This window comes from Streptomyces sp. NPDC017991 (assembly GCF_044328075.1).
Taxonomy (GTDB): domain Bacteria; phylum Actinomycetota; class Actinomycetes; order Streptomycetales; family Streptomycetaceae; genus Streptomyces.
In genome coordinates, this window is record NZ_JBIRGP010000015.1 from 248,951 (window position 1) to 350,931 (window position 101,981).

Genomic DNA, 101,981 nt, shown 5'->3' on the forward strand with positions numbered 1-101,981 from the left:
GGCCGGGGCACCGGATCCGGGACGGGCCGGGGCACCGGATCCGGGACGGGCCGGGGCACCGGATCCGGGACGGCTCTCCCGAGCCTGCGGGAGTCCGTCGCCTATGTCGCCGCTCTGGGCAAGCCCGGTGTTCCGCAGGTCCTGGCGGCGGCCCGCGACCGCGGCCGGGTGGCGGTCCAGCCCCGGTGCGGGGTGGCCCGGCACGACAGCATGCGGACACTGTTGCGCTCCCTGGAGGCGGAGGCCGCACCGGACGTGCTCACCCTGACCATCGACTCGCACACCCGGCTGCGGCGCTTCGAGGAGGCAGAACGGCTGCTGGTCGCCCGCCCGCAGGAGCTCAACGGCTACCCGCTGGTGGCCCATGGCTGGCGGCGGGCCCGGGACCTGAACGAGGCGGTCGCCGCGCCCCTGGAGGTGCGGCACGGCTCACCGGAGCCGCAGCGGCTCTTCGACGTGGCCGTGGCCGGAGGGATCACCTCGTTCGAGGGCGGTGGCATCTCCTACAACCTCCCCTACTCCAAGCAGGTGCCCCTGGCGGTGTCGCTGGCGGCCTGGGACCGCGTCGACCGCCGCTGCGGCGAACTGGCCGAGCTGGGCCTGGTGGTGGACCGCGAACTGTTCGGCACGCTCACCGCCGTCCTGGTCCCGCCGTCGATCAGCCTCGCGGTCAGCGTGCTCGAAGCGGTACTGGCCGCACGGGCCGGAGTGCGCTGCCTGTCGGTCGCGTACCCCCAGGGCGGCCATCTGGAACAGGACGTCGCCGCGCTCACCGCCGTCCCCGTGCTCGCCGAGCGCTATCTGCCGCCGGGCGTCGCGGTCCACCCCGTGCTGCACGAGTTCATGGGCGTCTTCCCCCGCGCGCGCCGCCACGCCGAGGACCTGATCCTCTACGGCGCGCTGGTGGCCCGGCTGGGCAGGGCCTCGAAGATCATCACCAAGACCCATCAGGAGGCGGCCGGAATCCCGGACGTCCAGGCGAACATCGAAGGGGTGCGGCTGGCCGACCGGGCCAACTCCCCGCTCCTGGACTTCCTCTCGGTGGACCAGGACCGGGTCCGCGAGGAGCGCCGCTGGATTCTGGCGGAGGTCGCCGAGATCGTCGGTCCGGTGCTGGAGGGGCGCACGGCCACGGCCGGGGCGCTCCCCGAGGCGATCGTCGACGCCTTCGCCGACGGCACGCTCGACATCCCGTTCAGCGCCAGCCGTTTCGCGAGGTCGCAGATCGTCCCCCGCCGCGACCCCGAGGGGGCGATCCGGTACCTGCGCGCGGGGGCCCTGCCCCTGTCGGCGGAGTCACTGCGACGCCACCGCGACCTGCTGGCGGGACCCCGCGGCTCCCTGCCGTCGGCGGCATCGCTGCCCGCGATCCTGCTCGCCGACATCAACTACTTCCCCGGCCTGTTCCGCGAGGAGCCCGAAACCCGCGTAGAACCCGAAGTCCGCGTAGCACCCGAGGCCCGCCAAGAGCCCGAAGCCCGCGAAGAGCCCGAAGCCCGCGAGGAGCCCGTATGAGGAACCCCAAGCGCGTCCTGCTCATCGGGGGCACCCCGAAGCACCTGCGAAAGGCGGCGGATCTCGGACTCGGGGTGGTGTACGTCCAGTTCGAGGACGAGTTCGCACCCGAACAGCGGTCCCTCGCCGAGACCGTCCTCCTCGCCGACTACACCGACTGGCAGACCCTGCGGCCGCTGGTGGAGACGGCGTACGAGAACTGGGGCTTCTCGGCCGCCGTGTCGCTCACCGAACCCGGACTCGACCCGGCCGCCCGGGTGAACGACCTGCTGGGGCTGGGCGGAACGCCCTACGAGGTCAGCCACCGCTTCACCGACAAGTGGCTCATGCGCCGTCGGCTCGCCGTGGGACCGCCGGTCGGCGCCCGCCGGGTGGCCGCCGCGCTGCTGACCGACGGCGACGACCTCGGCCGGTTCGGATCCGCGCACGGCTACCCCTTCATCGTGAAGCCCACCAGCGGCACGGCGAGCTTCGGTGTCGTCAAGGTGGACGGCGTCGAAGCGCTCGGAGCGGTCCGGCAGCGGATCCGGCGGTTGCACACGGCCACGGAACACCCGTTGACCGGCGCGTACGACATCGAGCACTTCATGATGGAGGAGTACGTCCCGGGGCCTCTTTACAGCGTGGAGACCTTCAGCTTCGACGGGCGGCACGTGGTGCTCGCCGTCACCGAGGCCATCACCCGCCCGCGGACCCACGTCCATGTGGGCCACGCCCTGCCGGCCCGGCTGCCCGCCGAGGACGAGGAGCGCATGGCCGACACCGCTCGACGCTTCCTCCGGGCGATGGGATTCCGCGACGGCCCCGCGCACACGGAGATCATCCTCAGCCCGCGGGGCCCGGTCATCTGCGAATCGCAGAACCGGGTGGGCGGCGCCCTGCTCACCGACATGATCGACGCCGTGTACGGGCACGACGCGCAGTCCCTGGCCCTCTCCTGGGCCCTGGGTCTGGCGGACCCGCTGCCCGGACGCCCGGTGGCCCGGGGCGCCGCCGCGAGCTGGCTGGTGGTGGCCGAGCAGGGCAGGGTCGAACGCGTCGAGGGTGTCGAGCGGGTACGCGCCGACCCGGACACCCTCGCGGTGAGCCTCGGCGTGGTTCCCGGAGACCTGGTCCGCCCGCTGGAGGGCCAGTGGGACGGCCTGGGCCACATCTCGGCTCTCGGCCCCGACACCGATGCCGCGATCGAGGCGTGCCGGCGCAACCTGCGGGAGATCAGGATCCACACACGTGCGGCCTGAGGTCCGGACACGGCGGCGGGCGGCGGCCGGATTCGGCGGTGCGGTCGCGTCCGTGGGCGGGAGCTTCCCGGTGGCCGGCGATGTCGGCTAGCTTCCGCCGTATGGCCATTCGGAAGAGGTCCGGTCCCGGGGCGCGCAACTCCCGGCCGTCGCTGCTGACTTGGCCGCTGATCCTGCGTCTGGTCACCATCGTCGGAGCTTCGGCCAGCTTCTTCCTGCTGCTGTCGGTCGTTCCCCTGTACGCCGAGGGGTCCGGCGGCGGGGACGGCGCGGCGGGGCTGTCCACGAGCGCGCTGATGCTGGCGACCGTCTGCGGCGAGCTGGCCGCGCCCCGCCTCACGGCCCGCTACGGCTACCGTCTCGTCCTGGCGACCGGGCTGGTGCTGCTGGGCGCTCCCTCGCTGCTGCTGACCATGTCCCAGAGCATGGGCTGGGTCGTGGCCGTCTGCCTCGCGCGCGGTGCGGGCTTCGCGCTGACCGTGGTCGGTGGCGGCGCCCTGACCGCGGTGCTGATACCCCCCGAACGGCGCGGCGAGGGTCTGGCCCTGGTCGGTGTCGTGTCGGGGGCGCAGTCGGTGGTGGCCCTTCCCCTGGGCGTGTGGCTGGCCCAACACGCCGGATACACCGCGGTGTTCGTCATCGCGGCCGTTCTCCCGCTCGCCACCGTCCCCGCGGTGGCCGGCCTCCCTCGGCGTGAACGGGCCGCGCGGAAACCGCTGGGCATGGTCGAGGGTTTCCGCACCCCCGCGCTGGCCCTGCCGGCCGCGGTCTTCGCGACCACCGCGCTGGGCGCGGGGATCATCGCCACCTTCCTGCCGCTGGCCGTACCGCCGGACCGGGCCGGCCTGGTCTCGGCGGCGCTGTTCCTGCAGGCCGCCACCGCGATCGGGGCCCGCTGGGTGGCGGGCCGGTACGGCGACCGCCACGGGCCGGCCGGTCTGGTCGTCCCCGGTCTGCTGCTGTGCGCCGGCGGCATGCTGGCCACCGCGCCGACGGGCAGCGCCGCGGCCGTCCTCGTCGGCATGGCCCTCTTCGGCACCGGCTTCGGCATCGCCCAGAACGCCACCCAGACACTGATGTACGCCCGCGTTCCCCCGTCGGGCTACGGGGTGGCCAGCGCCCTGTGGAACTTCGCCTACGACGCGGGGATGGGGCTCGGCGCCGTCTTCTTCGGCCTCCTCAGCGCGGGAACGGGCTACTCCGTGGCCTTCGCCGCGACCGGCGCCCTCATGACGGCCGCGCTCGTCCCCGCCTGGTTCGACCACCGGATGTCCCGCCCGCCCACACCGGAACCCGAAACCCCGTCGGGCGCGGCGGACCGGCCCACGGACTCGCACACGTGACGAAGCGACCGCCGGTCGGTACGGGCGGCCCGCACCCCGGCGGGAACTTCACCCACGGAAGCCTGTGAATCCGCGAACCCGTGTTTGAAAACCCCGGCACGGAACACACGGATGCTCTGACACAGTCTTTATACGACCAGGTAGGAGACACAATCATGGGCATCATCGCCTGGATACTCATCGGTCTGCTCGCGGGCCTCATCGCCAAGGCGCTCATGCCCGGCAAGGACCCGGGCGGCATCATCATCACGATGCTCATCGGCATCGCCGGTGGTCTCCTCGGCGGCTGGCTCGGCAAGGTGATCTTCGGCGTCGACTCCATCGACGGCTTCTTCGAGATCTCCACCTGGATCGCCGCCATCGTCGGCTCGCTCATCCTGCTCGCCGTGTACCGGGCCGTCACCGGCAACCGCCGCCACGCCTGACCCGCGTACCCGCACGCACCCGCGAAACGGCTCCGCCTCCCTGCGAGGCGGAGCCGTTTCGCGGTGCGGATGTCCCCGTAGCGGTCTGCGCATGTGAGTTGCGTTGCCTCCCTCGACCGCGTCGATTCCGTGGTCGACTGCGTGTCCTTCCGGGCCGGCACCACAGTGGCGGCCGACTCGGGCACCAGCGCGCACATGGGCACCTGGCACACCGCCTGGAAACGGCCGCGGCAGGCACAGGCACTGGATCTCGGGGTGCAAGCCAGACAGGAACCCCATGGGGCCGGCGTGGAGGAAGCCGGGACAGGCCCAGCTGGACCGACCGGTCCGTCTCGTCAGTGGTCGAGGGCCAGGTGCAGGGCGAGCAGATCCTTGCCGTAGTCGTTGCCGTTGGGGGTACGGATGATCGCGTGGATGTGCCGCTGCGTCATCCCGGCGTCCCAGCCCGCCGCCTTACCGATGGGCCCGAGGTCCTGGGAGTCGAGTTCGATGACTACGACGGGGCTGTGGACGCGGTAGTACATCGGCGTGTCGTCGGTGGTGGCACCGTGCCAGGAGAAGTGGGTGTCGTCCCTGTGCTTCTTGATCTCGGCCATCTTGACCCTGGCGTGGCCCTCGTCGACGTTCCCGACGAACAGCTCGACGAGCTTCCACAGCTTCGCCAGTTGCGCGGGGGTCAGTTCGGTGGCTTTGATGCCCTCGTACGGCATGACCGCGTTGTCCGAGTACGCGCCGGCCGTCAGGTCCCGGTCACTGGTGGCGCCCGTGGTGACCGCGACCGCCTGCTGGTCCGCGCTCAGCGAGCGCAGGAGGGCGTAGCCGGCGGCGAGTTCGTCCTCGAAGCTCTTCGTGCCTTCGTACTCGCTGTCGATGCCGTAATTGGCGACGCGCGGCTCGGTCCCCATGAAGGTCGGGGTCATGACGACCTGGTCGCCGAGGACGAAGTAGTTGACGACCAGGTGGTGGCCCTCGAACTGCCAGCCCCACGGCTCCGTGGCCGACGGGGTCCCCATGATCGTGAGCCAGTACAACTCGTCGTTGAACTGGTCGGTGAGATCGACCAACTGGCCCCCGTAGAGGTTGAGATGACGGACCGTGTCGGCGTTCTTGAGGCCGCGGGCGCTCATGCCCGCCTTCAGGATCGCCAGCGCCTTGAGACGCTGGGCCTTCGTCATGTCCTGCAGGCTCAGACCCGCGTCGCGGTCACCGTCCACGTTGGTCCACAGCCGCCACTGGTCCTGCGTGTAGTCGGAGACCTGGACGGGGAAGGCGACGGCCTCGCGCTGCGCGGCCGTGAGGGTGGCGAGCCATGCCTTGGCCGCGGCCACGCTCTCCCTCGTGGACACGCCGGTCCGGTGGATGCTGTAGAGGTCCTCGATCACGGTGCCGTCCGTGGTCACGCCCACGAATGCGTCCTTGACCCCCATGCCACCGCCGCCACCCGGGCCTCCGGTCCCACCACTCGGGACACCCGAGGGGACAGCCGACGCCGTGGCCGACGCAGAGGCCGTCGAAGCGGTCGACGACCCATCCGACGCCGCGCCCGCCCGGGACACCGCGGCCATCGTGCCGAACGCGGCGACACCCGCCGCCGCGAAGGCGTTCCGCATGAACCGGCGACGCGACGCGAACCCAGGTGAACCGGGCTCGTGGCGACGGTGTCCATGCATATCCGCGCCCTCACGGTCCTCATACCCGGTACGTGGTTCAGTCATGGAGTGCTCCTCTGCTGCTCTCCTCCAGCCTCACGACAGGAGACGGCCACACGCTCTCTCGCCAGGAAAGTTACTGACCAGACCTGTGAATCGCGTGTCAAGAAGCCTTGACTTCGAAGCGCTTTCGAGGAGCTTGAGTCTCCGGACCTGCCGGGTACGTCCCCTTCCAGGCGTACCGCTCCCTCGGTCCAACTCTCCTGCTGCCAGGTGCAGCCCTGAACCACGCATGAGGTAGGAAGACATGCGTGACCGAACCGCCCCAGAGCGCCACCCAGTACGCGTTCATCGCCCTCGCGCCGCCCGACGACGCGAAGAACGAGCTGGCGCACGCGCTGAGCCCGGCCTACGCCGCCTGTCCCGGCCTGCGCTGGAACCGCATCGAGGACTGGCACATCACCCTGGCCTTCCTCGGCGAGCTGCCGGTGCAGGCCGTCCAGCGGCTTCGTTCACCCCTCGCCGACCTGGCGGCTGCCCGCCCCTCCCTCGAACTGACGCTGCTCGGTGGCGGTCACTTCGACGAGCGAGTGCTGTGGAGCGGCATCGAGGGCGATCTCGACCAACTGCACGAGCTGGCCGAAGCAGTACGGGCGCGGGTCAGGGACTGCGACATCGCCTTCGCCGAACGTCCGCTGCGTCCCCACCTCACACTGGCCCGCGCCCGCCGCTACGACAACACGTCCGTGACCGCGGCAGCCGCCTGCCTCGACGGCTTCACCGGACGCCCTTGGCGGACCGAGCGCCTCCACCTGGTCGGCAGCACGGTGAGCGGCCACCCAGGTCCGCGGCGCTATCAGGACATCGACGCATGGACACTGGCCACTGGCCACTCGTCAAAGGAATCCCGATCCGAAACAGCCCCGGACTGCTCCGCCTGAGCACCGGAACAGTTCGGACCCCGGGCCTCGCACGCCAGGCCAGGACGAGCCGGCCACCCCAGCAGACGAAGAATCTGCTCATTTCACTCCCGCAGACGATCACCCGCCCTGAACAGGCAGTTCCTCCTGCCCCTTCCGTGGGACGGAAGAGGTGTTGCGCCCCGGTGGCGCCCTTCCGGACGATGTCGCCATCACCCAACGACGGGAGCCGCAGCCATGCCGCACACCACCGCCTTCGCCAGGAACCAGTGGTACAGCTAGCGCATCTTTCTGACCTGCGTTTGTGTGGGGGCGATGAGGCTGTGACCTGCTAGGACGGGTTGCAGAGGCGAGCGGAGGCAGTCAGAGGAAAACGCGCTGATTCGACCCCGGTTCGACCCGGGTCGCTCAGAGGCAGTCAGAGGCATCAGCCCTCGCAACCAGCCTCTAGGTGACCGGAGTTGACCGGTACGGATCACGGGTTATACCTCTGACGAGTCTCCGGCTTGTCCCCGGTCGAGCGGCGATGGGGACGCCTGCCTCCACTCGGGGCCAGACATACGAGTGCCTCCAGGACGGCAATCCTGGAGGCACCGGCTGGCACCGATTGGAGGTCGGTCCCGGACACCACCCGCGGTTCTAGCGGGCCTGGGTGGCGTCCACGTCTTTGCGAGACGACCCCAGCGTGCCACACCACACCCTTCATACAAACCAATTCACACCAGTAGGACTCTTCCAACTGCCGTCCACGGCAGCCGATCTCGTCCTGCTCGGAGACCTCACCGGCCGTTATGCCACCGGCAGCTACAGCCGCCTCGGCTCCGACAGTCGGACCGTGCTCCTTCGCGCGGACCGCCAGGGCGCGGCCGAGCACGGGCACCGGATCACCGCAGCCATCGCCTGCCACGTGGCCCGAGCCGGCGGCACCGCCGACCAACTGGCCCAGTTCCTGCTGCACCCGGAGCATGAAGGTGGCCGGCATGCCCGGAGCATCGCGCTGCGCTCCGGCGAGTCACGCGCGCTGGACTACATCCGCCGGGTGTGGGACAGCGCTGCGGCCGCGGTCAGCACCACCAGGGTGCTGGGCTCCCGGCATGAGGCGTACGAGACCCTCGCCATGCTGCGCGACCGCATCGAAACCACACCCTGGCGTGGAGAGCGGGGACGGACCGCGCTGCGGGTGCTGCGGGCGCACCTGAACTTCGCCGAGACCGCAGGCGGCCTTCTGCACCATGCCAGTGAGCGGCAGACCGCGGAGGAAGCTGGAATCTCCCGCACAACGCTGCGAGCCGTCTATCAGACCGTCCTCAAGCCACGGGGCTGGCTACGCCGTCTGCGCGTCGGCCACGGCCGCGAAGGCTCTACCTGGTATCTCGATAGCGGCAGCACTCCCAGCCGGGTCTCCCCCGCTTCGCCGTCTCGTGTCCGGACCACTCAGTTCCCCCCCGACCCGGTACTTGAGGAGTGGCCCACGCCTGAGACAGCCCGGTCAGCCGACATCGACTCCACCATCATCGCCCGCCTGATGGGCCACGACGCCTTTACCCACCAGGGTCTCGGCAGCTCCGCGCTGATGATCATCGGCGCTCTGCACCTGCACCCGGGACAGAGCGTCGTAGAGCTGATCGGCTCAGCTTCTCTCTCCCGTGCCACTGCCTACCGCGCCCTGCGACGCCTCGCCCTGCACGGCCTCGTCCATCAGACCGGCCAGACCTGGGCTCTGACACCTCGGGCTCTGGAAGGCATCGGACTGCCCACCCACGCATCGCAATCAACGCCAGGTGAAGAGCCCACGCTCGGCTGGGACGCCCTCGCCGACAGCTACGGCACCGCGGGCACTGCTGCCCGGCGCAAAACCCTGCACACAACCGAACGCGCGGCCTACCGCCAGGCACTGGAACGGCTCACGCAGCACCGCAGCAAAGCCGCGGTGATCGTGCGCAACGGCCGCACGATCCTGGTCCCGGCACCCCGCGCCGACGAAATCCCGGCCCCATGGCACTCCCCCGACGGGTCCGTCCTCGACCCGGCAACCGGACGCCCAGCCGCCGATTGGCGTGTGGCCACCGACGGCCGACTCATCCTCATCACCCCAGCCGACCAGCGCACCTATGACGAGTTGGCAGCAGCCCATACCGAAGCCCTCAGTGAATGGGAATCCGCCGCGTGAACCCAAAACCTCCCCCGAACGAAACCCGGCACGACCTGGCGACCACTCAATCACTGCGCGAGCAGTACGAAGCCGGGGCCACAGTCGCCGACCTCGTCACCGCCAGCGGAATGTCCTACGGCACCGTCCTCAACCGCCTACGCGAAGCCGGAACCACCATGCGCACCTCATGGCAGACCCGCCGACTACGCGAAGACGCACAAGCCCGCCACCGCCTGGCACTCCGGCTACGCACCCTCTACGACAAACACGGCGCGACCCTCACCGACCTGGCCGCAACAGGGGCCGGAACCAGGCGTGCCGCACGCCGCCTACTCATCGAGGCCGGAGGCACCCCACGCACCACCCAGCAGACACTGCGGATGCGCTCGACGGCGGATGCTCCAACGCGCAAAAAGCTCGCAGCGTCCTTGCGGGCGAAGTACGAGGCCGGGGCATCCGTGCCGGAACTGGCCAAGCAGTGCCACTACTCCGTCGCCACGGTCTACCGCCTTCTACACCTGGCCAAAACCCGCATGCGGCCCCCACACCAACACGGACCTACTCCCCGCCGCAGGCGGCGCTCATGAGCAATACAAGCTTCCGCGCTGTCGCCGCCCGCGCCGAACGCACCATCAGCACGCACACGCACCAACCCGACTGCGGGCAGACGGCACGAGCGCCCCCGGTGACGGGCAGGCCGCCGTGGGTCGACGTCGGCGACCCACCACCCGCAATGCATTCCACCTTCCAGTTTCAGGAGACCTGCACGTGAGTGAACACACCCGTCACAAGACCCTGACCACCGCCACAGCCGATGCCTGGGACGCCTTCGTCATCGTCATCGGCATGCTCAAGGGCGGCACCGGCAAGACCACCTCCGCCTGGTTCATCGCCCTCTACTACGCCGTCATACTCGGACTACCGACGCTGCTGCTGGACGCGGATGCGACCAGCCAGTCCGCCTACGACTGGTTCAAGGTCGCCCAGGCCGCCGGCTTCGAGATCCCCGCCAACCTGGTCATCGAGCGCTACCCCTTCGACGACATCGCCGAATACATCCGCACCAAGCGCACCGAGTTCGGCGCGATCATCGTCGACGCCGGCGGCGGCAGCGCCCGCATCTTCCACGAAGCCGTCGCCGAAGCGAACCTACTGCTCATCCCCGTCGCCCCCACCAAGATCGAACGCCGCAAACTCGTCGCCACCTTCGACGAGGCCGAGCGTGCCGCCGCCCGCAACGAGCACGGCGTCACCGCCCACGTCGTCATGGTCAAGGCCGACGACCGCACCAGCCTGCCCAGCCGCGCGAAGGACCAGCTCCTGGAGCCCGCCCAGGGCGAGGGCATCGGCCCCGATCGCGACGAGGCCTTCCCGCTCGCCGAGACCGTCATCCACTCCTGGGTGCACTACATGGAGGCCTTCGGCGAGATCCCCACCGAACTAAGCGAGTACGCCAACCTGATGAAGGAACTCACCGCATGAACGAGAAGAACGAAAGGCCCAAACCGCCAACCCGCCGAACCAGCGGTCGCACCCTGGGCGGGACCAAGAAAACGGCTCCGCCTCCTCCCCCGGCCGCCGAGCTCACCCCCGAACGGTACGCGGCTGAACAGGTCGCCGCCCAGACGGCAGACAATGCACACAGTGGTGACACGCAAGTTCAGCAGCCAGCCCCAGCACCTACTGGCACAGAGCCGCTGGTGGACCGAACTGAGACTGCCCCCACACTGCAGCAGTCGCCCCCGGTGCCTGCCGTCAACCAGAGCAGCGCCCACCAAGAACCCGCACTCGGTAAACCGGCGGACGTCGCTGCCGCTCCTTCCGAATCTCGACTTGACTCGGAACTGCATCCCGCGGAACGGCAGCTGCAGACACAGGCCCCTGCCCCGGCTACCGACCACGGTTCACAGAATCCGGTGCCCCAGAACACCGCGGCAGTTGCGGGTACCGTGCAAGCAACCCAGCTCGCTGTCCGCCCAGCGGCCCTTCCCACTACGGCTGGTACGGCGTTCCCTCTACAAAGCGGCGCTCAAGGATCGCGCCAGGAGCAGAACATTCAGGCGCAGGCGACAGCGAGTGAGGGAACACCCTGGGCCCACGGGCCCGGCCGGCCCGCGGACATTCCCGAGGCCGCCGTGGTTCTCAACCAGCGCATCATCGCCCGCGAAAGCCTGGACTCCTCGGTCCCCGCGGCACTGAAGCTGAAGAAGCGGATCAAACGCTTTGCCCTGGACAACGAACTCGACCACCTGCCCATCGGCGACATAGTCTCCGTCGCCCTGGACGAGTGGCTCACCACCCGCGGTTTCTGACCCGAACGCGGCGCCCGGGTGGCCGCGAACGCACCACGCGTTCACGGCCACCCGTCGCCCGACTATTCCACTAGTCCGCTAGGCCAATAGGCGGCCCACTATTCGACTAGTGGATCCGACCGGAGCACCTTATGCCCGACGACCTCTCCCACCACGCCCGCCAACTACGTGACCTCGCCGATCTCCTCGAAGCCCACATCAGCCACCCTGAAGACCCACATGCCCCGCATCCGGACACGAAGGAGATCCTCGGAGGCCGTCATACCAACCGTGGACAACTCAACTACGCCGTACCCGAATCTCTGCAGCTCCAGCGACGCATCCGCCGCTACAACGCCGACTCCGGTATCCCGCACGGTGATATCGTCGCCCTTGCCCTCGACGCATTCCTGCGAGCCAAGGGCTACCCGCCCAGTCTGACGTCTCACCCGGAGCCGTCGTGAGCAGACTTCATATAGATCGCCTACCTCGCGCCAGCAAGGGTTTCCGGAGATCTGCACCTGAGCGCCAGACGGCAATCCTGGAGCGGGCCGGTGCTGGACCGCTTATCGGTCCAGGTGGTGCGCGAGGTCGGGCAGGATCGTGGGGTCCGTGGGCCCCAGCAGCACGTACAGGAAGACCGTCACGTGCGCCCGGGCGCGCAGGGCTGTCACCGCCCGATGCGTGCCGTCCAAGATCAGGTCGGCGCCGTCGGGTAACCGGTAGGCGGGGAGAACGAGTTGTACAGATTCCCGGCATCTCAGGGCCTGCTGGGTCAAGGTGTTCAGGGTGTTCTGTCGCTGCAGAGGCGTGCGCATGTCGGCCGCCGCGACCTGACGTACCGTCAAGGGGGCTGCCCGTGAATGCGTGTACTCGACGGGTCTTCCGTCGCGGCCGGTGTACCAGAGAGTGGTCATCCGGCCGAGCCGATCAGCCGAGGTGTGGAAGCTTTGCTGGACGCGGAGCCGCAGTTCTGTGACGCACGACCAGTCGAGCGAAGCGCGGACATGGCCCGACGAGCCAAACAGCACGGCGTCGGCTCAGCAGGCCGCCGTACACACACCCGCGGCCACGAGTGAGCTGAAAACGCTCAGACAGATGCTGACCACGCTCTGCGGGCCCGTCGCCTGAGCCGCAAACCCGGCGTAAGCGCCGAGTCCCGCAGCTCCGCCTCCGGCCGCTGGCACGGCGTGCACGAGCATCGCGCCGCGTACCCTGGACAGCCACGAGCGCGGCGCAGGCCCTGGTACCCCAGGTGTTCTGGTCTCCGGCACGGTCATCATCCCCCGATCACAATTCTCCACCGCCGCAATGCTCCGGAAACATCAAAGAGCCACGGCCGTTACTGACCTTTTCGGATTGCCTTCGGGTGGTGACGTTGAGTGATCCATGCGGTAGGCCGGTGTTATGCGGTACGCGGATGGTGGGGGCCTGACGGCCGATCGCCGGGCTGCGCGTGAGGGGATCCGGCTGGAGGCCGGGCAGAGATTCGCACAGGGTGACAGAACCTCGGACATCGCCAAAGACCTGCGGGTGAGCGAGCGTTCGGTGGAGCAGTGGCGCCGCAACTGGCGTGAAGGCGGCATGGAAGGTCTGAAGTCGAAGGGACCCGCAAAGCTGCCGAAGCTGTCGGACGAGCGGTTCGCCAGGCTGGAGGATGAGCTGGCCAAGGGACCGGCCGTGCATCGCTGGGAAGATCAGCGGTGGACACTGGAACGCGTCCGGACGCTGATCGGCCGCCAGTTCCGGATCAGCTGTTCCATCGCGGGAGTGTGGCGGCTGCTGCACCGCCACGGCTGGTCCTGGCAGAGCCCGGCCCGTCGCGCGCTGGAACGCGACGAACACGCGGTCGAGCTCTGGAAGAAGGACGTGTGGCCGCAGGTGGAAGTACCGCGGCGGCGCTCGGGGCCTACATCGTCTTCGAGGACGAGGCCGGGTTCGCGATGACGCCGCCACACGCCCGCACCTGGGGCCGCCGCGGGCAGACTCCCGTGGTCAGAGTGCCAGGACGGTCCCGACGGCGGATCTCGGTCGCCGCACTGTGCTGCTACCGGCCCGGCGAAAGGTCCCGGCTGATCTACCGGCCCCGCTTCCACTCGCTCCTCAAAGGAGCACGCAAGAGTTTCGCCTGGCAGGACTACCGCGACCTCCTGGTCCGAGCACACCTTCAGCTCGGCGCTCCGATCGTCGTCGTCTGGGACAACTTGAACACCCATCGTGCCGCCGGGATGAGAAACTACGCGACCGACCACGACTGGCTCACCGTCATCCAGCTGCCCTCCTACAGTCCGGACTTGAACCCGGTGGAGGGCATCTGGTCCCTGCTACGACGCGGGTGGATGGCCAACACCGCATTCACTGACCCCGACCACCTCACCCGAGCCCTCCGCCGCGGACTCGCCCACATCCAGCGCCATCCCGAGCTCATCGACGGCTGCCTCACCGGCACCGGACTGACCCTCAGCCCAGATCCCCCGAAGCCAATCCGCAAAGGTCAGTAGTTCGTCTCTGCTCCGCTCCGCGGCCGTCTCAAGCCGCTTAAGAGGTCGTTTCATCCTGTCGTTTCATCCCTGGATGCAGCTTTGGTGTGCTGGTGTCGGGTCTCGCCAGGAGACGGTGCTCTCGCCGGTGAGACGGCGGGCCATGAGGTCGGTCATGGCGAGTTGAATCATGGCTTCGGAGCGGTGTGGAAGGGCCTCGTAGGCGCGGGCCAAGCGGCTGGCTGATGATGCATCGCCGCCTCGCCCGCGACTACGAGACCAAACCGGCACACTCCGAGAGCATGATCCGCCTCGCGATGATCTCCAATCTCGCGAAACGAACAACCGGCAAACGCCCATAACTTGGCACAACCCATGAACTATCAGGTCTTCAACCGGAACGTCATCTCAGCTGTGGCCCGGTTCTCCGTCGCTGTCTGCCAGTCGGGCCTCAAGATAGGCGGTCCAGTCGTTGACGGCGCGATGTCGCCACTGCTGGGCGGTGATGACGTGCAGGCCGAGCATGGGCGCGAGGACGGCGGGCGCTGGGTGTGCGTCACCAGGAGCGGCGGCTCCATCCACGACCTGCGCGGCTACAACCTCAACGACACCACCCGCTCCCTGTGCATCAATAACAACGACTGCGGCTGACACGGCCGGCGCGCCGTTACGTCCGTGCCGGCCGATGTGAGAGCCCGTGTTCATGGAGGGGGCTCGGGCGACGCTCTGGACAGCTCCATCATGTGTAAGGGAGGTGGAATGGGAATTATGAAATACCAGATGCTGTGGCGATTGCCGGGCCATACTGCACGGAAAGTACGTCAGTTGAGGTATCGGCTCGGGATCGCGAGCAGTGTGGCGGCCTGATCGGTGAGAGGGCATACATGAGCGACACCATCAAGATGAGCGTTCCGGGCGAGCTCGCGGAGCTCCTGGTAGCTGAGGGACACGCGACGCAGACTCGCGGCCGGCGGAGCTCCCAGTGGGGACTTGATGGGGACTTCATCGGTGGGACCGCGACGGTTATCGCCCTGCTGCAGGCCCCGCAGACCGTTGCTTATCTGGCGGGAGCTATCCGCTCGCTTGCGTCCCGGCGTCGGGCTAGCCGCACCGACGACCGCGTCAGGATGTATGTCGAGGCCATTGGCCCGAACGGCCAGATCCGCTTCGACGGGGAGGCGACTGTGGAGGAGATCGAGCGACTGCTTCGACGGACGATCCTTCCCACACAGAGTGCTGGTCAGGTCGACCCGGCCGCCGTCCGCGACACCGACGCCGTCTGATCGGCCTGGCCATGGGTGCTTGGCGAAGCCGTTTCCGATCGCTGGTCGTCACTGCGGTCCGGCGGCACCTAAAAGTGGATTTATTGACCGACCTGGAGGATGTCGACGCGATCGATGTCCGCGCCGTTACTAGGCTCTACCAGGTGCTGGATCGGCGGCCGGTGTATTCGGCCGGACTCGATCACATCGTTCAAGCTGTTGATCAACACTACGCCCGCGCCTCCCCTAAGCCACTCACACGCCGCCTCCTGGCGTCGCTTTTGGACGAGACCGGCGGGCACTTCGAGGAAATAGGGCGGGTGCAGGAGGCGGCGCAGTGCCGCCGGATAGCCACCGAATTGGCGCCGGACGGGCCGGATCGGTCGATCCTGTACCTGTTGTCAGCGATCTCCAGCGAGCAGCAGTTGTACGTCCTCGGATCCCTTACGGTCGATGCCGTCCTACGCGCACTGCTCTACGAGGTCGACCGCAGTGGGCGGCGAACCCGCCGCGTGAGGATTCTGAGCGCCATCGCTTACGCCGCGCACTCGACGAGCAACATCGAACGCCTCCGGGCCACGGTAGAGGCGCTGGCACCGGTCGCCAACACACCCGGATACCAGGCCCTCGTCACCTTCTACCGGTCCCGCCTGTTGATCGCCGACGGCCGTATCGATGAAGGGCTGGCTGCGGAGCAGGAGTTCTCGCGGGTAGCGACCAAGGTCGACCCGGGGGACCGAGCCCACCAGATGGTGGCCTCCGCCCTAGCGAGCGTCACGCCGCATGACAGTGCCATGGCACACGCCTCCGAGGCCGCTCTCCGGGGCGACTACGTCGAGGCGTCAGGATGGTACGAGCAGAGCGCCGAAGAACTGCCCCCCAGCCCTTTTAGGTCGGCGATGCGCCTATACGCCGAAGCCGCGCGGGTACAGGGCGAACTGCTGCCCTCACCGACCGCCCTACGTGCGTGTCTGTCTCGACTTTGCGCCGACAACGTATTCGCCGCCCGTACCGTCACAAACGTCGAGCTGCTCCTCACGGGTCTGCTGATGAGGGCCGTTGACCTTCATGAGGCGGGTCACGACGCCGAAATCGTTGCCGAAATTGCGGATTTCATAGGCGAGTTCCGGGGCGGCACCGCCGTCGGTCGTCCCCAGGACAGCGGTGCGTACGACACCGATGCCCGCGCGGACATGACGCTTGTGGACTTCCTGGCGCAGACTACGACGCCGGTGACGCTGGTTGAGATCGCACAAGGCATACCTGGGCATCACGTTGTCTGGGTGAACTACACCGGTGCAGGGGTCGGCGAGCATTACCTCACGGTCGTGACCCTCCGTCCCTCGCATCCCCTTCCGCTCGTACGGCGCACCCACGTTTCTGAGACCGAAGGCAAGGCGCTGGCCCAATGCCTAGATGAGGACTCTGAGAACGCCCCTGTGGAGGCTGTTCAGCGGGTCTCCGACCTGTTTTTCGCCGACGTCAATCCCGATGCCGCAGATGCGCGCATCCTTGTGGTCCCCGATTCAGTCACCTGGGCGATGCCTTGGAATGAGCTCGCCCCATGTGGCGTCGCAGACCTGACGATCAGCATGTCAGCGGGTGCGGTGCTGCGGTCTCGTCCTGCCCAGGTGTTCGTCGTACCCCGAGTGATTGGGATCTTCGACGAGATCGAGCTCAAAGGCTCCCGTCTCGAAGCCCAGGCTCTGGAACAACTTAACGCCCAGGGGCACATCCGCTTTACCCGGGTGCACTCGCTTGCAGAACTCCGGAACGCGCTGGAGACAGCCTCGTACGACATCCTCACTGTCAGCGTTCACGGCACGGAGAGCGACGGTTTCGAATACCGCATGCTATTGCCGGACGGCCCCTCCTCGCCTGCCGCCTTGCTGCGACTCGGGCTGCCCCCGGTGGTCGTCCTGGGCTGCTGCTGGTCAGCCAAGCCCACCGAGCGCGCCGACACTACGGCCGCCGCTTTGTCCTGCCTGGTGGCCGGAGCCTCGCAGATCGTCGGCGGCCTATGGGCCGTTGACGACGAACTGGCCGGACGTCTGCTGGCCGACACCTATGACCGGCATCTACGCCGGGGCGTACCCCTGTCTCAAGCCCTGCGCCAAGCCCACTTGGCCCTACCTATGGATCTCCGCCCCGGCGCGGCCGGCCTCGCTTTCATCGGCAGGGGTTGAGGGTTCACCACGGCACTGTCCGTGCAGCGCGGTGGGGTCTGCACAATCGGGTTCCTGGTTGCGCAAGGGACTGCACATTCGGTTGCGCGCTCGGTTGCGCAACGCTGTGACCTGCATGGTCACCTTGGTAGTTCGGATGCGGCGGGCCGTGGTCGGGCTAGTGGTCAACCGCATCCGGGCCTGTGACGACAGTCGGCTGCTCTCATCGTGCTGGTCGTCCCGACAGCCTTCGGAGTGGATCACCGACCTAAGCTTGGAATTTATGCAGTTTTGCTTCTTGTGAGGGCTGACGAGTTCCGTTTTCCGACGGCTCTTTGGCGTGCACGGTGCTTGTTCTTCATGCCGATGGGTCGGCCTGGGCCGGCTGCAGTGTGTTTCGGTGCACTGGTCGGCTGTGGGGTTGTGCCGTGGAGGCGGCGAAATCCGCGGCGGACGCGAGCAGGAGTGAGTCGTCCTTGGGGGGGCAGGTCGTTCCCAGGGTCTGCGGAGGTCTTCGACCAGGGGCCGGGCCAGGCGGAGTTGGGTATGGGCGGCGATGACGAGCCAGGTCCACCGATCCGCGGCGGCCGACTCGCGAAGCTTGGGTGTGGTCCAGCCCAGGGTCTGTTTGGGCATGCGGAAGGTGTGTTCCAGGTCGAACCTGCGCAGGAATGCCTGCCAGAGCCGGTCCACGTCCCCGGAGGTGGCGCCGGTGGCCGACCACCACAGCCAGATCGGCTTGGGATTGCGGTCGCCGCGCAGGTGGTCGACCTGCAGACGGATGACGATGCCTTCGATGACCGGCAGCTGGGCGAGGTGGCCGGCCCAGGCCGAGCGCCGAGGGTCGTGAACCTCGTAGCCCACCACTCGTGCGCGTGGATGGAAGCGGAAGCGCGCGGCCTACGTGAGGAACTGGAAAGCGAGTTTCCGCGCGAGGACGCCCACCTGAACGACGCGCTCTGCTACTGCGACATGAACACGACGCCGGACGGCACGCCCACGAATCCGATCGACCGAGTCAACGAGATCACGGGGCGATACGGGCCGGGCAGTCTGATCGGAACGTTCATCCGGCGCGCAGAGCCGGAGATCCTTGCGTGCACGTCGCGAGTGCTGGAGCGGGTGGCTGCGGTCAAGCGTCAGCCGATGTAGGGAGACGTCCGCGTCCGGTCCGTGGCGGGTGGATGTCGACTATCTCCGGGTCTGCTGGGTGGGTCGAAACAGGACCTGCGTCGTCTCGCTGCTCGTACGCAGCTCATTGAATCCGGGAGGATGACCGGCTGTGAAGACGAGTCCGGTGTGGGGCAGAACCGTCGGAACTGGCCCACAGCCCCGCCGCGTGCTGCTATCTCTGGCTGAGTGAGTACATCAGCGACCTCGTCTTCTATGTCAGGCCGGCGGGCTTGCGGCTCGACCGTTGTCTCGGAAACCGGGACTACGACTTGTCCCGGGCAACCCACTGCTTCCTACCGCAACTGCCTAGAGCACCTTGAAGAGGCTGAGCGTCAGACCTATTTTTCGTCGCTGCAGCCTGGCGCCGACATTGATCACCGCGGCACCGTTGTAAGTGCTGCCCATTTGGAACAGATCATCGCAGCCTTGACTCATGGCACGTTCCAGAAACCCATTTTTGGAGCTGCACGTTTCGACGAGGCTTCTTTCCCGGACGGCGTGAAACTAGGAAATTCCCACTTTAAGGGTGCCGCAGTCTTTCAAGGAGCTCACTTTACGAACGAAGCAGTTTTCGATTCTGCACTTTTTGAGAGAAATGCAGATTTCCGAGACTCCACCTTCAAGGGAAAGGCAAGGTTTGGGGCATGTCGATTTTCCCGAGCCTCGCGATTCGAGCGTGCTTCATTTGGCGGTGGAGGCATTTTTGACCGTGTTCGATTTGAACAGCATGCGCGATTTGACAATGTGGAAATTCGGCTTCGAGCATCCTTCACGGGCTCCGTTTTCGCCAGGGGGGCCTATTTCGTCGAGGCTTCTCTCGGTGCCGCTCACCTCTCGAACGTAGTATTTTCCGATGAGTCCTACTTCGCCGGTGCCACTTTCCGTGGTGGCGCATGGTTCAGGAACTCCTTGTTCAAGAAATCTGTTGCGTTTGGTGGCGCAACTTTTCTCGATATTTTGCGGATGGAAGGCTGTCATTTTTCCGGCGCCGCACAGTTCGAGAACTGCACGTTTACTGGAGCCGCTCATCTGAATCATGCATCTTTTGATGGTGCCGCTCGGTTCAATGGTGCGAAATTCTTCAAGCAGTCACAGTTCGAAAAAGTGTCGTTCCGGAGATCTGTCAATTTTCGCGCTGCATCGCTCGCCGGGGCAGCTTCTTTTAGTGGGGCTGAATTTCATCAGACTGTAAGCTTTGATAATACCTATTTTGGGAGCTCGGCTAGATTTGATCAAGCCACCTTTCCGGTTGCTACTCATGTCGGCCCTCTTTTGTGCGCTGGTACCCTTCACTGGTCTGGCGCGGAGTTCGCCTAGCCGGTGACAATTGAGGCATCCTCTCTGCGTATGCGATTTCGGCGTACTCGATTTGATACTTCTGCCATCATTAAGGTTCGATATGCGGAAGTCGACTTCACTGATGCCGTTTTTGATGCACCGGTCTCCCTCTCTGCGCACCCTAGACCCTTCACAACTACGGGCCAGTCCGGCGCTGCAGTAGTGGACGAGTCGGCTCTTGCAAGTCGTGACATCAGCCCAGAGGCATCTATTTCTTCAGTCCGCGGAGTCGACGTCGCATATCTGGTGCTGCGCGATGTGGACTTGTCGCAGTGCGAGTTCACTGGCGCGATTCATTTGGATCAGATTCGTCTCCAAGGCGCGTATCGATTTCCTGAGGCGCCGACGGCTTGGCGTCGTTTCTTTGGAATCCCGTTGATTCGTCCGACTCGCCGAGTAACCCTGGCTGAAGAACAGTATTGGCGATCGATTACCGGGTCCAGCCTTGGGTGGACCCAAGGGCCGAAGCAGGGTACACGCGGCGGACGCGATTTCGTTCATCATCCGAAGCATCTTGCTGCTACGTATAGGGAACTGAGGAAATCTCTGGAAGATTCGAAGAATGAGCCAGATGCTGCGGACTTCTACTACGGTGAAATGGAGATGCGTCGACATGACGGAAGTCGGCCTAGAGCTGAGCGTATGCTCCTCACTCTCTATTGGGCGGTATCCGGGTATGGTTTGCGTGCCACGCGCGCGTTCATGGCTTTGTTGGTGGCCTTGTGTGTGACGTCGGTACTTCTGATGATGTTTGGTGTGCCAGCCAGTAGTCCTGCACCCGTGACTACGGGAAAAGTAGTGAATGGGCGAATCACCCTTGAAGTTAATACTTCGACTCCATCACTGGATTTGGCGATGAGTGACAGAGCTAGTCTCAAGCGGTTTGAAAAAGCCAGTCGAGCTACGATCAGTTCAGTGGTTTTCCGTAGGCCGGAGAATGGCTTGACGAATCTAGGGTCCTATATTGAGATGTTCGCTCGCCTTCTCGTGCCAACGCTCTTCATTTTGGGAGTTCTTGCTGTGCGAAATCGAGTGAAGAGGTGAATGGTCGCGGTTGGCTCCACTTACGGTTTGGGATCGTTGGCCGGATGTAGTCGCACTGGTTGCCTACGGGAAACCCGGACACTCTGTCCGGGTCCTCGTGTGTGGGGCCGTTCACACTCGTTCGTCACGGCTGGCTGCACGCCCCGTAGCAGGCTCTGTAACGTGAAATCGCGCCCCCATCAACCAGACAGGAGGCAGCCCTCAATGCGTGGCCTTGGAGATCACCTCAGCATCGGTGAGCGCATCACGTTCTACCGGAAGCGTCGCGGCTACACGCAAGAAGTGCTGGCTGGCCTGGTCGGTCGCAGCACCGACTGGCTTGCGAAGATCGAGACAGGGCGCCGGAATCCGCCGCGGATCGACATGCTCACTGAGCTGTCGCGCGTCCTGCGGGTGGCCCTCGGGGATCTGCTCGGACAGACCGTCCTGATGGAAGACGAGCGGCAACAGGACGACGTCCCTGCCGTACGCGACGCCCTTAAAGAGCGTTTTGTCCTGGCGAGGTTGTTTGGTTCCAGGTTCAGGTGTCACGCCAGTTCGGAGTGGATTCGCTGGTGAGTCGTCGGCTCATAAGGTCGATCATTGCGACGTGGATTATGGCTTCGGAGCGGTGGGGGTGGGTCTCGTAGTCGCGGGCGAGACGGCGGTGGTGCATCAGCCAGCCGAAGGTCCGCTCGACCACCCAACGTCGGGGAATCACCTTGAATTCTTTGACGCCGGGGTCGCGTTGAATGACTTCGACGTCGATGCCGAGACGGGCGCCGTGGTCGATGACCTTGGTCCGGTAGCCGGTGTCGGCCCAGGCTTTGGTCACTTGAGGGGTGGCGGCGGAGATCTGGGAGAGCAGGTGGATGCCGCCGATGTTGTCGGAGACGCTCGCCGCGGTCACCCAGACGGCTAGCAGCAGGCCGAGGGTGTCGACGCCGATGTGGCGCTTGCGACCTGGGATTTTCTTACCTGCGTCGATGCCCTGGCCGGTGGCCGGCACGTTGGCGGAAGTCTTGATGCTCTGTGCGTCCAGCACGCAGGCGCTCGGCTCGGCATCCCGGCCTTCGGCTTCGCGTACCAGGCGCCGCAGCAGGCCGTTGAGCCGGTAGAAGACACCCTCCCTCTGCCAGGTGGCGAAGTAGCCGTACACCGTTGCCCACGGCGCGAAGTCGTGTGGCAGGTATCGCCAGGGGATCCCGGTGCGGTCGACGTACAAGATGGCGTCCATGATGCGGCGCAGGTCGTGCTCGGGTCGGCGGCCGATGTCCAGGCTCTTGCCTCCGCGTTCGGCCCGCCAGGCGGTGAGCGTGGGGCCGATCAACTCCCAGCGGGCGTCGGACAGGTCGCTGGGATACGGGCGCTGTCGCGTCATGTTTCGGCAGTACCGTCGCGTACGAGGTCTCCCCAGGGCGCAAACGGCGTCAATCGAGGGCGCTCTGGGATCAGACAGGAGCGACTCGACTCAAACAGGCAAAGGTATGGAGTCTTCCGCCCCACAGACTGCATCAACCACTTTCACCTCAGCAGTCGCAGGTCCAGCCACCCCTAGAAGCGCCATCAAACAACCTCGCCAGGACAAAACGCTCTTTGACTGAGCGTTTGGTACTGTCTCGGTCGAGTTGGTGTCGTTTTCAGAGTCTTGGGGCGCCGGGACATGGAGCAGATGTGGTTGCCCGGCACCGCACCTTTTGACGCCCTCGCCCTGGGCGTCTCTTCCGCCTACACAGCGTCGGTGTAGGCGTCGGGCTACAGTGCAGGCTTGCCGGGCGCTGCTGCTTCCTGCTGTCTACCGGGCGCGGTAGGTCAACACGGTGCGCGCCGCGGTGGCTTTGTCCTTCTCGTCGGTGAGGGCGAACAGACTCATGAGTGTGCTGGCGGCGGCGATGTGGCCCACCTGGTCGATGAGGGCACCGTAGTACTGGGTGAGCGCGGCCTGCAGCGGGGTGTCGGTATCGGCTACGTCCTCCCTGCCGGCGTGCAGGCCCGCCAGGACGAACGGAAGCGATGAGGCCGAGATCCATGGCTGGGCGAGGACCTGCCAGGTAAAGACCTGGAGGTTGCGCGCCCGGTGCGAGGGCAGCGTTGCCCGATACAGGCCGGCGTAGGCGGCGCTGAGCCATGCCGAGGCCTCGTGCGGCAGGGATCCGATGATCTGGGAGGCAGCGTGGAGGGCGAATGCCGCTGCGGCTTGTGCGTCGGACCATGCGCTTGGCCGTGACAGAGCCACGGCAACCGCCTTTGCCTGCCAGCTGTCGGCCTGCGCCGCAGCACTGTAGAGGTCGGCGGAGAATGGGATGTCGACGTAGTAGTTTCGGAGCAGCTCGGCCTTGATGACTAAGCCCTCCTGGGACACCATCAGGTTGCTCTTCAGGCAGGCGTCGATGAGAGCGAGCGTGCCGAAGGCGGCCACGCCCTGCGACCGTGCGACAGCGCGCAGGATTCGGTCGTCGCTCCACACAATGTGGCCGTGTTCCTTGGCGTAGTCAACGGCCGTCAGCCATGCCGTGCCACGACGGCTGTTGGGCAGTCGCGGAAGGCTGCGCAACTCCGGCCGTGACACCCGGGGAGCGGACTGCATGATCTCCACCAGCCGCGCTGCGGTGGACCGCAGCGCGGCCAGATGTTCCGGCGTCGATGTCAGGACGGCTGCATTCGCGCTGCTCTCATCCCAAGCCAGTGTCATATCGGACCGCAGCGCAATGGACTCTTTGGCCTGCAGCGCGTCAGCCAGAAGCTGGTCAGTCGTCATGACCACCTGCGAGTGGCCAATCAGCTGCTCGGAGACGCCGCCCTCCAGCAGAGCGAGCGTAGCGGCCGCACTGGTGTCCAACATCACCCGTCCGTTCCGCGCAGTCTGCACCGCCAGCGTCTCGGCCGGGTCAAGAGGGATATCAGCGGCGTACGCCACCGGCCGTTCCGCGGTACGGCGCATGCAAGCCTCGGCATAACTTCGGCCCGCGGCCAGGGCGAGCAGCCCTACAGGCAGCTCACCGCTTGTGACCTTCTCCCGGATCTCCCTGTTGTTCTCGTGGTGGAGGCGTAGTTCCTCCGCGAGGTTTTCGAGAGGGTTCTCCGGCGTTCCGAACGAGACGGCCCGAAAGACAGTGCTGTCCGGGAAACGCTCCAGATAGCTCGCTGTAGCTTCGCGAAGTTGTTCTCCTTCCTCCTCGGACAAAGGCTCCGCAGGTTCCGCAGCACGCCAATGGAGCGCGCCCAGAAGCCGACCGAGGAGTTCTTCGTCTTCCGGCCAGCGCTGCATCAAGGCGAGGGCACGACCGGTGAACTGCGGGTCCGCAGAGAAACTTGCCCCCAACCCGACCCACAGCAGTGCTTCGTCCCGGCTGCGGGGATCCAGCGGCTCGCCCTGCTCGGTGAGGATCTGCCAGGCCTGTTCACCCAGTGCTCGGGCGGCGTAGCACTTGACCAGAGCCCAGCGGGCCTCGGGATTCAGGGGATCGAGAGCGAGCAGGCTGATGGCCGCGTCCGTGGCACGGTCCATCCGCCCGTCCGTCGACTCGACCTCGACGAGCAGGGCGTACATGCGGCCCTGCCCTGCCCAGCCGGCCCCGGCCGTCCTGAGCGCAGCGTCGGCGCACTCCCGAGCACGGGCATACTCCCTGCCCTCCTGGAACAACCCTACGGCCATGGCCATCAGCCGGGCGTCACGCCAGTGATCAGCCCCGTCTTTGAGAGTCTCAGCCGCCAACACGACGTTCCCACCGCGGTGGTAACGCTCTGCGAGCTTCACCACGATCATCGGGCTTTGGGTGACGTTGGCGCGCAACACCGCCAACTCGTCTCCCTCGCTGCCCCGTAGCGCCCGGGCGAGCAACTCGAACTCAGCGACAGGGGCAGGGAAATCAGCCCTGAGGTGACTCAGATCTGGCAGATCTGCCCCCGCCGCGGCCAGGCCCGCAGCCGCGGTCAGCTGCTCCCCTTCGGTATCCGCTGCCTCCCAGACTCGAAGCCACAGCCCCTTCATCTCCGAGGTGTCGTTGTCGTCTGCGAGAGATGACTCTGCGATCACCGCCCTGACGTGGGCCTGTACAAAGGCGTTCGTCATGCCGGCCAGCAACTGCTCAGCTTCCTGCTGTCGGCCGGTCATAGCCGCCACCAAGGCGGTCTGCTCCTGCATTCTGTTGTCGTTCGCCTCCTGCGGCTGGGCCTCACCATCCGGTTCCGGCTGGGTCAGCTTCCACGCAGTAGACAGATCTCCGCTCAGCACGGCCGCCTGCACGGCCAGCCGGGCCGCTTCAGCGCTGTCGCCGTACCAGATGCGGCGGCTCTTCCTGGCGCGGACCGCCACCGCCAGAGCCTCTTGGCCAGCCGCCAGTCGATTCGAGGTGCGGCTGTGAACGGCGTGCTGCAGAAGTGCGCTGGCCAGGCTGACAGCGACGCCCGTGAAAGGCACCTCCCGGTCCGCGGCCCGCAACTGAGCCAGCGCTTCGGCCGACCGGCCCGCCTTGATCAGTGCCTCGGCTTCGAGCTGAACCTTCATGGCCTGTGCCAGCGCGTTGTGCGGCTCCCATCGGCCCAACTGCTCGATTCCCTCGGCCCAGTCCTCGTCCACACATGCCCACAGCGCGTTCAGCAGCGACGACGTAGTGTCCTGATGCGCCGCAAGGTAGTCCCGCACCTCTTCATCCGTGCGGGAGCCCGCCTGCAGCGCCGCACGCGCCACGAAGAAATCACGGGGGTATCCGCCCTCGCGGGCACACTGCTCGAAAAACAGGCGGGAAGCACCCTGTGCGTCATAGTCGGCAGCAAGCTGACCGAGCCAACCCAACGCCTCAGCAGGCGCCTCCTGTAGCCACGCCGGCTCCTGATCGACCCACTGCCGAATAACGGACCCGCGCGCTGCCTCCACCCCGGCCAGAATCCCCACAACTCTCTCTACGGCTGGCCACGCCGGGCGAAGGCGCCTCGCTTCCTGCGCCGACCAGGGGCTCAACGTGCGCAGAGCATCTCCGAAATCCGTGCGGACGTCCATGCGGCCGAGGACATTCTCCCGCAGTTCCTGAACCTGCTCCCGGGTCTTGGCCCCGTCCTCCCGCGTGGTCTGCCGCCCCCAGTCACCGGTGACAAGCGACGCCTCCGAGGGAACTGCCGAACGTACGTACTCCTCCATCACGATCTGAAGGACCAGCAGCGCACCCACCTGTCTCTGTCCGGCCTCCCTGCCCGGGATCACATACGTCAGCTGCCGAGCAGCCTCATCAAGAGAGTGCTCGGTGCACTGGCGCAGCTGCTGGGCCGTGTCCGCCCGCGGCAGCCACACACGCAGCGACTTCGCAGTGATCGGCACTCCGGCCGCCGCCGCCCTCTTGGCGGCAGCGCGCGCCACTCGCCGATTACGGGTGAGTTTCTGAATTCCGTTCATGGCGAACCGGCTGGCCATAGGCCCCGCCCACTTGGCCAGTACAGAGGGTGAAACCGGATCCACGCGCTCTCCCAACACGGTACGCGGGCCGCCCACGAGTGGCATACGGCCCAGCTAAGACCCTACTGGCGGGCACTGACAGTGCCCGCTTTTCGCAGCCGCGGCACAAGATGCGGGCTTCACCACGCATACGCGCCAAGGCTGTTCATCCCGGTCCCCTCTCAACCGACGGTTGAGAGAGCGCAACGGGCTCCGAGGCGGCGCTTCGCGGGGCCGCAGCATTGGCCAGTGCTCCCAGCGCGATGGCGTCCCTTGACGTGGTGTAGCCGATCAAGGTTAGGGAGTGCGCCGGGGGCGTATGGCGATGGGCTTTCGCTCCCTGCCCGCAAGGTGGGGCCATCGTGCAACTCTTCGTAATGAACAGGCAGTTCTACGCGGGAGGTGCAGGATGGCCCTGTCTCAGCATGACTTAGACCCAATGCCGTAACTCTGTTGGCGATCTTTCCGGGGTCACTTGGGGGCGGTGCAGAGGGCGCGGAAGTGGCTGGGTGCCCGCCGGGGACGGGTCGGTTCGGCGATCCAGTCGGCGATGCGGGTGACATTGCAGGCCAGTGCGGTCAGGACGTGCCCGATGTGTGTTTTCGGCAAGCCGCGGTAGCGGGTTCGGCGCAGGCCGTAGGCGCGGACGTTCTGGGAGAGGGTGGCTTCGATGCCGGCGCGTATCGCGTACCGGCGCTGCCAGTCCTCGGTGCGCTGGTCGAGACGGTTGTGCTGCTGGATTTCATGCAGTTCGCGGGTGGACAGCAGCGCGAGCGAGCGCGGACCACTGACCGCGTCGGTGCACTGCGGGCGCACGGGGCAGGCCAGACAGGTGGCCTTGCCGAACTTGACCTGGATGTAGTCGTGTCCGCTGATGCGCAGAGGCCGCCACTCGCGGCTGAGGTTGCCCTGGGGGCAGGCGGCCCGGCGGTGCTCTCAGTCGATCGAGAAGGCGGCCTTGTCGAACCCGGCTCCGCTTTTGGCCTGGTGGCTGTGGTCGGGTGCGACCGGGCCGAGCAGGGTGATGCCATGCACCCGCCGGGCGCGTTCGATCTGCGCGGGGCTGACATAGGCGGCGTCGACCGCGTGCTCGGCCGGAGTGAGGTCGATCGCCGCGAGGTCGTCGTGGATCTGGGCGGTGAGCTTGCCGTCCTGGACCGGGGCGATCGTAGTGGCCACGTGCACGACCGCCTCCGGCAGTTCTGACGTGCACGTTTCGGTGAAATGGGTGCGATAGCCGGACCATGCGGTGTCGCGTTTGACGCAGTAATGCGCATCAGTGTCGTACGGGGAGTCGAACCGCAGCGACGCCGGCGGCAATGCGTGGCCGTCGCGCCAGCGCAGACGCCCGCGAGGATCCCAGTAGTAGTGGTGCGCCCAGACCTGCCGCAGGACCTCCACCTGCGCTAGCAGCCGGAGCCTGGGCGGGGCGTCGGCCGCCCAGGCGGCGGCCAAGATCTTCTGTCCGTCGCGGCCGAAGGCCTCGGCCAGGGCGGTGACCCCGGCTTTCCCGCCGGGGACCTTGCCGATCTCGACCTTGCGCCCGTAGCGCTTGTCCCACCCCGGCTCGACCAGCGGCATTAGCCAGTCCGGGTCCGCCTGGGCGAGCTGTTCCAGAGCGGCCCGCAGGCTCTCGCCGACCAGTTCCAGCCGACTGAGCGTGCGTACCGCCGCGAGCACGTGGGTCGCGTCGGTGCGCTGCCGTCCGCCGGATTTGAGCAGTCCGGCCTCGGTCAGCCGGTGCAGCATCAACTGCAGCAGCCGGTCCGCGGCGTCGGCTTCGGCCAACCGGGCCCGGAATTCGCACAGTACCGAATGGTCGAAGCCGGGATCGTCCAGCTCCAGGCCCAACGCGTATTTCCAGTCGATCCTGGTACGGACCGCGTTCGCGGCCGCACGGTCGGACAAGTCCTCCGCGAACTGCAGCACCGACACCAGTGCCAACTGCCCCGGCGACAAGCCCGGCCGCCCGTCCTTCGGATACAGGTCCGCGAACTCCCCGTCCTTGAACACCACATCCAGCCGGTCCCGAATCAGCATCGCCGGCCCTCTCCCCGGAACCACCCCGCCTCATCCCAGCAAACCGCCGAACAGGCGACCTGTCAGCACCCCCGGCAAGATCGCCAACAGAGTCACGGCATTGAGGCTAAAGTGGCTTGCACACGCCATCGCCTGGGGTCAGGACATTGAGCACAGATGCCGGGTTTCCTTCGGTGGTTTGCTGGGGAATCTGAACTACCTCTGTCTGCGGCCGAGAGGTCCCGAAGAATGCCTCAAAGACGAGGTCGAACTCGCAGATGGTCGATTCCTTGAACACTGGCAGCCCGCGGATGGCATCGGCCGTGGTGTAGTGCTCACAGAACATGCGAGCCCGGTCGTTCTTGTTGTTCGACTCATTGGGCTGAAGTTTCGGATAGTAGGCCTCGATCGCCCCCCGCTCCCAGACGTAGATGTCTTCACGGCGAAGCATGCTTAGCAGCTCCAGCTTCATTTTCTCCAGCTCCGAGTTCTCTGCTTCTTCGAGAATCCGCCGAGCGGTGCCGGAGGCAGAGCGGGCGAAGAAAGCCTTCACCGCTGCGTCCAACTCCTCGAACACGCACAGTCCTTCCGTATGCTCCGCGCTCTTGAGCTGTGCATGCTCCCACAGAGCGCGTGCAGTACCACTCTTGCTCAGGCTCTTGAGCGTGCCGGCGGACACCTTGGCGTCCTCGTCCTCTACGAGTTCGTTGACCTTCGAGACGACCTTGTCGCGCAGCTGCCGACAGCCGGCGCTCGCGCCGAGTTTGTCGAACCCGTCGAGTACGGCATCCAGGTCCGCGACGACCGCGACTCTCATCTCGAAGCGCTGGAAGAAGCGGCGGTATCGCTCGATGCTTCCTTTGCCTTCGACCTTGGCGATCGCCGTCCCCTGTTTGTCGAAGTCCCACTGCGGGCTGAGGGTGCGCGCAATGTGAGGGATGAGGGTGCGGTCGCTTGGTCCTTCCACCAGAAGTACCGAGGTGGCGAAGAACGCCGCCTCGTTGTTCTCGTGCGTGATGATCTCGAACTGATCCCGGGCATCCATGTCGGACAGGTCGATCACGCAGGTCCGGCTGGCCGGCGGATCCAAGGTGTGGTCCTTGACCACCTTCACGAAGGTACCGGTCGCTCCAGGCGCACAAAAGGCCGACGAGTGTGTGCTGACCAGCACATCGTTGTAGTCGGAGAAGACGGTCAGGGCCTCGAAGAGCTTGCGTTGCGCCTGTGGGTGCAGAAACACCTCGGGCTCCTCGAACAACAACAGGCAGGGCTGTTGAGTGCTGTCTGGTCGAGTCGGCTTCGCGGTCTTCAGATCTACGTAGGCTCGCAGGAGAGCGAAAGCCACGGACCGGCGCAGGCCGTCGCCTTTGGTCTTGAACGGGCCGCTGATGCCGTCGTTGACAGCGATATGCGCTTCTTCCAGCAGGCTGCGTAGTCGCGGCGGAGGAATCTCCAGGCGAACGCTCGCCCGAGGGAAGGACTCCTGAAGGTTGCGCTGGATCAGCGACTCGATCTCGCGCACTTCCCGGAGCCTATCGTCCGACTCTCTTCCGTCTTCCTTGGCCACTACGTTCAACTGGCTTCGAAGCTTGTCGAATGACGCTTCGAGCTCGGGCAGTTGGTGCTCAATGTCCTCGAACAGGATGGAGAGCAGACGTCCGAACGTCGCTGTCGAGCTGGTCTTGAGGTCGTCGTTGAGTTCCTTGACGGCCGGAATGTAGATCGGCTCCGGCAGCAGGGGGGCCACCGACTTGTCCAAGCCGGTCATCAGCGAGTCGTCGCCGGTGGTGTACTCATGGGGTTCAAGAGCCGCGACGCAGTCGGCCCATTCTCGCTTCACCGCAGCTCGGTTGATCTTGCCCGACAGTTTGGCAAAGATCTCCGGATAGGTGTGCTGGACGTTCGCCTCAAGCTCCTCGGTCGAGATCTTGGGCCTGAGAACCCCCTCCAAGGCCCCCTTCCTGAAGCGCTGGTCGCTCGGCACCTTCCGAACTATCCACATCTCTCCCTTGCCCGCCCCCTTGTACGTCCGCGCCAGGGTCAGACGTCCGTCCGCAACCACAGGTTCGATGCGTGAACGGTGGCCTTCCTCCAGGCGCTGCAGATCTGTCGCGCCGATGCCTGCAAAGGTGAGCTGGATGCGGATGGGGCGCGCCGGGTTCAGAAAGTCGGTGGCGATCGCGGCGCCCGAGCGGAGGAACATGTTCAGCGCCTGAAACACTGACGACTTCCCCGCGTTGTTCTCACCGATGAGGCAGCCGAATCGGGAGAACGGCATGTCCACGTGGTCCAGTCCACGGAAGTTGTCGATCCTGATGTGTTCGAGGCGCATGGTGCTCCAGAGGATGATCAAGCCGAACCAACATCCTAGAGGTCCATGTGACTTCACCTCCGCGACTGACCAACACTGAGGGCGTCATCAGCATCACGCCAAGGCCAAGATTTCGAGTCGCGTGGCCGCCAACGCCGCTTCACTTAAACGCCGTTGGCGCGCAACGGATCCCCACGAGCGGAGCGGCCACTCTCGTGACGTACAGGCACGGATGGTCGTTGACCGCAACTACAGCCTCGCCCATAAGAATCACTCGAAAGAGTGACCGTGGATCCGCCTCATTCCGAGATAATCAAAAAGTCTTGGCTCCGTGCTTGGGGCTGTAAAACGTTCGGCTCTGGCCCGTAGTCGGGATGCTGTTGGTGACCTTTGGTGAGATTGGTCAACTGGCACGTTTTGCGGTGCTGTTCCGGCAGAGCCGCTGAAACGGGGTGAGCGGCCGTGCGGGCCTGGGTGGTGCAGTTCCTGGGGGAAAGCATCCGCTGAGGCGGACGACGTTGGCCCCGGCGGCGGTGAGGACGTGTTGTACGTGCACTTTCGCCAGCCCTCGGTAGCGGCATTGGCGCAGGCCATGGGCGTGGACAGTCTCGGATACGGTGGCCTCGCAGCCTGCGCGCATCGCGTAGCGGGCCTGCCATGCATGGGTTTCCTGTTCGATGCGCGCGTGGTTCTGGATCTCCTGCAGCGGGCGGGGCATCAGGATGTGGTGGCGGCCCCGGCCGTCGGCATTGCCGGTGCAGGACTGTCGATCCGCGCATTCTCGGCATGCGGCGCGGGGGAAGAGCACTGAGTGGCTTGTCTGACCGTCGAGGCGGGTCGTCTTCCAGGGCGGGCTGGTCACTCCGCGTGGGCAGGTCGCGGTGTGGCGGTCCCAGTCGATGTGGAAGTCCTTCTTGTCGAAGCCGGGGCGGTGCTGTCGGGGAGAGACCAGCCGGACCGGGCCGAGCACGGTAACGCCATAGGCGGTGGTGGCCCGCAGGATGGCCGCCGGGGTGACATAGCCGGAGTCCACGAGATGTTCGGCGGGCAGCAGGTCGCGTCGTCCCAGGGCGTGATGGATCGACTCCAGGACGGAAACGTCCTGTTCGGGGGCCGGCTGCGTGACTACGTGGACGATGACATTCGGTCCGGTGCCATCGCATGTCTCCGTCTGGTGGTCCTTGTAGCCGACCCAGGCCGCCTTGCCGGGCCGATGGGCGAAACGGGCCTCGGCATCGTGTGGCGTGACGATCTCCTCCCGCGACCAGGGCACCCGTGCGGTGCCGATGCCTGGGCTGCCCTCGCCCGGGCCGTCGGAGCGGCGCGGGGCATCACGGCGGCTGAGCCGGTCGTGACGGTCCTTCGGACCGCGCCAGCCCAACTGCCCCGCCGCGTCGTACCAAAACTGCTGGACCCACACCTGCCGCAACACCTGAACCTGCGGCAGCAGCCGCAGCCGGCGCGGAGCACCCTCCTGGTGGACCGCACGGAGCAGGCTCATGCCGTCCTCGCCGACCTGCAGCACGTGGGCAGCCAGTTTCTCTTTGGACCGGGGCAGCCGGTCGTAGCGGACCGGGCGCCCGTAGCGTTCCGCCCACCCCACCGTGACCAGCGGTGCCAGCCACTCCTCGTTCGTCCTGGCAACCTCCTCCAGGGCAGTGCGGAGCGTCTCAGTGACCAGCTCCACCCGGTTCAGCTTCCGCATTGCTCCCAGCACATGGGTGGAGTCGGTACGCACCCGCCCATGCCGCTTGAGCAGGCCCGCCGGCGGCCAAGCGGTCGACCATCAAAGCGAGCAGCCGGTCCGCGCGGTCGTCCTGGGCCATCCGGTCGCGAAACTCGCACAGGACGGAGTGGTTGAAGCCCGGATCATCCAGGGCAAGGCCCAGGCAGTACTTCCAGTCCAGCCTGCAGCGCACCGCTTCGGCGGCCTGGCGGTCGGTCAGGTTCTCCCCATACTGCAGGACCGACACCATGGCCAGCCGGGCTGGCGACAGGCCCCGCCGGCCGTCCGCGGGATACCAGTCGGCGAAGTCGTCGTCCGTGAACAACTCGTCCAGCCGGTCCCGCATCCACATCGCCGTGGTGCCCCGCGGGTTGCTCGCCCTGGCTATCCGCACCGTCAACGGCGGAATCCCCCGACCCGTGCCCAAACCCATCGCCATCGCGGTCACCCCTCCGACCGCTCGATCCGCCCCGCTCCCCTCAGCGGACCACCACAACGAGATCAACAGGGACAACAACGACGAATTTCACCCCACCGAGCGAAGATCACCAACAGCATCCGAAAATCTTGCCAGAGCCATCTAACTGCGTACGCCGACAGCAGGGCGTACGTCTGCCGAGGTGCCGCTCACGCTCCGTATCTATTGGGGTTTGCTCGCCGCCAGATCGTTGAGAACAGCGTTGACCGTCGACCAGCACAGATCGGCCGTGTCGAAGTCTGCGCTGTGTTTGGCTCGCTTCTCCGCGAGAGGGTGGACCAGGTTGCGGTAAGTCCGCAGCAACTCCGAGGCCATCTTCGCGTCCTGGTCGATCCACCCGTTGGCGTGGGCGTGCTGGACCAGATCCTGCAACCCGGTGGCGCGTAGTGGCCTGGATAGAGCCACGCTTGCGGGCCTGGCTTCAGCGGCGTGGACCAGGACGCCTTCCAGGAGGCTGCCGAGCATGATGACCGCGGACGTGTAGGCGCCGTGCTCTTGGCAGATGTGTGCCTCGTCGAGGCGCAGTTGCACCGCGCGGGCCAGGTCCGGGTCGGCGACGATGTCGATGATGGCTACTTTGAGTTCCACCCGCTGGAGGCGTGGTGGTTCGTCGGGGTCGTAGTCGACGAGGACGGGTTGGCCATTTCGGTAGTCGATGCGGCGGCCTTCCAGGGCCAGGACTTCTTGAAGGCGCTCGATGACGGGGTCGTATTCGCTGGGCTGTTGCTGGTACTCGCGGCGGTCGGCCAGTCGCAGGACGACACGTTCGATGTCGCCGGCGTCGTCCTCTTTCCGTTCGCGCAGGAGGTCCAGGATCCAGCGCTGCCGTGGGCTTCCGTCGTGATCGGGGACGTCTTCCCAATTGGCCCGGCGGAGGAAGAGTGCCAGCTCCCATCCATGCCGTCGTTTCATGCCGGGCTCATCGCCGCAGACCATGGCGGCGAGTTCGTCGAGTGTGCTGTCGTCGAAGTTCTCCATGTCAGGCCGCCTCGTTGTCGTCGTCCAGCTCGCCGTCGTAGGGGTCGGTCTCTTCGTCATCGGGTTCGGCTTCGGCCAGTCCGACCGGCGTCCATGACGCATGAGGTTGTATGCCGTCCATGGATGTCGCCGGCGTGGTGCGCGGATGGATGCCCAGGTCGGTCAGGCGTTTCCACAGCGGGGCCAGGGCCTCTTCCGGTGAGAGGGCGAAGGCGCTGCTGCGTACGCGCCAGAAGGTCCAGCCGGCGCGGCGCAGTTCCCGTTCCCGCTCGGCGTCGTCGTGGATCTGCTGGCTGTTGGAGTGGTAGGGACTTCCGTCGCATTCGACGGCGAGGCGCCCGTGGTCTCCGGTGACGACGAGGTCGATGTATTTGCCGTTGACTTCCCATTGCGGCACCACGTCGTATCCGCGTTCCTTGATGCGCAGGAAGACGCGCTGTTCGAAGAGTGAACCGAACGGCTTGCAATGCTGGTCCGGGCTGACGTTGGTGGGCTGGTGGGCGTGGGTGTACGGCGGGGGCGGGCTTTGCATATAGGTGAGCAGGGAGTGGCGCAGGTCCTTGCTGCTGAGCTGGTCGGCAGTCATGGAGTGAAAGAGCCACATCTGGTCGCGGGCTCGGCTGGCGGCGACGTTGAAGCGTCGTTCGTGGTGACGGCCGGTCGCGGCGATGACGTTGCGGCCGTCGACGACCATCGACAGCAGGATGACGTCGCGTTGGTCGCCCTGGAACTCTTCAGGGGTACCGACCTGGATGTTGTGGCGTTCGCGGGCGGACATGTCGATGCGCTGGTCGACGAGGTCCTGTACGAGCCGCGTCTGGGCGCCCTGGCGCAGGATGATCACGCCCATGCTGCGACCTTCGTAGGCGGGATCCTGGGTGAGGCGGTGGAGTTGGTCGACGACAGCTTCTGCTTCCGGCCGGTTGGTCAGCTTGTCCCTGCGTCCTTCGCAGTGGCCCTCGGGAAGGTGGATCACTTTCAGCGGGGGGAGCCGGTCCAAGCCGTGCTGGCGCAGCAGAATGAGTTGGTTGTCGGGGTAGAACTGCAGTGAAGACCACTTGATGATCTCGGGCATGCAGCGGAAGTGCTCGGTGAGGCGGATCACTTCGGTGAAGCGGGATGACAGCAGTTCGTACAGGTTGGATTTAGGATCGAAGCCTTCGCGTTGCCAGGGTTCGAGTGCGGCCAGGCGTTCGTCGAAGATCTGGGTGATCCGGTCGTGCTTGCTGCCGGTGTAGGAGGGTGCGCACTGGCGGTCGTCTCCGACGACGATGATCCGTGGGGCGAGCCAGAGCAACAGCAGGCCGTTCAGCCCGACTTGGCTTGCTTCGTCGACGATCACGACGTCGAAGGAGTCCGGTTCCGGGCTGATCGTTTCGGCTACCTGCCTCAGCGGCATGATCCACGCCGGTACCGCGCCCTGGGCTGTCTGCATGGCTGAGCGTGCGTGGCGTTGATGGCGTTTTCCGTACTCAGTCGTGCCTTGACCGGCGTTGGCGATGGCGCTGGCGTAGGCGGCCAGGGCTTGCTTGTGCTTCGTGGTCATCCGGGTTACGCAGTGGAGAGCCGCACGGTCGCAGACGAGTTGTTCGACCAGGTCGTTGAGTCGGGCTTCGACCTGTGCCAGTTCCCCGTCCAGCTGCTCTTCACGTCCGGGAAGCAGATGCGTGTCGAGGAAGTCCTGTGCTTGGCGCCATGCCCACGCCTGAGGTAAGGCGGTGAACCGGGCACGCCAGTCCCCGGTGAGGGGATCGGCAGCGAATGCCAGTGCCAGCTCGGGGTGGGCTTCGCTGAGCCGCTGGAAGAGTTTGCCGGTCTCGCGCCGGTCCGCTTCTCGCTGGTAGGCCGCTTCCAGTGCTTCCACCGCGCGTGTGTAGGCCTGTCCGTCGCGGGCGGCTGCCGCATCAGCCGCGTGCTGGATTTCCTCAACGGCATGTGGTTGTGGCTGGGGAAGAGCGGTGAGGAGGTCGTCGAGCTGTCGGCCTGCGGTCCGGGCCTGCAGCAACTGCCGTGCTTGTGCCGTGGCGTTGCGGATGTCCTGCCATTGTTCAGGGGTGGTGACCGATGCCGGGATGCTGCGGGACAGCAAGGTTGCGTGGACTTGGCGGATGGCCTCGACACACGTGTCGACGGCCTGCAAGTCTGCTGCTCTGTCGAGGAGTTCGGACACCAGCAACTGGGCCGTGTCCTGCTCGACGGTCGATCCGACACCTGCCCATCGTTCGCGCAGGACACGGGCGTGGGCGCGCATCTCCAGATGGCGAACCACGGCGGCGATCTGCTCTCGGCCGGCGGGCGCCATGCCTTCGACACGGCACTGTTCCAGTAGGACACGGGCTTGTTTGAGAACGGCTGGCCGTGGCCAGCGTTTGTTCAGCTGCCCGCCCTGCCGTGCGTACTGCTCCACGTTGCGGCCGCTGATCAGTAGCTCTTTCTCCTCGCTTTCGGAAAGCTTCGGGATCTCCACCTCGGGGAAGGAGGCGGCCGCTATCTCCTGCTGTGTCTGCTGGGCACGCTGTGAGGCGTTTCGGATGCTGTCCCACATCTGCTGCCATCGGCGTGCGATGCCGTCCTGTAGTGCGCGGGTGGACCAGGTCTCGTTGTGCCATGACGCAGGATCCGCGGACAGTCCTACCCTCTGCAGGGCTTGTTGGGCTTGGTCGAGCAGCGTCTCCAGGACCGTGAGCTCCGCGTCGCCGTGGTCGCTCAGCGTCTGGGCAAGTGGCATGACGGGCTCTGGGCCAAGAGCTTGCTCGGCGGCTTCCAGGTCCTTGATCCGGCTGGCGACGTCCGCGGGGTTCGGCAGCGTGGAGGGATCGGGGCAGTGCTGGATGTGCGCGTCGAGGATTCCCGGGCCATGCAGGGTGACCAGCAACCACAGTCGCTGTGCCTCGTCCGTGGTCAAAGGCGGCAGTTGCTCCGACTGCGCGGGCAGGGGCGGCAGCCACTGGTAGTCGGCTGTGCCGCGCTCAACGGCCCGCACGATCTCGTCGAGCCGGCCGCGGTATCCCGGAGCGATCTCGGGGTGCTCGTACCATTCGACTTCTCGCACCGCCCGCAGGCCCTCTCGCAGCCTGGCCTGGTCCGCCATGAGCTGGTGCCGCTGGCCTTGCTGGGCCTCTATACGCTGCTGAAGCCGTTCGGGATTCGTGGTCGCGCTGAGGTGTGCCAGTGCTCCGAGGGATTGGCGAAGATCAGAGCTGCCGCCCTGCCAATGATCGCGCTGGATGACGCACATGCTGCGCAGCCCGGCGGGCAGTTGGTCGCGCAGCACCTTCAGCGCCTGGCCCTTTTCGCTGGTGACCAGGACTCGCTTCCCGTCCGCGAGGAGCGCTGCGATCAGGTTGCTGATCGTGTGGGTCTTTCCTGTCCCCGGCGGTCCCTGGACCACGACACTGGTGTCGCGCTGCAGCCTGTCCAGAACATCCAGCTGGGCCGCATTGGTGACCATCGGGAACAACGGTTCCGGGCCCAGTGCCGGAGGAACGGAGCCGCTTCTGCTCCGCCAGGCCATGCGCTGCTCGGGTTCGAGGTCATACAGCAGCTGCGCCAGCCCCAAAGGGGCTTGGGTTCCTGGACGTTTCAACGCTCGGGCGATGCCCTCGAAGAAGCCCAGTACCGAGCGCTGACCGTGTTCGCGCAGGACGAGCGCCGGCGCGCGATGCACCGAACGCGTTCGCGGGTCTGCGGTGAGGTCGGGATGCTCTCTGCCCGCGTCGAACGGAAGCGTTCGTTCGACTCCGAAAGCCCGCTGTGCCCACGAGCGAAGGGCTTCTGTCGCCCGGTCCGACAGCGGGTGGAAGGCGACGTCATCGACATCAGCACGCACGACCCCCAGCAACTCCGAGGTGTAGCCGTCGGACTCGCTGAGGAACTCGGTGTCTTCCAGACGGCCCGACTGCCCCGCCACCAGGGACACCGTTATGTTGACCGAATTCGGGTCAACCGTGAGGGTGACGGGCGCAGTCACCAGGTGCCTGCGCACCCGAGCTGAAGCGCGCTCGGCCCCCATCTGCAGGAGCCCTACCGCCAGGACGACCTCGAACGTGTCACCGTGCTGCTGGATTTTCTTGGCCATCCGGTACAGCTGTCGATGAAGATGGCGCTGTGGCTCGACCGCCAACTCCTCCTGCGCCCACCGCCTCCATAGGCCAGCCCAGTCCTCGTAGGCCTTGCGCACCTCCGTTGTACCGATGTCCAACGCCTTTGGGATTTCGCCCTGGTCAGCGGGGGCTTCCGCCTGCTTGCCATCGATCGACGTGTCGTCAATCAGCTCGGGCGGTTCCGCAGTGGCAGCTGCCTCGATCGACACGCGGCCGTGCAGGATCGCAGGCAACCGTGGCGCTTCAAGAGGCGGACGATGCTTGACCACCAAGATCCGGGAATCGGCCTCTTTGGAACGGCGGACGACCCCTTCGGGAACGTCCGCGAACCACACCACCTCTGCGTACTTGGCACAGTTCCTGACGGGCCGGTAAGCACCTCGCACCAGCTCCTGCAGACAGTCGACCAACACACGAGTGTCGCGGATGGCCTTGGGATCACTGCCATCGCGTGCCGCCGGGCGGGCCATCACATCCCCCAAACGCCTGCCACCGTGGCAAGCCTTCCAGAGTCCATGACCGCCACAAGTCAGGCAATGTGGCAGACCTCAGCCGGGGCCGTTTCCAGACAGAGCGGCGTCCACGTAGGCGCGCACGATGCTGGCAGCCTCGGCTGCGGTCACCTCCCTCGTCCAGGTTGCCATCGAGGCGTGGGCATCGCAGTGCAGGGTGATGCGGTGCACCCCGTGTATGTAATCGGTGCGGTAAGCGTACGGCTGGTGCTGGCAACGACGACCGTGGCGCTCGACCTCCTCCAGGTGGTCGAGGACAACATCGAGGTGGAAGCGGCTCGGAAGAGTGCGTCCTTCCCGGCAACCGCGGCACCTCAGCAGGTGCTGGGCGCTGCCGTTGCGACGAAGGAAGGCCACGCCCTTGCCCTCGAAGGTGTTGCAGCTCGGGCACACCGGTCCCCGAACATGGCCGTGTTCATGGCAGTGGTCCCAGAGGGCCGCCCGGCTCTCGCGGCACAGGCAGCACAGGTACTCATCGGCGCGGTGCGCGCGGCGCAGCGAGCGGTAGGCGACGCCGTCCAACTGCCCCTGGTACGTCTCGAAGGCCTCGCCGGAGCAGCCCGGGCACAAGGTGACGTAGCCGCTCGGGGTGACGGTGCGCCAGGCCCAGGGGCTCCCCTGAGTCCGGCAGCCCGTACAGATCCGCGCCCTCTCGGCGAGCCCCCGCTCTCGCTCCTGCCAGCGGTCCAGCATGTCCGCGTACGCACGCGGGAGCACCCAGTGTGTTCCAGACCAGGCCAGCAGCGCGAGCGGGCGGGTGCCGGCAATCGTGCGCTCGCCGTAGTGCAGGACGAGGCCCTCAAGGGTGAGTTCGCCAGGAAGACCGTGGGAGCCGATCTCGTACCTGACGCTCCAGACGTCGGCTTCGAAGCCGTCGGCGGTGTTCGCCTCGAAGTCGATGGTCTCGGGATCGAACAGGTCGAAGTCGTCGGCGGGGTCATAGGCGGTGATGGTGGTGGAGGTGTGGACTTCGCTTCGGTGGGAGCGCCGCGCGGCCGCATAGATCCAGTAGTTCAGCGTTCTGCGCCAGTCGGCGCGACGCCAGTCGTCGAAGGTTTCCCGGTCGTCGAAGTAGCGGCGACTGGGCACCTCTGCGTCGACCACGTCCGTGGTGTCGATCGCCACGGCGGCGAGGGATTCTGCGGCGTTGCGGATGTCCCGGTCGTCGTACTTCCATCGACCCTTGTTCTTGAAGCCGCGCACGGCGATATCGCCGAGGAAGACATGACCGTGGTCGAGGAACTCGCCTTTCCGGGGGATCAGTTCACTGGGATCAAGAGGCAGGTCGCCGGCCTTGGCCAGATCCGCCAGGGTGTCCCGGGCGAGCTGTGGGCTGATGAGCATGCCAGGATGATGACAGGAGGGTCCGACATCACCTGCTTGTTGTTGCCGACTCCGTCTTGGAGCCGGGCAACAACAAGCGGCGACCTACGGCCGCCTACGCCAGCGGCGGTTTCGCCGGGGCAGACCGAGCCGGGCCTGAACGGTCCGCTCGAGCTGGTCGACGAACTCGTCGGGGGTGTACGGGAGCAGGGGCACTACCCAGTACTTCGCCCACTCCTCGCGCTTCGAGCGGGCGTCGGTGGTGTGCCGGCGAAGCCGTGTGACGGCTGCTCCGTGGTGCAGGAGCCGGGTCGGTCGGGTCCTCCCGCAGTAGCAGGCCATTCCGTCGGCGTTGACGACGATGTAGACGGCCCGCTCCTCCCGGCCGCTGTCTTCCCCGATGGCGAGGGGACAACACCTGAACTCCTCGAGCCAGGGGTGGGCCAGGCGGGCGAGGACTGTGTACCGGTCCGGCGTCATGGGGACGACGCCGGACCACACGGGTGCCGTCACCGGTTGCGCGGCTTCGGCTCGGAGATGAGACGCAGGTCCTCTGCGAGGTTCTCGATCTGCACGAACGACGCCTCGACCTCCACCCACGCCAGCTTGTCCGTGGTGCCGTTCACCTCGCGCAGGTCGATCAGGTCGCGCAGGCGGTCGAGGGACGTTCCGAGCTTCTCCTGGAACTCGGTGAGCGCATCGGCCTCCTGCTCGGCCGCGGTCTTCCCCTTGCCCGGGCCCTTGGCCTTCCACCCGTGCCGGACGGCGCTACGCAGCTGGGCGTTGTAGGTGGAGCCTCGCCACTCGACCGGCTGGTCGACGAGTTCCTCCTGCTCCGCGTCCCACCAGCGGGGGGCCTGGCCGGCCCGTACCCGCTTGATGGCGTCGGCGAGGACCTGCCGGCCCTCCTCCTGCTGAAGAAGCCCCTTGATGATCTGGCCGACTGCCGTACGGGCGATGGTGGTACCGGTGATCGCTTCCGCCGAACCTGCGGCCGCGAGGAGGTGGCCGCTCATCACCAGGGAGATCATGCCGAGTGCGCCGAGCAGCAGGGTGGCCTGGACCTCCTTCGCGTCCGCACGGGCGAGCAGCGCATCGACCTTCTCGTCCGTGTCGACGTTCTCGACGACCCATGAGTTGTCGACCAGGTCCTGCCACAGACATCCGGTTTCGAGGGCGGTCCGCGGCGAGTTCGTCTTCATGCTCGCGGAGTAGGAGCGCAGGCCGAGCTCGACGATCGGGCCGTTGCGACGCTTCAGGGTGAGGTTGCCCTCGGTCTGCAGCTTGCTGCGCACCAGCGCGTTGAAGGTCGGGTTCCTGACGGTGAGCTGCTGGATGACGTAGGCGAACCGCAGGTCGGGACGGGTGGGGGTGAAGCCGAGGTCCTCCATCGCGGAGACGACGTCCCCACGGCCGATCATGACGTCCCGCGTGGGAAGGGCCTGCTCCTCGGGGCCCAGGAGCCCCTCGTCGTACAGGCCGTTGATGATCTCCTCCGCCTTCACGGCGTTCTGGGCGCCCTCGTCGAACGGCTTGCTGCCCGTGTTCATGCGCAGCAGCAGGGACCGCACGGCGGTGGGGAAGCGCTGCATCCCGCGCTGAGCGTCGTCGTCGCGGTAGCCGACGATAACCGTGACCGGGATGGTCACGGCGTTGAGCGTCATCGCCGCCTGGTTGCGTTCCTTGATGTCGGTGCTGGTGCCGGTGCGCGGCTCCTTGAGGCGCTTGTGCGCGGCCTTGATCAGCTTACGTACCAGCTCCCGGCGCTGGTGAAGGAGCATCGGCATCAGGTGCGAGGGCAGGAGCTTCACGATCTCCTTGCTCGCGTCCCCGATCAGGGAGTCGTCCACCCATCCGCGGGGCACCGGCATGCGGTGGTAGCAGAAGGAGAGGCGGCAGTTGCCGTCCACGGTGGTGAGGTCGTCGCCGCTCTCGCCACTCGCGGACCTGAAGGTCGCGGGCACCAGGGTCAGGGGACGCTCGACGAGCCGCTCCCCTACTTCCTGGGGGTTGTCGGTCAGTACCCGCTGGGCCGAGCGGTCGGCGGACTCGAGGATGTCGTCGTGGTCGTCCTGGTGGACCAGGACGGCGTGCTTGCTGTGGGGCTCGGGCATGGCCAGGGCCTTGCGCCCACCGGTGGCATGCGGGTCGGCCGCGTAGGAGGCCTCGGCGAGCAGACGGTCGTTCTCGATCGCAAGCGAGGCCATCGGCGAGTAGATCCTGAGCGAGATGGCCTTGAGCCACCCGGTCTCCACCCGGTGCGCTTCGATGCGGGTGCCTTCGAGCTGCTGGGGTTCGACGGCGCTCTGGACGAGGCGGCGGATTCCCTCGTCGGAGAGGTCGACGTCGGAGTGCCGCTTCAGGTACTCCTCGGCGCGCGTCGTCGCGCTCAGCGACGGAACCCTGTGTTCGAACTCCCCGTCGTTGTTGCGGAAGCCAGTGACGGGGATGACGTTGATCTCGTTGTTGTCGACCGGCTCGAAGTCCGGCGTGATGGTGTCGCTCACGCGACCGCCCTTCTGGGTACGGCCGCACACACAAAGATGGCGCGGCCTGCGGAATTACGCGAGGCAGCACCATTCGGAGGAGCTACGCACCCTCGTCGCCGTCGGAGGACCGCAGTCCGACCGGGGCGTACTCGGCGTTGGTGCGCAAACCGTCGGCAATCCGGTTGCCCGCCCCGGAGATCGGGGTGGGGAGACACGGGTCGTGTGAACGGGGACCGCAGTCCTGTCCGCAGGCGTCCGGCCGCTGCATCAACGGCGTCAACGAACCAGGATAGTACGTCTCCCGCCTTAATGGAAATGGTTCCAAAGAGCACTGGTGGGTGGCCGGTTGGGTGAGCGCCATACGACGGGCCGGAGCCGCAGACTGCGGTGCGCGACGACCGGGCGTAGTAGCCACGCGACGCCGATCATGGTGGCGGGGAGTTGTACGAGCGGTGGGCTACAGCGGTGGGTTCGCTGAGAAGAATCCTCCGATGCTCCGTGTCAGCCGCGTCGCCTCCGAAAGCCCGTACCGGAAGGCGAGCAGGGCGTAGACCATGACGAGAAACGTCACCAGCTTTGCGGGCCCCTTCGACTTCAGACCTTCCATGCCGCCTTCACGCCAGTTGCGGCGCCACTGCTCCACCGAACACTCGCTCACCCGCAGGTCTTTGGCGATGTCCGAGGTTCTGTCACCCTGTGCGAATCTCTGCCCCGCCTCCAGCCGGATCCCCTCACGCGCAGCCCGGCGCTCGGCCGTCAGGCCCCCACCATCCGCGTACCGCATAACACCGGCATACCGCATGGATCACTCAACGTCACCACCCGAAGGCAATCCGAAAAGGTCAGTAACTGCGTACGCCGACAGGCGTGAGCGGGAGAGCCAGCTCACGCCGCCTCAACCGCGACCACGAACGCCGCCCCGACCACCACGCCCAGATGGTGTGGTGGGCCGCCGTGATCAGGCTGTCCCGGCGCCTGGCCGGAGAAACGCCCCGGCCGACTGCCCCGGGCGCGGGCATGAACCGTCCGTCCTTCGCCCGCACCAGCCAGCCCCGCTTCTCCAGCACATAGGCACGGTGACGGATCTTCTCCACCTCGTTCTTGATCTCTGCTTCCCGGCCCACCGCCCGCGTCAACTCCACCCCGTTCACCGGCCCCGAAGCAGCCACCACCGCGGCGAACAGTTCCCGATACAGGCCGCTGAGCACTTCCTCGCCCATGCCCGACCGCCACACCGGTGGCCGCTCACCCTGCCCCACGCCAGGGCCGCCCGATCCCACAGCAGCAGCCGTCTCACTACCGGACGGCACCGGAACCGGCGTATTCACCGGGCCCTCCCCGGCCAGCACCGACACGAGCTCCTCACGCCCCACCCGGGCCCGCCCGAGTCGCTCCCGCGCGGCATCCACATCCGCCTGAGCCTGCTCCAGGGCCTCCGTCCAGGACTCCAGATCCTGCCTCGCCCGCGCCTCACGCTGTTCCATCAACCCCAGCACCGACGGCATCGCACCCTCCTCGATCCACAACAAGCCGCCCGCTGCCTGCCCCTACACCGTCGCCGTCATGCCCCACACACGAAGAAGCCCCTGCTCATCGAACAGCGACTCCCTTTGCCACAACGCACTAAGTCGACTTTTTCGCCGCGGGGGATGCTTTCACAAGGAGGCGGTTGAGTGCTGCTCGGGCTTCTGCCGTCTCCGGGGCGTTGGAGCCTTTGCTGGCGCCGAGGCTTTTGTAAATGTCCGACAGGGTCTCGACGGCGGCTTGGAGCTGGTCGGTTTGTTCCTGGAGAAGGCCCAGGTTTAGGCGCACTTCGAGGAGCAGGTCGCCAGCGGGTGCTTCGCGCTGTTGGAGGTCTGTGGCCAGGGCCCCGTACTCGGTGAGGGCTTGCGTGATGTTTCCCAGGCGCATGGCGCAATAGGCGGCCTTGGCGCGGCAGTCGGCCGCCTCATCAGGCTGTTGCGCGTCCGGCTGCTCAAGTTCGGCACCGAGCTGCAGATAGAGGGGGCGAGCTTGGCCATAGTTGCCGTCGTCGAAAAGCACGAGTGCGTGTACGAGGCGTATGTTCAGCGGTTGGGATGGAGCGGCAGCGCCTGCTGTCGGTGTGCCTGGTGCGGTGGTCTCGATGGGCTGGGCGGGTGCGGCACGGTAGGCGAAGAGTTCGTCAGCGATAGAGCGGGCTGACTCGGGGCGGTCGGCGATTTTCTTCGCCAGCATGCGCATGATGAGGTTGGCGATCGGTGAGGGCAGGTCAGGGCGGAGGTCGTGGATCGCGGCGGGCTCGGCATTGCGGTGGCCGTACATCATGGCGGCGGGGTCTCCCGTGAAGGGGAGCTGCCCGGTGAGCATCTCGTAGGTCATGCAGCCCAGCGAGTACAGGTCGCCTTGCGGGGCGGCATTCGCGTGCTCCTGGAACAGTTCCGGCGCCATGTAGGCGACGGTGCCCATGAGTTCGCCCGCGCGGGTCAGGCGGGGGTGGTCGGCACCAAAGCGGGCTGCTACTCCAAAGTCGAGGAGCCTGACCTGCCAGTCCTCTGTGATGAGGATGTTGGAAGGTTTGAGGTCACGATGGACGATCGGGATTTCATGTACGCAGGTGAGGATGTCGGCGAGCTGAGCAGTCACATTCAGTGCTTCGGCCAGCGGAAGCCGTCCGGAATGCCGGTCAAGTCTGTGTTGGAGGGTGTCCCCCAGCACCAGTTCCCACACCATGTACAGGTCTTTGGGACTGCCGCTCAAGAGTGCGTCGTACAACGTGGGGATACCGGCGTGGTGCAGGCGTGCGCCGACTTCGGCTTCGCGGACAAAGCGGGCCTGGATGTCCTGGGGTTTCATGTCGTCGACTCCGCCGACGAGCCGTTCCGGGTTGATGATTTTGATGGCGACGGCGCGCTTGAGCTGGAGGTCCCATGCCTGCCAGACGAGCCCCATGCTGCCTCGGCCGAGCAGAGTACGCAGTTCGAAGCGGTCCTGGAGGGTGGTCTGCATCACAGGCCACTGTCGTCGTTCAGCCAGGCAGGGGTGAGTTCGGCCGCGAGTTCGGAGAGGCTCCCCTCTCCTGGGACCACCCAGCGGGCCGCGCCTTGTACAACCCCAGGCCCTTCGTCCCAGTTGGCGGCTTGCCAAATACGCTGGACCAGGCCGCCGGGCGAATAGGCTTGCCCGTCGACGGCCCAGGTCAGTGGATGGCGAAGGTCGTTGGTCCAGGTGGCGAGGTAGCGGCTGGGGTCTTCCCTGAGCCACTCCCCAATCGCTCGTTCTTCGATAGCCGTGGGCTGGAACATCACTCGGGTGCCGTCGGTCAGGCGCCGGTGGGCGACCAAGGCGGAGATCGAGTTAGGGCGGCGGCGGGATCGCGAGCGGGTTTCGTTTGAGGAAAATGGCTGGTCGGCTAGCGACCTCTTGACGTCGACTGCAAGCTCCTTGCACCGTATCGGGTCGGTGAAGACAGCGGCCAAAAATACGTGGGTCCCGTACAAGCGCTCAAGGGTTTCGGTCAGCACCTCAACGATCTGGCGGGTGCGTGGGGAGAGCCAGGAATGGAACGACGACGGGATCCCGCGCGTCTCAGCGACAACGGCGCTCGCTTGTTGGACGAGCATGTGCGCGATGAACAGTTCACCGTGCTCAATGACCTGCTGCACTGCGTCGGACGCCCCCACGGCTGCTCTTGCTACGGCTGTTCTCGTCTCGCGCAGCAGCAGCACGCTCTCCCAGATCTGCGATGCGTCGAGTTCTTGCCCGAATAGGCGGTCGTAGATGCCGGCGAGAGGGTCGTTCTTGCCGGTGGCGGGGACTGCTGCGTCGGCGACGACGGTGGAGTCCGGGTGGGCGCAGGCCAGGGCGAGGGCTGCTTCTTGGACAGTGCAGCCTGTGGCGGGGGCAGGAACGAGTTCGCCGTGCTGGTAGGCGTACCGCTTGTTGAGGAAGTGCATCATTTCGTTTCGGATGACGCTTTGGTGGGGGTCGGCGGCTGCGATGTCTCCCAGGGTGATGACGCGGCTCTCGGAGCCGGCTGCCCGGCTGATCTTCGCTGCGTCCATAGGGGATGCATCGTCCAGGCAGATGATCCGAAGGTTCACCCTGGCGAGGTCACCGGCTTCGGGGTGTTTGCGTACCGCCCTGGTGACAGCCGCAGTCGTCTGCGCGCCGTTGATGATGCGGGCGTTGTCCAGATCCAGCCGCACGGGATGTCCGGAGACTTTGCGGGAGAAGTAGTGCGTTGTGACGTGGTCGCACAGCAGAGTGATGCCGTTGTTCAAATACCAGAACTCTTCGGGTCGGGTGACCAGTTGCTCCACGAGATCCGGACGGGGCTGGGTGGGTTGGTCGCGGCGCAGGTGGGGATCGAACAACTGGGGGCCATGGCTTTCGTACCAGGAGGCGAGTTCACCTGCCGAGATGCTGCCGACCCAGGAGCGGTAGGGGGTGTCGATGCCGTACCAGCCGTGGGTCAGGTGTGCGATCAGCCGGACCGGGACGGGCACAGCAGCGGCTCGTGCGGCAGAGTAGAAGTCGGCCAGCCCCAAGGCGCGCACGGTCAGCGATGTGCGGTCCTTGAAGCCGAACGCCCCCTTGGCCCGGACGAGTCGCTCTTCCGCCTGCTGTGTCAGCCTCCCGTCACCTGTCGTCAGCGCCAATACCAGGTTCACCTGGCACTGCGGCGAACTGAGAACACTGTCGATGCCTTTGCGCAAGGCTCGGATGCGGGAGTTGAAGCCGTCATATTGGCGGTCGGCAAGCCGACTCAGGCCACGCAGCATCTTGAGTGCATCACCCTCGCTGGTCCGATCCCGAGCACTGTCGCTCCATTTCGCTTGAACGAACCAGATGTCGCTACCGCTCGGCGAGATGATCACTGCGTCGATGCCGTGGTCGCCGGGACCGTCCACCACGGCCGCGGCCGCCTCCTCGGCGTCACAGCCGGATAGGATGCGAGCCGCCTCAGCCGCCAGGGCACGGCTGCAGAACGCCAGGTCCTGCTCCTGCGCAGACCGATGCGCAAAGTCACTCATATCGAGTATTGAGCGATAACTGTTCCGCAGATATTCTCGGACCTGCCGCATTTGGAGCGGTGGTGCGGTGTCGGCCACGGCGGTTTGTCCTTTCGTCCGTCCCTCATGCCTGCGGCAGGCTCATCCCTGACGGTGCGCGTACTCCACGGTCAGCGGGCTCGCGACGACGCAGCGGGCGGTGGTATCAGAAGCGGGGAGTAAGATGGTTACCCGTGCGAATCCGCTCATCCAAGCAGCCGCACCCGTGGGACCGTATGTGTGATCGACGATCTCCATCAGGTTGTGCACGGCGGATCCGGTCAGCTGGACGGGAGGCGCGGGGATTTCTTCCGCCACCGGGTCATGCTGGGTCGACAGCGCCGACACCGCCTGACCGGCACTGGTCAGAAACTTCATGCCGAAGCTGGCTCCGCCGCCGTGGATCCCCTCCAGAGCCGCCCCGTCGGCCGTTGCCGGGGCGTATCCGATGAGATGCCGCGTCGAGCCGTGCATAAGCAGTCGGCAGTTGGTCTCCTGCTCATACGTCGCGTGCTGGCCCGGTGCGGGATCGGCGAACAGCACCATGTGCTCGAAGGCTCCAGGAAGGGTGACGTGCTGTAACGGCACCTCGAACCACACCCAGTCCCCTGGCTGCACCTCGGGATCGGCGAACCACTCCGCCCTTTCCTTCAAGTGCTCGTGGACCTTCTTCAGCCGCAGGTCACGGTCTCGTTCGGCGTCATTCGCAGGAGGCTCCAAGTCGATGCTGCCCACCGGTGAGGTGAACCGCACGGTGCCCTTGCGCGTGAACCGGCTCGGTTCGGGGCGGAACTGACTCAGTTTTGCCTCTGATACATACACGAACTCGTACACTGCACGCCCCCGGGTCATTAGCTGAAGTCCTATCGTGCCATCGCCTGCCGCCTGGCCAGGGCGCTATGGACAACACAGGTCGGCCCCAGGGTGCCGAGCAGCGATGGCCTACGACAGCGACAACACTGTCGCCACGTCGGACTGATCCTCGGTGGCCCACGTCGGCCGATGCTTCCAAACACTGTGGTGGGGGGGGGGGGGGGTGGGGGGGCCCCCCCCCCCCCCCGGGGGGGGGGGGGGGGCGGCCCGGGGGGGGGGGGGCGCGGGGGGGGGGGCGGGGGGGGGCCCCCCCCCCCCCCCCCCCCCCCCCCCCCCCCCAGCGGAGGCGGGGGCCCCGGGGGGGGGGGGGGCGCCACCCCGGGGGGGGGGGGGGGGGTCCCCCCCCCCCCCCCCCCACGGCGGATGGCGCACAAGGGCGCCGACCTGTGAGCCAGATGCCGCGGTCGACTCGGCCGTGGGACCGCGCACGACGCTCCCTCAGGAAGCCGGCACAGAAGGCCAGGTCAGAGGCATCTGAGGTGCGCTGGCACTCCACGACAGCGGGTCGGTACCGCACGGAAAACCGCTGCGGGATCCACGTTTCCGCAGGTCAGAACGTTTTCGTCGGGGAAAAACCGGTGGGGCGGGTGGGACTCAAACTCACGGCCGGCGGATTACGAATCCGCTGCGCCACTTCACAACGGCGTTCGTTCGTCAGACTGCCCCGCTGACACGGCCAGGCAGGAGAACGGGAACACCACCCGAGATCGACAAGAGGCAGTGTCCAAAAACGGTGAGTGAATCATCGGGCAACGTCACCCTGCCACTGAACGGCGACCTCCGACGGGCTTCACTACAGCGCTGACCTGCTTCAACACCCCTTCCGGATGGAAAACAGGCCCAAACGACCCGGATTCGACCCGAGGCCCATCTATCCCGAGACCGACCATCTATGAACTGCAACGATGCAGGAAGCGCAGCTGTACCAGCCGAATACGAGCAAGAAAACAGGCGCAAAACTTCACTACCCGAACATATAGGTACACACTTCATGTGCAGAGTCACGCACGGCGCGATCAACGACACTGATCGAGGGCGATACCGTCACCGTTGCTCAAAACCGGCTCCTGCACGCCAACAGCTCGTTTGAGCTGGTGACTTCGAAATTCGCTTCCGCGAGACGGAAGCAGTATTGCGGCCTCACGAAGCCCCCGTGAACGATGTCACCACGCCACAGAGACGGGAATTAGCCACGATGCCGCACATCACCGCTTTTGCCAGGAACCAGTGGTACGTAGCCGCCTACGCCCATGAGGTCGGGCGGGAGTTGTTCGGGCGGACCGTCCTCGGTGAGCCGCTCGTCTTCTATCGGACCGAGGACGACGGCCGGCCCGTCGCGTTGCACGACCGGTGTGTGCACCGCCGTTACCCGCTGTCCGCCAGCGGTCTCGACGGCGACCGGATCGTCTGCGGGTACCACGGCTTCACGTACGACACGACGGGCGCGTGCGTGTACGTGCCCGGTCAGAAACGTGTCCCCCGCACCGCCCGCGTCGCCTCCTACCCGGTGGTCGAGCAGGACGCCCTGATCTGGGTGTGGATCGGTGACCCGGCCCTCGCCGACCCGGAGGTCATACCGCGGGCCAGGCACCTCGACTCCCCCGGCTGGGTCACCGTCAGCGGGATGGAGCCGATCGACGCCGACTACGGGCTCCTCGTCGACAACCTCCTCGACCTGTCCCACGAGACGTATCTGCACGGCGGTTACATCGGCACCCCCGAGGTCGCCGAGACGCCCATCACCACCGAGGTGGACGAGGGCGCGGGCATCGTGCGGGTGAGCCGGCACATGGACGACGCCGAGTGCCCTCCCTTCTACGCCAGGTCGACCGGTATCGAGGGGCGGATCACCCGCTGGCAGGACATCGAGTACCACGCGCCGTGTCTGTATCTGCTGCACAGCCGGATCGCGCCGGTCGGGGTCGTGCCCGAACCGGACGGCACCGACCCGAACGGCTTCCACACGGAGATCACGTACGCCATCACCCCGTCCGCCGACGGCGCGGTGTACGACTTCTGGATGGTCTCGCGCGACTGGGCGACCGACGACGCGGAGGTCACCGAGTTCCTGCGGGCCAACAACCACACGGTCGTGATGCAGGACGTCGACGCGCTCAACCTGCTGCAGCGGACGCTCGGCACCGAGCGGAGCGGCTACCAGGAGCTGAGCATCAACATCGACACCGGCGGTCTCGCCGCCCGCCGTATCCTCGCCCGGCTGGTCGAGGAGGGCGACAAGCCCGTGGAGAAGGTCCTGTGAGCAGCCCCACCGGTGAGGTCTACCGCATCGACTGGCTGCCGGGCACCGACGTGCTCCACGGCACCTGTCACTGCGGGGCCGAGCACACCGCCGAGGACCCGGTCGCGATGTGGGAGTGGATGCTCGGCCACCCCGACGGACACGCGCCCGAAGGGCACACGACCGCAGGACACGCACCCGAAGGACACACGCCCCAGGGACACCGCTCATGACCTCGTACGAAGCCGAACTCGTCGTCGGGCGGATGGACTTGGCCGCCGACGGCGTGCTCGCCCTCACCCTTCGCCATCCGCTCGGCGAAGAGCTGCCCCGCTGGGAACCGGGCGCCCACATCGACGTGGTCCTGGGGCCGGACCTGGAGCGGCAGTACTCGCTGTGCGGTGATCCGGCCGACCGGCGCGAGTGGCGCGTCGCGGTGCTGCGGGAGCCCGCGGGACGCGGTGGATCCGCCCATGTGCACGGGCAGTTGGAGGCGGGCGCCAAGGTCCGCGTACGCGGTCCGCGCAACCACTTCGCTCTCCTGCCATCCCCTCGCTACCTCTTCGTCGCGGGCGGCATCGGCATCACCCCGATCCTGCCGATGCTGGCCGCGGCCGAGACGGCGGGCGCCGACTGGACGCTGCTGTACGGCGGCCGGACGCGTAACTCCATGGCGTTCGTGGAGGAGTTGAGGCGGTACGGGGACAAGGTGCGCGTCGTTCCGCAGGACGAGGACGGGCTGCTGGACCTCGCCGCCGCACTCGGCACCCCGCGGCCGGACACGCTCGTCTACTGCTGCGGTCCCGGTCCGCTGCTGGACGCCGTGGAGAAGCGATGCGCGGGGTGGCCGAGCGGCTCACTGCACGTCGAGCGCTTTCAGCCCAGGCCCCGGCACGTGATGGGACATCAGGAGGCGGCTGCTGAGGCCGAGTTCGAGGTCGTACTGGAGCGGTCGGGGCGCACCCTCGCCGTGCCCGCCGACGCCTCCGTGCTCGACACCGTACGCGCCGCGGGTGTCGAGGTGCTCTTCTCCTGCACCGAGGGCACCTGCGGGACCTGCGAGACGGACGTCCTCGACGGCACGCCCGACCACCGGGACTCGGTGCTCACGGACGAGGAGCGGGCAGCCGGCGAGACCATGCTCATCTGCGTGTCCCGGTGCCTCGGGAAGCGCCTCGTGCTCGACCTGTGATCCGCAGGTCCGCCTCGATCCGGGCGACCGTGGCCAGCAGATGGGGCAGCAGGTCACGGCGTACGGACTCCACCGAGTTGCGGCTGGCGTGCACGGGGATGTTGACGGCCGCCACCACCTCCCCGTCCCGGTCGCGCACCGGGACGGCGACCGAGCGCAGCCCCTCCTCCAGTTCCTGGTCGACGATCGCGTACCCCTGACGCCGCACCCGGCGCAGTTCGGTGCGCAGCAGTTCGGCCGAGGCGATCGTGCGGGCCGTCAGGGGGCTGAGGTCCGCGCGTGACAGCCGGGTGTCGATCTCCTCGTCGGGCAGTTGCGCGAGCAACACCCGTCCCACCGACGTGACATGGGCCGGAAAGCGGCTGCCGACGGTGATCGTCGCGGTCATGATGCGGTGCGTCGGTACGCGGGCGGCGTACACGATGTCGTCCCCGTCGAGGACGCACAGGGACGACGACTCCCTTATCTGTGCGACGAGTTGCTCCAGATGCGGCTCGGCGATCTCCGGCAGGGTGAAGCTGGACAGGTAGGAGTATCCGAGTTCCAGGACGCGCGGGGTGAGCCGGAACATCCGGCCGTCCGTCTGCACGTATCCCAGGTCGAAGAGGGTCAGCAGGAAGCGGCGGGCCGCCGCGCGGGTCAGGTCGGTGACCCGCGCCACCTCGCTGAGCGTCAGCTCCGGATGGTCGGCGTCGAAGGCGCGGATGACCGCGAGGCCGCGCTCGAAGGAACGGACGAAATGCGGTTCGCGGGCTCCAGCAGGCATCGTCGCCTCCACGGGACGCACGGGGGTGCGCTCTGCGCACGCTAGGAGCACACTTCGGCAACTGTCAACGACCTTGCGCGTCAAGGGCATTGACCTGTTCCCGTACCAGGTCCTACGTTCCCGCTGAGCACTTCTGTGCGGTCTGCGCACAGCCTGTCGAAGAACTGTCCCAATAGTTTCCATAGGGGGAGTGATGCGTCGTCTGCTCATCGGCCTCGTGACCGGCGCCACGTTCGTCGCCGCGACGGCCTGCGGTTCGTCCGACTCCTCCGGGTCGGACGACAAGGACAAGGCTTCCGGCGGTACCACCACGGTCAAGGTCGGCGTCATCCCCATCGTCGACGTCGCTCCCTTGTACCTGGGCCAGAAGAAGGGCTTCTTCAGCGAGCGGGGCATCGAGCTGTCGCTGACGAGCGCGCAGGGCGGGGCGGCGATCGTGCCGGGTGTGGTCTCCGGCCAGTTCGACTTCGGTTTCAGCAACATGACGTCCCTGCTGGTCGCCCAGTCCAAGAACGTGCCGGTCAAGGCCGTCGTCAACGGTGTCGCGTCCACCGGCAAGGAGGGCGCCGACTTCGCGGCGCTCGCCGTGAAGAAGGGCAGCCCTCTCAAGTCCGCCAAGGACGTGGAGGGCAAGAAGGTCGCCGCCAACACGCTCAACAACATCTGCGACACCTCGACCAGGGAGTCGGTCCGCAAGGACGGCGGCGACCCGTCCAAGGTGAAGTTCGTGGAGATGCCCTTCGACCAGATGCCGGCCGCGCTCGAAGGCGGTCAGGTGGACGCGGCCTGTGTCGTGGAGCCGGCGCTCGCGAGCATCAAGGCGCAGGGCGGCACCTCCATCGCGTCGCTCTTCGTCGACGTGTCGCCCGATCTCACCGTGGCCATGTTCTTCTCCTCGCAGAGTTACGTGCAGAAGAACCCGGAGATGGTGAAGAAGTTCCAGGCGGCGACCATCGAGTCCCTGGAGTACGCGGACAGCCACCCGGAGGAGGTCCGCGAGATCATCACCACGTACACGAAGATCCCGAAGCCGCTGGTGGAATCGCTGGTGCTGCCGCGCTGGCCCGCCGAGCCGGACCGCCGTTCCATCGAGAGGCTGGCCGAACTGGGGCAGCAGGACGGCCTGTTCGAGAAGGATCCGGACCTGGACAAGCTGCTGCCGTGAGGGGTGCCAACGCCCTGCTGGGCGCCTGCGGGCTCGCGGCCTTCCTCGCCCTCGGCGAGGCGGTGCCGCGGCTCGGTCTGGTCGACGAGGACTACTTCCCGCCGACCAGCCGCATCGCCGACGCGCTCGCCACCGAGCTGGCCGACGACGCGTTCTGGACCGCGCTCGGGGACACCCTCACCGGCTGGGCGATCGGGCTCGTGATCGCCGTGAGCGCGGGCATCGTCGCGGGCGTGCTGATCTCGGTCACTCCGTACCTGCGTGAGGCGACCGCCTCGACGATCGAGTTCCTGCGCCCGATACCCTCGGTGGCCCTGATCCCGCTCGCCGTGCTGCTGTACGGCACCGAACTGCGCTCGGTGCTCCTGCTGGTCGTCTACGCGTCGTTCTGGCAGGTCCTCGTACAGGTCATGTACGGCGTCCAGGACGTGGACCCGGTCGCCGAGGAGACCGCCCGCTCGTACGGACTCGGCACCTGGGCCCGGATCCGCCATGTGCTGTGGCCCACCGCCCTCCCGTACGTCATGACGGGGGTGCGGCTCGCCGCCGCGGTGGCGCTGATCCTCGCCGTGACGGCCGAACTCGTCATCGGCGCACCGGGGTTGGGGGCACGGATCGCCGTCGCGCAGACCTCGCAGGCGGTGCCGGAGATGTACGCGCTGGTGGTGGTCACCGGTCTGCTCGGGCTGCTCATCAACGTGGGCGCGCGGACCGTCGAACGGCGGGCGCTGGCCTGGCACCAGTCCGTGCGCGGGGAGGTGGCGGTGTGAACGGCCCGGAACGTGTCCTGCTGCGGCTGTTCCTCGTCGTGGCGCTGCCCGCGCTGCTCCTCGTGGCGTGGTGGTACGCGTCGGACGGCAGCACGGACGTCTACTGGCCGCCGCTGCGCACCATCCTCACCACGTTCCCGGACGTGTGGACCGGCGAGCGGCTGCGCGGGGACGTCCTGCCCAGTGTGCTGCGGCTGAGCGCCGGTTACGCGTGCGCGGCCGTCGCGGGCGTGGCGCTGGGCACGGTGATCGGCTCGTACCGCCGGGTGCGGGCGGTGTGCGAACCGGTGCTGGAGTTCCTGCGGGCGGTGCCGCCGCCCGTGCTCGTCCCGGTCATCATGCTGTTCGCGGGCATCGGCGACACCATGAAGATCGCGGTCATCGCCAGCGGCTGTGTCTGGCCCATCCTGCTCAACACCGTCGAGGGCGTACGGGCGGTCGACCCGGTGATGTCCGAGACGGCCCGCTCCTACGGCATCACGGGCGTCGCGCGGCTGCGGCACCTGGTGCTGCGCTCGGCGAGCCCGCAGATCTTCGCGGGGCTGCGCCAGGCCCTGTCCATCGGGATCATCCTGATGGTCATCAGCGAGATGTTCGCCGCCAGCAACGGGCTCGGCTTCACCATCGTCCAGTTCCAGCGCGGCTTCGCCATCCCCGACATGTGGACCGGGATCCTGCTGCTCGGGCTGCTCGGCTTCGTCCTGTCGGTTGTCCTCCGGCTCGTCGAGCGCCGTGCGCTCGGCTGGTACCACGGTGCGCGCGACGCTTCCCGGCGGTCGTCGTGAACCTCGCGAAAGGGCGGTCCATGCTCGACGTACGCGGCCTCAAGAAGGTCTACGAGGGATCGGGCCGGCGGGTGGAGGCGGTGCGCGACCTCACCTTCACGGTGGACGCCGGTGAACTGGTCTGCCTGGTCGGGCCGTCCGGCTGCGGCAAGACGACACTCCTGAAGTGCGTGGGCGGTCTGCTCACCCCCACGGCGGGCGAGGTGCTGATCGGGGGCCGCCGGGTGACCGGACCGCCGCCGGACATGGCGGTCGTCTTCCAGGAGTACGGGCGCAGTCTGTTCCCCTGGATGAGGGTGCGCGAGAACGTCGAACTACCGCTCAAACAGAAGAAGTTGACCAGCTCCAGGCGACGTGAGCTGGTCGCCGACGCCCTGGCGTCCGTGGGTCTCACGGACGCGGCGGGCGCCTACCCGTGGCAGCTGTCGGGCGGTATGCAGCAGCGGGTGGCCATCGCCCGCGCGCTGGCGTACGAGCCCCAAGTGCTGCTGATGGACGAACCGTTCGCGGCGGTGGACGCCCAGACCCGGGCCGATCTGGAGGATCTGGTCCGCGGGCTGTGGCGGCAGCGGGGCATCACGATCCTGTTCGTGACGCACGACATCGACGAGGCCGTCTATCTCGGCGAGCGGGTGCTGGTCCTGTCCTCCTCCCCGACGGTCGTCCAGGAGCAGCTGAAGGTCGATCTCCCCGCCGAACGCGACCAGTTGCACACCCGGGTGGCCCCGCGCTTCGCCGAACTGCGCACGCATGTGTACGAGCAGATCCAGGCGGCCAAACGCGGCACACCGGTCGTCGACCGGCTGGTGAAGGACCTCACCTCGGACGCGCCTCCGCCCCAGTAGGGCGGCGCACGCACGTGTCACCGGCGGCCGGCGAAGGTCGTCATGCCTCGGTCGCGGGCACCACGCTGAGGTGGCCCGCCGCGCGCCGCCCACGGCCGGGCCTGCTCGTCCGGCGCGTCGCCGGTGCCGGGCGGCGGGCCTCGCGCAGGACCAGCGTCAGCCGTGTGTATCCCATGTCGTGCAGGGTCTTGGGGGTCTCGCCGACGATCCGGCACGTACTCCCCCACCGCGGGTCGGGGTGCAGCAGTGGCCGTACCGCGCCGTCGTGCTCGACCGCGTGCTGGCCGACCGAGCGGATCCAGTGCGGCAGGCCGTGCCGGTAGGCGGCGTCCATGATCGGATCCTGGGCGATGTCCCGCAGGATCGCCTGGAGTCCGTGGTCGTGGCCGTGCCGCTCCACGGCGGCGGCGAAGTGCGCCAGCATCGGCAGGCACCAGCTCGACTCGTGCTCGGCCAGGACCGTGGCCGCGTCCGGGTGGAACAGGACGAAGCGGAGGAAGTTGTCGCCGGGCATGGCGGTGGGGTGCGGGCCGACCGCGCGGAAAAGTGTCTCGAACGCGTCGTTGGCGAGGACGACGTCCCAGCGGTGGTCGACGACGACGGACGGAAAGGTGACGGCGTCCAGAAGTGCTTTGTAGTCCTGGAGATACGCCTGGGCCTCAAGACTGTCGGGGACAGGCCGCGGCTGCGGCCGGGGCCCTCCTGCCTGGTATGCCATCGGGAGGTCCACCCCTCTTGCCTATGCGGGCTTCACGCGGCGTCGTGATCCTGCTACCCCGGCCGGAGCGGTGTCAACTATCGTGGCATTTGGCGCCCGTTGACGGCTGAATCCCGCCACAGTTGTGGCGAGACCTGGATGCGAGTTCGACCAAAGGGCTACTCTCCGGTCTTCGGGCAGTTCACGCTGCACAACACGGATCCCCACAGGGACTTCACGTCCGAGGGGTCCGGTTCCCCCACAGCGGTCGGTCGATTGAGACGTAGGAGAACTGTCGGTGACGGATGGCTTCGAGGTTCCGGGCGCCACGGCGACGGGTCTGCTGCCGGCCGTCGTGGCCCGGGTCGCCGGTCTGGCGGACCGGCTCGGCGCACCGCACGGCGAGGTGTTCGACGTCCGCCGGCTGTCGGCCGCGTCGGGTGTCCCCGAGGTCGTGGTCGCGTCCCTGCTGAACGGCCGGTCGGCGGGCGAACCCGACCTCCAGGCCCGGTTCCTGCAGCGCCTCGACCTGCTGCGCCGCACCCGCCTCAAGCCCAACGGCCGCCGGTACACCCAGCAGGAGATCGCCGACGGCGCGGGCATGTCGCGTCAGCAGGCGGGCGCGCTCATCAACGGCGACCGGCGCCCGACCATGGAGCACTGCGACGCCATCCAGCGCTTCTTCCGCGTCCACGCCGGCTTCCTGTCCGCCGAGGACCCCGAGGCACTCGCCGGCGCCCTGCAGCGCACCGAGCAGGATCTGCTCCAGCGGCTCGCCGACCGGGAACGGCAGGCGGACCCGGCGACCGCGGACGACCCGCTGGAGCGGCTGCTGCAGGACCACGGGGTCCGTGGCATCGCCTGGCGGGCCGCGCAACTGCCCACCGATCAGCACCGGGACAAGGTCGCCGAGTGGCTGGACATGCTCCTGGAGAGCGTCAAGCGGCCCGAGTCGTGATCAGGGGGACTGCCGTGGGTGTCGGAAGGGAGATGCGCCGTCTGTGCGGCGCGCTGGTCGACGCGTTGTCCCTCCCGGCGCCCGCGGCACCCGGGGACCTGTACGCGGCGCTGTGCGGGGCCATGAGCAGCCGGCGCGGCCGCCCGGTCCGCTTCCGTACGGCCCCCTTCCCGCCGGGCACCGCCAGCGGGCTCTGGCTCGACATGGCGGACTGGGACCTCGTGGTCGTCGAGGAGCGCACCGCGCCCGACCACCAGCTGGTGATTCTCGGCCACGAGCTGTGGCACATGAGCGCGGGCCACCGCGGCCATCACGTCGAGGGCGCGTCCGTCGCCGCCCGTCTGCTGTCGGACGACGCCGACCTGCGGGCGACCGTCCGCAAGGTGGCGGCACGTACCCGGTTCGACCTGGCCGACGAGAAGGACGCCGAGAGCTTCGGGCTGCTGCTGGCGAGCAGGTGCCGGGGGTGGCTGGCCGGTCCGGGTTCGCGCGGGCCCGTACGGCGCGAGGGTCTCGCGGGCCGCATCGAGGCGTCCCTGGGCTACCGCGGGCCGCAGGACTGAGAGCGCCGGCACGCCGTGGACGGGTCCAGTTACTACCTGCCCGCTGTCGCCATGGCGGCCGTCCTGGCCGTCAAGGGCCCCTCGCTGCGCCGCTCCTGGCGCGATCCGCTGCTGCGGTCGGTGTGCTGGCTGCTGGCGCTGACGGGTCTGGTGTTCTTCTTCGCGGCGCCGCCGACCATCGCCGAGGTCAACGACATCCTCGGCGTCGCGAACGTCTCGGCGCCGCTCGTCTACTGTCTGCTGAGCGCGTTCAGCGCGGCCTGTCTGGTGCTGATCGTCAACTGGCGCGGCGGCCCGCCCGAACTGACCCGGCGGATGTCGCGGCGCTGGATCACCGGGTACGGCGTCGTGATCGTGGCGCTGGTCGTGCTGTTCGCCCTCGGTGACACCCCGGTCGAGCGGCTGCGGGACTTCGACACGTACTACGCCGACGCGCCGTTCGTCCGCGAGATGATCGTGCTCTATCTCGGCGCGCTGGCCGTGGCGGGTGTCTCGATGAACGTGATGTGCGGTCGCTGGGCCCTCCAGGTGCAGGGCCGGCTGCGGGCCGGGCTGCTGATCATCGTGGCGGGCTATGTGTGCAACATCGCTTATCTGACCGCCAAGTTCACCGCGGTGGTGGCGCGCTGGAACGGCGGGAACCTGGACCACCTCAGCACCGACGTGGCCCCGGTGCTCGCCTCGGCGGGGGCGCAGATCAGCGCGGTCGGCTTCTGTCTTCCGCTGGCCTGTCAGCGGGCCGGCGACACCTGGTCGACCTGGTGCACGTACCGCCGTCTGGGGCCGTTGTGGCGGGAACTGGCACCGGTCTCGCCGTACGCGGGCCGCACGGCCCGGATGTCCTGGTGGTCCCCCGCCGAACTCCAGGTCACCCAGCGGGAGTCGGACATCCACGACGGTCTGCTCAGCCTGCACCCCTACTTCGACACGGGGCTGCGGGCCCGCGCCCACGCCGCGGCCCTCGCGACGGGCTCCGAGCCGGCCCAGGCCCGCGCCGAGGCGGACGCGGCGATGGTCGCGGCGGCGGTACGGGCCCGTACCGCCGACCCGGAGGGCAGGCTCACCGAGCCCACGCAGCCGGCCGAGGCCGCCGAGACACCCCGCGACCTCGTACGCGTCTCCCTGGCCCTACGCCACTCCCCCGTGGTCGAGGCAACTCGCAGCACGCGCCCCTGAGGGGCGCGGGGAACCGCGCGGCCGGCCACGACGCACCCGCGGCCGACACACAACGCACCGCCCCCGCGCATCAGGTCGCACTCCGCTCGCTCGCCGCACGCAGCTCCCGCTCCAGCGCCCGGCTGCGCACCGTGTCCGCCCGCCCCGCCGCGGTCCCGGGGCGCCCGTCCCGCAGCAGCGCACTCCACCGCTCACGGCTCCAGTCGGCAGGACTCGTCCCGCCGACGAACTCCTGGACGAGCGCGAGAAACCGCGCCGGTTCGGCGTGGAACGGAAAGTGCCCGGCACCCTCGAAGATCTCCAGCCGGCTCCCCGGCATCGCCTCGTGCGCCCCGTGGGCGTGTCGCACGGGCACCACGCCGTCGCGGTCGCCCCACACCAGCAGGGTGGGCATGCCCTCGGTGAGGTAGCAGCGGTCGAGCATGGTCACCACCTGGCCGCGCCAGTCGACCACGGCCCGCAGGGTGCGGATGAACGCGCTGCGCGAGGTCGCGTCGGGCAGCGCGTCCACGAGAGTGAGCAACTCGGGAGCGTCCTGCCCGAGATCGGTGTCGAGCAGCCGCATCAGGTGCGTGAACAGCCGGGCCTGGAACGCCGCGCCGGGCAACCGCAGCGCGGACAGCGCCAGCTGGGCCCCGGGCAGGGACACCGCCCGCAGTACGGGGTTCACCTCGCGGCCCACACCTCCCGCGCCGACCAGGATCAGCCGCTCGGTGCGTTCGGGGTACTGGTAGGCGAACTGCATGGCGACACCGCCGCCGAACGAGTGCCCGACCAGCGTGGCCCGTTCGACCCCGAGCGCGGCGAGCAGATCGCGCAGGCCGTTGGCGTAGGCGGCCACCGAGTAGTCGGCCCGGGGCTTGTCCGAGGCGCCGTGGCCCAGCAGGTCGGGTGCGATCACCGTATGGGTGCGGGCCAGACCGGGGACGATTCCGGCCCAGGTCGCCGAGGAGTCGCCGATGCCGTGGATCAGGACGAGGGCCGGTCCCTCGCCGGCCATCCGGTAGGCGCGTCGGTAGCCGTGCACCACGCGGTGACGCAGCCGCAGTTCCCCGTCGCCCACGGGCCGCAGCCGCACGGCCTCGCGCTGGCGCCGCCGTGGGATGTCGACCACCGGCTCGTCCCCCTCTCCCGGCCCCTCTCCCGGCCCCTCGCCGAGCCGCCGGGAGTACGGCCCGGGGCCTCTGTTCCAGCGTAAGCCCCTTGTCCCACAAGGGGTTTCCATGAGGTTTCCCCTCGGCTAACCGGGCGAACGAACACGCACGGAAAGGGCATTGTCAGTGGCGGACGGCAAGCTGGACCCAGCGCCACCGCTGTGCGGCGGCGCGAGCAGGACCGAAGAGCGGAAGCCGAGCCGAACCGGGAGAGCCGTCCGATGCCGACAGCCGTACTGACCGATCACGAACGCACCGCCGTGCAGGCCTATCTGCGCCTGCTGCAGACCGTACGAGCCGCGATGGACGCCCCGTCCGGCTCGGGGCGGCCGGTCGTCGTGCCGCCCTCGGCCCTCGCGGAGGCGGAGCGCGCACTGGCCGCGGCGGGCCTTGAGGGCAATGAGGAGGCGTTCTTCCGCCTGCTGCACACCTGGTGCCCGGAGGTGTGATGAGCCTCCGTCAGTCCCTCGACGGGTGGGGAGCCGCGCTCAGTCCCGTCCGTTCGACACCCCGTGCGGCACGGTCACCGAGGTCGCCACGAGTCCCCGGCTCACCGTCCAGCGTCCTTCGAAGCGGCCGATGCGACGGCCGTCGACCACCGGCCCCGGCACGAGGAGTTCGGCGCTCAGGCCGCCGGACGTGGTGTGTCCGGGATCCATGAAGACCTCGATGTCGGCCTCCGAGAAGTCGAGCCATTTCCCGGTGAGGGGGAACCACGCCTTGTAGACGGACTCCTTGGCACTGAACAGGAGCCGGTCCCAGTGGATCCGCGGATGGTGTCCGGCGAGCACGTCCAGCCGCCGGACCTCGGCGGGCAGCGCCACCGAGGGCAGCACGTCGTCGGGGAGCCGCAGATGGGGCTCCGCGTCGATGCCGAGCGAGGCCAGGTCGGCGGCCCGGGCCAGTGCGGCGGCGGCGTAGCCCTCGCAGTGCGTCATGCTGCCGATCAGCCCGGCGGGCCAGCGCGGTGCTCCCCGGTCGCCGCTCAGGACGGCCTGCGGGGGCACGCCGAGCTTCTCCATGGCACGCCTGGCGCACCCGCGTACCACGGTGAACTCGCGGCGCCGCTTCTCGACGGCACGCGCGATCAGTGCCTCTTCCTCGGGGTACAGCCCGGGATACGGCGTCGGGGCCCCGGTGCCCTCGGCGTGGTCGTCAGCGTGTGCCTCCACGGCCACGACCGACTCCGGGAGCAGTTCCTCGATCACCGGATCCGACCTCCATCGGCAGAATACGGCGCAGCTTGCCCGGCGGTTCCGAGCGCTTGCGCCACTCGCGGGGGTAACCCACCGACACCTCTTCGAAGCGGACGCCGTCGAGCCAGGTGGTGCGGGGAATGTGCAGGTGGCCGTAGACCATGACGGCCACGCGGTGGGTGCGGTGCCAGTCGGCGGTGAGCCGGGTGCCGCACCACATGGCGAACTCCGGATACCAGAGGACTTCCGTGGGGTGCCGGTCCAGCGGGTAGTGGTTGACAAGCACCGTGGGCAGCCCGTCGGGGATCTCCGCGAGCCTGCGTTCGGTCTCGGCCACCCGGGCACGGCACCAGGCCTCGCGGCTGGGGTACGGGTCGGGGTGCAGCACGTGCTCGTCCGTGCAGACGATGCCGGTCCCGTGGGCGTACGCGAGGCCCTCTTCCTTGGTCGCGCAGCCCGCGGGCAGGAACGAGTAGTCGTAGAGGAGGAACAGCGGGGCCACCGCGACCGGTCCTTCGGGGCCCTCCCACACGGGGTAGGGGTCCTCCGGAGTGATCACGCCCAGCTCGCGGCAGAGCCGCACGAGGTGTTCGTAGCGGGCCACTCCGCGCAGGGTGACGGTGTCCTTGGGGTGGGTCCACAGTTCGTGGTTGCCGGGTGCCCAGATCACTTTCCGGAAGCGCCGGCTGAGCGTTTCGAGGGCCCAGCGGATGTCGGCCACCGTCTCCGCGACGTCGCCGGCCACGAGAAGCCAGTCGTCGTCGGTCTCGGGGCGCATCGCCTCGACGAGTGCGCGGTTCTCGGCGTATCCGACGTGCAGGTCGCTGATGGCCAGCAGCCGGCCCTGACGGTCAGCCGTCGTCACCCTCGTCCCCCTCCCCGTGCCGGACGCCTCGCGGCCACCCGGATGGGAACACAAGAACACATACGCACGGCGCGGTACAAGAGCGACTCCGTCCGGGGTTCGCCCCCGGGCACCGAGCGGCCGGGTACCCGGCCGCGTACCCGGCCGGGCTGCCGCGCGGACCACGGCACGCCCGCCGTCCGCCGGCGTAGCGGCGGGTCGGTCCACCGATCGGACGATCACCCCGTCCCCCGATCCGACGATCCGACGGTGGTGATCTGGAGCACCGGCGACGGCCCGGGCGCACCCCGCGCCGACCGCTCGGCGTCGGTCGGGTGCAGGGCCTCTGACCTGCCACGCGAGCCCCGGCGAGGCCGTCGGGCGGACCCGTTCGGCGGACCCGTCGGGTGATTCCGTAACACGCCTGTAGCAGCACCACTGCTCAGGAACCCCTATGATCGGCCATACACAACCGCCACGAACTCCCGTTTTCGAACGGCGGTTTTGTGTACCCACTCAACGACTTGCCGAGCACGGCCTGCTTTGACGTGCCCGCAAACCCTGAAAGGCGGCCTGCATGGTCTCTCGCGTACGCGTCTGGCTCAACCGCACGTACGCGGAGAACGTGTTCTTCATGGATCAGCTGCGGCGAAATCCGTGTGGCCGCGCGGTCGAGATCCACGCCACCCACGGCGACCCCGACTCCCCGATCCTGGCCGCCGCGGACATCGCCGCGATGGAGCCGGAGGGGCTGTCCCCGGCCGCCTACGTCGAGTACGCGCTCGACCAGTGCGCCCGGCACTCGATCGACGTGTTCGTTCCCGTCCTGCACCAGACCGCCCTGGCCGGGCACCGCGAGGAGTTCGCCGCGGTCGGCACCGCGCTGCTCGCGCCGCCCGCCGAGGCCGTGCACACCTTCCAGGACAAGGTCGTCGCGTACGAGGCCGTCGAGAAGCTCGGCGTGCCGGTGCCCCCGTGGTGGCGGGTCCGTACCGCCGACGAGCTGATCGCCGCGGTCGACGAGCTGGAGGCCGCCGGTCACAAGGCGTGCTTCAAGCCCGCCTCCGGAGCGGGTGGCGTCGGCTTCCGCATCATCACGCGCACCCCCTTCTCGCTCATGCACCTGAGCGGCTTCCCGAGCCCGTACATGCCGCTGGACCTGGTCGTCCAGGCGCTGCGGCAGGCGGACGAGCCCGTGGACTGGCTGGTCATGCCCCTTCTGGGCGAGCCCGAGGTGTCCGTGGACTGCCTCACCGGCCCGGACGGACGCGTCCGGATGGCCGTGGGCCGTACGAAGAACGGGCGGCGGCGCGGTTTCACGCTCGACCCGTCGTTCATCGAGCCGGCGCGGGTCCTCGCGGAGGGCTTCGGGTTGCACTACCTGACGAACATCCAGTTCCGGATGCTCGGTGACGAGCCGGTCCTCATGGACGTCAACACGCGCCCGGCGGGTGGCCTGCACCAGCTCTCGCAGTGCGGGATCAACGCGCCGTGGGCCGCCGTGCGCCTCGCGCTCGGCGAGGAGCCCGGTGATGTCGTCCCGCCGTTCCTCGGCTCGGACTACGCGGTGGTCTCCGGGCCGCGCGCGGTGCGTCCCGCGTCGGCGCCGGAGCAGCACGCTGACCTGGACCTCCCCGCCCACGTGTCGGCGCCGGACGCCGTCACCGAAGCGCAGCCGGCCCATGCGACCCACTCGGCCAAGGCGACTCGTACGGCTCAGGCCGCGCAGTCCTCGGACAGGCCCTTGACCGTCTGATCGGGCCACACCGATTCGGTGCACCAGGGGTGCCCGGTCAGCCGACCGGGTATCCCCAGGCTCTCGCCAACTCGGCGAGCCGCGGCGGCAGTTCGGCCTTCGGGTCGGCCGGTCGGGCAGGCTGGACGCGGCCCGACCTGATGGTGGGGCTCCAGTCGCCCAGCTGGGGCCGGAAGGTGCCGTGGTCCTTCGTCCCGTAGTCGAGCATCGCGCTCTCCCAGGGCACATCGAGGTACGCGCACAGCTCGCGCGTGCTCCGCTCGGGATCGGCGGTGAGTTCCTCGTACGTCATCACGTGGGCGTCGAGGGTGCGGCGGGCCTCGTCGAGCCGTACGCCGTAGTCGAGGACCTCGGCGCGGATCTGCTCGGGGTCGGGGTCGGTGCGGCGCTCGGTGAGGGAGGCGACCACGGCGCCGGGGTGGCGGAGCAGCACGATGTAGCGGGCGTTGGGCCAACATCGTTGCAGGCGCGGCCAGATGAGGGTGTTGGGCGGGGTCTTGTCGACGATGATCTGCTTGCCGCTGCGGGCGAGTTCCAGGTGCATCACCCGGTCCCACAGCGTGTGCTCCAGCTCCTCCTTGTCCAGTTCCAGTGCCCGCATGGCGTCGGCGGTGAAGTCGCGGGACAGGTGGACGTGCAGGGTGCGCAGATGCATCTCGTGCGGGGCCCGGATGCTGCTGTGGCTGTTCAGCAGGACCCTGAGGAGGGTCGAGCCCGAGCGGACGCAGGACAGGACGAAGACCGGCGAGTCCACCAGACGCGGGGCGCGGGGCGCCACGTAGCCGTCCTCGGCGCGGGAGCCCCCGGCGTCGCGGGGCGTGGGCACGGCGTCGAGGTTCCGGCGCGGCGGGCCGACCGCCTGGGCCATCAGTCTGCCGCGGCGCCTCAGCCCCTTGCCGATCGCGGACATGCGCGGGTCTCGCACGGTGACACCTTTCTCTCGTACTGCCCCTCATGCGCTCTCATCACAGGGGCGCCGAGCGAACCGCAGGTGTCGTGCAGGGAACGGGGACTGGTCACGGCAGGCCGCGCACCCACCGCGCACCCACTGTGACCAGCCCTCTTACCGCTTCCTTAATTGTTCATGGGAAACGGGGTCAGCGCTTCCGCATGAGGGTGTCCCTCACTTCCCCACGGCCAGTCGCAGCGTCTGGATCTCGAAGGGGCGGAGGGTGACGGGGACGCCGTTCCCGTCCGTGTCCGCCGTCGCCAGCGGGCGCTCCAGCAGATCGGTGAGCTGGGCACCGGCCAGCGGGAAGCTCGTGCGCAGGGTGCCCTGCGCACGGCCGCCGCGTGACTCGTAGAGGCGTACGACGACATCGCCCGAGGCGTCGTCGGCGAGCTTGACGGCCTCGACGGTGACGCCCTCGCCGTCGACGGAGACGACCGGTTCGGCGGTGCCCGCCGAGTCCGCCACCCGCAGCGGCAGGTTGAGGGAGTAGCCCTCGGCGACCGCGTCCTCGATGGTCGCGCCGGGCAGCAGCGCGTAGGTGAAGTGGTGCCTGCCCTGGTCGGCCGCCGGGTCCGGGATGCGCGGGGCGCGGACCAGACTGAGCCGGACCGTGGTCGTCGTACCCCCGTCCTCGCGGACCGTGCGGGAGACGTCGTGGCCGTACGTGGAGTCGTTGATGACCGCGACGCCGTAGCCGGGTTCGCCGAGGTGGACCCAGCGGTGGCCGGAGACCTCGAACCGGGCCGACTCCCACGTGGTGTTGGTGTGCGTGGGCCGCTGGATATGGCCGAAAGCGATCTCGGCGGACGAGTGCGCCGCCCGGATGTCCACCGGGAAGCCCGCCTTGAGGAACTTCTCGGCCTCGTGCCAGTCGATGTCCGTCTCGAAGTCGATCCGGGGGCTGCCGGCGCGCAGGCTGATCGTCTGCGTGAGGCGCGAACCGTTGCCGAAGGAGCGCTCGACGCGGATCGCCCCGAGCAGCGGCTCGTCCTCGACGACCGTCACGGAGTCGGCGTCCAGGAGGTCCGTGAAGCGGTTCTTGTAGTGCTTGTCGACGTCCCAGGCGTCCCAGTGGTTCGGGAGGTCCGTGTGCAGGCGGAGCAGGTTTCCCCTGTCCGCCAGGACCTCACGGCCGCCGGCGCGCAGATCGCGTACGGAGGACAGAGTGCCGTCCTCGTCGATCTCGACGCGGACCAGACCGTTATCGAGGACGCGGCCGGTGACCGTCACGGGGCTCGGCGCCTCCCCGGAACCGGAGCCGGAACCGGAACCGGAGCCGGAGCCGGAACCGGAGCCCAGGGGCGCGCTGCCGTTCGCCGGGACGACCGTGTGGGCCAGGGACCCGTCGGCGGTCCGTACGACCTCCCGGCGCTCGACGGGGCTCGTGTTGAAGACGCGGGGGCCGCCCGTGCCGAGCGCGGTGACCGCCCCGGCGGTCAGTGCCTCGACCTCCTCGGCGACGCGCGCGTACTCGGCCTCCGCCTCGCGGTGCACCCAGGCGATCGAGGAGCCCGGCAGGATGTCGTGGAACTGGTGGAGCAGGACCGTCTTCCAGAGCCGGTCGAGCTTGTCGTGCGGGTAGGCGTAGCCGGGCGCGTGCAGCGCGGCCGTCGTGGCCCACAGCTCGGCCTCGCGGAGCTTGTGCTCGCTGCGGCGGTTGCCCTGCTTGGTGCGGGCCTGCGAGGTGTAGGTGGCCCGGTGCAGTTCCAGGTACAGCTCGCCGACCCAGACCGGGGCGTCGGGGTACTCCGCGCGGGCCTTGGCGAAGAAGTCATCGGGGTGCTCGACGACGACCTTCGGCGAGCCCTCCAGGTCCGCGAGGCGGCGCGCCCGCTCCATGATCTCGCGGGTGGGCCCGCCGCCGCCGTCACCCCAGCCGAAGGGGGCCAGCGAGCGCGTGCCCACGCCCTTCTCCTGGTAGTTGCGGGTGGCGCGGGCCATCTCCTCGCCGCTGAAGCGGGCGTTGTAGGTGTCGACGGGCGGGAAGTGCGTGAAGATCCGCGTGCCGTCGATGCCCTCCCACCAGAAGGTGTGGTGCGGGAACTTGTTGGTCTGGTTCCAGGAGATCTTCTGGGTGAGGAACCACTCGTTGCCGGCCAGCTTGGCGAGCTGCGGGTAGGAAGCGGTGTAGCCGAAGGAGTCCGGCAGCCACACGCCCTTGGTCTCGACGCCGAAGTGCTCGATGAAGAACCGCTTGCCGTGGACGAACTGGCGGGCGACGGCCTCGCCGCCGGGCAGGTTGCCGTCGGCCTCGACCCACATGCCGCCGACCGGCGCCCACTGGCCCTTCTTGACGGACTCCTGGATGCGGGCCCAGACCTTCGGGTAGTTGTCGCGGACCCACTCGTACTGCTGGGCCTGCGAGCAGGCGAAGATGAAGTCGTCGTACTCGTCGGCGAGCGAGGTGACGTTCGAGAAGGTGCGGGAGGTCTTGCGCTTGGTCTCGCGGATCGGCCAGAGCCACGCGGAGTCGATGTGCGCGTGGCCGACGCCGGAGACGACGTGGGCGCTGGCGTTGGCGGGCTTGGACAGGGCGGGCTTCAGCGCGGCCCGTACGTCGGCGGCCGAACCGGAGACGTCGTCGAGGTCCAGCAGGTCAAGGGCCCGGTCCAGGGCGTGGGTGATCTCGTGCCGGCGGGGGTCGTGCTCGCCCAGCTCCAGCATCAGCTCGCGCAGTACCTGGATGTCGAGGTCGAGGTGCCAGACCTCCTCGTCGAGGACGGCGATGTCGGCGCGCCGGAAGGTGTAGAGGGGCTTGTCGCCCGCCGTACGGATGTCCCCCATCGGCGTGGTCTTCGAGAAGTCGTCGGCGAGGATGTCCGGGTTGGAGGCCGCCTCGACCAGGTAGTCGATCTCCTCGCCGCCGACGGCGGGGTTGGCGATCGCCACGTACTGGTTGAGCGGGTTGACCGCCTTCAGCGGTGTGCCGTCCGTGAGATGGACCAGGGCCTCGGCCTGGTTGCCGGGCCAGTCGCCGACGAACCCGAGGTCGATGACCGCCTCGACGCGCCTGCCCGCCCACTCGGCGGGCACCCGCCCGCGCATCCGGAACCAGGTCGTGCCCCAGGGCGGACCCCACAGGGTGTCCATCGCGAAGGGCGCGTACGGGGCGGACGCGGCCTCCTCGAAGGGGACGGGCTCCCCCGGGGCCTGCCAGGCCTCGACCTCGAAGGGCACGGCGGCGGCATAGATCGCGGCCTTGATGCGCTGGTCGTGAAGGCGCTGTACGCGCTCCTCGATTCGCCGGCGTTCGTCGTGCATGAAAGTCTCCAGGTAACGAGCGGGGAAAGCGCTTACTTAAGGTACGCGAGACCAGGATGGACCGCGGTGTACCCGTCGACCAGGTCGCGGGCGACATTCACCGAGTCGACGAGCGGATGCAGCGCGAAGGCCTTCACGGCCGTCGCACGCGAGCCCGACCCGGCGGCGGCGAGCACCTCGCGCTCCACCGCCTTCACCGCGCACACCAGACCGGTGGCGTGGGCGGGCAGCGGGGCCACCGCGACCGGGTGCGCGCCGTTGGCGTCGACGAGGCAGGGCACCTCGATGACGGCGTCCGCGTCGAGCGCCGAGAGGGTGCCCTGGTTGCGGACGTTGAGGATGAGCGTGGTCCGCTCGTCACGGGCGATGGCCCGCATCAGGGCGAGGGCCACCTTCTCGTAGCCGCCGGAGAGGTCGTCGGCGTCGCGCTCGCCCGCGCCGGCGCTCTCCCGGTTCTCGGACATGTACGTGGCCTCGCGCTCGGCCCGCGTACGGTCCCACGCGGTGAGGGCGGCGCTGTCCGGGCGGCTCATCTCCTCGTAGAAGTGGGCCTGCTGGTCACGCAGGAACGCGCCGCGGGTCTTCTCGGCCCGGCTGTAGGCGCGGACGGTCTCGCGGTTGAAGTAGTAGTAGTGCAGATACTCGTTCGGGATGGCTCCGAGCGACTGGAGCCAGTCGGTGCCGAAGAGCTTGCCCTCCTCGAAGGAGCCGAGCAGGTCGGTGTCGGCGAGCAGCCGCGGGAGTTCGTCGCGCCCGGCGACATGCAGTCCGCGGACCCAGCCGAGGTGGTTGAGGCCGACGTAGTCGATCCAGGCCTCGCGCGGGTTCGCGCCCAGCACCCGGGCGATCCGGCGGCCGAGTCCGACGGGCGAGTCGCAGATGCCGATGACGCGGTCGCCGAGGTGGCGGGACATGGCCTCGGTGACCAGTCCCGCCGGGTTGGTGAAGTTGATGAGCCAGGCGTCGGGCGCGAGGCGGGCCACCCGCCGGGCGATGTCGACGGCGACGGGAACCGTGCGCAGGCCGTAGGCGATGCCACCGGCTCCGACCGTCTCCTGGCCCAGGACCCCCTGGTCGAGGGCGACCCGTTCGTCGGCGGCGCGGCCTTCGAGGCCGCCGACCCGGATCGCGGAGAAGATGAAGTCGGCGCCGCGCAGCGCCTCGTCGAGATCCGTGGTGGCGGTCACGGCGGGTGCGTCCGGGTGTCCGGCCGCCTGCTCGGCGAGGACCCGGGCGACGGCGGAGAGCCGCCCCTGGTCCAGGTCGTGCAGGACGACGTCGGTGACGCGGCCCTCGCCGCGGTCCCCGAGGAGCGCCCCGTACACGAGCGGCACGCGGAATCCGCCGCCGCCCAGAATCGTCAGCTTCACGCAACTGCCCTTTCGCTGTTCCTCGGGGTCGCCGGGACCGTCGAACCTGTCGACATCCCGGACCCTGCCATCGGGTTCCCGCGCGCGCCGGAGGCCGTCGCCCCCTCGCGCGCCGGTCACGTGAGCACCACGCGTACGCCCGCCTCTTCCAGGGCGGCCCGCGTCCCGGCGTCCGCCGGTGCGTTGGTCACCACGACGTCCAGGTCCTCGGGTCCGCAGACCCTCGCCATCCCCGTCCCCGGGAACTTGGCGCGGTCGGCGAGCAGGACGACCCGGTCGGCCGCCTTGATCATGGCGCGCTTCACCGGCACCTCGACGACGGTCGTGTCCATCACCTGCCCTCCCGGCCGTACTCCGCTTGTTCCCAGGAACAGCCAGTCCGCATGCAGCTGGCGCAGGTTGTCCTCGGTGAGGAAGCCGACCAGCGAGCGGTACTCGCGGCGGACCATGCCGCCGAGCAGCACCAGCTCGATGGCCTCGTCGTCCACCAGTTCCTCGTAGACCACGAGGTTGCTGGTGATCACGGTGATCCGGCGGCCGTGCAGCTGCCGGGCCAGCCGGTAGGCGGTGGTGCCGATGTCGAGCAGCACGGACTGGCCGTCCTCGACGAGGGCCGCCGCGCGCGCCGCTATGGCGTCCTTCTCGGCCACGCGCACCTCGGCGACCTCGGCGAAGGGCTGGTCGCCCTCCTCGGCGACCGCCCCGCCGTGCACCCGGGTGAGCAGGCCCTCCTCCTCCAGTTTGAGCAGGTCGCGCCGGACGGTGGCGGGGCTCACGCCGAGCTGCTCCGAGAGGTCGGTCACGGCCGCGGGGCCACCGGAGCGCAGGGCCCGCAGGATGAGTTGATGTCGTCGCTCTGCCAGCACGAGCTGAACAGTACTCGTCATTGCCAATCATTTCTATGCTCAGTTCTGCTCGACTCTTGCCAAATCGGCCGGAGACGCGCACGATCCTGTCCACCGAAACACGATCCGGTGCACCGAAAATGAAGAGTTTTGACGAGAGGACGCACTCGTGGGTGAGACACGGCCCGACGCGCGGCCCGATGTGCTGCTGACGGGGCTGCTCTTCTACGACCTCGTCCTGACCGGCCTGGGCAAGCCGCCGACCCCCGGCGAGGAGATCTGGACCGACGGGATGGGCACGAGCCCGGGCGGCATCGCCAACCTGGCCGTGGCCGCGGCCCGTTACGGCCTGAACACCTCCCTGGCCACCGTGTTCGGCGACGACTACTACGGCGCGTACTGCCGTGAGGTCCTCGCCGGGCAGGAGCACATCGACCTCTCGCTCTCCCGTACGGCGGACGGCTGGCACACCCCGGTCACCGTCTCGATCGCGTACGGGCACGACCGGGCCCTGGTCACCCACGGCCAGGAGCCCCCGTACTCGCAGGACGCGCTGATGGGCGACCCGCCCGCGGCGCGTACGGCCCTCGTGCACATCGAGGCCGAACCCCGCGAGTGGATCGCCAAGGCCGCCGCGAACGGCACGAAGATCTACGCGGACGTCGGCTGGGACCCCACCCAGCAGTGGTCCTCGGACCTCCTCGACCAGCTCGCCCTGTGCCACGCCTTCGTCCCGAACGACACCGAGGCGATGGCGTACACCCGCACCGACACCGCGGCCGACGCGCTCTCCAGGCTCTCCGAGCTGGTACCGGTGGCCGTGGTCACCCGCGGCCGGGACGGCGCGATCGCCGTCGACCAGACCACAGGCGAGCACGCCGACGTGCCCGCCCTCGCCACCGACGTCCTGGACGCGACGGGCGCCGGGGACGTCTTCGGCGCGAGTTTCGTCGCGGCCTCGCTCCAGGGCTGGCCCCTGGAGGAGCGGCTGCGCTTCGCGGTGCTGGCCGCCGGACTCTCCGTACAGCGGCACGGCGGGGCGCTGGCCGCGCCCGGCTGGTACGGGATCCACCAGTGGTGGCGCTCGCTCAAGAACCCCGAACTGCGGCGCGCGTACGGCTTCCTGACGGACCGTATGCCCGTCGATCCCGGCCCCCCGGTTCCCCACGCCCCGGTGACTCCACCCGCCCCCACGGCGCTCCCGATCTCCCCCGACGCATCTCCCGCGGCGCATCCCTTCTGATGCCTGCCTCCTGATGCGTTTCTCCTGATGCGAAGACCGAACACATCCGAAAGGCGGTGGGAGCTGTGCGGCTCTCACGAAGGGGCCTGCTCCGCGCGGGACTGGCCGGTACGGCCGCGACCGCGCTCGGCGGCCTGGCGTCCGGCTGCGCCGTACCGACCGGCTCGACGGGCCGGAACATGGTGCTCTGGTACTGGAGCGGCGGTCTGAGCGACACCGTCGTCAAGAAGGCCAGGGCGCGCTACGACAGCGCCGTCGACCTGAACGCGATCCAGATCGGCGGCTACTACCGCTCCAAGCTCATCACCACGATGACCGGCCGGGCCCATGTCCCCGACATCGCGGGGCTCAAGGGCGAGGACATGGCGTCGTACCTGCCGAACGCCGACCAGTTCGTGGACCTGCGCACACTCGGCGCGGAGAAGCTCAAGAGCCAGTACCTGGACTGGAAGTGGCAGCAGGGAGTGGCCCCCGACGGCAGCCTCGTCGGCTTCCCCATCGACGTGGGCCCCGTCGTGCAGTACTACCAGCCGGCCGTCTACGAGAAGGCGGGGCTCGCGTACGAACCGGGCGACGTCTCCAAGGAGATGGGCACCTGGGAGCAGTTCTTCGCGGCGGGTGAGCAGCTCAAGAAGCGGGTGCGCGGGGCGTTCATCCTGACCGACATCACCAGCGTCTTCGAGATGTCCATCGGGCAGGGCACCCAGCGGTTCGTCGACAAGGACAAGCACTTCATCGGCGACCAGGAACATGTGCGGACCTGCTGGGACCGTGCCGTGGAGGCCAAGCGGCGCGGGCTCGCGTCGAGCATCGTGACGGGTACGCCCGACTCCATCTCGGCCACCGAGAGCGGCGAACTGCCCAGCCAGCTCAACGCCTCGTGGGCCGCGGGCGACCTCAAGCTCCAGTACCCGAAGACCAAGGGCAGATGGCGGGTCGCGAACTGCCCCGGCGGCCCCTCGAACGTCGGCGGCTCGTTCCTGGCGATCACCAAGGCGTGCCGTGAACCCGAGAAGGCCTTCGAGATCATCACCTGGCTGCTCAACGCGGACAACCAGGCCCAGGGCTTCATGGACGCGGGACTCTTCCCCTCGACACCCGCCTCGTACGAGCTGAGGAAGCTGCGGGAGGCGGACCCGTTCTTCGGCGACCAGATCACGATGGACGTGTACGGGCCGGCCGCGGAGAAGATCCCGGTCGCCTTCAACAGCCCGTACGACGTGGCGCTCGGGCAGCCCGTCAGGGACGAGATCAAGAACGTCGGCGTCCTCGGCAAGGACCCGGAAAAGGCCTGGAAGGACGCCATGAGCAAGTGCCGGCGTATCGCCGACCACCTGGGGGTGAGCTACTGATGGCTACCGCCCCCCTGGTCGAGAAGCCCCCGGCGCCCGTCGCCGAAGCGCCCTCCGTCCACCCCAAGAAGGGCATTCTGAGCCACTGGCGGCTGTACGCCGCGATCTCCCCCTTCTATCTCCTCTTCCTCGCCTTCGGTCTGGTCCCGGTCGGCTTCTCGCTCTATCTGTCGTTCCACCGGTGGGACGGCCTCGGCCCGATGGAGTACGCGGGGCTCTCGCAGTACCGCTATCTGCTGAGCGACACCGACTTCTGGAGCTCGATCGGCAACACGCTGATCATCTGGGCGCTGGCCACCTTCCCCATGATCTTCCTCGCGATGATCACGGCCGTGATGCTCAACTCGGCGGTCCGCTTCAAGAACGTCTACCGCTTCGCGTACTTCCTGCCCAACGTCACCTCGGTCGTCGCCGTCGCGATCATCTTCGGCTCGGTCTTCTCCACCAACTTCGGCCTGGTGAACGCCCTGTTGCAGGCCGTCGGCCTCGACCAGGTGGCCTGGCTGAACACTCCCTGGGGCATCAAGGTCGCCATCGCCACCCTGATGACCTGGCAGTGGACCGGCTACAACGCGATCATCTTCCTCGCCGGACTCCAGACGATCCCCGGCGAGCTGTACGAGGCGGCGCGCATGGACGGCGCCGGACCCGTGCAGACCTTCTTCCGGATCACGCTGCCGCTGATGCGGCCGGTGCTGCTGTTCGTGCTCGTCATCTCGACCGTCACCGGACTGCAGAGCTTCTCCGAACCGCAGGTGCTGCTGCAGTCCACCGCCAACGAGTCGACGTTCTCGGGCGGTCCCGACCACGCCGGCCGGACGATGGTCCTCTACTTCTTCCAGCAGACCTTCGACAACAACGACTTCGGCTACGGCGCGGCCGTGGCCTGGGGCATCTTCCTCGTCGTCGTCATCTTCTCGATCATCAACTGGCGCCTGGTGCAGCGCCGGGGCGAAGACTAGGGAGGCCCGTCACCATGGCTGTCACCACACAGACCGAGCCCGCCCCCACCGAGCCGCCCCGTCCCGGGCCCGCCAAGGGCACGCGCATCCGGGGCAACCGGCGCCGGGGCATCGCGCTGCACGTCTCCCTGCTGTTCGGGGTGCTGCTCTCCGCGTTCCCGTTCTACTGGGCCGTGATCATGTCGACGCACACGTCGACCGAGATCTTCTCCTACCCGCCGAAGCTGCTGCCCGGCTCGCACTTCGGCGACAACCTGAGCAAGCTCTTCGACAGCATCGACTTCTTCGGGTCGATGCTCAACTCGCTGCTCGTCGCCGTCTCCGTGACGTTCCTCGTCCTGTTCTTCGACTCGCTGGCCGCGTTCGTCTTCGCCAAGTTCACGTTCCCCGGCCGCCGGACGCTGTTCGCGATGATGATGGCGATCTTCATGGTGCCGGCGCAGCTCGCCGCCATCCCGCAGTTCGTGATCATGGCGAAGCTGGGCTGGATCGGCTCGATGACCTCGCTGATCGTGCCGGCCGCCGCGAACGCGTTCGGCATCTTCTGGATGCGGCAGTACATGAAGAGCGCGATCCACGACGAGCTGCTCGACGCCTCGAAGATCGACGGGGCGAGCTTCCTGCGCCAGTACTGGCACGTGGCCCTGCCCGTGGTCCGCCCCGGTCTCGCCTTCCTCGGCATCTTCACGTTCATGGGCCAGTGGAACGACTACGCCTGGCCGCTGATCGCCCTCACCAACCCGGACAACGTGACCCTCCAGGTCGCCATGTCCCAGCTCAACGGGGTCCACGGCACCACGGACTACGGAATGGTCATGACGGGTGCGGTCCTGGCCCTGATCCCCCTGCTGATCGTCTTCGCGATCGGCGCCAAGCAGATCATCGCCGACCTCGGCAAGGGAGCGATCCGCTGATGCGACGCGACCACCTGCTCGCCCTGCGGCCCTGGGACTCACCGGAGACGACCTCCTGGCAGCGGCTGCCGATGAACGCGGTGGACCGGCGCTCCGGCGCGCTGTCCCTGGACGGCTCCTGGCACTTCCAGCTGCTGCCCTCGCCGACCGGCGCGTCGGGCGAGTGGACCCTCGCCGACGTGCCGGGCGTATGGACCCTGCAGAGCCCCGACGATCTGCCCCAGTACACCAATGTCCGGATGCCGTTCGGCGACTTCCCGCCGCACACGCCCGCCGCGAACCCGACGGGCGTCTACGAGCGGTCCGTGGACATCCCCGCCGAGTGGGCGGGCCGGCGGATCGTGCTCCAGGTCGGCGCGGCCGAGAGCGTGCTCCTCGTCCATGTGAACGGCCGGCCGGTCGGCATCTCCAAGGACTCCCACCTGGCGGCCGAGTTCGACCTCTCCGACGTCGTGCGCCCCGGGGACCCGGCGACCGTACGGTTCACCGTCGTCAAGTGGTCCGACGCCTCGCACATCGAGGACCAGGACCAGTGGTGGCACGCGGGGATCACGCGCTCGGTGCTGCTGTACGCCACCGACCCGCTGCACCTCGCGGACGTGACCGTGCGCGCGCCGCGGGACGGCCGGCTGCTGGTCGACTGCAAGGTGCGCGACACGGCGGGACCGCTCCCCGAGGGCTGGTACGTCACCGCGGCCCTGGACGGCCAACTCCTGTCCCAGGACACGGAGTTCGACCGCCTCAACGCCGAGGACATGCGGGTGTCCGACTTCTACGGCGAGGCGCGGCTGCGGACCGTCGTCCGGGACGTCCGCCCGTGGACCGCCGAGACACCCGAACTGTACGACCTGGCCGTGCGGCTGCACCGGGCCGACGGCTCGATCGCCGACAGCTCACACCACCGGGTCGGCTTCCGGGACGTCGAGATCGTCGGCCGGGACCTGCTGGTCAACGGCGAGCGCGTCTACATCCGGGGCGTGAACCGGCACGACTTCCACCCGCTGACCGGCCGCACGGTCACCGCGGACGACATGCGCGCCGACCTGGTCGTCCTCAAGCGGTTCGGCTTCAACGCGGTGCGCACCTCCCACTACCCGAACGACCCGACGCTGTACGACCTCGCCGACGAGCTGGGTCTGTACGTGGTGGACGAGGCGAACATCGAGTCGCACGACCACGCCCACGAGATCGCCGACGATCCCCGTTACCTGCCCGCGTTCGTGGACCGGGTCTCCCGCATGGTCCTGCGGGACAAGAACCACCCCTCGATCATCATCTGGTCGCTGGGCAACGAGTCCGACTACGGCGCCAACCACGACGCGGCGGCGGGCTGGGTACGGCGCCACGACCCGACCCGGCCGATCCAGTACGAGGGAGCCGCCAAGATCGACTGGGCGGACCGGTCACTCGCCTCCGACATCGCCTGCCCCATGTACGCGCCCATCGAGGACTGCGTGGCGCACGCCCTGTCGGGCAGGCAGACCAAGCCCCTCATCCAGTGCGAGTACTCGCACGCCATGGGCAACAGCAACGGCACGCTCGCCGACACCTGGGCCGCCATCGAGTCCACCCCGGGTCTTCAGGGCGGCTTCATCTGGGAGTTCTGGGACCACGGCATCCTCCAGCGGGTGAACGACGGACGACCGGTCGGCCGAGGTGGCGTGGGCCTGTACGACAAGGGTGTCACCGCGCCCGGCCACCGCTGGGCGTACGGCGGCGACTTCGGCGAGGCGATCCACGACGGGGCGTTCATCGCCGACGGCGTGGTGTTCCCCGACCGGACCCCCAAGCCCGTGATGTACGAGCACCGGGAGATCGCGGGCCCGGTCGGGCTGACGTACGACGAGGGGGTGCTGCGGGTCCACAACCGGCAGCACTTCCGGGGACTGGAGTGGCTGGCGGCCGAGTGGCTGCTCGTGGGCGCCGACGGTGCGACGCGGCGCGCGCCGGCCTCGCTGCCGGAGGTACTGCCGGGCGGGTCGGCGCAGGTGCCGCCGCCCTTCCCGCTGCCCGAGCCCTCCGCCGGTGAGACCTGGCTGACCCTGCGGGTCACGACCGCTGACGACGAGGCGTGGGCGCCGCTCGGCACGGAGGTGTGTGTGCCGCAGGTCCGGCTGAGCGCCGCGCTCGCCGACGCGTCCCCGGAGCCCGCGAACGGCCCGGCCGTCACGCTGGACGAGGACGCGCTGCTGGTCCACCCTTCGCTGACGTCGGCGCCTCGGCTCTCGCTCTGGCGGGCGCCCACCGACAACGACGAGCTGGGCGGCATGGCGGCCCGCTGGCACGACTGGGGCCTCGACGCGCTCGTACGCAAGGTGGTGGACGTACGCGAGGAGGGGCCCCGGGTCGTCGTGCTCAGCGAGTACGCAACCGGGGCCGGGACCGTCCGCCACGAGCAGGTGTTCACCCCGGTCACCGGCGGCATCCGGGTCGAGGAGTCGGCCGAACTGCCGGCGGGGCTCGACGACGTGGCCAGGGTCGGCACGGTCTTCGAGACGGCCCCCGGGCTCGATGTCCTGGACTGGTACGGGCAGGGCCCCTGGGAGTCGTACCCGGACCGCAGTGCGGGCGCGCCCGTGGGACACCACTCGCTGGCGGTGGACGAGCTGTTCACCCCGTATCTGCGGCCCCAGGAGAGCGGAGGGCGGCACGGGGTGCGGCGGTTCACGCTGTCGGCGCCGGACGCCACGGGGCTGGCCGTGGAACTGGGGGCGCCGGGGCAGGTCTCCGTCAACCGGTACCGGGCCGAGGACCTGGCCGCCGCCACGCACCATGACGAGCTGGTGCCGCGGCCGGGGTGTGTCGTGCACCTCGACGCGGCGCACCGGGGGCTCGGCACGGCTTCGTGCGGGCCGGACACCTCGGCCGGGTATCTCGTGGCGCCGGGGGCCCACCGGTGGGGGTGGACGCTGCGCGTGCTCTGACCTGTGCGGCGTGACCCGTGGTCCGTGGTCCGTCGCGCAGTTCCCCGCGCCCCTCAAGGACACAAGATTGCGCCGTTCCCCGCGCCCATGGAGGCGGGGTGTGGCTGGGCGGGGTGTGATCGGCGGGCGTACCGTGGGTGGGTGACCAGTGACGACGTGCTGCGGCCCCAGTCCCTCATGTTGTCCTTTCTCGGTGACCAGGTGCTCGGCCGGGACGTCTGCGTGTATTCGGGGAGCGTCATCGACGTCTTCGGGCGTGCGGGTGTCGGCGAGCACGCCACCCGGTCCACCCTGACGCGCATGGTCGGCCGCGACCTGCTGCGGCGGCAGCGCGAGGGACGCCGGATGTACTTCGGACTGACCGAGCGCTCGGAGGCCGTGCTGCGGGACGGCGAGCAGCGGATCTGGGAGGAGGGGGCCGTCAACCGCTGGTGGGACGGCACCTGGACCCTGCTCGGCTTCTCGCTGCCCGAGTCCTGGCAGCGCCAACGGCACGATCTGCGGGCGCAGTTGACGTGGAGCGGATTCGGCCCGCTGTTCGGTGGCCTGTGGATCGCCCCGGGTGAGACGGACGTCTCCGGGCTCGTCGCCGAGCTCGGTCTGTCCGCCCATGTGAAGATCTTCCGCGCCCACGCGGACGTCGGCATGGACATCGGCGCGATGATCGAGGAGACCTGGGAACTGGACGAACTCGCCATGCGCTACGAGTCGTTCGCCCGCCGCTGGCAGCACTGGGAGACGGTCGAGCCCGCGGCGGACCAGGCCCTCGCGCTGCGACTGCGCCTGTCGACACAGTGGCTGCAGGTCGTCCGCCGGGACCCGCGTCTGCCGGTCGAACACCTCCCGGACAACTGGCCCGCCGACCAGGCCGAGAGAACGTTCCGAACGGTCTACACCCGCCTGACCCCCTTGGCCCAGCAGTCCGCGGACCACCTCTTGGATCTTGTCCCGGTGAGACCGCCCCATTAGGGGCGCGGGGAACGGCGCAATCCTTTCGCCTTTCGCCTCCAGGGGTGCGGGGAACGACGCAGTCTTGTGCCTTTGGGGGCGCGGGGAACTGCGCGACCAGCCACGACGAACCCGCACCCGGCAACCACCCAGCACACACCCCCGTCACACATAGAACCGCGACAAACTCTGCAACACCGCCGCCGGCTTCCCCACCCCCTCGATCTCGATCGTGCCGTCGACAGCAACCTGCACTCCCCCCGCCACATCGGACACCTCCGCAAGCCGCGCGACAAGCCGAATCCGCGCCCCCACCTTCACCGGCGAGGGAAACCGCACCTTGTTCAGCCCGTAGTTGACCTTCGTGGTCACACCCCGGACGTCCAGCAGCTCGGTGAAGAGCGGGATGAACAGCGACAGGGTGAGGTACCCGTGCGCGATGGGCGCCCCGAACGGCCCCTGCGCGGCCCTCTCCGCGTCGACGTGGATCCACTGGTGGTCACCCGTGGCGTCGGCGAAGGTGTTGATCCGTTCCTGGGTCACCTCGATCCACCCACTCGTGCCGAGGTCACCCCCGGCGAGCTTCCTGAGTTCGTCGACACCGTTCACTGTGATCGTCATGTGGCTCTCCTCCACTGGGAGTAGTCGCTTACCGGGAGCCGGTCCCGTACCGCTGGCGGACACGGGATTTGAGCAGCTTGCCGGAGGCCGTCCGCGGCAGTTCGTCCGCGAGCACCACCGACTTCGGGATCTTGTACTTGGCCAGGTGTCCGGTGAGGGAGGCGAGGACCTCGTCGGGGTCCAGCCCGACGCCCTGGCGCGGTACGACGACCGCGCGCGGCACCTCGCCCCACTTCTCGTCGGGCACGCCGATGACCGCGCACTCGGCGATGCCGGGGTGGGCGAGGAGGCGGTCCTCGATCTCGGCGGGGTAGATGTTCTCGCCGCCCGAGATGATCATGTCCTTGATGCGGTCGACGACGGTCACATAGCCGTCCTCGTCGATCCGGGCGGCGTCCCCGCTGCGGAACCAGCCGTCGCTGAACACGGCCGCCGTCTCGTCGGGCAACCCCCAGTAGCCGGGCATGACATGGGGCCCGCGTACGAGGATCTCGCCGGTCTCGCCGATGCCGGCGACGTCGTTCGCGGCGAGGCCGGGCCGCACGACGCGCACGTCGCTGAAGAAGTGCGGCACGCCCGCCGAGCCCGCCTTGGTGACCGCGTGCTCGGCGTCCAGGAAGAGCACGCCGGGCGAGGCCTCGGTCATGCCGTAGCCCTGGAGGAAGGTGAGGCCCCGCTCCTGGTAGGCGGCGATGAGCGGGGTCGGCACGGGTGAGCCGCCGCAGCTGAGCATGCGCAGCGAGGACAGGTCGGCGTCGGCCCAGCGCGGCTGGCGGGCCACCTGCTCGAACATGGTGGGCACACCGAACATGAAGGTGATCCGGTGCCGTTCGATCAGGTCGAGGGTGGCCGCCGGGTCGAACGCCTCGACCAGGACGCAGGTGCCGCCCTTGAGGAGGACGGGCAGGGTGAGCATGTTCAGGCCGGCCGTGTGGAACAACGGGGCCGACACCAGGGCGCGTTCGCCCGCGATCAGGTCCTGGTCGACGAGGACGTTGACGGCGTTCCACGTCAGGTTGCCGTGCGTGAGCATCGCACCCTTGGGGCGGCCCGTCGTGCCCGAGGTGTACATGATGACGCAGGTGTCGTCGGCGGAGACGGGTTCGTCGATCGCCTCGCCCGAGACCGAGGCGAGCAACTTGTCGTAGGCGTCGCCCACTTCGACGTACGTACGCACATCGCAGTGGCCCGGCAGGCCGGCGACCAGCCCCTCGGACGCCGGCCCGTGCACGAGGGCCTTCGCGCCGGAGTCTTCGAGCTGGTAGGCGATCTCGGGGCCGGCGAGGCGGGTGTTGAGCGGGACGAAGACCGCGCCGAGCGTGCCGGCCGCGAACAGCGTCTCCAGGTAGGAGGGGTGGTTCGGGCCGAGGTAGGCGATCCGGTCGCCGCGGCGCACTCCGCGGGCGCGCAGGGCGTGGGCGAGGCGGGTGGTGCGCTCGTACAGACCGCCGTACGTGAGTGTCGTGCCGTGGTGGATCAGGGCGGTGCGGTGGGGGGTCTTGCGGGCCCGGCGGGCGGGCCACGACCCCAGTCCCTCGTTGCGCATGCCATACCCCTTACGGCTCGGTGTGTCCGGTCCACGGCTGGATGAGTCCGGTCACGGCTTGGTGAGGCCGAGCAGTCGGGCCGCGTTCTCCTTGAGGATCTTCGGCCTGACCTCGTCCTTGACGGGCAGTTTCGCGAAGTCGGCGAGCCAGCGGTCCGGGGTGAGGACCGGGTAGTCGGAGCCGAACAGCACCTTGTCCTTGAGCAGGGTGTTCGCGTACTGCACGAGCTGCGGCGGGAAGTACTTCGGCGACCAGCCGGAGAGGTCGATGTGGACGCCCGGCTTGTGGGTGGCGACCGCGAGGGCCTCGTCCTGCCAGGGGAAGGACGGATGCGCCAGGATGATCCGCAGGTGCGGGAAGTCCGCCGCCACGTCGTCGACGTGCAGCGGGTTGGAGTACTTGAGGCGGATGCCTCCCCCGCCGGGCACGCCCGCGCCGATCCCGGTCTGCCCGGTGTGGAAGAGGGCGATGGCGCCGGTCTCCTCGATGACCTCGTACAACTCGTAGGCCACGGAACGGTCGTTGGGGAAGAAGCCCTGGATGCTGGGGTGGAACTTGAAGCCCTTCACCCCGTACTCCTCGACCAGCCGGCGGGCCCGCTTCACCCCCGCCTTCCCTCGGAAGGGGTCGATGGAGGCGAACGGGATCAGCACGTCGGGGTTGGCGGCGGCGGCCTCGGCGACCTCCTCGTTCGGGACGGGTTCGGTGCCGGTCGCGGACTCGGCGTCGACCGTGAAGATCACGGCGGCCATCCTCCGCTCCCGGTAGTACGCGGCCGTCTCCTCCAGGGTCGGCTTCCGCTTGCCCTCGACCTTGAAGTAGGCGCTGGAGGCCGCGTGCAGGTCGTCGTCGAGCGAGGACGTGCCCTGGGAGGAGACCTCGGCGTGGGTGTGGACGTCGATGGCGACCAGGTCGTCGACATTCATGGAGAGGGTCATGACGCCTCCGGAACCCTGGGTGCCGGGATGCCGACGGTCTGCGGCTCGGCGCCGACCGAGGTGTGCCAGACGTCGGCGAGTGCTTCGGGCGTCCAGCCGCCGTCGGCGTACGCGGCCCTGATCTCCTGGGGGTGGGACCACAGGGTGACCTTGTCGCCGCCGATGCCGATGGCCTGGCCGGTCACCCCGCGGGCGGCCTCGGAGGCCAGGAACGGGACGAGGGCCGCGCAGTCCTCGGGGGTGCCGAACCCCTCGCCCCTGCGCAGGAAGTCAGGGAGCGGTTCGCCGCGTCTCATGGCCTCGATGTAGGGGGCGAAGGCCGGGATGGTCTCGGTCATCGCGGTCGCGGCCACCGGCACGATCGCGTTGACGGTGATGCCCGCGCGGCCCAGCTCCATCGACCAGGTACGGGCCATGGCGGCGATGCCGGCCTTGGCGGCGGAGTAGTTGGTCTGGCCGAAGTTGCCGCGCTGCCCGGCCGGCGAGCCGACGAGGATCAGCGTGCCGCCCTCGCCCTGCTCCCGCATGCGGACGGCGGCGGCGCGGGCGCAGGTGAAGGTGCCCTTCAGATGGGTGGTGAGCACCGCGTCGAAGTCGTCGTCGGTCATCTTCCACAGGACCTTGTCGCGCAGGATGCCGGCGTTGGTGACCAGGACGTCGAGGCGGCCGAACTCGTCGACCGCGCGGCTCACCAGCCGGTCCGCGGCCTCGGCGGTGCCGACCGCGACCACCTCGGCCACGGCGGTGCCGCCCGCGCCCGTGATCGCCTCGACGGCGTTCTCGGCGACGGCCTCGTCCACGTCGTTGACGACCACGGAGGCGCCCGCGGCGGCTAGGGCGTGCGCATAGGCCAGGCCGAGGCCACGGCCGGAGCCCGTGACCACGGCGACCTTGCCGGTGAGATCGATGCTGGACACGAGGGGTCCCTTCAGAGGTGACGGGGTGAGGGGCGACGAGGTGATGGGGTGACGAGATCGAAGCTAAGGACAATAATTGTTGACGTCAATAGTTGTTGCCGACTCAGCTGTGCGCCATGCTGGTCCCGCACGGACGCAGTACCGAGCCCCTCGCGGGGCCACGACCAGGGAGCCCGCCATCGCCCGCCAGCCGCATGTCACCGACCCCTCGCCCACGGATGCCGCGCCGATCGACGCCCAGGAACCGTGGATGCGCGGACTGCACGCGGACACCGGCTACCTGCTGTACCGGATGGGACTGCGCTCGGGTCAGATGTTCAACTCGTTCCTGCAGGAGTCGGGGCTGCGGCTGCGGCACTACGCGCTGCTGCGTTTCCTGGCCACCTCCGAGGGCGCGCTCCAGCGGGAGTTGAGCTCGCGGCTCGGGTACGACCCGAGCGCGATCGTCGGCCTGGTCGACGACCTGGAGAAGCTCGGGTTCGCCGAACGCCGCCCCTCCCCCGACGACCGCCGCAGCCGGACCGTCGTACTGACCGGGGACGGGCGTGCCTTCCTGCGCGACACCGACGAGGCGGGGCTGCGGGTGACGGACGACCTGCTCGGGCCCCTCGACCCCGCCGAGCGGGAGATCCTGCACACGCTGCTGCGACGCGTCGCCGAGACCGAGCTCGACTCCGGCGCGTAGAACGGCGCGGCCCATGACCTCCCTGTCCGCGCCCGGCCGCCTGCTGGCCGTGCTCGCCGCCTTCGACCACGACCACCCGGCGCTCTCCCTCACGGACATCAGCCGCCGGGCCGGGCTCTCCCTCACCACCGCGCACCGGCTCGTGGGCGCGCTCAGCGACTGGGGCGCCCTGGAACGCGACCCGGACGGGATCTACCACGTCGGTCTGCGGCTGTGGGAGCTCGCCGCGCTCTCCCCGCGCGGGCTCGCCCTGCGGCAGATCGCGCTGCCGTATCTGGAGGACCTCTACGAAGCCACGCACGAGAACGTGCAGTTGGCCGTGCGCGACGGCTCCGAGGTCGTCTACATCGAGTGGATCTCCGGCCGTTCGGCCGTGGGCGTGAGGATCCAGGTGGGCGCGCGCTGGCCGCTGCACGCGACCGGTGTGGGACTCGCGCTGCTCGCCCACTGCGAACCGGCGTTCCAGGAGACGTACTGCGGCGGGCCGCTCGCCGGCTTCACCCCGCACACCATCACGGACCCGGCGGCCCTGCGCCGCGTACTCGCCGAAGTCCGGCGCTCCGGGGTGGCGGTGAGTGTCCGTCAGATCACGGAGGACGCCCTGTCGGTGGCCGCGCCGGTACGTGGTCCGGGCGGCCCGGTGACCGCGGCGGTCTCGGTCGTGGTACCCGAACGAGGCGCGCAGACACCGGCGTTGATCCCGGCGGTACGACTCGCCGCACGCGGGATCTCCCGGGCACTGGGGTGGCAGCCGGAGCCGTCGGGGGGATGAGAGGGCCGGACGCTTCTCCCCTCGCAGGTGAGGGCACGCGAGACCGGCCCTCGCCCATCCCAGCGGTGAGAGCCGGTCGACATCCCTCTCACCGGTGAGGACACGGTCCCGGCCCCGCGCCGATACCGGCACGGCCGCTTCCCCGAGGAGCCGCCCAAGCCTGCCTCGTCCACCTCCCCCTGGATCCCCCTGCCGTCGCCCGCCTGCGCACGGCCAACCCGTACGTCGTCGACACCGCGCTCGCCGTACTCGGCGGTACTGATCGACGCGACGCCGGTACGGATACTGCTCGTCCCGGCGACCATGGCGCTGCTGGGCCGGCGTGCGTGGTGGGCGCCCGCACGACTGCGCCGCGCACACGACCGCTTCGGCCTGAGCGAGGAGGCTCCGCCGCCCGCACGGCCCCAACTCACCGAGCAGCACTGAGGCGTCGGCGTCCGCTCGGCGGGCGTCGTCGACCACCGGCCCCGCACAGGCCCCGCACAGGTGTCGGGTACCGTTCCGCGGCTACTGGTAGGGAATGGGAAACATACTCGTCGGCACGTGTTCGTGGACGGATGCGAAGCTGGTGGCCGGCGGCTGGTACCCGCCGGGCCGGCGGGACGCGGAGGGCAGGCTGCGGTACTACGCCGAGCGCTTTCCCGTCGTGGAGGTGGACTCCACGTACTACGGCCTGCCGAGCGAGCGCAACAGCCTCCTGTGGGCCGAACGGACGCCCGACGGCTTCCTCTTCGACGTGAAGGCCTTCTCCCTCTTCACCGGCCACCCCACCAGGACCGCCGCCCTGCCCCCCGATCTGCGATCCCTCCACAGCGGGCGGCCGGGCGATCCCGGGCCGGGTGATCCGGGGTTGCTGGACGAGTTGTGGCGGCGGTTCACCACGGCACTCGAACCGCTGCGGCGGACCGGACGGCTGGGCACCCTGCTGTTCCAGTTCCCTCCGTGGTTCGGGCCGGACGACCGGGCCGAGGCCGTCCTTCGGGAGTGGTCACGGCGGGCCGCCGGGTGGCCGCTCGCCGTGGAGTTCCGGCATCCCGACTGGTGGCGGCCCGACCTGCGGCAGGCGTCCGCGGATCTGCTCACGCGGCTGGGCATGAGCACCGTCAGCGTGGACATGGCTCAGTCCGTCGTCGACGCCGTCCCCCCGGTCGACGTGGTCACCTCGTCCCGGCGGGCGGTGGTCCGCTTTCACGGGCGCAGTACGTCCTGGGGGTCCGGTAGCAAGGAGGACCGTTTCCGGCACGCGTACACGACCGACGAGCTGACGGCCTGGCTGCCGCGGCTGCGTTCGATGGCCGAGCGTGCCGAGGAGCTGCACGTGCTGTTCAACAACTGCTGCGGCGATGCCGCCGTACGCGCCGCGGAGAGGATGAGCGGCCTGCTCGCCGCGCCGGCCGCGTCCCGGGCCGCTCGCTGACCCCGGCACAGCGCCGACCCCCTCGGGGCGGGCCCGGCCCGCAGCGCTCTCACCGAAATCTCAGCCGGGACCGCACCCGTTCACAGAACAAACCCAGACAAGAGGAGCAGGCTGCACCCACACCAGTGGTCACCTCATCAGGAAGGCATCTCGTGGGCGTCTCGCAGATATCCGACGGGCCGGCGAAGTGGTCCCGGCGGGGCGTTCTCGCCGTGCTCGGGGCCGTACCGGCCGCCGTGCTCACGGGCTGCGGCTCCCCGGCGAGCGCCTCGGACGCCACCACCCCCAACACGCCCACGGCCTCCGCCGCCTCTCCGACCTCCCCGTCCTCCTCGGCAGAGGCCTCGCCGCTCACCCTCACCCCCGCCGACGGCAGCCAGGACGCCGACTTCACCAGCCCCGTCCGGGTCACCGCCTCCGCCGGCACGCTCTCCCGCGTGACGGTCACGGCCGACGACGGCTCCACCCTCGCCGGGTCCTTCGACGACTCCCGTACGACGTGGACCTCCGGCCGGAACCCGTACTCCGGCACCACGTACACGGTCACAGCCACGACCGAGGCCCAGGACGCCACCGAGGAGACCCTCTCCTTCACCACCAGGACGGCCGCGGACACCTTCGTCGGACGGTTCACCCCCGAAGCGGGGTCCACCTCCGGCGTCGGCATGCCGGTGTCCGTCGACTTCACGCACGCAGTGACGGACCGCGCCGCCGTCGAGAGGGCGATCACGGTGACCGCGGACCCGCGGGTCGAGGTCGTGGGGCACTGGTTCAGCGACACCCGGCTCGACTTCCGGCCCGAGGAGTACTGGGCCGCGGGCACGAAGATCACCCTCGCCCTGCGGCTGAAGGACGTCGAGGGCGCGTCCGGTGTCTACGGCACCCAGTCCAAGGACGTCACCTTCCACATCGGCCGCGAGCAGATCAGTACGGTCGACCTGGCGAAGAAGACGATGACGGTACGGCGGGACGGGCAGACCCTCGCCACGTATCCGGTGTCGGGCGGCGACGCCGAGCACACCACCTGGTCCGGGATCATGGTGATCAGCGAACGGTTCAAGAAGACCCGGATGGAGTCGTCCACGGTCGGTCTCGGTGACGAGTACGACATCGACGACGTGCCGCACGCGCAGCGCCTGACGACCTCGGGCACGTTCATCCACGGCAACTACTGGGCGGCGTCGTCGATCTTCGGCGGCAGCAACACCACGCACGGCTGCATCGGGCTGCGCGACGCCCAGGGCGGCGGCGACACCTCCGAGCCCGGCTACGCGTTCTACAAGAGCTCCATGCTCGGCGACGTGGTCGTGGTGAAGAACTCGGGCGAGGACACGGTGGATCCGGCGAACGGCCTCAACGGCTGGAACATGTCCTGGAGCAACTGGCAGGCAGGAAGCGCTTTCTGACGTCTCGTCCGATCCGCCCCCTCCCCCGCCCGATCCGTCCCCCTTCTTCACGCAGTGAACTCCCCGGCCCGCCGGATGCTTTCTCTGCTTTACCTCTTGACGACCGGAGTGCCGAAGAGCACATTGGCCGCGCAGCCGTTTTGAGAGCGCTCTCACAGCTCTCGAAACCATCCGCGCACCCCCACTCCGTACCGAAGAGGCACCCATGAGGGAAACTTCCGGCACCCCTGCAGGACCCGGCCGAATACGGCGCTCGGTCATCGCGCTGGTCGGCGTGCTGAGCCTGGCGGCGGCCGGGGCCTCGGCGGCGCAGGCGGACGCGCCCGCGCCGCCCAGCGGCTGGACCCAGGTCTTCGTCGACGACTTCAACGGCACCGCGGGCACCGGCGTCAACACCTCGAACTGGCAGTACGCGACCGGCCACGGCTACCCGGGCGGCCCCACCAACTGGGGCACGGGCGAGATCGAGAACATGACGTCCAGCACCAACAACGTGGCGCTGGACGGCGCCGGGAACCTCAGGATCACCCCGCGGCGCGACGCCTCGGGCAACTGGACCTCGGGCCGTATCGAGACCAACCGCACCGACTTCCAGCCGCCCGCCGGGGGCAAGCTGCGCGTCCAGTCCCGTATCCAGATGCCGAACGTGACGGGCGCCGCCGCCCGCGGGTACTGGCCGGCGTTCTGGATGCTGGGCGCGCCCTACCGCGGCAACTACCAGAACTGGCCGAGCGTCGGCGAGCTGGACATCATGGAGAACGTCCAGGGCCTCAACACCGTGTGGTCCACGATGCACTGCGGCACCAACCCGGGCGGCCCGTGCAACGAGACGACCGGCATCGGCGGCTCCCGCGCCTGTCCCGGCACGACCTGCCAGGCGGGCTTCCACACGTACGGCCTGGAGTGGGACCGCTCGACGAGCGTGGAGGAGATCCGCTTCTACGTCGACGGCGTCAACTACCACACCGTACGGGCGAACCAGGTCGACGCGACGACCTGGGCGAACGCCACGAACCACGGGTACTTCATCATCCTGAACGTGGCGATGGGCGGCGGCTTCGTGGACGCCTTCGGCGGTGGTCCGGACGGTGCCACGGTGCCGGGCAACCCGATGGTCGTGGACTATGTCCAGGTGCTCACCTCGGGCGGCGGCACCACCCCTCCGCCGACCGGCAACCGTGACGCGTACAGCGCGATCCAGGCCGAGTCGTTCGACGGTCAGAGCGGCACGATCAGTGAGACCACCACCGACTCGGGCGGCGGCCAGAACATCGGCGCGCTCGCCAACGGCGACTGGGCGCAGTACAAGGGCGTCAACTTCGGCTCCACGGCGGCCAAGCAGTTCGTCGCCCGGGTCGCGAGCGGCGCGGGCAACGCCGTCAGCGGCCTGGTCGAGGTCCGCCTCGACAGCCGTACGAGCACGCCCATCGGCAGCTTCGCGCTGGCCAACACCGGTGGCTGGCAGAGCTGGCGGACCGTGCCCGCGAACATCGGCAACGTCACCGGCACCCACGACGTCTACCTGACGTTCACCAGCGGCCAGCCGGCGGACTTCGTGAACGTGAACTGGTTCAACTTCGGTCACTGAGACCGGAGTCGGGCAGAGAGATCGCCCACCTGTGGAGGGGCCGCCCGGAGGGGCCGCCCCTCCACAGCCGTCTCAGCGCAGCTCCGCCCGGAACGCCACCGGTGTCGTCCCCGTGTGCTGGGCGAAGAACTTGGAGAAGTTGGCCGCGTCCGGGAAGCCCACGACGGCGCCGATGCGGCCGATCGGCGTGTCCGTGTGGGCCAGCAGGCGCTTGGCCTCCAGGACGACCCGTTTGTCGATGAAACCCTTCGGGGTCTCGCCCGTCGCGGCGCGGACCGCCCGGACGAGGGTGCGCCGGGAGTAGCCGAGGGCGTCGGCGTAGGCGCTGACACTGTGGTTGGTGACGAAGCCCTTCTCGACGGCTTCCCGGAAACGGGTGAAGGTGCTGTCCGCCCGCGCGTGGGCCGCGTCGGCGGCGCCGGCCGCCAGATGGGCCAGGCGCAGCAGGAACGCGGTCAGGGTGTGCCGCAGCACCGCGGTGTGCAGGCTGAGCGGCAGGGTGCCCGTGTCGACGTACTCGCGCTCCAGCTGGGCGAGGGAGTGCTCCAGCGCGGTGAGCTGGTCCCGGTCGGGGCGCAGCAGCGGAGGCAGGTCGTAGCGGTAGAGGCCGGTCGCCTCGACGGTGGCGCGGGGCAGGAAGCCGGGCTGCATGATCAGGGCGGTGCCGCGGTAGTCCGCCGCGGAGGAGAAGCGGTGCACCTGACCGGGCCGGATCCACAGGATCTCGCCGTCCCCCGCCTCGTACTCGTCGAAGTCGATCATGTGCCGGACGGGACCGCCCCGGAAGAGCAGGACCACATGGAAGTCGATGCGGTGGACACGCTCGATCTGTTCACCCGAATGCCAGCTGCGGCCTGCTTCCATCGGGCCCACCTGCATGCCCACGCCGAGGACGCTGAGGTCGACGGGGAAGGGAAAGGTTTTGATCCCGGTCCGGCCGCCGTCGTATCCGCCCTCGTATCCGCCCTCGTGCCCGCTTTGATACCCGCCTTGATACCCGCCTTTGATCCCGTCCTCGAATTGCGCGCTTGTGTCCGCCATGTCCTTCTCTTACCGGCTCGGTCCCGTGGTCGTTGTCCCACTTTCACCAAAGGCTGACACAGGGGCACCTTCCCCAGTAAAAGTCTGACTTTTAAGGTTGAAGGCATCAGAGCAGTTTTCGGGCTTCCGGTGAGGATTTGTTGAACATGAACGCGCAGACACCTGACAGCTTGGAGTGGACCGATCTGGACCGGCGAGCCGTCGACACGGCCCGTCTGCTGGCGGCGGACGCCGTGCAGAAGGTCGGCAACGGCCACCCCGGCACCGCGATGAGTCTGGCCCCGGCCGCGTACACCCTCTTTCAGAAGGTGATGCGTCACGACCCCGCCGACCCCGAGTGGACCGGCCGCGACCGCTTCGTCCTCTCCCCCGGCCACACCTCGCTGACGCTCTACACCCAGCTCTTCCTCTCCGGCTACGAGCTGGAACTGGACGACCTGAAGGCGTTCCGCACGCACGGCTCGAAGACGCCGGGACACCCCGAGTACGGCCACACGGCCGGGGTCGAGACCACCACGGGACCACTGGGCCAGGGTCTCGCCAACGCGGTGGGCATGGCGATGGCCGCCCGCTACGAGCGCGGCCTCTTCGACCCCGACGCACCCGAGGGCGAGTCCCCCTTCGACCACACCATCTGGGGCATCGTCTCCGACGGAGACCTGGAGGAGGGCATCTCCGCCGAGGCGTCCTCGCTGGCGGGCCACCAGAAGCTCGGCAACCTCGTCTTCCTCTACGACGACAACCACATCTCGATCGAGGGCGACACCGCGACGGCCTTCTCCGAGGACGTACTGAAGCGGTACGAGGCGTACGGCTGGCACGTCCAGCGGATCGAGCCCTCGACGGACGGCGACACGGCCGGTGACATCGACGTGCCCGCGCTGTACGAGGCCCTGACCGCCGCCAGGAACGAGACCGGGCGCCCCTCGATCATCGCGATGCGCACGATCATCGCCTGGCCCGCCCCGAACGCGCAGAACACCGAGGCCGCGCACGGCTCGGCGCTCGGCGCGGAGGAGATCGCCGCCACCAAGCGCCTCCTCGGCTTCGACCCCGAGCAGTCCTTCGAGGTGTCGGACGAGGTCCTGGACCACGCCCGTCGCGCCCTCGACCGCGGCGCCGAGGCCCATGCCGCCTGGAACAAGCAGCTCGCCGAGTGGCGTACCGCGCGGCCCGAGCGCGCGAAGCTCTTCGACCGGATCGTGGCCGGACAGCTGCCCGAGGGCTGGGAGAGCGCACTGCCGGTGTTCGAGACCGGCACGTCCGTGGCGACCCGCGCGGCCTCCGGCAAGGTACTGCAGGCCCTCGGCGGTGTGCTTCCCGAGCTGTGGGGCGGCTCCGCCGACCTCGCGGGCTCGAACAACACGACCATCGACAAGACGAGTTCCTTCCTCCCGAAGGACAACCCGCTCCCCGAGGCGGACCCGTACGGCCGCACGATCCACTTCGGCATCCGCGAGCACTCCATGGCCGCCGAGATGAACGGCATCGCGCTGCACGGCAACACCCGTATCTACGGCGGCACCTTCCTGGTGTTCTCCGACTACATGCGCAACGCCGTCCGTCTGTCCGCGCTGATGCAACTCCCCGTGACGTACGTGTGGACGCACGACTCCATCGGACTCGGCGAGGACGGCCCGACCCACCAGCCGGTCGAACACCTGGCCTCGCTGCGCGCCATCCCGGGCCTGAACATCGTGCGCCCCGCCGACGCCAACGAGACCGCGATCGCCTGGGCCGAGATCACCCGGCGGCACGCGGTGAACCCGGCCCCGCACGGCCTGGCCCTCACCCGTCAGGGTGTACCGACGTACGAGGCCAACGCCGACGCGGCCAGGGGCGGCTACGTTCTGCGCGACTCCTCCACCGGAGCGCCCGACGTGATCCTGATCGCGACCGGCTCCGAGGTGCAGCTCGCCGTGGCGGCACGCGAGCAGTTGGAAGCGGAGGGAGTGGGCACCCGTGTGGTGTCGATGCCGTCCGTGGAGTGGTTCGAGGAGCAGTCCGCCGAGTACCGGGAGAGTGTCCTGCCGACATCCGTGAAGGCCCGCGTGGCGGTCGAGGCGGGCATCGGTCTCACCTGGTACCGGTACGTCGGTGACGCCGGACGCATCGTCTCCCTGGAGCACTTCGGCGCCTCCGCCGACGCCAAGATCCTGTTCGCCGAGTACGGCTTCACGGCCGAGAACGTCGCCGCGTCCGCGCGGGAATCCGTCGCCGCCGCCCGCGGTTAATTCGACTGCACGAAGGAAGATGATCACTGTGACCCAGACAATCACCACCACCGAACCCCTGAAGGCCCTCTCCGGCGAAGGCGTCTCCATCTGGCTCGACGACCTGTCCCGCAAGCGCATCACGTCCGGCAACCTCGCCGAACTGATCGACCAGCAGCACGTCGTGGGCGTCACCACCAACCCCTCCATCTTCCAGGCGGCGATCGGCTCCGGCGAGGGGTACGAGGAGCAGCTCGCCGACCTCGCCGCCCGCCGCGTCACGGTCGACGAGGCCGTACGGATGATGACCACCGCCGACGTCCGCGCCGCCGCCGACGTACTGCGGCCCGTGTACGACGAGACCGGGGGCCGGGACGGCCGGGTCTCCATCGAGGTCGACCCGCGCCTGGCCCACGACACGAAGGCGACGGTCGCCGAGGCCAAGCAGCTCTCCTGGCTGGTCGACCGCCCGAACGTCATGATCAAGATCCCGGCGACCAAGGCCGGGCTGCCCGCGATCACCGAGGTCATCGGCCTCGGTATCAGCGTCAACGTCACGCTGATCTTCTCGCTTGAGCGCTACCGCGAGGTCATGGACGCCTACCTGGCCGGACTGGAGAAGGCTCAGGCCAAGGGCCTGGACCTCGCCACCATCCACTCCGTCGCCTCCTTCTTCGTCTCCCGCGTCGACAGCGAGATCGACAAGCGGCTGACGAAGCTGGGCACGGACGAGGCCCTCGCTCTCAAGGGCAGGGCCGCGCTCGCCAACGCGCGGCTCGCGTACGAGGCGTACGAGCAGGTCTTCGACGGTGGCCGCTGGAACGCCCTCGGTGGCGCCCGCGCCAACAAGCAGCGTCCGCTGTGGGCCTCGACCGGCGTCAAGGACCCGTCCTACAAGGACACGCTGTACGTCGACGAGCTGGTCGCGCCCGGCACGGTCAACACGATGCCCGAAGGCACACTGAACGCCACCGCCGACCACGGCGAGATCCGCGGCGACACGGTCAGCGGCGGCTACGCCCAGGCGCGCGCGGACCTGGACGCCGTCGAGAAGCAGGGCATCTCGTACGACGAGGTCGTCGGGCAGCTGGAGTCCGAGGGCGTCGCGAAGTTCGCGGTGGCCTGGGGCGAGCTGCTGGACGCGGTCACGGTCTCGCTGAACAGCAAGGGAGTTGACGGCGAATGAGCAAGAACCCTCCCGAGGGAACCTCGGCGGAGACGGCCGGGGCGGCACCGGGCGCGTCCGCGTCCGCCGCCACCCCGCCGGCGAAGGCCAAGAGGGCCGCGGGCACGAAGAAGGCCCCTAGCACCAAGAAGAGTGCGGGTGCGGGTGCGGGGAGCGCCGCAGGCACCGGGAAGCCCACGGCGGGCGCCGGCAAGGCCGCGGGTGCCGTCACGACCGTGGGTGCCACGAAGCCTGCTGCCGCCGGGAAGCCCGCGAGCGCCGCGAAGACTGCGGGTGCCGCGGATGCCGCGGATGCCGCCAAGACTGCGGGTGCCGCCAAGGCCGCGGGCAGCAAGAAGGCCGCCGGCTCTACGAGGGCTGCGGGCGCCAAGAAGACTTCGGGCGTCACCAAGGCCGCCAGCACCAAGAAAGCTGCGGGGGCCACGAAGACCGCCGGCACCAAGAAGACTGCGAAGACTGCGGGCGTCGGCAAGGGTGCGGGTGCCAAGCGTGCCGGCGGTGCCGAGAAGGCCGTGTCCGGCCGGGCGAAGGCTGCCGACGCCGCGGAAGCCTCGGCACCGGCCGCCGCCGTGGGCGCCGACGCCACCGCCGCCGATCTCGCGCCGCAGTCGCTCGCCGAGGTGCTGGAACACGCCGACGGGTGGGTCAATCCCCTCCGTGACCCCCAGGACCGCCGTCTGCCGAAGATCGCCGGGCCCTCCGGGCTGGTCATCTTCGGGGTGACCGGCGACCTGTCCCGCAAGAAGCTCATGCCGGCCGTCTACGACCTGGCCAACCGCGGCCTGCTGCCGCCCGGCTTCTCACTCGTCGGCTTCGCACGGCGCGACTGGGAGGACGAGGACTTCGCCCAGATCGTGCACGACTCGGTCCGCGACCACGCGCGCACCGAGTTCCGCGAGGAGGTCTGGCAGCAGCTCGCCGAGGGCATGCGGTTCATCCCGGGTGACTTCGACGACGACCAGGCGTTCGAGCAACTGCGCGCCGCAGTGGACGAGTTGGACAAGTCCCGGGGCACGAGCGGCAACTACGCCTTCTACCTCTCCGTACCGCCGAAGTTCTTCCCCAAGGTGGTCAAGCAGCTCAAGAAGCACGGGCTGGCCGAGGCGCCCGCCGGCTCATGGCGGCGCGGGGTGATCGAGAAGCCGTTCGGCCGCGACCTCAAGAGCGCGCGCGAGCTGAACCGGGTGGTGCACGAGGTGTTCGACCCGGAGCAGGTGTTCCGGATCGACCATTACCTCGGCAAGGAGACCGTCCAGAACATCCTGGCGCTCCGCTTCGCCAATCAGATGTACGAGCCCATCTGGAACCGGTCGTACGTGGACCACGTACAGATCACGATGGCCGAGGACATCGGCATCGGAGGCCGTGCGGGCTACTACGACGGCATCGGCTCGGCCCGTGACGTCATCCAGAACCACCTGCTGCAGCTGATGGCGCTCACCGCGATGGAGGAGCCCATCGCCTTCGACGCCGACTCGCTGCTCACCGAGAAGCTCAAGGTCCTCAAGTCCGTGAAGCTGCCCCAGGACCTGGGCGAGCACACGGTCCGCGGCCAGTACGCGACGGGCTGGCAGGGCGGCGAGAAGGTGCGCGGCTACCTCGACGAGGACGGCATCGACCCCGGGTCGACGACCGACACGTACGCGGCCGTCAAGCTGGAGGTCGACAACCGCCGCTGGGCGGGCGTCCCCTTCTACCTGCGCACCGGCAAGCGTCTCGGCCGCCGTGTCACCGAGATCGCGGTCGTCTTCCAGCGCGCCCCGCACTCCCCCTTCGACTCCACCGCCACCGAGGAACTCGGCGCGAACGCGATCGTCATCCGCGTCCAGCCCGACGAGGGCATGACGGTGCGCTTCGGATCGAAGGTGCCGGGTACGTCGATGGAGATCCGGGACGTGTCGATGGACTTCGCGTACGGCGAGTCGTTCACGGAGTCCAGCCCGGAGGCGTACGAACGCCTGATCCTGGATGTACTGCTCGGCGACGCCAACCTCTTCCCCCGCCACCAGGAGGTGGAAGAGTCCTGGAAGATCCTCGACCCGATCGAGGGCTACTGGGACACGCACGGCAAACCCGCGCAGTACGCCTCGGGCACCTGGGGTCCCGGGGAAGCCGACGAGATGCTCGCACGAGACGGACGGAGCTGGCGCAGGCCATGAAGATCGACCTGACCGACACCACGGCAAGCAAGATCAACAAGGCCCTCGTGCAGGGTCGCCGCGCCATCGGCACGCCAGCCGTGGGCATGGTCCTGACGATGGTCATCGTGACGGACGAGGAGAACGCGTACGACTCGATCAAGGCGGCCGAGGAGGCCTCCCACGAGCACCCCTCGCGCACCCTGGTCGTCATCAAGCGGCACGCCCGCACTCCGCGCGACCGCACGAACAGCCACCTCGACGCCGAGGTACGGGTCGGCGCGGACGCCGGCACCGGCGAGACGGTCATCCTGCGGCTGTACGGGGAGGTGTCCGACCACGCCGACTCGGTGGTCCTGCCGCTGCTGCTGCCCGACGCGCCGGTCGTCGTCTGGTGGCCGGTGGACGCGCCGGAGGTCCCGGTGAAGGACCCGCTGGGCGCCCTCGCGCAGCGCCGGATCACGGACATGTACGCCGTGGAGACCCCGTTGGAGGCCCTGGAGGCACGTGCCGCCGCGTACGCGCCGGGCGACACCGACCTGGCCTGGACCCGGCTCACGCCGTGGCGTTCCATGCTCGCCGCCGCCCTCGACCAGGCCCGCACGAAGATCACCTCGGCCGCCGTCGAGAGCGAGGCCGAGAACCCGAGCGCCGAACTGCTGGCCCGCTGGCTGGAGGCCCGTCTCCAGGTCTCGGTCGAGCGGGTCGTCACCGCGGGGCCCGTGGTCACCGCCGTGAAGCTCGGCACCGAGAGCGGCGAGATCGTCATCGACCGCCCCGAGGGCCCCCTCGCGACGCTGTCCCTGCCGGGCCAGCCCTCGCGCACCCTCGCGCTGAAGGTCCGCAGCACCTCCGAGCTGATCGCCGAGGAACTGCGGCGGCTCGACGCGGACGAGATGTACGCCGTCGCCCTGCGCGGGGACGACGCCCAGAGGGAGAGCCGTGTCTGACTCACCGAAGCTCACCCGCCGCCCCGAGTGGACCGCTCTGGAGGACCACCGGGCCGGGCCGTTCCTGCACGCGCACCTGCGCGAGCTGTTCGCGACGGACCCGGAGCGCGCAGGGCGCTACACCGTGCGCGTGGGCGACCTGCACATCGACTACTCGAAGCACCTGATCACCGACGAGACGCTCGCGCTGCTCCAGGAACTCGCCACCGCCACCGATGTGTTCGGTCTGCGCGACGCGATGTTCCGCGGTGAGCGGATCAACACGACCGAGGACCGGGCGGTCCTGCACACCGCGCTGCGCGCTCCGCGTGACGCGGTCGTGGAGGTCGACGGCGAGAACGTCGTACCGAAGGTGCACGCCGTGCTCGACCGGATGGCCGGCTTCGCCGAGCAGGTCCGCTCCGGCAAGTGGACCGGCCACACCGGCAAGCGCATCCGCGCGGTCGTCAACATCGGCATCGGCGGCTCCGACCTGGGCCCGGCGATGGCGTACGACGCGCTGCGCGCCTTCACCGACCGGGGTCTGACGGTCCGGTTCGTGTCGAACGTCGACGGGGCCGACCTGCACGAGGCCGTGCGGGACCTGGACCCGGCCGAGACGCTCTTCATCATCGCCTCGAAGACCTTCACCACCATCGAGACGATCACCAACGCGACCTCTGCGCGGTCGTGGCTGCTCGCCGGACTCGGCGACGAACCGGCGGCCGTGGCGAAGCACTTCGTGGCGCTGTCGACGAACGCGGAGAAGGTCGCGGACTTCGGCATCGACACGGCCAACATGTTCGAGTTCTGGGACTGGGTCGGCGGCCGGTACTCGTTCGACTCCGCGATCGGCCTGTCGCTGATGATCGCGATCGGTCCGGACCGCTTCCGGGAGCTGCTCGACGGCTTCCACCTCGTCGACGAGCACTTCCGCACCGCGCCCGCCGAGTCCAACGTGCCTTTGCTGCTCGGCCTGTTGGGCGTCTGGTACGGCAACTTCTTCGACGCGCAGTCGCACGCGGTGCTGCCGTACTCGCACTACCTCTCCAAGTTCACGGCCTATCTCCAGCAGTTGGACATGGAGTCCAACGGCAAGTCCGTGGACCGCGACGGACACCCCGTCGAGTGGCAGACCGGCCCGGTCGTCTGGGGCACGCCCGGCACCAACGGGCAGCACGCCTACTACCAGTTGATCCACCAGGGCACGAAGACGATCCCGGCCGATCTGATCGGTTTCGTCAACCCGGTCGCCGAGCTGGGCGGCGAACTCGCGGCCCAGCACGACCTGTTGATGGCGAACCTCTTCGCCCAGGGCCAGGCGCTGGCCTTCGGCAGGACGCCCCAGGAGGTGCGGGCGGAGGGCGTGGCCGAGGAACTGGTGGCGCACAAGACGTTCCAGGGCAACCACCCGACGACCACGATCCTCGCCCGCGAGCTGACGCCCTCGGTCCTCGGCCAGCTGATCGCCCTCTACGAGCACAAGGTGTTCGTACAGGGCGCGATCTGGCACATCGACTCCTTCGACCAGTGGGGCGTCGAACTCGGCAAGGTCCTCGCCAAGCGCGTCGAGCCCGCCCTCACCGAAGACGCCGACGTTCCCGGCCTCGACTCCTCCACCAGCGCCCTCGTGGCCACGTACCGCACTCTCCGGAAGAAGTGAACTGACATGACTGCGACGCAGCTTGGTCTCATCGGTCTCGGCAAGATGGGCGGCAACATGCGCGAGCGCATCCGCCGCGCGGGCCACACCGTCATCGGCTACGACCGCGACCCGGAGCTCGCCGACGTGAGCAGCCTGACCGAGCTGGTGGGCAAGCTCGAAGGTCCGCGGGTGGTGTGGGTGATGGTTCCCGCCGGTGCCGCGACCCAGGGCATCATCGACGAACTCGGTGACCTCCTTGAGCCCGGTGACGTGGTCGTGGACGGCGGCAACTCGCGCTGGACGGACGACGAGAAGCACTCCGAGGAGCTGGCGGCCAAGGGCATCGGCTTCGTCGACGCCGGCGTCTCGGGCGGTGTGTGGGGCCTGCAGAACGGCTACGCGCTGATGGTCGGCGGCGACGCCGAGCACATCGCCAAGGTCCAGCCGGTCTTCGACGCCCTCAAGCCCGAGGGTGACGCAGGGTTCGTGCACGCGGGCAAGGTCGGCGCCGGGCACTTCTCCAAGATGGTCCACAACGGCATCGAGTACGCCATGATGCAGGCCTACGCCGAGGGCTGGGAGCTCCTCCAGGCCGTCGACTCGGTCACCGATGTGCGCGAGGTCTTCCGTTCCTGGCAGGAGGGCACGGTGATCCGTTCCTGGCTGCTCGACCTGGCGGTCAACGCGCTGGACGAGGACGAGCACCTGGAGCGGCTGCGCGGCTTCGCGCAGGACTCCGGAGAGGGCCGCTGGACCGTCGAGGCGGCCATCGACAACGCGGTACCGCTGCCCGCGATCACCGCGTCGCTGTTCGCCCGGTTCGCGTCCCGGCAGGACGACTCGCCGCAGATGAAGATGATCGCGGCACTGCGCAACCAGTTCGGCGGCCACGCCGTCGAGTCCGCGAAGTAGGAGTCATGGGCGATCTTCTTCTCGTCCGGCACGGCGAGACCGAGTGGAGCCGGTCGGGGCAGCACACCAGCTGGACCGACCTGCCCCTCACCCCCCACGGCGAGGAACAGGCGAAGTCCCTCGTCCCGCTCTTCGCCGGGCGGTCCTGCGCCCTCGTGCTCACCAGTCCGCTCCAGCGCGCGATACGGACCGCGGAGCTGGCGGGTCTGACCGGGGCCGTCGTCGACCCCGATCTGCACGAGTGGAACTACGGGGCGTACGAAGGCGTCAAGACCGTCGACATCCACCGCACCCGTCCCGACTGGTACCTGTGGAACGACGGGGTACCGCCCGGCCCGGACGGGCACACGGGCGAGTCGCCCGTCGAGGTGGGCGAACGGGCCGACCGGGTGCTCGCGCACGCGGCGAAGGCGCTCGACGAGGGTGACGTGGTCCTTGTGGCCCACTCGCACTTCCTGCGCGTCCTGACCGCGCGCCGGCTCGGGCTGCCCGCGTCTGACGGGCGGCTGTTCCGGCTGGACACGGCTACGGTGAGCCGGCTCTCGCTGGAGCATGGGCGCCCCGTCCTCGCGGAGTGGAACGCCAAGCCGTAGGGTCCCCCCCTCGGACCGGGGCCATCCCCCGCGCCCGCCCCTTCACCTGCGGGCCCGGTGGGGGCCGGTCGCGCAGTTCCCCGCGCCCCTAATACTGCGGGCCGGTGGGGGTTGCGTGCGCCGTTCCCCGCGCCCCTGCAGGGGGAAAAGCAGGGGCGGAGCCCCGGTTTTTGGGGGCGCGGGGAACTGCGCGGCCCGCCCCCACCGGCCCGCAGCCGGCTGACGCACCTGCCGACCCCGCCAGGCACCGCGCACCGGCGGGCAACCGTCGCTGCGCGGTGCCTGGCGCCACTTCAGCGCACGGGCCTACGTACATGCTGCGCCGCCAGCCGCACCGGAGCGTTCTGCGCGCCGTAGCCGCGGTAGCCCGCGTCGCGCTGGACCAGTTCGAAGAAGACCCTGCCGATCGTTTCCGTGTAGCAGTGGCGGAAGGCGCCCTCCGCGTCCCGGTCGTAGAGGATGCCGAGTTCGCGGAAGGTCTCCAGCTCGCCGTCGGCGAACTCGTACCTGGCCGCGAGGTCGTCGTAGTAGTTGGCGGGGATGGTCAGCAGCCGCCCACCCGCGGCACGGAAGCGGCGGGCCGCCGTCACGAGATCGTCGGTGGCGAGCGCGATGTGCTGGGCCCGGTCGCTGTCGTCGGCGCTCGGGGCCGGGCCGACACCGAGGGCGATACGGACGGTGCCGTCGGCATTGGTGACGGCCCGGCTGCGCAGAAGCCCGTACGGATCGGCGACGTCCACACTCTCCAGGGCGCCGAGCCCCAGAACGCTGCGGTGGAAGAGCGCGGCCTCGTCGAACTGGTGCCAGGGTTGGGTGAGAGCGAGGTGATCGATGCGGTGGACACCACCGGCGGTGGCCGCCGAATGCCCGACCGGCCGCACGGACTCAACGGACTCAACGGACTCAACGGACTCAACGGGCCCTACGGGCCCTACGGACTGCGCGGGCTCTGTGGGGTCGAAGTCACTCGTCCAGTCGGGCAGTCCGGGGCGGCCGGTGGCGCAGAAGAAGAGTTCCGTGCCGTCGGGTGCGGCGACGGCGTCCAGGGGCACGTCCTCGGGGGTGCGGCGGCGCGGCAGCACGGGGGCGAGCAGTGCTTCGGCACGCTTTGCCGCACCCGCCGGGTCCGGTGATTCCAGCCCGACGGCGGCGAGTTGCGTACCGTCGCGGCGGGCGCCCGGACCCGTGTTGAGCAGCACACGCGCCTCGCCCTGCTGCCACAGGTCCACCGGCTTGCCGCGGTGCCGGGCGGTCCGGGCGAAACCGAGTGCTTCGAGGAGTTCCGAGACCGGTTCGACGTCGGGGCTGACCAGTTCGGCGAAGGCGATACCGGTCGGCACGACGGGCGCGGGCGGCGCGGTGAGGCCGACGCTCTCCTGCAGCACGAGGAGCGAGCGCCGCGCGTCGAAGGCGGTCGGCCCGGCCTCGGCCTGCCGGAAGACGTCGTTGAAGACTTCGAGGGAGAGGGGCCCCTGATACCCGGCCTTGACGACCTGCCGGAGGAGCCCGGCGATGTCGAAGCCGCCCTGCCCGGGGAAGCAGCGGTAGTGGCGGCTCCACTGCAGGACGTCCATCGCCATCAGCGGCGCGTCGGCCAGCTGAAGGAAGAAGATCTTCTCGCCGGGGATCTCCGCGATCCCTTCGAGAGACTTGGGGTCGGAGTTGCGGGCAAGGATGTGGAAACTGTCCAGACAGGTGCCGAGCGCAGGGTGGTCGGCGGCCTCGACGATGCGCCAGGCGTGGTCGTACGTACTCACGTGCCGGCCCCACGCCAGGGCCTCGTAGGCGACGCGGATGCCGAAGCCGTCGGCGAGTTCGGCGAGGCGGCGCAGGTGGAAGGCGGCGAGCGCGTCGTCGTCGACGGCGAGGGGCGAGACGCTGGAGCACACCAGAACGGTGTCCGCGCCGAGCCGCTCCATGAGCCGGAACTTGTGCTCGGCCCGGCGCAGATTGCGCTGGAACTCGTCCTGCGGCACGGCCTCGATGTCACGCATCGGCTGATAGAGATCGATACTCAGCCCGAGATCGGCACACCGCGCCCGAATCTCCTCCGGCGCCAGCGGACTGGCCAACAGATCGTTCTCAAATACCTCGACCCCATCGAAACCGGCCCGAGCAGCGGCGGTGAGCTTCTCGGTGAGGGCCCCACTGAGACAGACAGTGGCAATGGAAGTACGCACGTTGCTACTCCTTGGATTCCGGCGTGCAGGGACTAGGTCGTGTCTTCAATTGATCTTGAGTAGTGGATCATGGTCGGGTGATACGTCGACATGAACTGTCCGATGAGGAGTGGGAGTTCCTCCGTC

General features: G+C 68.5%; 80 protein-coding genes and 5 pseudogenes. 49 read left to right on the top strand and 36 right to left on the bottom strand.

What is annotated here, in order from left to right; all coding sequences use genetic code 11:
* The 4 genes from ACH4DZ_RS36515 to ACH4DZ_RS36530 all read left to right on the top strand — a co-directional run.
* Positions 1-1,515 (top strand): hypothetical protein (locus ACH4DZ_RS36515; protein WP_398292637.1); only part of this gene is annotated, 1,515 nt, incomplete at its 5' end.
* Positions 1,512-2,756: an ATP-grasp domain-containing protein gene (locus ACH4DZ_RS36520; RefSeq protein ID WP_398292639.1), complete on the top strand. Its 1,245-nt coding sequence runs from the start codon at positions 1,512-1,514 to the stop codon at positions 2,754-2,756. The genes ACH4DZ_RS36515 and ACH4DZ_RS36520, both read left to right, overlap by 4 nt.
* Positions 2,757-2,857: 101 nt before the next feature.
* A complete protein-coding gene (locus tag ACH4DZ_RS36525) occupies positions 2,858-4,099 on the top strand; it encodes an MFS transporter (protein ID WP_398292641.1) in 1,242 nt (413 codons plus the stop codon).
* Positions 4,100-4,254: 155 nt separating this feature from the next.
* Entirely contained in the window at positions 4,255-4,524 is a 270-nt protein-coding gene (locus ACH4DZ_RS36530; RefSeq protein ID WP_398292643.1) for a GlsB/YeaQ/YmgE family stress response membrane protein, read from the top strand.
* Between the two features lie 335 nt (positions 4,525-4,859).
* On the opposite strand, the gene ACH4DZ_RS36535 is transcribed toward ACH4DZ_RS36530, so the two are convergent.
* The gene (locus ACH4DZ_RS36535) at positions 4,860-5,930 is read right to left on the bottom strand and encodes a DUF3500 domain-containing protein (protein ID WP_398292645.1); all 1,071 of its coding nucleotides are present in this window, start codon (positions 5,928-5,930) and stop codon (positions 4,860-4,862) included.
* 554 nt (positions 5,931-6,484) lie between these two features.
* Here ACH4DZ_RS36535 and thpR point away from each other — a divergent pair.
* The 6 genes from thpR (at position 6,485) to ACH4DZ_RS36565 (ending at position 12,000) form a co-directional block, all read left to right on the top strand.
* Entirely contained in the window at positions 6,485-7,114 is a 630-nt protein-coding gene (gene thpR / locus ACH4DZ_RS36540) for an RNA 2',3'-cyclic phosphodiesterase (RefSeq protein ID WP_398292647.1), read from the top strand.
* 814 nt (positions 7,115-7,928) lie between these two features.
* Positions 7,929-9,263 (top strand): transcriptional regulator, encoded by a 1,335-nt coding sequence (locus tag ACH4DZ_RS36545; RefSeq protein WP_398292649.1) that lies wholly within the window; start codon positions 7,929-7,931, stop codon positions 9,261-9,263.
* On the top strand, positions 9,260-9,832 hold the full coding sequence (locus ACH4DZ_RS36550) for a helix-turn-helix domain-containing protein (protein ID WP_398292651.1): 573 nt from the start codon (positions 9,260-9,262) through the stop codon (positions 9,830-9,832). The genes ACH4DZ_RS36545 and ACH4DZ_RS36550 overlap by 4 nt, the downstream gene beginning before the upstream one ends.
* A 181-nt stretch (positions 9,833-10,013) precedes the next feature.
* A complete protein-coding gene (locus tag ACH4DZ_RS36555; protein ID WP_398292653.1) occupies positions 10,014-10,727 on the top strand; it encodes a ParA family protein in 714 nt (237 codons plus the stop codon).
* 653 nt (positions 10,728-11,380) lie between these two features.
* The gene (locus ACH4DZ_RS36560; protein WP_314413077.1) at positions 11,381-11,557 is read left to right on the top strand and encodes a hypothetical protein; all 177 of its coding nucleotides are present in this window, start codon (positions 11,381-11,383) and stop codon (positions 11,555-11,557) included.
* Between the two features lie 131 nt (positions 11,558-11,688).
* Positions 11,689-12,000, top strand: coding sequence for a hypothetical protein (locus ACH4DZ_RS36565; RefSeq protein ID WP_398292655.1), 312 nt, complete (start codon positions 11,689-11,691; stop codon positions 11,998-12,000).
* Between the two features lie 102 nt (positions 12,001-12,102).
* On the opposite strand, the gene ACH4DZ_RS36570 is transcribed toward ACH4DZ_RS36565, so the two are convergent.
* Positions 12,103-12,453 (bottom strand): hypothetical protein, encoded by a 351-nt coding sequence (locus ACH4DZ_RS36570; RefSeq protein WP_398292657.1) that lies wholly within the window; start codon positions 12,451-12,453, stop codon positions 12,103-12,105.
* Between the two features lie 490 nt (positions 12,454-12,943).
* Between ACH4DZ_RS36570 and ACH4DZ_RS36575 the strand changes: the two genes are divergently transcribed.
* A complete protein-coding gene (locus ACH4DZ_RS36575; RefSeq protein ID WP_398292659.1) occupies positions 12,944-13,483 on the top strand; it encodes a winged helix-turn-helix domain-containing protein in 540 nt (179 codons plus the stop codon).
* The gene (locus ACH4DZ_RS36580) at positions 13,480-14,037 is read left to right on the top strand and encodes a transposase (protein WP_398292808.1); all 558 of its coding nucleotides are present in this window, start codon (positions 13,480-13,482) and stop codon (positions 14,035-14,037) included. The genes ACH4DZ_RS36575 and ACH4DZ_RS36580 overlap by 4 nt, the downstream gene beginning before the upstream one ends.
* 63 nt (positions 14,038-14,100) lie before the next feature.
* Here the strand turns inward: ACH4DZ_RS36580 and ACH4DZ_RS36585 are convergent.
* Positions 14,101-14,253, bottom strand: a pseudogene (locus ACH4DZ_RS36585) (IS5/IS1182 family transposase); the annotation flags it as partial.
* On the opposite strand from ACH4DZ_RS36585, the pseudogene ACH4DZ_RS36590 reads away from it, so the two are divergent.
* From ACH4DZ_RS36590 to ACH4DZ_RS36605, 4 genes and pseudogenes are all read left to right on the top strand, one after another.
* Positions 14,253-14,395: pseudogene (locus ACH4DZ_RS36590) on the top strand (IS5/IS1182 family transposase); the annotation flags it as partial. The pseudogenes ACH4DZ_RS36585 and ACH4DZ_RS36590 sit on opposite strands and share 1 nt — an antisense overlap.
* Complete coding sequence (locus tag ACH4DZ_RS36595; protein ID WP_398292661.1) at positions 14,392-14,667, top strand: hypothetical protein; 276 nt, start codon at positions 14,392-14,394, stop codon at positions 14,665-14,667. The pseudogene ACH4DZ_RS36590 and the gene ACH4DZ_RS36595, both read left to right, overlap by 4 nt.
* 233 nt (positions 14,668-14,900) lie before the next feature.
* Positions 14,901-15,299, top strand: a complete 399-nt coding sequence (locus ACH4DZ_RS36600) for a hypothetical protein (RefSeq protein ID WP_398292663.1) — start codon at positions 14,901-14,903, stop codon at positions 15,297-15,299.
* 83 nt (positions 15,300-15,382) lie between these two features.
* Positions 15,383-17,464, top strand: a complete 2,082-nt coding sequence (locus ACH4DZ_RS36605; RefSeq protein WP_398292665.1) for a CHAT domain-containing protein — start codon at positions 15,383-15,385, stop codon at positions 17,462-17,464.
* Positions 17,465-17,724: 260 nt separating this feature from the next.
* Here ACH4DZ_RS36605 and ACH4DZ_RS36610 read toward each other — a convergent pair.
* A pseudogene (locus ACH4DZ_RS36610) lies at positions 17,725-18,331 on the bottom strand (transposase); the annotation flags it as partial.
* Here ACH4DZ_RS36610 and ACH4DZ_RS36615 point away from each other — a divergent pair.
* From ACH4DZ_RS36615 to ACH4DZ_RS36625, 3 genes and pseudogenes are all read left to right on the top strand, one after another.
* A pseudogene (locus tag ACH4DZ_RS36615) lies at positions 18,284-18,595 on the top strand (phosphohydrolase); the annotation flags it as partial. The pseudogenes ACH4DZ_RS36610 and ACH4DZ_RS36615 overlap by 48 nt on opposite strands.
* Positions 18,596-19,021: 426 nt before the next feature.
* The gene (locus ACH4DZ_RS36620; RefSeq protein WP_398292667.1) at positions 19,022-19,933 is read left to right on the top strand and encodes a pentapeptide repeat-containing protein; all 912 of its coding nucleotides are present in this window, start codon (positions 19,022-19,024) and stop codon (positions 19,931-19,933) included.
* A 1,269-nt stretch (positions 19,934-21,202) separates the two neighbouring features.
* Positions 21,203-21,556, top strand: a complete 354-nt coding sequence (locus ACH4DZ_RS36625) for a helix-turn-helix domain-containing protein (protein ID WP_398292669.1) — start codon at positions 21,203-21,205, stop codon at positions 21,554-21,556.
* On the opposite strand, the gene ACH4DZ_RS36630 is transcribed toward ACH4DZ_RS36625, so the two are convergent.
* From ACH4DZ_RS36630 to ACH4DZ_RS36710, 17 genes and pseudogenes are all read right to left on the bottom strand, one after another.
* Positions 21,519-22,358 carry an IS5 family transposase gene (locus ACH4DZ_RS36630; protein ID WP_398292671.1) on the bottom strand — a complete coding sequence of 280 codons (840 nt, stop codon included), beginning with the start codon at positions 22,356-22,358 and terminating at the stop codon, positions 21,519-21,521. The two genes, ACH4DZ_RS36625 and ACH4DZ_RS36630, sit on opposite strands and share 38 nt — an antisense overlap.
* Before the next feature lie 414 nt (positions 22,359-22,772).
* On the bottom strand, positions 22,773-26,366 hold the full coding sequence (locus ACH4DZ_RS36635) for a hypothetical protein (RefSeq protein WP_398292673.1): 3,594 nt from the start codon (positions 26,364-26,366) through the stop codon (positions 22,773-22,775).
* 510 nt (positions 26,367-26,876) lie between these two features.
* Positions 26,877-27,311 (bottom strand): annotated as a pseudogene (locus ACH4DZ_RS36640) (transposase); the annotation flags it as partial.
* Positions 27,312-27,341: 30 nt separating this feature from the next.
* The gene (locus tag ACH4DZ_RS36645; protein WP_398292675.1) at positions 27,342-28,445 is read right to left on the bottom strand and encodes a transposase; all 1,104 of its coding nucleotides are present in this window, start codon (positions 28,443-28,445) and stop codon (positions 27,342-27,344) included.
* 106 nt (positions 28,446-28,551) lie between these two features.
* Positions 28,552-30,777: an ATP-dependent nuclease gene (locus tag ACH4DZ_RS36650; protein WP_398292676.1), complete on the bottom strand. Its 2,226-nt coding sequence runs from the start codon at positions 30,775-30,777 to the stop codon at positions 28,552-28,554.
* A gap of 361 nt (positions 30,778-31,138) precedes the next feature.
* Complete coding sequence (locus ACH4DZ_RS36655; RefSeq protein ID WP_398292678.1) at positions 31,139-32,440, bottom strand: transposase; 1,302 nt, start codon at positions 32,438-32,440, stop codon at positions 31,139-31,141.
* Positions 32,406-32,900 (bottom strand): transposase, encoded by a 495-nt coding sequence (locus ACH4DZ_RS36660; RefSeq protein ID WP_398292810.1) that lies wholly within the window; start codon positions 32,898-32,900, stop codon positions 32,406-32,408. Before ACH4DZ_RS36660 ends, ACH4DZ_RS36655 begins: the two co-directional genes overlap by 35 nt.
* A 201-nt stretch (positions 32,901-33,101) precedes the next feature.
* A complete protein-coding gene (locus tag ACH4DZ_RS36665) occupies positions 33,102-33,917 on the bottom strand; it encodes a hypothetical protein (RefSeq protein WP_398292680.1) in 816 nt (271 codons plus the stop codon).
* Between the two features lies 1 nt (position 33,918).
* Positions 33,919-38,493 carry an AAA domain-containing protein gene (locus ACH4DZ_RS36670; protein ID WP_398292812.1) on the bottom strand — a complete coding sequence of 1,525 codons (4,575 nt, stop codon included), beginning with the start codon at positions 38,491-38,493 and terminating at the stop codon, positions 33,919-33,921.
* 75 nt (positions 38,494-38,568) lie between these two features.
* Complete coding sequence (locus ACH4DZ_RS36675) at positions 38,569-39,876, bottom strand: endonuclease domain-containing protein (RefSeq protein WP_398292682.1); 1,308 nt, start codon at positions 39,874-39,876, stop codon at positions 38,569-38,571.
* An 84-nt stretch (positions 39,877-39,960) separates the two neighbouring features.
* Positions 39,961-40,335, bottom strand: a complete 375-nt coding sequence (locus ACH4DZ_RS36680) for a hypothetical protein (RefSeq protein ID WP_398292684.1) — start codon at positions 40,333-40,335, stop codon at positions 39,961-39,963.
* A gap of 29 nt (positions 40,336-40,364) precedes the next feature.
* Positions 40,365-42,362 carry a hypothetical protein gene (locus tag ACH4DZ_RS36685; RefSeq protein ID WP_398292686.1) on the bottom strand — a complete coding sequence of 666 codons (1,998 nt, stop codon included), beginning with the start codon at positions 42,360-42,362 and terminating at the stop codon, positions 40,365-40,367.
* A gap of 439 nt (positions 42,363-42,801) precedes the next feature.
* Positions 42,802-43,146: a helix-turn-helix domain-containing protein gene (locus tag ACH4DZ_RS36690; RefSeq protein WP_398292688.1), complete on the bottom strand. Its 345-nt coding sequence runs from the start codon at positions 43,144-43,146 to the stop codon at positions 42,802-42,804.
* A gap of 40 nt (positions 43,147-43,186) precedes the next feature.
* Positions 43,187-43,849 carry a hypothetical protein gene (locus ACH4DZ_RS36695; RefSeq protein ID WP_398292690.1) on the bottom strand — a complete coding sequence of 221 codons (663 nt, stop codon included), beginning with the start codon at positions 43,847-43,849 and terminating at the stop codon, positions 43,187-43,189.
* Positions 43,850-43,967: 118 nt separating this feature from the next.
* Positions 43,968-45,332, bottom strand: a complete 1,365-nt coding sequence (locus tag ACH4DZ_RS36700) for a protein kinase (RefSeq protein WP_398292692.1) — start codon at positions 45,330-45,332, stop codon at positions 43,968-43,970.
* Entirely contained in the window at positions 45,332-47,437 is a 2,106-nt protein-coding gene (locus ACH4DZ_RS36705) for an AIPR family protein (protein ID WP_398292694.1), read from the bottom strand. Before ACH4DZ_RS36705 ends, ACH4DZ_RS36700 begins: the two co-directional genes overlap by 1 nt.
* Positions 47,438-47,479: 42 nt before the next feature.
* A complete protein-coding gene (locus ACH4DZ_RS36710; RefSeq protein WP_398292696.1) occupies positions 47,480-48,211 on the bottom strand; it encodes an SAVMC3_10250 family protein in 732 nt (243 codons plus the stop codon).
* Between the two features lie 1,234 nt (positions 48,212-49,445).
* Here ACH4DZ_RS36710 and ACH4DZ_RS36715 point away from each other — a divergent pair.
* The 3 genes from ACH4DZ_RS36715 to ACH4DZ_RS36725 are packed head-to-tail and all read left to right on the top strand — an operon-like array spanning position 49,446 to position 51,681.
* The gene (locus ACH4DZ_RS36715; protein ID WP_398292698.1) at positions 49,446-50,510 is read left to right on the top strand and encodes a Rieske 2Fe-2S domain-containing protein; all 1,065 of its coding nucleotides are present in this window, start codon (positions 49,446-49,448) and stop codon (positions 50,508-50,510) included.
* Positions 50,507-50,722: a hypothetical protein gene (locus tag ACH4DZ_RS36720; RefSeq protein ID WP_398292700.1), complete on the top strand. Its 216-nt coding sequence runs from the start codon at positions 50,507-50,509 to the stop codon at positions 50,720-50,722. The genes ACH4DZ_RS36715 and ACH4DZ_RS36720 overlap by 4 nt, the downstream gene beginning before the upstream one ends.
* Entirely contained in the window at positions 50,719-51,681 is a 963-nt protein-coding gene (locus ACH4DZ_RS36725) for a PDR/VanB family oxidoreductase (protein WP_398292702.1), read from the top strand. Before ACH4DZ_RS36720 ends, ACH4DZ_RS36725 begins: the two co-directional genes overlap by 4 nt.
* On the opposite strand, the gene ACH4DZ_RS36730 is transcribed toward ACH4DZ_RS36725, so the two are convergent.
* Positions 51,632-52,447 carry an IclR family transcriptional regulator C-terminal domain-containing protein gene (locus ACH4DZ_RS36730; RefSeq protein ID WP_398292704.1) on the bottom strand — a complete coding sequence of 272 codons (816 nt, stop codon included), beginning with the start codon at positions 52,445-52,447 and terminating at the stop codon, positions 51,632-51,634. The two genes, ACH4DZ_RS36725 and ACH4DZ_RS36730, sit on opposite strands and share 50 nt — an antisense overlap.
* A gap of 193 nt (positions 52,448-52,640) precedes the next feature.
* Between ACH4DZ_RS36730 and ACH4DZ_RS36735 the strand changes: the two genes are divergently transcribed.
* Genes ACH4DZ_RS36735 through ACH4DZ_RS36750 form a run of 4 tightly spaced genes read left to right on the top strand, consistent with a single transcriptional unit; the run spans position 52,641 to position 56,012 of the window.
* Entirely contained in the window at positions 52,641-53,612 is a 972-nt protein-coding gene (locus tag ACH4DZ_RS36735) for an ABC transporter substrate-binding protein (RefSeq protein WP_398292706.1), read from the top strand.
* Positions 53,609-54,382 carry an ABC transporter permease gene (locus tag ACH4DZ_RS36740; RefSeq protein WP_398292708.1) on the top strand — a complete coding sequence of 258 codons (774 nt, stop codon included), beginning with the start codon at positions 53,609-53,611 and terminating at the stop codon, positions 54,380-54,382. Before ACH4DZ_RS36735 ends, ACH4DZ_RS36740 begins: the two co-directional genes overlap by 4 nt.
* A complete protein-coding gene (locus tag ACH4DZ_RS36745) occupies positions 54,379-55,167 on the top strand; it encodes an ABC transporter permease (protein ID WP_398292710.1) in 789 nt (262 codons plus the stop codon). The genes ACH4DZ_RS36740 and ACH4DZ_RS36745 overlap by 4 nt, the downstream gene beginning before the upstream one ends.
* A 20-nt stretch (positions 55,168-55,187) precedes the next feature.
* The gene (locus ACH4DZ_RS36750; protein ID WP_398292712.1) at positions 55,188-56,012 is read left to right on the top strand and encodes an ABC transporter ATP-binding protein; all 825 of its coding nucleotides are present in this window, start codon (positions 55,188-55,190) and stop codon (positions 56,010-56,012) included.
* A 40-nt stretch (positions 56,013-56,052) separates the two neighbouring features.
* On the opposite strand, the gene ACH4DZ_RS36755 is transcribed toward ACH4DZ_RS36750, so the two are convergent.
* Positions 56,053-56,730: a hypothetical protein gene (locus ACH4DZ_RS36755; RefSeq protein ID WP_398292714.1), complete on the bottom strand. Its 678-nt coding sequence runs from the start codon at positions 56,728-56,730 to the stop codon at positions 56,053-56,055.
* 277 nt (positions 56,731-57,007) lie between these two features.
* Here ACH4DZ_RS36755 and ACH4DZ_RS36760 point away from each other — a divergent pair, with 277 nt between their 5' ends.
* From ACH4DZ_RS36760 to ACH4DZ_RS36770, 3 genes are read left to right on the top strand one after another with little or no spacing between them, the layout of a single operon-like run.
* The gene (locus ACH4DZ_RS36760) at positions 57,008-57,667 is read left to right on the top strand and encodes a helix-turn-helix domain-containing protein (protein ID WP_398292716.1); all 660 of its coding nucleotides are present in this window, start codon (positions 57,008-57,010) and stop codon (positions 57,665-57,667) included.
* A 32-nt stretch (positions 57,668-57,699) separates the two neighbouring features.
* Positions 57,700-58,230 carry a toxin-antitoxin system, toxin component gene (locus ACH4DZ_RS36765; RefSeq protein WP_398292814.1) on the top strand — a complete coding sequence of 177 codons (531 nt, stop codon included), beginning with the start codon at positions 57,700-57,702 and terminating at the stop codon, positions 58,228-58,230.
* Positions 58,231-58,245: 15 nt separating this feature from the next.
* A complete protein-coding gene (locus ACH4DZ_RS36770) occupies positions 58,246-59,406 on the top strand; it encodes an MAB_1171c family putative transporter (RefSeq protein ID WP_398292718.1) in 1,161 nt (386 codons plus the stop codon).
* 70 nt (positions 59,407-59,476) lie between these two features.
* On the opposite strand, the gene ACH4DZ_RS36775 is transcribed toward ACH4DZ_RS36770, so the two are convergent.
* Positions 59,477-60,520: an alpha/beta fold hydrolase gene (locus ACH4DZ_RS36775; protein WP_398292720.1), complete on the bottom strand. Its 1,044-nt coding sequence runs from the start codon at positions 60,518-60,520 to the stop codon at positions 59,477-59,479.
* A 261-nt stretch (positions 60,521-60,781) separates the two neighbouring features.
* Here ACH4DZ_RS36775 and ACH4DZ_RS36780 point away from each other — a divergent pair, with 261 nt between their 5' ends.
* Positions 60,782-61,009 carry a hypothetical protein gene (locus ACH4DZ_RS36780; RefSeq protein ID WP_107020061.1) on the top strand — a complete coding sequence of 76 codons (228 nt, stop codon included), beginning with the start codon at positions 60,782-60,784 and terminating at the stop codon, positions 61,007-61,009.
* A gap of 39 nt (positions 61,010-61,048) precedes the next feature.
* Here ACH4DZ_RS36780 and ACH4DZ_RS36785 read toward each other — a convergent pair whose 3' ends face one another.
* Positions 61,049-61,768: a 4'-phosphopantetheinyl transferase gene (locus ACH4DZ_RS36785; RefSeq protein ID WP_398292724.1), complete on the bottom strand. Its 720-nt coding sequence runs from the start codon at positions 61,766-61,768 to the stop codon at positions 61,049-61,051.
* Complete coding sequence (locus ACH4DZ_RS36790; protein WP_398292725.1) at positions 61,716-62,621, bottom strand: metallophosphoesterase family protein; 906 nt, start codon at positions 62,619-62,621, stop codon at positions 61,716-61,718. Before ACH4DZ_RS36790 ends, ACH4DZ_RS36785 begins: the two co-directional genes overlap by 53 nt.
* 556 nt (positions 62,622-63,177) lie before the next feature.
* Between ACH4DZ_RS36790 and ACH4DZ_RS36795 the strand changes: the two genes are divergently transcribed.
* Positions 63,178-64,356 carry an ATP-grasp domain-containing protein gene (locus ACH4DZ_RS36795; protein WP_398292726.1) on the top strand — a complete coding sequence of 393 codons (1,179 nt, stop codon included), beginning with the start codon at positions 63,178-63,180 and terminating at the stop codon, positions 64,354-64,356.
* A 37-nt stretch (positions 64,357-64,393) separates the two neighbouring features.
* Here ACH4DZ_RS36795 and ACH4DZ_RS36800 read toward each other — a convergent pair whose 3' ends face one another.
* From ACH4DZ_RS36800 to ACH4DZ_RS36815, 4 genes are all read right to left on the bottom strand, one after another.
* Positions 64,394-65,281 carry a sulfotransferase family protein gene (locus tag ACH4DZ_RS36800; protein WP_398292727.1) on the bottom strand — a complete coding sequence of 296 codons (888 nt, stop codon included), beginning with the start codon at positions 65,279-65,281 and terminating at the stop codon, positions 64,394-64,396.
* Positions 65,282-65,479: 198 nt separating this feature from the next.
* Positions 65,480-68,569: an alpha-mannosidase gene (locus ACH4DZ_RS36805; RefSeq protein ID WP_398292730.1), complete on the bottom strand. Its 3,090-nt coding sequence runs from the start codon at positions 68,567-68,569 to the stop codon at positions 65,480-65,482.
* A gap of 32 nt (positions 68,570-68,601) precedes the next feature.
* Positions 68,602-69,939, bottom strand: coding sequence for a 6-phospho-beta-glucosidase (locus ACH4DZ_RS36810; RefSeq protein ID WP_398292732.1), 1,338 nt, complete (start codon positions 69,937-69,939; stop codon positions 68,602-68,604).
* A 116-nt stretch (positions 69,940-70,055) separates the two neighbouring features.
* Positions 70,056-70,805, bottom strand: a complete 750-nt coding sequence (locus ACH4DZ_RS36815) for a DeoR/GlpR family DNA-binding transcription regulator (RefSeq protein ID WP_398292816.1) — start codon at positions 70,803-70,805, stop codon at positions 70,056-70,058.
* A gap of 148 nt (positions 70,806-70,953) precedes the next feature.
* Here ACH4DZ_RS36815 and ACH4DZ_RS36820 point away from each other — a divergent pair, with 148 nt between their 5' ends.
* The 6 genes from ACH4DZ_RS36820 to ACH4DZ_RS36845 all read left to right on the top strand — a co-directional run bounded on the left by ACH4DZ_RS36820 (position 70,954) and on the right by ACH4DZ_RS36845 (position 79,148).
* Positions 70,954-72,027 carry a carbohydrate kinase family protein gene (locus ACH4DZ_RS36820; RefSeq protein WP_398292734.1) on the top strand — a complete coding sequence of 358 codons (1,074 nt, stop codon included), beginning with the start codon at positions 70,954-70,956 and terminating at the stop codon, positions 72,025-72,027.
* Positions 72,028-72,092: 65 nt separating this feature from the next.
* Entirely contained in the window at positions 72,093-73,379 is a 1,287-nt protein-coding gene (locus ACH4DZ_RS36825) for an extracellular solute-binding protein (protein WP_398292736.1), read from the top strand.
* Complete coding sequence (locus tag ACH4DZ_RS36830) at positions 73,379-74,341, top strand: carbohydrate ABC transporter permease (RefSeq protein WP_398292738.1); 963 nt, start codon at positions 73,379-73,381, stop codon at positions 74,339-74,341. Before ACH4DZ_RS36825 ends, ACH4DZ_RS36830 begins: the two co-directional genes overlap by 1 nt.
* A 14-nt stretch (positions 74,342-74,355) precedes the next feature.
* Positions 74,356-75,255 carry a carbohydrate ABC transporter permease gene (locus tag ACH4DZ_RS36835; protein ID WP_398292740.1) on the top strand — a complete coding sequence of 300 codons (900 nt, stop codon included), beginning with the start codon at positions 74,356-74,358 and terminating at the stop codon, positions 75,253-75,255.
* Complete coding sequence (locus ACH4DZ_RS36840; RefSeq protein WP_398292742.1) at positions 75,255-78,179, top strand: glycoside hydrolase family 2 TIM barrel-domain containing protein; 2,925 nt, start codon at positions 75,255-75,257, stop codon at positions 78,177-78,179. Before ACH4DZ_RS36835 ends, ACH4DZ_RS36840 begins: the two co-directional genes overlap by 1 nt.
* Before the next feature lie 177 nt (positions 78,180-78,356).
* Positions 78,357-79,148 carry a PaaX family transcriptional regulator C-terminal domain-containing protein gene (locus ACH4DZ_RS36845; RefSeq protein ID WP_398292819.1) on the top strand — a complete coding sequence of 264 codons (792 nt, stop codon included), beginning with the start codon at positions 78,357-78,359 and terminating at the stop codon, positions 79,146-79,148.
* 144 nt (positions 79,149-79,292) lie between these two features.
* Here the strand turns inward: ACH4DZ_RS36845 and ACH4DZ_RS36850 are convergent, their stop codons facing one another.
* The 4 genes from ACH4DZ_RS36850 to ACH4DZ_RS36865 are packed head-to-tail and all read right to left on the bottom strand — an operon-like array spanning position 79,293 to position 83,150.
* A complete protein-coding gene (locus ACH4DZ_RS36850; protein WP_398292744.1) occupies positions 79,293-79,748 on the bottom strand; it encodes a MaoC family dehydratase in 456 nt (151 codons plus the stop codon).
* 28 nt (positions 79,749-79,776) lie between these two features.
* Entirely contained in the window at positions 79,777-81,294 is a 1,518-nt protein-coding gene (gene menE, locus ACH4DZ_RS36855; RefSeq protein ID WP_398292746.1) for an o-succinylbenzoate--CoA ligase, read from the bottom strand.
* Positions 81,295-81,345: 51 nt separating this feature from the next.
* Positions 81,346-82,221 (bottom strand): amidohydrolase family protein, encoded by an 876-nt coding sequence (locus tag ACH4DZ_RS36860; protein ID WP_398292821.1) that lies wholly within the window; start codon positions 82,219-82,221, stop codon positions 81,346-81,348.
* Between the two features lie 8 nt (positions 82,222-82,229).
* Positions 82,230-83,150, bottom strand: a complete 921-nt coding sequence (locus ACH4DZ_RS36865) for an SDR family oxidoreductase (RefSeq protein ID WP_398292748.1) — start codon at positions 83,148-83,150, stop codon at positions 82,230-82,232.
* A 250-nt stretch (positions 83,151-83,400) separates the two neighbouring features.
* Here ACH4DZ_RS36865 and ACH4DZ_RS36870 point away from each other — a divergent pair, with 250 nt between their 5' ends.
* From ACH4DZ_RS36870 to ACH4DZ_RS36890, 5 genes are all read left to right on the top strand, one after another.
* A complete protein-coding gene (locus ACH4DZ_RS36870; RefSeq protein ID WP_384807125.1) occupies positions 83,401-83,835 on the top strand; it encodes a MarR family winged helix-turn-helix transcriptional regulator in 435 nt (144 codons plus the stop codon).
* A 13-nt stretch (positions 83,836-83,848) separates the two neighbouring features.
* Positions 83,849-84,607, top strand: a complete 759-nt coding sequence (locus ACH4DZ_RS36875; RefSeq protein ID WP_398292750.1) for an IclR family transcriptional regulator — start codon at positions 83,849-83,851, stop codon at positions 84,605-84,607.
* 520 nt (positions 84,608-85,127) lie between these two features.
* Entirely contained in the window at positions 85,128-86,024 is an 897-nt protein-coding gene (locus ACH4DZ_RS36880) for a DUF72 domain-containing protein (RefSeq protein WP_398292752.1), read from the top strand.
* A 152-nt stretch (positions 86,025-86,176) separates the two neighbouring features.
* Entirely contained in the window at positions 86,177-87,430 is a 1,254-nt protein-coding gene (locus ACH4DZ_RS36885; RefSeq protein ID WP_398292754.1) for an Ig-like domain-containing protein, read from the top strand.
* A gap of 205 nt (positions 87,431-87,635) precedes the next feature.
* Positions 87,636-89,018, top strand: coding sequence for a glycoside hydrolase family 16 protein (locus ACH4DZ_RS36890; protein ID WP_398292756.1), 1,383 nt, complete (start codon positions 87,636-87,638; stop codon positions 89,016-89,018).
* 72 nt (positions 89,019-89,090) lie between these two features.
* Here ACH4DZ_RS36890 and ACH4DZ_RS36895 read toward each other — a convergent pair whose 3' ends face one another.
* Complete coding sequence (locus ACH4DZ_RS36895) at positions 89,091-90,059, bottom strand: helix-turn-helix domain-containing protein (protein ID WP_398292759.1); 969 nt, start codon at positions 90,057-90,059, stop codon at positions 89,091-89,093.
* Between the two features lie 146 nt (positions 90,060-90,205).
* Here ACH4DZ_RS36895 and tkt point away from each other — a divergent pair, with 146 nt between their 5' ends.
* From tkt to ACH4DZ_RS36930, 7 genes are all read left to right on the top strand, one after another.
* The gene (gene tkt / locus ACH4DZ_RS36900) at positions 90,206-92,293 is read left to right on the top strand and encodes a transketolase (RefSeq protein ID WP_398292761.1); all 2,088 of its coding nucleotides are present in this window, start codon (positions 90,206-90,208) and stop codon (positions 92,291-92,293) included.
* A 19-nt stretch (positions 92,294-92,312) separates the two neighbouring features.
* The gene (gene tal, locus ACH4DZ_RS36905; RefSeq protein WP_398292763.1) at positions 92,313-93,458 is read left to right on the top strand and encodes a transaldolase; all 1,146 of its coding nucleotides are present in this window, start codon (positions 92,313-92,315) and stop codon (positions 93,456-93,458) included.
* Between the two features lie 620 nt (positions 93,459-94,078).
* A complete protein-coding gene (zwf, locus tag ACH4DZ_RS36910) occupies positions 94,079-95,617 on the top strand; it encodes a glucose-6-phosphate dehydrogenase (protein WP_398292823.1) in 1,539 nt (512 codons plus the stop codon).
* Positions 95,614-96,546, top strand: coding sequence for a glucose-6-phosphate dehydrogenase assembly protein OpcA (opcA, locus tag ACH4DZ_RS36915; RefSeq protein ID WP_398292765.1), 933 nt, complete (start codon positions 95,614-95,616; stop codon positions 96,544-96,546). Before zwf ends, opcA begins: the two co-directional genes overlap by 4 nt.
* Positions 96,539-98,188, top strand: a complete 1,650-nt coding sequence (pgi, locus tag ACH4DZ_RS36920) for a glucose-6-phosphate isomerase (protein ID WP_398292767.1) — start codon at positions 96,539-96,541, stop codon at positions 98,186-98,188. The genes opcA and pgi overlap by 8 nt, the downstream gene beginning before the upstream one ends.
* 6 nt (positions 98,189-98,194) lie before the next feature.
* On the top strand, positions 98,195-99,082 hold the full coding sequence (gene gnd, locus ACH4DZ_RS36925) for a phosphogluconate dehydrogenase (NAD(+)-dependent, decarboxylating) (protein ID WP_398292769.1): 888 nt from the start codon (positions 98,195-98,197) through the stop codon (positions 99,080-99,082).
* A 5-nt stretch (positions 99,083-99,087) separates the two neighbouring features.
* Entirely contained in the window at positions 99,088-99,675 is a 588-nt protein-coding gene (locus ACH4DZ_RS36930; RefSeq protein WP_398292771.1) for a histidine phosphatase family protein, read from the top strand.
* 293 nt (positions 99,676-99,968) lie between these two features.
* On the opposite strand, the gene ACH4DZ_RS36935 is transcribed toward ACH4DZ_RS36930, so the two are convergent.
* On the bottom strand, positions 99,969-101,855 hold the full coding sequence (locus ACH4DZ_RS36935) for a bifunctional sugar phosphate isomerase/epimerase/4-hydroxyphenylpyruvate dioxygenase family protein (protein ID WP_398292774.1): 1,887 nt from the start codon (positions 101,853-101,855) through the stop codon (positions 99,969-99,971).
* Positions 101,856-101,981 lie beyond the last annotated feature (126 nt).

Excerpts from the sequence above, each read along its gene's own strand:
- ACH4DZ_RS36645 (WP_398292675.1), bottom strand. The coding sequence starts at position 28,445 with ATGCTGATTCGGGACCGGCTGGATGTGGTGTTCAAGGACGGGGAGTTC.
- ACH4DZ_RS36690 (WP_398292688.1), bottom strand. The coding sequence starts at position 43,146 with ATGCGGTATGCCGGTGTTATGCGGTACGCGGATGGTGGGGGCCTGACG.
- ACH4DZ_RS36525 (WP_398292641.1), top strand. The coding sequence starts at position 2,858 with ATGGCCATTCGGAAGAGGTCCGGTCCCGGGGCGCGCAACTCCCGGCCG.
- ACH4DZ_RS36755 (WP_398292714.1), bottom strand. The coding sequence starts at position 56,730 with ATGGCATACCAGGCAGGAGGGCCCCGGCCGCAGCCGCGGCCTGTCCCC.
- opcA (WP_398292765.1), top strand. The coding sequence starts at position 95,614 with ATGAAGATCGACCTGACCGACACCACGGCAAGCAAGATCAACAAGGCC.
- ACH4DZ_RS36630 (WP_398292671.1), bottom strand. The coding sequence starts at position 22,358 with ATGACGCGACAGCGCCCGTATCCCAGCGACCTGTCCGACGCCCGCTGG.
- tkt (WP_398292761.1), top strand. The coding sequence starts at position 90,206 with ATGAACGCGCAGACACCTGACAGCTTGGAGTGGACCGATCTGGACCGG.
- ACH4DZ_RS36680 (WP_398292684.1), bottom strand. The coding sequence starts at position 40,335 with ATGACGCCGGACCGGTACACAGTCCTCGCCCGCCTGGCCCACCCCTGG.
- ACH4DZ_RS36795 (WP_398292726.1), top strand. The coding sequence starts at position 63,178 with ATGGTCTCTCGCGTACGCGTCTGGCTCAACCGCACGTACGCGGAGAAC.
- ACH4DZ_RS36665 (WP_398292680.1), bottom strand. The coding sequence starts at position 33,917 with ATGGAGAACTTCGACGACAGCACACTCGACGAACTCGCCGCCATGGTC.
- ACH4DZ_RS36765 (WP_398292814.1), top strand. The coding sequence starts at position 57,700 with ATGCGCCGTCTGTGCGGCGCGCTGGTCGACGCGTTGTCCCTCCCGGCG.
- ACH4DZ_RS36735 (WP_398292706.1), top strand. The coding sequence starts at position 52,641 with ATGCGTCGTCTGCTCATCGGCCTCGTGACCGGCGCCACGTTCGTCGCC.
- ACH4DZ_RS36835 (WP_398292740.1), top strand. The coding sequence starts at position 74,356 with ATGGCTGTCACCACACAGACCGAGCCCGCCCCCACCGAGCCGCCCCGT.
- menE (WP_398292746.1), bottom strand. The coding sequence starts at position 81,294 with ATGCGCAACGAGGGACTGGGGTCGTGGCCCGCCCGCCGGGCCCGCAAG.
- ACH4DZ_RS36780 (WP_107020061.1), top strand. The coding sequence starts at position 60,782 with ATGCCGACAGCCGTACTGACCGATCACGAACGCACCGCCGTGCAGGCC.
- ACH4DZ_RS36600 (WP_398292663.1), top strand. The coding sequence starts at position 14,901 with ATGAGCGACACCATCAAGATGAGCGTTCCGGGCGAGCTCGCGGAGCTC.
- ACH4DZ_RS36870 (WP_384807125.1), top strand. The coding sequence starts at position 83,401 with ATGCGCGGACTGCACGCGGACACCGGCTACCTGCTGTACCGGATGGGA.
- ACH4DZ_RS36520 (WP_398292639.1), top strand. The coding sequence starts at position 1,512 with ATGAGGAACCCCAAGCGCGTCCTGCTCATCGGGGGCACCCCGAAGCAC.
- ACH4DZ_RS36675 (WP_398292682.1), bottom strand. The coding sequence starts at position 39,876 with ATGCTCATCAGCCCACAGCTCGCCCGGGACACCCTGGCGGATCTGGCC.
- ACH4DZ_RS36700 (WP_398292692.1), bottom strand. The coding sequence starts at position 45,332 with ATGCAGACCACCCTCCAGGACCGCTTCGAACTGCGTACTCTGCTCGGC.
- ACH4DZ_RS36715 (WP_398292698.1), top strand. The coding sequence starts at position 49,446 with ATGCCGCACATCACCGCTTTTGCCAGGAACCAGTGGTACGTAGCCGCC.
- ACH4DZ_RS36625 (WP_398292669.1), top strand. The coding sequence starts at position 21,203 with ATGCGTGGCCTTGGAGATCACCTCAGCATCGGTGAGCGCATCACGTTC.
- tal (WP_398292763.1), top strand. The coding sequence starts at position 92,313 with ATGATCACTGTGACCCAGACAATCACCACCACCGAACCCCTGAAGGCC.
- ACH4DZ_RS36840 (WP_398292742.1), top strand. The coding sequence starts at position 75,255 with ATGCGACGCGACCACCTGCTCGCCCTGCGGCCCTGGGACTCACCGGAG.
- ACH4DZ_RS36660 (WP_398292810.1), bottom strand. The coding sequence starts at position 32,900 with ATGGCGATGGGTTTGGGCACGGGTCGGGGGATTCCGCCGTTGACGGTG.
- ACH4DZ_RS36570 (WP_398292657.1), bottom strand. The coding sequence starts at position 12,453 with ATGACCACTCTCTGGTACACCGGCCGCGACGGAAGACCCGTCGAGTAC.
- ACH4DZ_RS36530 (WP_398292643.1), top strand. The coding sequence starts at position 4,255 with ATGGGCATCATCGCCTGGATACTCATCGGTCTGCTCGCGGGCCTCATC.
- ACH4DZ_RS36845 (WP_398292819.1), top strand. The coding sequence starts at position 78,357 with ATGTTGTCCTTTCTCGGTGACCAGGTGCTCGGCCGGGACGTCTGCGTG.
- ACH4DZ_RS36890 (WP_398292756.1), top strand. The coding sequence starts at position 87,636 with ATGAGGGAAACTTCCGGCACCCCTGCAGGACCCGGCCGAATACGGCGC.
- ACH4DZ_RS36750 (WP_398292712.1), top strand. The coding sequence starts at position 55,188 with ATGCTCGACGTACGCGGCCTCAAGAAGGTCTACGAGGGATCGGGCCGG.
- ACH4DZ_RS36695 (WP_398292690.1), bottom strand. The coding sequence starts at position 43,849 with ATGCCGTCGGTGCTGGGGTTGATGGAACAGCGTGAGGCGCGGGCGAGG.
- ACH4DZ_RS36805 (WP_398292730.1), bottom strand. The coding sequence starts at position 68,569 with ATGCACGACGAACGCCGGCGAATCGAGGAGCGCGTACAGCGCCTTCAC.
- ACH4DZ_RS36575 (WP_398292659.1), top strand. The coding sequence starts at position 12,944 with ATGCGGTACGCGGATGGTGGGGGCCTGACGGCCGATCGCCGGGCTGCG.
- ACH4DZ_RS36930 (WP_398292771.1), top strand. The coding sequence starts at position 99,088 with ATGGGCGATCTTCTTCTCGTCCGGCACGGCGAGACCGAGTGGAGCCGG.
- ACH4DZ_RS36830 (WP_398292738.1), top strand. The coding sequence starts at position 73,379 with ATGGCTACCGCCCCCCTGGTCGAGAAGCCCCCGGCGCCCGTCGCCGAA.
- ACH4DZ_RS36730 (WP_398292704.1), bottom strand. The coding sequence starts at position 52,447 with ATGCCTGCTGGAGCCCGCGAACCGCATTTCGTCCGTTCCTTCGAGCGC.
- ACH4DZ_RS36850 (WP_398292744.1), bottom strand. The coding sequence starts at position 79,748 with ATGACGATCACAGTGAACGGTGTCGACGAACTCAGGAAGCTCGCCGGG.
- ACH4DZ_RS36895 (WP_398292759.1), bottom strand. The coding sequence starts at position 90,059 with ATGGCGGACACAAGCGCGCAATTCGAGGACGGGATCAAAGGCGGGTAT.
- ACH4DZ_RS36875 (WP_398292750.1), top strand. The coding sequence starts at position 83,849 with ATGACCTCCCTGTCCGCGCCCGGCCGCCTGCTGGCCGTGCTCGCCGCC.
- ACH4DZ_RS36860 (WP_398292821.1), bottom strand. The coding sequence starts at position 82,221 with ATGAATGTCGACGACCTGGTCGCCATCGACGTCCACACCCACGCCGAG.
- ACH4DZ_RS36655 (WP_398292678.1), bottom strand. The coding sequence starts at position 32,440 with ATGCGGAAGCTGAACCGGGTGGAGCTGGTCACTGAGACGCTCCGCACT.
- gnd (WP_398292769.1), top strand. The coding sequence starts at position 98,195 with ATGACTGCGACGCAGCTTGGTCTCATCGGTCTCGGCAAGATGGGCGGC.
- ACH4DZ_RS36635 (WP_398292673.1), bottom strand. The coding sequence starts at position 26,366 with ATGAACGGAATTCAGAAACTCACCCGTAATCGGCGAGTGGCGCGCGCT.
- ACH4DZ_RS36580 (WP_398292808.1), top strand. The coding sequence starts at position 13,480 with ATGACGCCGCCACACGCCCGCACCTGGGGCCGCCGCGGGCAGACTCCC.
- ACH4DZ_RS36880 (WP_398292752.1), top strand. The coding sequence starts at position 85,128 with ATGGGAAACATACTCGTCGGCACGTGTTCGTGGACGGATGCGAAGCTG.
- ACH4DZ_RS36595 (WP_398292661.1), top strand. The coding sequence starts at position 14,392 with ATGAACTATCAGGTCTTCAACCGGAACGTCATCTCAGCTGTGGCCCGG.
- ACH4DZ_RS36565 (WP_398292655.1), top strand. The coding sequence starts at position 11,689 with ATGCCCGACGACCTCTCCCACCACGCCCGCCAACTACGTGACCTCGCC.
- ACH4DZ_RS36725 (WP_398292702.1), top strand. The coding sequence starts at position 50,719 with ATGACCTCGTACGAAGCCGAACTCGTCGTCGGGCGGATGGACTTGGCC.